The organism is Glutamicibacter soli, from assembly GCF_003309065.1.
GTDB classification, from domain to species: domain Bacteria; phylum Actinomycetota; class Actinomycetes; order Actinomycetales; family Micrococcaceae; genus Glutamicibacter; species Glutamicibacter soli.
This window is the reverse complement of the sequence record NZ_POAF01000002.1, coordinates 515250-630592: the sequence shown is the minus strand read 5'-3', so window position 1 is coordinate 630592 and position 115343 is coordinate 515250. Positions and strand designations below refer to the sequence as shown.

At 65.3% G+C, this 115343-nt stretch carries 93 protein-coding genes, 2 pseudogenes and 1 riboswitch (1 of these 96 only partly in view); of the genes and pseudogenes, 51 read left to right on the top strand and 44 right to left on the bottom strand.

The genetic code is table 11. The features are described from left to right. From pcrA to sucD, 3 genes are all read left to right on the top strand, one after another. Positions 1–1319: the 3' portion of a DNA helicase PcrA gene (pcrA, locus tag C1H84_RS06415; RefSeq protein WP_113606887.1), read on the top strand. The gene continues 1063 nt to the left of window position 1, outside the view; only the last 1319 of its 2382 coding nucleotides appear in the window; the start codon falls outside the window, past its left edge; the stop codon is at positions 1317–1319. A 242-nt stretch (positions 1320–1561) separates the two neighbouring features. Continuing rightward, positions 1562–2734: an ADP-forming succinate--CoA ligase subunit beta gene (gene sucC, locus C1H84_RS06410; RefSeq protein ID WP_047118294.1), complete on the top strand. Its 1173-nt coding sequence runs from the start codon at positions 1562–1564 to the stop codon at positions 2732–2734. A gap of 16 nt (positions 2735–2750) precedes the next feature. Next, positions 2751–3653 carry a succinate--CoA ligase subunit alpha gene (gene sucD / locus C1H84_RS06405; protein WP_047118295.1) on the top strand — a complete coding sequence of 301 codons (903 nt, stop codon included), beginning with the start codon at positions 2751–2753 and terminating at the stop codon, positions 3651–3653. Between the two features lie 184 nt (positions 3654–3837). On the opposite strand, the gene C1H84_RS06400 is transcribed toward sucD, so the two are convergent. Both C1H84_RS06400 and C1H84_RS06395 read right to left on the bottom strand, forming a co-directional pair. Then, on the bottom strand, positions 3838–4170 hold the full coding sequence (locus C1H84_RS06400; protein ID WP_047118296.1) for a hypothetical protein: 333 nt from the start codon (positions 4168–4170) through the stop codon (positions 3838–3840). A gap of 113 nt (positions 4171–4283) precedes the next feature. Then, the gene (locus C1H84_RS06395) at positions 4284–7634 is read right to left on the bottom strand and encodes a DEAD/DEAH box helicase (protein ID WP_113606886.1); all 3351 of its coding nucleotides are present in this window, start codon (positions 7632–7634) and stop codon (positions 4284–4286) included. A gap of 87 nt (positions 7635–7721) precedes the next feature. On the opposite strand from C1H84_RS06395, the gene C1H84_RS06390 reads away from it, so the two are divergent. Beyond that, on the top strand, positions 7722–8900 hold the full coding sequence (locus tag C1H84_RS06390) for an LOG family protein (protein WP_113606885.1): 1179 nt from the start codon (positions 7722–7724) through the stop codon (positions 8898–8900). Between the two features lie 69 nt (positions 8901–8969). Here the strand turns inward: C1H84_RS06390 and C1H84_RS06385 are convergent, their stop codons facing one another. From C1H84_RS06385 to C1H84_RS06375, 3 genes are all read right to left on the bottom strand, one after another. Further along, complete coding sequence (locus C1H84_RS06385; RefSeq protein WP_047118298.1) at positions 8970–10073, bottom strand: VIT1/CCC1 transporter family protein; 1104 nt, start codon at positions 10071–10073, stop codon at positions 8970–8972. Between the two features lie 55 nt (positions 10074–10128). Further along, positions 10129–10395, bottom strand: coding sequence for a hypothetical protein (locus tag C1H84_RS06380; RefSeq protein WP_113606884.1), 267 nt, complete (start codon positions 10393–10395; stop codon positions 10129–10131). 15 nt (positions 10396–10410) lie between these two features. Then, positions 10411–10524: riboswitch (SAM riboswitch) on the bottom strand. 74 nt (positions 10525–10598) lie between these two features. Beyond that, positions 10599–11198 (bottom strand): DinB family protein, encoded by a 600-nt coding sequence (locus tag C1H84_RS06375; protein ID WP_146955931.1) that lies wholly within the window; start codon positions 11196–11198, stop codon positions 10599–10601. 201 nt (positions 11199–11399) lie between these two features. On the opposite strand from C1H84_RS06375, the gene C1H84_RS06370 reads away from it, so the two are divergent. The 3 genes from C1H84_RS06370 to C1H84_RS06360 all read left to right on the top strand — a co-directional run bounded on the left by C1H84_RS06370 (position 11400) and on the right by C1H84_RS06360 (position 14201). Further along, entirely contained in the window at positions 11400–11963 is a 564-nt protein-coding gene (locus C1H84_RS06370; protein WP_053797390.1) for a helix-turn-helix domain-containing protein, read from the top strand. 148 nt (positions 11964–12111) lie between these two features. After that, positions 12112–12537, top strand: a complete 426-nt coding sequence (locus C1H84_RS06365; protein WP_113606882.1) for a hypothetical protein — start codon at positions 12112–12114, stop codon at positions 12535–12537. Between the two features lie 134 nt (positions 12538–12671). After that, positions 12672–14201, top strand: coding sequence for an APC family permease (locus C1H84_RS06360; RefSeq protein WP_113606881.1), 1530 nt, complete (start codon positions 12672–12674; stop codon positions 14199–14201). A gap of 66 nt (positions 14202–14267) precedes the next feature. Here the strand turns inward: C1H84_RS06360 and C1H84_RS06355 are convergent, their stop codons facing one another. Then, positions 14268–15776 (bottom strand): PucR family transcriptional regulator, encoded by a 1509-nt coding sequence (locus C1H84_RS06355; protein ID WP_113606880.1) that lies wholly within the window; start codon positions 15774–15776, stop codon positions 14268–14270. An 81-nt stretch (positions 15777–15857) separates the two neighbouring features. Here C1H84_RS06355 and C1H84_RS06350 point away from each other — a divergent pair, with 81 nt between their 5' ends. The 3 genes from C1H84_RS06350 (at position 15858) to C1H84_RS06340 (ending at position 20080) form a co-directional block, all read left to right on the top strand. Next, a complete protein-coding gene (locus C1H84_RS06350) occupies positions 15858–17213 on the top strand; it encodes an aminotransferase class III-fold pyridoxal phosphate-dependent enzyme (protein WP_113606879.1) in 1356 nt (451 codons plus the stop codon). A gap of 216 nt (positions 17214–17429) precedes the next feature. Further along, on the top strand, positions 17430–18419 hold the full coding sequence (gene speB, locus C1H84_RS06345; protein ID WP_047118304.1) for an agmatinase: 990 nt from the start codon (positions 17430–17432) through the stop codon (positions 18417–18419). Beyond that, entirely contained in the window at positions 18416–20080 is a 1665-nt protein-coding gene (locus C1H84_RS06340; protein ID WP_113606878.1) for a thiamine pyrophosphate-binding protein, read from the top strand. The genes speB and C1H84_RS06340 overlap by 4 nt, the downstream gene beginning before the upstream one ends. Before the next feature lie 86 nt (positions 20081–20166). Here the strand turns inward: C1H84_RS06340 and C1H84_RS06335 are convergent, their stop codons facing one another. Next, positions 20167–20385, bottom strand: a complete 219-nt coding sequence (locus C1H84_RS06335; protein WP_146955929.1) for a hypothetical protein — start codon at positions 20383–20385, stop codon at positions 20167–20169. A gap of 67 nt (positions 20386–20452) precedes the next feature. Next, positions 20453–21322 carry an inositol monophosphatase family protein gene (locus C1H84_RS06330; RefSeq protein ID WP_244910826.1) on the bottom strand — a complete coding sequence of 290 codons (870 nt, stop codon included), beginning with the start codon at positions 21320–21322 and terminating at the stop codon, positions 20453–20455. Between the two features lie 101 nt (positions 21323–21423). On the opposite strand from C1H84_RS06330, the gene C1H84_RS06325 reads away from it, so the two are divergent. The 4 genes from C1H84_RS06325 to C1H84_RS06310 all read left to right on the top strand — a co-directional run bounded on the left by C1H84_RS06325 (position 21424) and on the right by C1H84_RS06310 (position 26052). Beyond that, positions 21424–21930, top strand: a complete 507-nt coding sequence (locus tag C1H84_RS06325; protein ID WP_113606877.1) for a MarR family winged helix-turn-helix transcriptional regulator — start codon at positions 21424–21426, stop codon at positions 21928–21930. After that, positions 21923–23482 carry an MFS transporter gene (locus C1H84_RS06320; RefSeq protein WP_220124882.1) on the top strand — a complete coding sequence of 520 codons (1560 nt, stop codon included), beginning with the start codon at positions 21923–21925 and terminating at the stop codon, positions 23480–23482. The genes C1H84_RS06325 and C1H84_RS06320 overlap by 8 nt, the downstream gene beginning before the upstream one ends. An 83-nt stretch (positions 23483–23565) precedes the next feature. Further along, positions 23566–24747 carry a glycoside hydrolase family 26 protein gene (locus C1H84_RS06315; protein WP_113606876.1) on the top strand — a complete coding sequence of 394 codons (1182 nt, stop codon included), beginning with the start codon at positions 23566–23568 and terminating at the stop codon, positions 24745–24747. A 141-nt stretch (positions 24748–24888) separates the two neighbouring features. Beyond that, positions 24889–26052 (top strand): CaiB/BaiF CoA transferase family protein, encoded by a 1164-nt coding sequence (locus C1H84_RS06310; RefSeq protein ID WP_053797396.1) that lies wholly within the window; start codon positions 24889–24891, stop codon positions 26050–26052. Between the two features lie 9 nt (positions 26053–26061). On the opposite strand, the gene C1H84_RS06305 is transcribed toward C1H84_RS06310, so the two are convergent. Continuing rightward, the gene (locus C1H84_RS06305; protein ID WP_113606875.1) at positions 26062–27606 is read right to left on the bottom strand and encodes a helix-turn-helix domain-containing protein; all 1545 of its coding nucleotides are present in this window, start codon (positions 27604–27606) and stop codon (positions 26062–26064) included. 171 nt (positions 27607–27777) lie between these two features. Here C1H84_RS06305 and C1H84_RS06300 point away from each other — a divergent pair, with 171 nt between their 5' ends. The 3 genes from C1H84_RS06300 to C1H84_RS06290 are packed head-to-tail and all read left to right on the top strand — an operon-like array spanning position 27778 to position 31355. Then, entirely contained in the window at positions 27778–28956 is a 1179-nt protein-coding gene (locus tag C1H84_RS06300) for an acyl-CoA dehydrogenase family protein (RefSeq protein WP_047118309.1), read from the top strand. Between the two features lie 34 nt (positions 28957–28990). Beyond that, positions 28991–30457 carry an aldehyde dehydrogenase family protein gene (locus C1H84_RS06295; RefSeq protein ID WP_053797398.1) on the top strand — a complete coding sequence of 489 codons (1467 nt, stop codon included), beginning with the start codon at positions 28991–28993 and terminating at the stop codon, positions 30455–30457. Positions 30458–30494: 37 nt separating this feature from the next. After that, on the top strand, positions 30495–31355 hold the full coding sequence (locus C1H84_RS06290) for a 3-hydroxyacyl-CoA dehydrogenase family protein (protein WP_113606874.1): 861 nt from the start codon (positions 30495–30497) through the stop codon (positions 31353–31355). Positions 31356–31435: 80 nt separating this feature from the next. Here C1H84_RS06290 and C1H84_RS06285 read toward each other — a convergent pair whose 3' ends face one another. Then, positions 31436–31870 carry a pyridoxamine 5'-phosphate oxidase family protein gene (locus C1H84_RS06285; RefSeq protein ID WP_047118312.1) on the bottom strand — a complete coding sequence of 145 codons (435 nt, stop codon included), beginning with the start codon at positions 31868–31870 and terminating at the stop codon, positions 31436–31438. Positions 31871–31965: 95 nt separating this feature from the next. Between C1H84_RS06285 and C1H84_RS06280 the strand changes: the two genes are divergently transcribed. The 3 genes from C1H84_RS06280 (at position 31966) to C1H84_RS06270 (ending at position 34451) form a co-directional block, all read left to right on the top strand. Further along, positions 31966–33048, top strand: a complete 1083-nt coding sequence (locus tag C1H84_RS06280; protein WP_047118313.1) for an App1 family protein phosphatidate phosphatase — start codon at positions 31966–31968, stop codon at positions 33046–33048. Then, positions 33048–33515 (top strand): acyl-CoA thioesterase, encoded by a 468-nt coding sequence (locus tag C1H84_RS06275; protein WP_047118314.1) that lies wholly within the window; start codon positions 33048–33050, stop codon positions 33513–33515. Before C1H84_RS06280 ends, C1H84_RS06275 begins: the two co-directional genes overlap by 1 nt. 63 nt (positions 33516–33578) lie before the next feature. Beyond that, the gene (locus C1H84_RS06270) at positions 33579–34451 is read left to right on the top strand and encodes a siderophore-interacting protein (RefSeq protein WP_342352846.1); all 873 of its coding nucleotides are present in this window, start codon (positions 33579–33581) and stop codon (positions 34449–34451) included. A gap of 326 nt (positions 34452–34777) precedes the next feature. On the opposite strand, the gene C1H84_RS06265 is transcribed toward C1H84_RS06270, so the two are convergent. Then, positions 34778–35374: a DNA-3-methyladenine glycosylase I gene (locus C1H84_RS06265; protein ID WP_047118315.1), complete on the bottom strand. Its 597-nt coding sequence runs from the start codon at positions 35372–35374 to the stop codon at positions 34778–34780. 80 nt (positions 35375–35454) lie between these two features. Between C1H84_RS06265 and C1H84_RS06260 the strand changes: the two genes are divergently transcribed. The 5 genes from C1H84_RS06260 (at position 35455) to C1H84_RS06240 (ending at position 40578) form a co-directional block, all read left to right on the top strand. Then, positions 35455–35826 (top strand): ArsR/SmtB family transcription factor, encoded by a 372-nt coding sequence (locus C1H84_RS06260; protein ID WP_047118316.1) that lies wholly within the window; start codon positions 35455–35457, stop codon positions 35824–35826. A gap of 4 nt (positions 35827–35830) precedes the next feature. Then, on the top strand, positions 35831–36757 hold the full coding sequence (locus C1H84_RS06255) for a cation diffusion facilitator family transporter (protein WP_053797400.1): 927 nt from the start codon (positions 35831–35833) through the stop codon (positions 36755–36757). Between the two features lie 127 nt (positions 36758–36884). Continuing rightward, the gene (locus C1H84_RS06250; protein WP_047118318.1) at positions 36885–37634 is read left to right on the top strand and encodes an ABC transporter ATP-binding protein; all 750 of its coding nucleotides are present in this window, start codon (positions 36885–36887) and stop codon (positions 37632–37634) included. Between the two features lie 3 nt (positions 37635–37637). Continuing rightward, positions 37638–40145 (top strand): ABC transporter permease, encoded by a 2508-nt coding sequence (locus tag C1H84_RS06245; protein WP_113606873.1) that lies wholly within the window; start codon positions 37638–37640, stop codon positions 40143–40145. A gap of 88 nt (positions 40146–40233) precedes the next feature. Next, positions 40234–40578 carry a DUF6176 family protein gene (locus tag C1H84_RS06240; RefSeq protein WP_113606872.1) on the top strand — a complete coding sequence of 115 codons (345 nt, stop codon included), beginning with the start codon at positions 40234–40236 and terminating at the stop codon, positions 40576–40578. Positions 40579–40664: 86 nt separating this feature from the next. On the opposite strand, the gene C1H84_RS06235 is transcribed toward C1H84_RS06240, so the two are convergent. The 3 genes from C1H84_RS06235 to C1H84_RS06225 are packed head-to-tail and all read right to left on the bottom strand — an operon-like array spanning position 40665 to position 46141. Then, positions 40665–43988: an ATP-binding protein gene (locus C1H84_RS06235; RefSeq protein ID WP_113606871.1), complete on the bottom strand. Its 3324-nt coding sequence runs from the start codon at positions 43986–43988 to the stop codon at positions 40665–40667. Between the two features lie 3 nt (positions 43989–43991). Then, positions 43992–44684, bottom strand: coding sequence for a DUF4194 domain-containing protein (locus C1H84_RS06230; RefSeq protein ID WP_113606870.1), 693 nt, complete (start codon positions 44682–44684; stop codon positions 43992–43994). Continuing rightward, on the bottom strand, positions 44681–46141 hold the full coding sequence (locus C1H84_RS06225; protein WP_047118323.1) for a DUF3375 domain-containing protein: 1461 nt from the start codon (positions 46139–46141) through the stop codon (positions 44681–44683). The genes C1H84_RS06230 and C1H84_RS06225 overlap by 4 nt, the downstream gene beginning before the upstream one ends. A 221-nt stretch (positions 46142–46362) precedes the next feature. Here C1H84_RS06225 and C1H84_RS06220 point away from each other — a divergent pair, with 221 nt between their 5' ends. After that, positions 46363–47634 carry a polysaccharide deacetylase family protein gene (locus C1H84_RS06220; RefSeq protein ID WP_244910825.1) on the top strand — a complete coding sequence of 424 codons (1272 nt, stop codon included), beginning with the start codon at positions 46363–46365 and terminating at the stop codon, positions 47632–47634. A 38-nt stretch (positions 47635–47672) separates the two neighbouring features. On the opposite strand, the gene C1H84_RS06215 is transcribed toward C1H84_RS06220, so the two are convergent. After that, complete coding sequence (locus tag C1H84_RS06215) at positions 47673–51131, bottom strand: TM0106 family RecB-like putative nuclease (RefSeq protein WP_113606869.1); 3459 nt, start codon at positions 51129–51131, stop codon at positions 47673–47675. A gap of 79 nt (positions 51132–51210) precedes the next feature. Next, complete coding sequence (locus C1H84_RS06210) at positions 51211–51525, bottom strand: hypothetical protein (RefSeq protein WP_113606868.1); 315 nt, start codon at positions 51523–51525, stop codon at positions 51211–51213. A 176-nt stretch (positions 51526–51701) separates the two neighbouring features. Between C1H84_RS06210 and C1H84_RS06205 the strand changes: the two genes are divergently transcribed. Beyond that, on the top strand, positions 51702–52421 hold the full coding sequence (locus tag C1H84_RS06205) for a M50 family metallopeptidase (RefSeq protein WP_052772247.1): 720 nt from the start codon (positions 51702–51704) through the stop codon (positions 52419–52421). On the opposite strand, the gene C1H84_RS06200 is transcribed toward C1H84_RS06205, so the two are convergent. Next, positions 52404–53579, bottom strand: a complete 1176-nt coding sequence (locus C1H84_RS06200; protein ID WP_181728054.1) for a YihY/virulence factor BrkB family protein — start codon at positions 53577–53579, stop codon at positions 52404–52406. The genes C1H84_RS06205 and C1H84_RS06200 overlap by 18 nt on opposite strands. Positions 53580–54173: 594 nt before the next feature. Here C1H84_RS06200 and C1H84_RS06195 point away from each other — a divergent pair. Further along, the gene (locus C1H84_RS06195) at positions 54174–54926 is read left to right on the top strand and encodes a transglycosylase family protein (RefSeq protein WP_113606866.1); all 753 of its coding nucleotides are present in this window, start codon (positions 54174–54176) and stop codon (positions 54924–54926) included. A gap of 141 nt (positions 54927–55067) precedes the next feature. Further along, the gene (locus C1H84_RS06190; RefSeq protein WP_113606865.1) at positions 55068–56441 is read left to right on the top strand and encodes a CoA transferase; all 1374 of its coding nucleotides are present in this window, start codon (positions 55068–55070) and stop codon (positions 56439–56441) included. Here C1H84_RS06190 and C1H84_RS06185 read toward each other — a convergent pair. After that, positions 56438–57277, bottom strand: coding sequence for a PaaX family transcriptional regulator (locus C1H84_RS06185; RefSeq protein ID WP_052772250.1), 840 nt, complete (start codon positions 57275–57277; stop codon positions 56438–56440). The two genes, C1H84_RS06190 and C1H84_RS06185, sit on opposite strands and share 4 nt — an antisense overlap. Then, on the bottom strand, positions 57267–58130 hold the full coding sequence (gene kynA / locus C1H84_RS06180) for a tryptophan 2,3-dioxygenase (RefSeq protein ID WP_053797411.1): 864 nt from the start codon (positions 58128–58130) through the stop codon (positions 57267–57269). Before kynA ends, C1H84_RS06185 begins: the two co-directional genes overlap by 11 nt. A gap of 155 nt (positions 58131–58285) precedes the next feature. Here kynA and C1H84_RS06175 point away from each other — a divergent pair, with 155 nt between their 5' ends. The 4 genes from C1H84_RS06175 to C1H84_RS06160 all read left to right on the top strand — a co-directional run bounded on the left by C1H84_RS06175 (position 58286) and on the right by C1H84_RS06160 (position 62187). Beyond that, positions 58286–58972: a CE1759 family FMN reductase gene (locus tag C1H84_RS06175; RefSeq protein ID WP_113606920.1), complete on the top strand. Its 687-nt coding sequence runs from the start codon at positions 58286–58288 to the stop codon at positions 58970–58972. A gap of 240 nt (positions 58973–59212) precedes the next feature. Beyond that, complete coding sequence (gene hpaH / locus C1H84_RS06170; protein ID WP_113606863.1) at positions 59213–59998, top strand: 2-oxo-hept-4-ene-1,7-dioate hydratase; 786 nt, start codon at positions 59213–59215, stop codon at positions 59996–59998. Beyond that, positions 59983–60792, top strand: a complete 810-nt coding sequence (locus C1H84_RS06165) for an HpcH/HpaI aldolase family protein (protein ID WP_113606862.1) — start codon at positions 59983–59985, stop codon at positions 60790–60792. The genes hpaH and C1H84_RS06165 overlap by 16 nt, the downstream gene beginning before the upstream one ends. A gap of 84 nt (positions 60793–60876) precedes the next feature. Beyond that, entirely contained in the window at positions 60877–62187 is a 1311-nt protein-coding gene (locus C1H84_RS06160; protein ID WP_244910824.1) for a cell division protein PerM, read from the top strand. An 18-nt stretch (positions 62188–62205) separates the two neighbouring features. Here the strand turns inward: C1H84_RS06160 and C1H84_RS06155 are convergent, their stop codons facing one another. Next, positions 62206–62727, bottom strand: coding sequence for a DinB family protein (locus tag C1H84_RS06155; RefSeq protein WP_113606861.1), 522 nt, complete (start codon positions 62725–62727; stop codon positions 62206–62208). A 147-nt stretch (positions 62728–62874) separates the two neighbouring features. On the opposite strand from C1H84_RS06155, the gene purN reads away from it, so the two are divergent. Together purN and C1H84_RS06145 are read left to right on the top strand one after the other, a co-directional pair. Beyond that, positions 62875–63441 carry a phosphoribosylglycinamide formyltransferase gene (purN, locus tag C1H84_RS06150; RefSeq protein ID WP_113606860.1) on the top strand — a complete coding sequence of 189 codons (567 nt, stop codon included), beginning with the start codon at positions 62875–62877 and terminating at the stop codon, positions 63439–63441. 35 nt (positions 63442–63476) lie between these two features. Further along, positions 63477–64988: an SDR family NAD(P)-dependent oxidoreductase gene (locus C1H84_RS06145; protein ID WP_047118334.1), complete on the top strand. Its 1512-nt coding sequence runs from the start codon at positions 63477–63479 to the stop codon at positions 64986–64988. A 107-nt stretch (positions 64989–65095) separates the two neighbouring features. Here the strand turns inward: C1H84_RS06145 and C1H84_RS06140 are convergent, their stop codons facing one another. Beyond that, on the bottom strand, positions 65096–68104 hold the full coding sequence (locus C1H84_RS06140; RefSeq protein ID WP_113606859.1) for an alpha-mannosidase: 3009 nt from the start codon (positions 68102–68104) through the stop codon (positions 65096–65098). Positions 68105–68555: 451 nt separating this feature from the next. Here C1H84_RS06140 and C1H84_RS06135 point away from each other — a divergent pair, with 451 nt between their 5' ends. Further along, complete coding sequence (locus tag C1H84_RS06135; RefSeq protein WP_113606858.1) at positions 68556–69131, top strand: TetR/AcrR family transcriptional regulator; 576 nt, start codon at positions 68556–68558, stop codon at positions 69129–69131. Positions 69132–69140: 9 nt separating this feature from the next. On the opposite strand, the gene C1H84_RS06130 is transcribed toward C1H84_RS06135, so the two are convergent. After that, positions 69141–70478 (bottom strand): MFS transporter, encoded by a 1338-nt coding sequence (locus C1H84_RS06130; protein ID WP_113606857.1) that lies wholly within the window; start codon positions 70476–70478, stop codon positions 69141–69143. Positions 70479–70746: 268 nt separating this feature from the next. Between C1H84_RS06130 and C1H84_RS06125 the strand changes: the two genes are divergently transcribed. The 5 genes from C1H84_RS06125 (at position 70747) to C1H84_RS06105 (ending at position 77953) form a co-directional block, all read left to right on the top strand. Further along, positions 70747–71406, top strand: coding sequence for a hypothetical protein (locus C1H84_RS06125; protein ID WP_342352845.1), 660 nt, complete (start codon positions 70747–70749; stop codon positions 71404–71406). Positions 71407–71502: 96 nt separating this feature from the next. Then, positions 71503–73173, top strand: coding sequence for a bifunctional phosphoribosylaminoimidazolecarboxamide formyltransferase/IMP cyclohydrolase (purH, locus tag C1H84_RS06120; protein ID WP_113606855.1), 1671 nt, complete (start codon positions 71503–71505; stop codon positions 73171–73173). A 530-nt stretch (positions 73174–73703) separates the two neighbouring features. Next, complete coding sequence (locus tag C1H84_RS06115; protein WP_244910822.1) at positions 73704–75590, top strand: BCCT family transporter; 1887 nt, start codon at positions 73704–73706, stop codon at positions 75588–75590. A gap of 320 nt (positions 75591–75910) precedes the next feature. Further along, the gene (locus C1H84_RS06110; protein ID WP_113606853.1) at positions 75911–77131 is read left to right on the top strand and encodes an NRAMP family divalent metal transporter; all 1221 of its coding nucleotides are present in this window, start codon (positions 75911–75913) and stop codon (positions 77129–77131) included. A 12-nt stretch (positions 77132–77143) separates the two neighbouring features. Then, positions 77144–77953 (top strand): putative hydro-lyase, encoded by an 810-nt coding sequence (locus C1H84_RS06105; protein WP_113606852.1) that lies wholly within the window; start codon positions 77144–77146, stop codon positions 77951–77953. 78 nt (positions 77954–78031) lie between these two features. Here C1H84_RS06105 and C1H84_RS06100 read toward each other — a convergent pair whose 3' ends face one another. The 3 genes from C1H84_RS06100 to C1H84_RS06090 all read right to left on the bottom strand — a co-directional run bounded on the left by C1H84_RS06100 (position 78032) and on the right by C1H84_RS06090 (position 81034). Beyond that, a complete protein-coding gene (locus C1H84_RS06100; protein ID WP_113606851.1) occupies positions 78032–79537 on the bottom strand; it encodes an APC family permease in 1506 nt (501 codons plus the stop codon). A gap of 85 nt (positions 79538–79622) precedes the next feature. Then, the gene (locus C1H84_RS06095; protein ID WP_113606850.1) at positions 79623–80282 is read right to left on the bottom strand and encodes a PDC sensor domain-containing protein; all 660 of its coding nucleotides are present in this window, start codon (positions 80280–80282) and stop codon (positions 79623–79625) included. Then, on the bottom strand, positions 80282–81034 hold the full coding sequence (locus C1H84_RS06090; protein ID WP_053797429.1) for a FadR/GntR family transcriptional regulator: 753 nt from the start codon (positions 81032–81034) through the stop codon (positions 80282–80284). Before C1H84_RS06090 ends, C1H84_RS06095 begins: the two co-directional genes overlap by 1 nt. 307 nt (positions 81035–81341) lie before the next feature. On the opposite strand from C1H84_RS06090, the gene C1H84_RS06085 reads away from it, so the two are divergent. Further along, complete coding sequence (locus C1H84_RS06085) at positions 81342–82610, top strand: MFS transporter (protein WP_113606848.1); 1269 nt, start codon at positions 81342–81344, stop codon at positions 82608–82610. A gap of 21 nt (positions 82611–82631) precedes the next feature. Here the strand turns inward: C1H84_RS06085 and C1H84_RS06080 are convergent, their stop codons facing one another. Genes C1H84_RS06080 through C1H84_RS06065 form a run of 4 tightly spaced genes read right to left on the bottom strand, consistent with a single transcriptional unit; the run spans position 82632 to position 87497 of the window. Next, complete coding sequence (locus tag C1H84_RS06080) at positions 82632–83327, bottom strand: GntR family transcriptional regulator (protein WP_113606847.1); 696 nt, start codon at positions 83325–83327, stop codon at positions 82632–82634. Between the two features lie 41 nt (positions 83328–83368). Next, positions 83369–85111 carry an acetyl/propionyl/methylcrotonyl-CoA carboxylase subunit alpha gene (locus tag C1H84_RS06075; protein ID WP_113606846.1) on the bottom strand — a complete coding sequence of 581 codons (1743 nt, stop codon included), beginning with the start codon at positions 85109–85111 and terminating at the stop codon, positions 83369–83371. Next, positions 85108–86742: a 5-oxoprolinase subunit B/C family protein gene (locus tag C1H84_RS06070; protein WP_113606845.1), complete on the bottom strand. Its 1635-nt coding sequence runs from the start codon at positions 86740–86742 to the stop codon at positions 85108–85110. The genes C1H84_RS06075 and C1H84_RS06070 overlap by 4 nt, the downstream gene beginning before the upstream one ends. Further along, positions 86739–87497 (bottom strand): LamB/YcsF family protein, encoded by a 759-nt coding sequence (locus tag C1H84_RS06065; protein ID WP_047118348.1) that lies wholly within the window; start codon positions 87495–87497, stop codon positions 86739–86741. Before C1H84_RS06065 ends, C1H84_RS06070 begins: the two co-directional genes overlap by 4 nt. A gap of 247 nt (positions 87498–87744) precedes the next feature. Here C1H84_RS06065 and C1H84_RS06060 point away from each other — a divergent pair, with 247 nt between their 5' ends. Continuing rightward, positions 87745–89850 carry a catalase gene (locus C1H84_RS06060; protein WP_113606844.1) on the top strand — a complete coding sequence of 702 codons (2106 nt, stop codon included), beginning with the start codon at positions 87745–87747 and terminating at the stop codon, positions 89848–89850. A gap of 87 nt (positions 89851–89937) precedes the next feature. On the opposite strand, the gene C1H84_RS17955 is transcribed toward C1H84_RS06060, so the two are convergent. Further along, entirely contained in the window at positions 89938–90129 is a 192-nt protein-coding gene (locus C1H84_RS17955; RefSeq protein ID WP_146955927.1) for a hypothetical protein, read from the bottom strand. 121 nt (positions 90130–90250) lie between these two features. Beyond that, positions 90251–91708 (bottom strand): MDR family MFS transporter, encoded by a 1458-nt coding sequence (locus C1H84_RS06055; RefSeq protein WP_244910821.1) that lies wholly within the window; start codon positions 91706–91708, stop codon positions 90251–90253. A gap of 145 nt (positions 91709–91853) precedes the next feature. On the opposite strand from C1H84_RS06055, the gene C1H84_RS06050 reads away from it, so the two are divergent. Beyond that, positions 91854–92447, top strand: coding sequence for a TetR/AcrR family transcriptional regulator (locus tag C1H84_RS06050; protein ID WP_181728053.1), 594 nt, complete (start codon positions 91854–91856; stop codon positions 92445–92447). Between the two features lie 213 nt (positions 92448–92660). After that, a complete protein-coding gene (locus C1H84_RS06045; protein ID WP_113606841.1) occupies positions 92661–94895 on the top strand; it encodes an NADP-dependent isocitrate dehydrogenase in 2235 nt (744 codons plus the stop codon). Between the two features lie 57 nt (positions 94896–94952). On the opposite strand, the gene C1H84_RS18215 is transcribed toward C1H84_RS06045, so the two are convergent. Further along, positions 94953–95948 (bottom strand): hypothetical protein, encoded by a 996-nt coding sequence (locus C1H84_RS18215; RefSeq protein WP_181728052.1) that lies wholly within the window; start codon positions 95946–95948, stop codon positions 94953–94955. A gap of 264 nt (positions 95949–96212) precedes the next feature. Between C1H84_RS18215 and C1H84_RS06035 the strand changes: the two genes are divergently transcribed. Continuing rightward, positions 96213–96692: a GtrA family protein gene (locus C1H84_RS06035; RefSeq protein ID WP_113606840.1), complete on the top strand. Its 480-nt coding sequence runs from the start codon at positions 96213–96215 to the stop codon at positions 96690–96692. Positions 96693–96879: 187 nt separating this feature from the next. Here C1H84_RS06035 and C1H84_RS06030 read toward each other — a convergent pair whose 3' ends face one another. The 4 genes from C1H84_RS06030 to C1H84_RS06015 form a co-directional block, all read right to left on the bottom strand. Then, a complete protein-coding gene (locus tag C1H84_RS06030; protein ID WP_113606839.1) occupies positions 96880–98412 on the bottom strand; it encodes a deoxyguanosinetriphosphate triphosphohydrolase family protein in 1533 nt (510 codons plus the stop codon). A 112-nt stretch (positions 98413–98524) separates the two neighbouring features. Next, positions 98525–99472: an ornithine cyclodeaminase family protein gene (locus C1H84_RS06025; protein WP_113606838.1), complete on the bottom strand. Its 948-nt coding sequence runs from the start codon at positions 99470–99472 to the stop codon at positions 98525–98527. Positions 99473–99508: 36 nt separating this feature from the next. Then, a complete protein-coding gene (brnQ, locus tag C1H84_RS06020; RefSeq protein ID WP_113606837.1) occupies positions 99509–100909 on the bottom strand; it encodes a branched-chain amino acid transport system II carrier protein in 1401 nt (466 codons plus the stop codon). 164 nt (positions 100910–101073) lie between these two features. Next, entirely contained in the window at positions 101074–101748 is a 675-nt protein-coding gene (locus tag C1H84_RS06015; protein ID WP_113606836.1) for a GntR family transcriptional regulator, read from the bottom strand. 192 nt (positions 101749–101940) lie between these two features. On the opposite strand from C1H84_RS06015, the gene C1H84_RS06010 reads away from it, so the two are divergent. Continuing rightward, a complete protein-coding gene (locus C1H84_RS06010) occupies positions 101941–103161 on the top strand; it encodes an NAD(P)/FAD-dependent oxidoreductase (RefSeq protein WP_181728051.1) in 1221 nt (406 codons plus the stop codon). Here the strand turns inward: C1H84_RS06010 and C1H84_RS06005 are convergent. Then, positions 103158–104084 carry an NAD(P)-dependent oxidoreductase gene (locus C1H84_RS06005; RefSeq protein WP_181728050.1) on the bottom strand — a complete coding sequence of 309 codons (927 nt, stop codon included), beginning with the start codon at positions 104082–104084 and terminating at the stop codon, positions 103158–103160. The two genes, C1H84_RS06010 and C1H84_RS06005, sit on opposite strands and share 4 nt — an antisense overlap. 145 nt (positions 104085–104229) lie before the next feature. On the opposite strand from C1H84_RS06005, the gene C1H84_RS18210 reads away from it, so the two are divergent. Beyond that, positions 104230–104424 carry a hypothetical protein gene (locus C1H84_RS18210; protein ID WP_181728049.1) on the top strand — a complete coding sequence of 65 codons (195 nt, stop codon included), beginning with the start codon at positions 104230–104232 and terminating at the stop codon, positions 104422–104424. Positions 104425–104491: 67 nt separating this feature from the next. On the opposite strand, the gene C1H84_RS06000 is transcribed toward C1H84_RS18210, so the two are convergent. Next, positions 104492–105235 carry an SDR family NAD(P)-dependent oxidoreductase gene (locus C1H84_RS06000; protein ID WP_053797442.1) on the bottom strand — a complete coding sequence of 248 codons (744 nt, stop codon included), beginning with the start codon at positions 105233–105235 and terminating at the stop codon, positions 104492–104494. A gap of 193 nt (positions 105236–105428) precedes the next feature. Between C1H84_RS06000 and C1H84_RS18205 the strand changes: the two genes are divergently transcribed. After that, complete coding sequence (locus tag C1H84_RS18205; protein WP_181728048.1) at positions 105429–105602, top strand: hypothetical protein; 174 nt, start codon at positions 105429–105431, stop codon at positions 105600–105602. Positions 105603–105703: 101 nt separating this feature from the next. Here C1H84_RS18205 and C1H84_RS05995 read toward each other — a convergent pair whose 3' ends face one another. After that, positions 105704–106270 carry a YdeI/OmpD-associated family protein gene (locus tag C1H84_RS05995; protein ID WP_113606833.1) on the bottom strand — a complete coding sequence of 189 codons (567 nt, stop codon included), beginning with the start codon at positions 106268–106270 and terminating at the stop codon, positions 105704–105706. 30 nt (positions 106271–106300) lie between these two features. Here C1H84_RS05995 and C1H84_RS05990 point away from each other — a divergent pair, with 30 nt between their 5' ends. Next, entirely contained in the window at positions 106301–106582 is a 282-nt protein-coding gene (locus C1H84_RS05990) for a hypothetical protein (RefSeq protein WP_146955925.1), read from the top strand. Positions 106583–106586: 4 nt separating this feature from the next. Here C1H84_RS05990 and C1H84_RS05985 read toward each other — a convergent pair whose 3' ends face one another. The 5 genes and pseudogenes from C1H84_RS05985 to C1H84_RS05965 all read right to left on the bottom strand — a co-directional run bounded on the left by C1H84_RS05985 (position 106587) and on the right by C1H84_RS05965 (position 113556). Further along, on the bottom strand, positions 106587–106820 hold the full coding sequence (locus C1H84_RS05985) for a helix-turn-helix transcriptional regulator (RefSeq protein ID WP_220124880.1): 234 nt from the start codon (positions 106818–106820) through the stop codon (positions 106587–106589). Between the two features lie 11 nt (positions 106821–106831). Then, complete coding sequence (locus tag C1H84_RS05980; RefSeq protein WP_425323559.1) at positions 106832–107875, bottom strand: Eco57I restriction-modification methylase domain-containing protein; 1044 nt, start codon at positions 107873–107875, stop codon at positions 106832–106834. Beyond that, complete coding sequence (locus tag C1H84_RS05975; RefSeq protein ID WP_113606831.1) at positions 107872–111174, bottom strand: DEAD/DEAH box helicase family protein; 3303 nt, start codon at positions 111172–111174, stop codon at positions 107872–107874. The genes C1H84_RS05980 and C1H84_RS05975 overlap by 4 nt, the downstream gene beginning before the upstream one ends. Beyond that, complete coding sequence (locus tag C1H84_RS05970) at positions 111167–111826, bottom strand: methylase (RefSeq protein ID WP_146955923.1); 660 nt, start codon at positions 111824–111826, stop codon at positions 111167–111169. The genes C1H84_RS05975 and C1H84_RS05970 overlap by 8 nt, the downstream gene beginning before the upstream one ends. A gap of 337 nt (positions 111827–112163) precedes the next feature. Further along, positions 112164–113556 (bottom strand): annotated as a pseudogene (locus C1H84_RS05965) (IS256 family transposase). Positions 113557–113755: 199 nt separating this feature from the next. Between C1H84_RS05965 and C1H84_RS05960 the strand changes: the two are divergent. Beyond that, positions 113756–115240: pseudogene (locus C1H84_RS05960) on the top strand (IS3 family transposase). Positions 115241–115343: the final 103 nt, after the last annotated feature.

Here is a 115343-nt window from a genome sequence, read left to right as displayed (position 1 = left end):
AAGCCCGCTGGATCGCCGAGGAGATCCTGCGGCTGAACGACGACGAAGACGTACGCCCCGGCGACATCGCCATCTTCTATCGCACCAATGCCCAGTCGCGCGCGCTTGAAGAGCAGCTGATGCGCGTCGATCTGAAATACCGGGTGGTCGGCGGAACGCGCTTCTACGACCGCAAGGAGATCAAGGATGCGTTGGCATACCTGCGCGCCCTGGTGAACCCGGAAGACGACATCAACGTCCGGCGCATCCTCAACGAGCCGAAACGCGGCATCGGCGACCGCGCCGAAGGCGCCGTCGCCGCGCTGGCGGAGCGCGAGCGCATCTCCTTCATGGAAGCGCTGCGCCGCTCGGACGAGGCTCCGGGCCTGGGCACCCGGGGCATCAAGATGACCGCGGCTTTCGTGGCGCTCATGGACGACCTGCAGATCGTGGCCGAAGGCTCGGGCCCGGCCGAAGCGCTGGAAGCAGTGCTTGAGCAGACCGGATACCTCGAAACCCTGCGTTCCTCCAGCGACCCGCAAGACGAGTCCCGGGTTGAGAACCTCGCGGAACTGGTCGCCGTCGTGCGCGACTACGTCAACGACGAACCGGAGGGCGGCCTGGCCGGATTCCTGGAACGGGTCGCGCTGGTGGCCGACGCAGACCAGATCCCGGAAGCCCCTAGCGATGACGAGGGCGCAGCCATGGCGGCACGCGAGGGCATGGTGACCTTGATGACCCTGCATACGGCCAAGGGCCTAGAATTCCCGGTCGTGTTCCTGACCGGCATGGAGCACGGAGTCTTCCCGCATCAGCGCTCCATGACCGATGAAAAGGAGCTGGCCGAAGAGCGCCGCCTGGCCTACGTGGGGCTGACCCGCGCCCGCGAGCGCCTCTACCTGACGCGTGCCGAGCAGCGAAGCCTCTGGGGACAGGCGCAGTACAACCCTGCCAGCCAGTTCCTGGAAGAGGTTCCCTCCCAGCTGATCGACTGGAAGCGCGAGGGATCGTCCTTCGGCCCGGGCCTGTCCTTCGGTTCCAGCTCGGTGAATTTCGCCACGAGCCGCTACGAGCGCGGAAGCCATTGGGGAGCAGGTTCGTCGGTGGCGAACAATACTGTCCGCGGACACAACGCCGCTCCGGTGTCGAAGCAGCGTGTGGTGCAGAACAAGGAGATCGTGATCCCTAAGGTCGGGCAGTCGGTCAAGCATACGGCCTTTGGCTTGGGCACAGTCGTCGCCTTGGAAGGCGCTGGCGACAAAACCGTGGCCAAGGTCCAATTCCCGGATTCCGAGAAACGACTTCTGCTTCGGTACGCGCCCCTCGAAATTGTCGAGTAGTCAATCCCATTGCGATATTGGCTTGGTCACAGCGATAGCCAATCGGTGAAATGCGCGGAATCTCTACAACTTGTAAAAGTGGGAAGATCGCGAAAGTAAGGATAGTCTGAGAAATGCGCACGGGCTAAGACGCCGTTTCGGCGTCTGTTTGGTTGCGGTGCGCTCTCTTTGGGTACGGCGCGGACACTGGTCCGTGACTGTGCCGCGAGTCAGCATGAACTTCGAACGAAGGACACAAACCCGTGGACCTGTATGAGTACCAGGCGCGCGATCTATTCGAGGCACACGGCGTACCCGTGCTTGCCGGTATCGTCGCTTACACCCCTGAAGAAGCCAAGGCAGCAGCTGAAAAGATCGGCGGCGTCGTAGTCGTTAAGGCTCAGGTCAAGGTTGGCGGCCGCGGCAAGGCTGGCGGCGTTAAGGTTGCCAAGACCGCAGACGAGGCTTTCGAGCACGCATCGAACATTCTCGGTATGGACATCAAGGGCCACACCGTGAACAAGGTCATGATCGCACAGGGTGCGGACATCGCCGAGGAATTCTACTTCTCCGTGCTGCTGGACCGCGCAAACCGCAACTACCTGGCCATGTGCTCCGTCGAGGGCGGCATGGAGATCGAGCAGCTGGCAGAGGAGCGCCCGGAGGCGCTGGCTCGCGTTGCAGTTGATCCGCTGGTCGGCATCGACGCCGAAAAGGCCGCCGAGATCGTCGCAGCTGCCGGTTTCGCCGAGGAACTGCGTGCCAAGGTCGAAGAGACCCTGCAGAAGCTGTGGACCGTCTTCAAGGAAGAGGATGCAACCCTCGTTGAGGTCAACCCACTGGTGAAGACCGGTGCAGGCGACATCGTCGCACTGGACGGCAAGGTCTCCCTGGATGACAACGCTTCCGAGGTCCGCCACCCGGCTCACGAAGAGCTCGAGGACAAGGGCGCAGCCGATCCGCTGGAGGCCAAGGCCAAGGCTGCAGGCCTGAACTACGTCAAGCTGGACGGCGAAGTGGGCATCATCGGCAACGGTGCAGGCCTGGTCATGTCGACCCTGGACGTCGTCGCCTACGCTGGCGAGAACCACGGTGACGTGAAGCCGGCGAACTTCCTGGACATCGGCGGCGGCGCCTCGGCTGAGGTCATGGCCAACGGCTTGGACGTCATCCTGAACGACCCGCAGGTCAAGTCCGTGTTCGTCAACGTCTTCGGCGGCATCACCGCTTGCGACGCAGTGGCCAACGGCATCGTCGGCGCGCTGAACACCCTGGGTGACGCAGCGAACAAGCCGCTGGTTGTCCGCCTGGACGGCAACAACGTTGAAGAAGGCCGCGCCATCCTGGCCGAAGCCAACCACCCACTGGTGACCCTGGCAGCAACCATGGACGAGGGCGCCGACAAGGCCGCCGAGCTCGCCAACGCAGCGAAGTAAGAGGGATAAGCGAACAATGAGCATTTACCTGAACAAGGACTCCAAGGTCATCGTCCAGGGCATCACCGGCGGCGAAGGCACCAAGCACACCGCCCTGATGCTCAAGGCCGGCACCAACATCGTCGGCGGCGTGAACGCACGCAAGGCCGGCACCACCGTGACCCACGGCGAGCAGGAGATCAAGGTCTACGGCACCGTGGCAGAGGCCAAGGCCGAGACCGGCGCTGACGTGTCGATCGTCTTCGTTCCGCCAAAGTTCACCAAGGATGCAGTGGTCGAGGCCATCGAGGCCGAGGTCGGCCTCGTTGTGGTCATCACCGAAGGCGTGCCGGTGCAGGACTCGGCTGAGTTCTGGGCCCTGGCCCAGTCCAAGGTCGACGCCGACGGCAACCAGATCACCCGCATCATTGGCCCTAACTGCCCAGGCATCATCACCCCGGGCGAGGCGCTGGTCGGCATCACCCCGAACAACATCACCGGCAAGGGCCCGATCGGCTTGGTCTCCAAGTCCGGCACCCTGACCTACCAGATGATGTACGAACTGCGCGACCTGGGCTTCTCCACCGCCATCGGCATCGGCGGCGACCCGGTCATCGGCACCACCCACATCGACGCCCTGGCTGCGTTCGAGGCGGATCCGGAAACCAAGGCCATCGTGATGATCGGCGAAATCGGCGGCGACGCCGAGGAGCGCGCAGCCGAATACATCAAGGCGAACGTCACCAAGCCGGTTGTCGGCTACGTGGCAGGCTTCACCGCCCCTGAGGGCAAGACCATGGGCCACGCAGGCGCCATCGTTTCCGGCTCGGCTGGCACTGCCCAGGCCAAGAAGGAAGCACTGGAAGCTGCCGGCGTGAAGGTGGGCAAGACTCCTTCGGAGACCGCACGCCTGCTGCGCGAAGTTTTCGCAGCCCTCTAAGCGAGGCTTCGAAGCCCGGATAACCCGGGTGAGAGCGTAATGGCCGCCTGTGCCACGGGATTGCCGTGGCGCAGGCGGCCATTTTCCGTCTCCACGGCGTTGTGGCGACGGATCAAAGATTTGGGAAACAGCCCCAAGCCGGGTCTGGGATGCCGGCCCGGGGGTAATGCGGTGCGCGGGGAGCTTAGCCCCGCAGGCCGGTCGCGGCCTCGGTGTCCACCCTCAGGAATGAGGATCCAATGACCGCGAAGGCGCCCGGAATCAACAGCATCCGGTGCTTCGGGTTGTAGAAAATCTCATCCAGCGGAGAAGCTAGGACCTTCCGGATTTTTTCCAGAAGCCGGTCGTTCTCCAGGAGCAGGCGCTCCTGCTCGGTTTCAATCACCACACGATCTGCTTCCGTCGTCACCGAAGCGTTCATCCAGTCGTCGCTCGGTGTACTCAGAGTCTCCGATTTGATCAGGGACACGGTTATAACCGCCTTCATCTTGCGCTGCCCCCTGAAGAAGACCTCCATGGGGGTGCCCTACTTGTGCGTCCGGTGTGGCGTAACGCACATGAGGTGGCATATTGAATATATCGCGTCTTGCTGGTAAGCGCCTGCTAAACCACGAAGAGTTAATCAACCTGTTACTCGAGCAGGCCCCGGATGTCCTGCGCGGTCAGTGCCTTGGAGAAGCCATCGGCCTCGTCCATGACGGTGTTGATCAGCTTCCGCTTGGAATCCTGCAGGGCCACGACCTTCTCCTCGATGGTCCCCTTGGAGATCATGCGGTAGACCATCACTTGGCGCGTCTGGCCGATGCGGTGGGTACGGTCGATCGCCTGGGCCTCCACGGCGGGGTTCCACCACGGGTCAAGCAGGAAGCAGTAGTCGGCCTCGGTCAGGTTCAGCCCGAAACCGCCGGCCTTCAGCGAAATCAGGAACAGCGGAGCTTCGCCCTCCTTGAACTGCTCGATCACCTCGGCGCGGTTGCGGGTGCTGCCGTCCAGGTAGACGAACTTGATCCCGCGTGCGGTCAGCTTCCCGGCCAGCACCTTCAGGTAGGAGGTGAACTGGCTGAACACCAGGGCGCGGTGGCCCTCGTTCAGCACGTCGTCGAGCTGGTCGAATAGCGCCTCGAGCTTGGATCCGGGCACCTCGGCCAGCTCCGGGTCCACCAGCGAGGGCTCCAGCGCGAGCATGCGCAGGTGCGTGAGCGACTGGAAGATGGTGAAGCGGTTCTTGTCCAGGTCCTCGACCAGGTGCAGGATCTTCTGGCGTTCGCGGTTCAGGTGGGTGTCGTAGATGTGCTGGTGCTCGTCGGACAGGCGCACCAGCACCTGCTGCTCCTGCTTGGCCGGCAGGTCCAGCACCACGGATTCCTTGGTGCGGCGCAGCATGAACGGCTTCACGCGGCGCTGCAGCAGGGCCAGGGTGTCCTTGTCGCCCAGCACCTCGATGGGGCGGGCGAACTGCCGGTTGAAGCGGCTGACGTTCATGAACAGCGACGGGGAGGTCAGCGACAGCAGCGCGCCGAGCTCGGAGAGGTTGTTCTCCATCGGGGTGCCGGTCACCGCCAGCTTGAAGCTGGTCTGCAGGTTCACCGCGGTGCGGTGGGCCTTGGTCGAGCGGTTCTTCACGAACTGGGCCTCGTCCAGGATCAGCCCGGCGAAGCGCTGGGACTCGTAGATCTCGTCGTTCAGGCGCAGCAGCGTGTAGGTCGTGAGCACCACGTCGTAGCCTTCGGCCAGGTCGCGCAGCTGACGGGCGTCGCCCAGCGTGGAATCGATGCTGATAACGCGCAGGCTCGGCGCGAAGCGGCGGACCTCCATCTCCCAGTTAGAGACCACGGAGCTCGGGGCGACCACCAAAAACGGTGCGCGCACCCGCTGGGCCGGCGGCAGCTCGGCGCAGGCCTCGGGGTCCTCCCACAGCTGGTGGGCGTGCAGGACCAGGGCAATGGTCTGCAGGGTCTTGCCCAGGCCCATGTCATCGGCCAGGATGCCGCCGAAGCCGCCCTGGTAGAGGCGAGCCAGCCAGCGGAAGCCGTCGACCTGGTAGGGGCGCAGGGTGGCCTGTAGGGTGTCCGGCACGGAGGCCTGGCCGCCTTCGGCGACGCGCAGCAGCGAACGCATGCGCCCGATGAACAGGTCGGCTCCGTCGATTCCCTCGGCCAGCTCGTCCAGTTCCTCGAACAATGAGATCTGGAAGACCGAGAGCTTCAGGTCGGCGTCCTTCGGCTTGTCATTCAGCGCCTGGGCCTCGTCCACCAGCGCCTTGAGCTTGGCGAAGATCGGCTGGTCCAGGGAGAACCACGAGTTGTCCGGCAGCTTCAGCTTCATGGCGCCATTGGTCATCGCCTTCACGATGTCCGCGAAGGGCACCTCATGGGAGCCGACGGAGATCAGCAGGCCCAGATCCAGCCAGTCGTTGCGTTCGTGGTCCACTGCGTTGATCTTCAGCTTGGGCAGCTCGCGCAGCTGGCGGTAGACCGGGCGCGGCCCGGTTTCCTCCAGCTTGACGGTCTTCAGCGCGCCCAGGGCGGGAACCAGGTCGGAGACGAAGGCGATCATCTGCTCGCCGGAGTAGAACTTGGGGGACAAGTCGGGGTTGCCGACACCCATGACCTGCTCGAAGACCTCGTTGACCGCTGCGCGCAGGAAACTCTCCGCCTCCGCGTCGTGGGGCTTGTGCTCGTCGTCCACCCCCGGGTAGCTGATGGAGAAGTCCAGGGTGGCCGATTCCTTGGAGCCTTCCTCGGTCTGCTCCACCTTGTAGTCGACCTTGGCGCGGACGAACGGGGGCTTCAGCTCAGGGAAAACCAGGGCCTCGGAGATGCTGCGCACGCCGAAGGTGCGGGCCATGCGCGGATACTCCGTATCGAAGAACAGCTGGTGGTCGGCTGCCGGAATCTGGAGCCGCTGGTGCGAGTCGTACCAGTTCAGCTGCTTGTCTGAGAGGCGGTCCAGGCTCGGGGCGATCAGGATCTGCTCAGGGTCCTCAAGCTGGACGTAGAAGCCGTGGTCGCCGATGGTGCCGGCGGGGCTGTAGTCCTCCAGCGTCAGGTCGTGGCCGGCGGCATGCAGGATGCCGTGCACCTGCAGGTTGTCCTCGTCATCGAGGTCCGCGACCATTTCGGTCCAGGATTGCCCGCCGACCAGGACCGACAGGTCGTTGCGGGTGCCGATCAGCTCGATGCCCAGTTCATGGGCTTCATCGAGCAGCGGCCAGAGCAGGTTCGAGGAGTACTCGTCCAGGAACAGCCAGTCCTCGTCGGTCTTGAAGTTGGTCTGGGTGTTGCTGCGGGCCATCGCCGCGAACCTGCAGAACCAGTGGTGCTGCGCGCGCAGCAGGTTCCAGCCGAAGGTCTTGAAGCCAATGGTGGTCCAGCGCAGCTGGCCGCGCACCCAACGGCCCTCGGAGTTGCGCACCATGGGGCGCACGCCCAGGCGGAAGCGGCGGTTGCGGTGGGTGGCGTGCGGCAGCTTGCCGGTCGGCATCCATTGCTGCTGCTGGGTGGTGTTCTTGGCGTCGAAAAGCAGGAACTGCAGCGCCATCGGCACCACCGGGTCGTTGGGGGAGCCGACCAGCCCGTCGCTGGGGCGCGGCTCGCGTTCGGCGTACCAGGTGTCTGCCTGCTTGGACCAGGTGGTGACGACCTTCTCCTCCATCTTGGTGGCCACCTTGGCCAGCCCGGAGAGCTTGTTGGAGGTCAGCACCAGGGCCGCGATGTGCGGGCAGATGCCGGGGGTGTCGCAGCTGCATTCGCCGGAGTCGATTTCCCAGCCGGCGGCGCCGCGGCGCAGCTGGACCATGGGCGAAAAGTCCTCGCCGCCGGCAAACACGGTGCCTTCGATCTGCCCCGATGACTCATCGAATTCAACATCGACCACGGCATTGGCTTCGTCGGCGAGTTTCTTGCCGTGGAAGAAGGGAACATTGCCCAAGAACGCCAGCAGGTGCCTTGCGTCGATGGTCGGTGGAACAGCATTAGTCATCCGCTAATCGTTTCACGTTCTGGCCCGTCGTGAAAGTTGAGAGCCCCCTACTGTGAATAATCCCTAACTGTCACGTAGCGTGGAGCCATGTCCCAAGTCTGGCCGTATCTTCCGGCGCGCGCCGTCAACATCACCTCACTGGCGGAATTCGACCGCTTGGCGGCCGAAGCGCTGGGTTTCCAGCGCTCCCGCGGCCGCAGCTGGCGGGTGCACCGGGTGGATCTGCGCGGGCGCGATACGGTGCTCGCCGCGCTGGACCTGGCCGAGGCGCTGTTCATCGACTGCCAGTTCAGTGAAGCCGGCCGCGCCTTGGTCCAGGGCACCGGCGGGTTGTGCATGGACTCGGGGGAGCAGCTGCCCTTCCGCACCAGCGACCGCGGGCTGTACACCCCCGAGGAACTGTACGAGGGAATCAGCACGCAGACCTATGAGCATGTGCCGGACGCGCGGATCTACACCTACTCGCAGCAGCACGGTCCGCGCCAGCTGCTGAGCGACGACCAGGCGATGGCATCGACGCTGCACGACCACCACGTGGGGCAGGCGCTGATCTCCGAGGTCTACGACGGCGCCTTCAAGGACACCCCGATCATCGGAGTCATGGGCGGGCACGCCCTGAGCCGAGGCACCGAGCAGTACGCGCAGGCGCTGGACCTCGGGGCGCGGCTGACCCGCGCCGGATACGCCGTGGCCACCGGCGGGGGACCGGGAGCCATGGAAGCGGCGAACGCCGGTGCCTGGCTGGCCGACCGCGGGCGGGAGGAGATCTCCACGGCCCTGCAGATGCTGGCGGCGGAACCGGACGCGATCCACCGGCGCACCGGCTGGGCGCGCACCGCGCTCGCCGTGAAGGCCCGCTTTCCCTCGGAACGCACCTCGCTGGGGGTTCCGACCTGGTTCTTCGGGCACGAACCGCCGAACCTGTTCGCCACGCACATCGCCAAGTTCTTCGCCAACGCGACCCGCGAGGCGCTGCTGCTGGAGCAATCCAACGGCGGGATCGTGGTGCTGCCCGGTTCCGCCGGCACGGTGCAGGAAATCTTCCAGGACGCCTGCGAGAACTACTACGCCACCGGGGCCAGGGTGGTGCCGCTGGTGTTGGTCGGCCGCGAGCATTGGACCCGCACACTGCCGGCTTGGCAGCTGCTCAAGGCGCTGGCCGCCGAGCAGATCATGGAGGACAAGATCGCCCTGGTCGATTCGGTGGCCGAAGCGGTGGAATTCATCGGCGGCATGCAGTCGCTGCGCCGGCGCACCAGATTCTGAGAACGGCAACGGCCGCCGCCTGGTGAAGCAGGCGGCGGCCGTGGGAATGGCTCATCGAGCCGGCGGGGCTCAGGCCACGTTGGTGCCGAACAGCAAGCCGAGGCAGTAGGTGACTGCGGCGGCGCCCCAGCCGATGGCCAGCTGGCGCAGGCCGCGCTTCATCGGCGAGGCCCCGGACAGCAGCCCGACAATGCCGCCGGTGATCATCAGCGCGGCGCCGACCAGCAGCACCGAGGTGATGATCGCAGCCAGGCCTGACATGCCGAAGATGTAGGGAAGGATCGGGATGACCGCTCCGGAAGCGAACAGGCAGAAGGAGGTCGCCGCGGCGCCGGTAGCCGAGCCCAGTTCCTCGTGCTCGTTCGCCAGCTCTTCGGCCCGGGCTTCCGGGTTCAGCGAGAAGGACGGGTTGCAGTCGCAGGTGAACAAGCCCATGCGTTCTGCAGCGCGGTGCTCGGCATCCTCGTCGGTCATGCCGCGGGCCTTGTAGATGAGCACCAGTTCGTTGGCGTCCAAATCCAGGTCAGGGGCGGCGGTGAGCGTCACCTGAGTGGGACGCGAAGCCGTGAGCAGCTCGCGCTGCGAACGCACGGAGACGTATTCGCCGGCGGCCATGGACAGCGCGCCGGCCAGCAGGCCGGCGATGCCGGAGAACAGCACCAGTCCGGAGGAAACACCGGTCGCTCCGATGCCCATGACTAGGGCCAGGTTGGAGACCAGGCCGTCGTTGGCGCCGAAGACCGCGGCGCGGAAGTTGCCCGACAGCTGCGCGCGGCCCGCGGTGGCCAGGGCGCGGACGACTTCCTCGTGGACCTGCTCGTCGGCGGCCATCTGCGGCGACGCGTCGGCATCGGTCGCGTAGGGGGTGCTGCTTTCGGCCCGCTGCGCCAGCGCGAGCACGAACACCGAGCCGAAGCTCAGGGCGAGGAAACGCAGGAAGCTGCGACGCAGCGAGGGACGCACCGGGCGGGCATGCGCCCCGAGCTTGGTGCGCCAGTATTCCTCATGGCGTTCTTCCGCCGCGGCCAGTCCCAGCAGGATCTGCTTTTCCTGTCCGGTCTTCTTCTGGGCCAGCGCGCGGTAGATGGCGCCTTCGGCGACCTCGTCCGCAACGTACTTGCGCCAGCGGCGGATCTGGGCGGGGGTGGGCTCAGTCGTGGGGCTGTGTGACATCACGAGGATGACTCTCCTACGGCTTGGGATTTCTCAACGAAACCCGGGATTCTGTTCAGCCTCTCAGTTTAGCCAGCGAGATGGTGCCGGGGAATTTGGCAAGCCTAAAAGCAAGGCTGCGCCCATCGGGCTGCCCGGCGGACGCCACGAACACCACCAGCTCGCCCGCCGCGGGATCGAAGACCGGGCGCCGGGAGGAACGGGTGATCAGCCGCTCAAGGTGCGCCGGGTCTGCAATGTAGCGGGTGTACCAGCGGTCCTGCACGGTGAACTGCACCTGTCCGGTCTGCAGATCGATGATGGGGAGGATGGAAAATGCCATGACACGACAACTCTCGCTGAGCTCTTGCCCGCGCATCGGTCGATGCCCGGACCGCTTCTTCATCCGAACCACCCATGAACCTGGGGTTGGTGCGCGGCCAGTCGGAGCTTGGCGCCGCGTCTCGTGAAGCAACAGTGTCGATGCTACCGCCGCAATATTAAGTCGTGAAGTTTCATTCCGTAATATGAACTCCGCGCGAAGCCCTAGTCGGAGCCTCGCTTGGACTGCGCGGTCTGCTGCAGCCGGTCGCGCTGCTCCTGCCATTGCCGGGGTGTGTAGTCCGGCAGGTTCGGCACTTCCGCGCGCAGCCCGACCTGCCCGTCCAGCAGCTCGCGGACGATGTCCAGATGGCCTGCATGGCGCGAGGTCTCTGCGATCATGTGCACCATGAGATGTTCCAGGGTGGTGTGCCGGTGGCGGACCCACCAGGGGACTTCGGCCGGGGAGGCGAGCTCCAGCTGGTCGAACCCGGCCTCGGCGAAGGCGATGGCCCGCTGGTAGAGCTCGATGACCTGCTGCGCGCTGGCATCGGCTGGCGGAATGAAATCCGCCTGCGGGTCGTCGATGTCCAGCAGCTGCTGGAGGTAGGAGTCGTTGACCGGCCGATTGAGGCACGCACCGAAGTAGCCGTACTCGGTGATCGCCAGGTGGTGCACGACGCCCAGCACGTGCGTGCCGGTGGGGGTCATGGGTTGGCGGGCCAGCTCCTCGCTGAGCTGCCCGCTTTTGAAGATGACTGCCTGCCGCGCGTCGTTCAGGTATTCGCGCAGCCTGGCCACGGTGCTGTTCGGGGTGTCGTCCATGGACCGAGTGTAGATGCAGGCCACGGTTCGGGGAACCCGCTTCAGGAAATGGGAAGCCACCGAAGCCAAGGTGTCATATTCTCCCGTTCCGGTTGGCCGGAAGTTGCGTATTGGTAAACTGGGGACGCAGAGCGGCCGGCAGAAGTACACTCCCGCGGTCGCTGCCTATCCTTCGAGTGAACAGGTCCAGGTGCCCCACGGATGAAAGCTCTGCCCGTCGAACCCTCAGGCTCGTCAATCAACATCGGAGCACGGCTGCGCGGCGTCCGCCAGCAGCAGCACATGACGATCGACCAGGTCGCCGAGCTTTCCGGGTTGACCAAGGGGTTTCTTTCCCGCGTCGAACGCGACTTGACCAGTCCGTCGGTCTCCACGCTGCTCAAGCTCTGCGAGGTGCTGGGGATCGAGGTCGGGACCCTGTTCGAAGTACCGGACACGACTTTGGTGCGACTGGGGGATGCGCCGCGCATCTCGCTGGGAGGCTCGGGCATCACCGAGAAGCTGGTCACCCCGCGCGGCGAAAAGCGCGTCCAGGTCATTCGCGCCGAAGTGGAACCCCGGGGCAAGGGGGAGAACGAACTGTATTCGGTGGATTGCGAGCTCGAAGTGCTGCACGTGGCCTCCGGGGTGTTCACGCTGGTGCTACCCGAACGGGTGGTCGAGCTCGCTGCGGGGGACACCATGACCTTTCCGGGGCGCGAACCGCACAGCTGGGAAAACCCCGGCGATGAACCTGCCGTGGTGCTCTGGACCCTGATTCTCTGAGTCTGTGCAGTGGCTCCCGGTGTGGTGTGACTCCCCGGACAGAGCCTGCCGCGAAGAGGCGCCGCGTTCACGGCTGGCCACTGCACCGCGTATTCTTGGAATAGTGCCCGCCGACGCAGGCAGGCTAGTGAAGACAGGAAGGAGTGCAATGGCGACTGGTAAATCCACCGGAAGCGCGGAGTCCAAACCGCACGAATTGCGCTCCATCAGCTGGTGGGCTTCGGCCCTGGTCGGCATCCTGGTCGGATCGACCCTTGCGTGGCTGCGGACCCAGCGCAACTTCTTTTTCCTCGGCGCCGCCATTCTCGCGGTCGTCATCATCGTGCTGGGTGTGCGCACGATCCGCCGCCGGGCGCGGCATCCGGAAATGATGGAGGCCCGGACGTCCTGGGCCTACAACATTTGGGCTCTGGTCCTGATCGTCCTAGCCGGACCGGTGCAGCTGGTCTACGTTCCCGACGACATCAGCGAGCTCACCATCAAGTCGATCATCCTTTCGGTTGGATTCTGCCTGGGAATCCATGAAGTCGACCGCGCGATGGTCAAGGGTGCCACCTCGGCGAAAAAAGCCTGATCATCGGCCGGAAGGACGCCATCCCGCGCCGCGCTCTTTGGAACTTTTGACTTTCCCTTTGGTTTATTCGTCCAAGGATTTCTCCCCGCCTCTTTCGTAATGTGATCCACATCATTATTTTGAAAGGGGTTGCCATGACGCAAGCAGCGGCGAACCAGCAGGGCGCTGAGCCAGGACTCAAAAAGGTTCTCGGCAAGTGGGACGCACTGGCCATCGGCGTCGGAGCCATGATCGGCTTCGGCTGGGTGGTGCTCACCGGTGACTGGATCACCACCGCCGGCCCGATCGGGGCTTCGCTGGCCATGCTGGTCGGCGGCGGCATCATGGCGGTCGTCGGCCTGACCTACGCCGAGCTCGTCGCGGCCATGCCCAAGGCCGGCGGAGAGCACAACTACCTGCTGCGCGCCATGGGTGCCCGCTGGTCCTTCGCCGGGTCCTGGGCCATCGTCGGCGGCTACATCACCATCGTCGCCTTCGAAGCGGTCGCGCTGCCCAAGTCGGTGCAGTACATCTTCCCCAACCTCTCGCAGATCAAGCTCTGGGACATCGCCGGCTCCGAGGTCTACCTGACCTGGGCCCTCGTGGGTGTGCTGGGCGCCGTGGTGATCACCTGGATCAATATCCGCGGCATCAAGACCGCCGGCCTGGTGCAGACCTTCGTGGTGCTCTTCCTGTTCATCATCGGCGCGATGCTGCTCACCGGCTCCTTCGCCAGCGGCGAATCGTCCAATATGGAACCGTTCTTCGACAACGGGCTGGCCGGGTTCTTCGGGGTCATGATCGTAGTTCCGTTCATGTTCGTCGGCTTCGACGTCATCCCGCAGTCCGCCGAGGAATGCGACATCCCGCCGCGCAAGATCGGCAAGTACGTGGTGATCTCCGTGCTGATCGCCACCGCCTGGTACGTGATGGTGGTGCTGGCCACCTCCTCGGGCCTGGGCCCGGCGGCGATCGCCGGTTCCGAGATGGCCACCGCGGACGCCATGGGCGCGCTGTTCAACTCCGAGATCATGGCCAAGATCCTGATTGCCGGCGGCATCGCGGGCATCCTGACCTCGTGGAACTCGCTGCTCATGGGCGCCTCGCGCCTGATGTACGCCATGGCCACCTCCGGCATGCTGCCGCGTTGGTTCGCCGTGCTGCACCCGAAGTACCGCACCCCGCACCACGCGCTGCTGTTCATCGGCGGTCTGTCCGTGCTGGCTCCGTTCTTCGGCACCGCGATGCTCGGCTGGCTGGTCGATTCCGGTTCGCCGTCCATCGTCGTGGCCTACTTGCTGGTGGGCGTGGCCTTCCTGATCCTGCGCCGCCGCGAACCGCAGATGGACCGCCCGCTGCGCATCGGCGGCAAGGGCAACTTCGGCCAGGTGATCGGCGTGATGTCGGTGCTCTTCTGCGCCGGCCTGATCTCCCTGTACCTGCCGGGCATGCCGGCGGCCATCACCTGGCAGCCGTGGGCCCTGTTCGCCGCATGGTGGGTGTTGGGAACGTTCTTCCTGTTCCGGGTCCCGCGCGGCGTCCAGCCCGGCGAGAATGCCGAAGAGGAACTGCTGCACCTGCTGAGCATCCGCCAGCAGTCCAAGCTGGGCGCGATCGGACCCGACGGCGCGGCCGCCACCTCCCGCAGGGGGCGACGCCGGCAGGCAACCGACGCGAAACGCTAAAACCGACAGGAAAGCCCCGACCGGAAGGTCGGGGCTTTGCCGCGCCGCAGGGCTTGCCGGTCCGGCTCAGCCTTGGTTGCGGCGCAGCGCCAGCCAGAGCGACGCCGAGATATCCGGGTCATCCAGATCGATGCCCAGCAGGTCCCCGGCCACGGTGATGCGGTGGCGCAGCGAATTGCGGTGGATGCCCAGCGCGCGCGAGGCGTCCTCCCAATGCCCGCGGTGGCGCAGGTACTGGGTGACGGCCGACAGCAGGTCGGCACGGGTGTAGGCGGCCAGCGCCTCCACCCACGTCTGCGCGCTGGCGTCGAAGTCCGCCCCGGCGTCGCTCAGCTCCCCGGCCGGGGCGCCGGACAGCGCCTGGCGCAGCGCCGGAAGATTCGCCGGCAGCTCGGCCAGCGTGAGCGGGGCGGAGAGCACCGCACGCAGGCTCCGTGCGCTCTCCCTGGCCCCGGCGTCCGGTTCCTGCGCCGGGGCGGCAGGGGCCTTGCCCAGCTGGGCTTCGTCCAGCAGCAGGTAGAGCACCGCATCATCCGTGAAGCGCAACTGGCAGCGTGCCGCGGCATCCGCCACCGGAGGCAGCGCGGCGCTCGCCGGCAGCGCGCCGAGGGACTGGATTGCGGAGCGGGCCTCGGCCTCGTCGCCCACGGACAGCGCCAGGACCCTGACCCGGGAGGGCAACTCGTCCATGCCAGCCTCCTGGGCAACCAGCCGGGCGGATTCAGGCTGCCCGTGCAGCAGCAGCTTGGCGGTGGCTCCGCCCAGGGCCGCATTCGTGCTGACCATCAGCTCACGCTGGCGGGCGCGCAGCGAGAGCAGCATGCACACGGTCATGATGATCTGCCGGTCGGCCTTGGTCAGCGTGCGTCCCGAGCCCACCCCCAGGAAGCCGTGGATCCTGGTCCCGGCCAGGATCGGATACAGCACCACGGCCTGGCCGTTGATGCCGAAGGTGGACGCCGAGGGCATGCCGGTGCGCGGGAAACGCTGCGACTCCTGACGCAGCAGGGGCACGAAGCCCTGCGCGGAAGCGGGGTAAACGGTGGCCGGCTGCGGGTCGTCAGGGAGGAACGCGGCCCAGCCGCCCAGCGCCTGCGCCAGCCCGCGCACCACCGCGTTGATGGCATCGGAACGGATCGCGGCCCGCGCCAGCGCGGTCTGGGTACCCAAGGAGCTCATCAGGTTCACCGTGTCGTCCCTGGCCGAGAGCCGCCAATAGGCACGCGAAACGCTCTGGAAGGGCGCGCCGTCCGGAACGATGCCCAGTTCCACTCCGGTCTGCCGGCAGGCGTCGATCACGTGCTGCGGAACCGTGTCCAGCCACGGGCCGAGACCCAGGCCCAACGCCTTGACGTCCTTGTCCTTCAGCCGCTGCATGTAGGCCAGCGAGGCGGTGGCCGAATGGCCGAAGGGCATGCCGGTGGTCAGCAGCAGTTCGCCGCCCTCCAGATAGGTGGTGGGATCCTCCAGCTCGGAAATGTGCACGCCGGTGACCGGGGCGGCGCTGAAGGTGGTCGAATCGGCGGGGAAAAACTCGTTTCCGAGCTCTGACCCCAACTGCAGCAAGGTGATCATGGGTAAATTATCCAATCATTTACCGCTCGTTGGACATAAAAGCTAATGACGCGTGTCACATGGATTTCTATTGTTGGATGCATGACCGAAACTCTTGCGGCGCGCGACGCCGAAACGCTGACCCAGACCCGCTACCTGGCCACCGCCATTCCGGGACCGCGCTCCACCCAGCTACACGAGGAACGTGTGCAGCAGGTCAGCAGCGGCCTGGGCATCACCCTGCCGGTCTTCGTCTCCCGCGCCGACGGCGGCATCATCGAGGACGTCGACGGCAACCGCCTGATCGACTTCGCCTCAGGCATCGCCGTGACCTCGCTGGGCGCCTCCAACCGGCGGGTGGCGCAGCGCGTGGCCAAGCAGCTGGAAGCCTTCACCCACACCTGCTTCATGGTCACCGAATACGAGTCCTTCACCCAGGTCTGCGACTGGCTGAACCGCAACACCCCGGGCGACTTCGACAAGCGCACCGCACTGTTCTCCACCGGCGCCGAAGCCGTGGAAAACGCTGTCAAGATCGCCCGCGCCGCCACCGGCCGCGCCAACGTCCTGGTCTTCGACGAGGCCTACCATGGCCGCTCGCTGCTGACCATGGGCATGACCGCCAAGGTCAACCCGTACAAGCTGAACTTCGGCCCGATGCCGGAGCATGTCATCCGCGCCGCGTCGGCCAACCCGCTGCGCCCCGCTGTCGAGGGCGGCGTCGAGGCGGCGCTGGCCTCCGTGGAGGCAACGCTCATCGAGAACGACCCGGGCAGCTTCGCCGCCATGGTGATCGAGCCGATCCAGGGCGAGGGCGGCTTCATCGTCCCGATGGCCGGCTTCATCCCGGGCCTGCGCCAGCTGGCCGACAAGTACGGCATCGTGCTGGTCATCGACGAGATCCAGGCTGGCATGGGCCGCACCGGCACGCTGTTCGCCTCCGAGCACGAAGGTGTGGCCGGCGACCTGATCCTCACCGCCAAGGCGCTGGCCAACGGCGTCCCGCTGTCCGCGGTCACCGGGCGCACCGAGCTGCTCAACGCCCCGCACGCCGGCGGCCTGGGCGGCACCTACGCCGGCAACCCGCTGGCCTGCGAAGCCGCGCTGGCGGTCTTCGAGCAGTTCGAGGACGGCGGTCTGCTGGAAAACGCCCAACTGATCGAGCGCGTGGCCCGCGAAGTGCTGGAGCCGCTGCTTGAATCCACCGCTGTGGTGGCCCAGGTCCGCGGCCGAGGCGCCATGCTGGCGGTCGAGTTCGCCGACCGCGGCACCTTGGCCCCGCGTCCGGAGCTCGCCGCCGCCGTTTCCAAGGTCTGCCACGCCCAGGGTGTGCTGACCCTGACCTGCGGCACCCACGGCAACGTGCTGCGCCTGCTGCCTCCGCTGGTCATCGGCGAAGCGCTGCTGCGCGACGGACTTGAGGTGCTTGCGCAGAACATCGTCGAGCTGGCCGGCTAACCGCCCGCCGCTGGCCTGCGGACCGGCTCCGCCGCCCCTGACCGGGACGGCGGAGCCGGTCCCTTTTGTTGCGCCGGGAAGTTTCGGGGACTCCGGAGTTTCGCGGCGGCCAGCGCCTTGACGTGGCGCAGATCGCAAAATAGCATAATAGGAAACTGAAGTTTCATATTAGACAACTAGTTGCGGACTGGTCCGGGTTGTCGGAAGGATGCTCCCATGAAGGAAATCAGGATTGAAGAGAACGGCAACCTCGGTCCCATCAACGCGGCCCAGATTCCGCGTTATGCGGGTGCCGGCACCTACGCCCGCCTGCCCCGCCTGGACCAGGTGCAGCAGGCCGACATCAAGATCGTGGGCATCCCCTTCGACACCGGGGTCTCCTACCGTCCAGGGGCCCGCTTCGGCGCCAACCACGTGCGCGAATCCTCGCGCCTGATCCGCCCCTACAACCCGGCCACCGACACCTCGCCGTTCGCGCAGAGCCAGGTCGCCGACGCGGGGGACATGGCGGTGAACCCGTTCAACATCCACGAGGCCATCGAGACCATCGAGCACGAGGCGCTGGAACTGACCGCCGACGGCTCCACCCTGGTGACCCTGGGCGGCGACCACACCATCGCGCTGCCGCTGCTGCGCGCGGCCGCCCAGCGCGCCGGCGCCCCGGTGGCGATGCTGCACTTCGACGCGCACCTTGACACCTGGGACACCTACTTCGGCGCCGAATACACCCACGGCACCCCGTTCCGCCGCGCGGTGGAGGAAGGCATCCTGGACACCGAGGCCATCTGCCACGTCGGCACCCGCGGCCCGCTCTACGGCAAGAAGGACCTGGAGGACGACAAGCGCTTCGGCTTCGGCATCGTGACCAGCTCGGATGTCTACTACCAGGGCGTGCGCGAGATCGTTGACAAGCTGCGGGTGCGCATCGGCAACCGCCCGCTGTACATCTCGGTGGACATCGATGTGCTGGATCCTGCCCACGCCCCGGGCACCGGCACCCCGGAAGCCGGCGGCATCACCAGCCGCGAGCTGCTGGAGATCCTGCGCGGGCTGCGCGGGCTGAACATCGTCGGCGCGGACATCGTGGAGGTCTGCCCGGCCTACGACCATGCCGAGATGACCGGCGTGGCCGCCAGCCATGTCACCTACGACTTGATCTCCCTGATCAGCGACTTCCGCAGCCGTGGCGGGGTGAACGCCCGATGACCGCCGTACAGGACACCGTACAGGGCACCGCGCAGCGCAACGGCGGCGACCTGGTCATCGAGACGCTCACCGCGCTGGGCGCGAAAACCGTGTTCGGCATCCCCGGGCAGCACGCGCTGGGGCTTTTCGACGCGCTCTCGCGCTCTGAGCTGCACTTCGTCTCCTCGCGCGTGGAGAACAACTCCGCCTTCGCGGCCGACGGCTATTCGCGGGCCACCGACGAGGTCGGGGTGCTGTTCCTGTCCACCGGTCCCGGCGCGCTGACCTCGCTGGCCGGCTTGCAGGAGGCCTATGCCACCGGCGTGCCGATGGTCGTGATCGCCAGCCAGATCCCGCTGGACGGACTGGGCGCGCGCCGCAAGGGCATGCTGCACCAGCTCGACGACCAGAAGGCCTCGGCCGCGAACGTCACCAAGTTCCAGCAGACGGTGCACCACGCCTCCGGCATCCCCTCGGCCATCCAGGACGCCTGGGCCAGGGCTATCACGGTGCCCATGGGCCCGGTCTGGGTGGAGGTGCCGCAGGACGTATTGCTGGCCCCGGTCATGGTGCCTCCGGTGCGCGACGCCCTGGCCGAGGCCTACGAGCATCCGCCGCGCGTGGAACTCATCGAGGAGGCGGTGCGCTGGCTGTCCGAGGCCAAGCGCCCGGTGATCGTGGCAGGCGGCGGCGTGCGCCGCGCCAAGGCCCGGGCCCAGCTGCTCGAAGCGGCCCAGACGCTGCAGGCTCCGGTGCTGTGCACCCCCGGCGGCAACGGCGCCTTCCCCTGGGAGCACGAGCTTTCGCTGCAGTCCTGGGTGGAGGACCGCTACGTCTCCGAGGTCCTGGAGGACGCGGAAGTGCTGGTGGTCATCGGCTCCTCGCTAGGCGAGGTGTCAAGCAACTACTTCACCTTGGCCCCGCGCGGCCGGCTGATCCAGATCGACGCGGAACCGCGGGTGCTGGAGTCGAACACCCCGGCCCTGGGCATCCGCGCGGACGCCGGGGCGGCGCTGGACTTCCTGAACGCGCAGCTGCGCCGGGAAGGCTTCGCCGCCCGCGCCGAGTGGCGCGGGCGCAGCCCGCAAGAGGTCGTGGCCGACACCCTGGCCAAGGTCGAAGCCCGGCTGGATGCCCAGGACCTGGGCCTGGAGCGCCGTTTCATGGCGGACATCCGCGAGGCGGTTCCGGCGGATATGCAGACCTTCTGGGACATGACGATTTCCGCCTACTGGGGCTGGAGCTGCTGGGATTCGCGGCAGGGGCAGTTCCATTCGGCGCAGGGGGCCGGCGGCCTGGGCTTCGGCTTCCCGGCGGGCATCGGCGGGGCGATCGGCCTGGGCGAGCGGGTGCTGGCGGTCAGCGGCGACGGCTCGGCCATGTACTCCATCGCGGAGCTGGCCACCGCTAAGCAGCATGAGGCACCGGTGACCTGGCTGATCGTGGACGACGGCGGCTACGGCATCCTGCGCGAATACATGGAAGGGGCTTTCGGCAAGGCCACCGCCACGGAACTGGCCCGCCCCGACTTCGTCGCGCTGGCGAAGTCCTTCGGCGTCCCGGCCCGCGAGGTGCAGCCGCAGGATGTCGGGCAGGCGCTGCGCGAATCCTTCGCGGCGCAGGGCCCGAACGTCGTGGTGGTCAAGACGCTGCTGAAGATGTTCGCGCCGACCCACCTCTAGCGCCGAAATGCGGCCAGGGGCGGCACCCGTACGGGTGCCGCCCCTGGCCGCATTCTGCACTGTAATTGGTGTTCCCAGTATGGTGCTCAGTGCGTGAAATGGTAGACGATGCCGAACATCATCGTTGAGAAGCCCAGGCTGACGCCAATGAGCAGCGGCACCCAGTCCTGCGTGTGACTCTGGGATGCCAACATCACTGCGAAAGCACCGAAGAGAATCATCACTCCGATCCCTCCCAGGATCAACCCTCCGCCCCCGTGATGACGCACGGCGGAGTGTGCGTTCCGGTGGAATAGTGGTTCCATACTCGTATCGTACGACCGGGAATCTCGAATTCCGAGGGGTTTGCGAAAGATCTTTGGAGTTGTCAGATTACATCGCGGACCCGGTGGTGCGCAGTGCATGCATCCGCTCGGCCGCCCGGGACAGCGAGGGGTAGTCGGCGCCCGGCCCCTGGGCGATGAATCCCGGGCACAGGTGGTCCGCCGCCGGCTCGGATCCATAGCCCAGCCCCCGGTAGCTGCCGCCGGCCATGCGCACCAGATGCGCGCCGGCGGCTACGTCCCACACCTTGGTGTCGAACCCGATGGTCGCATCGCTCCATCCGGCGGCCACATGCGCCAGCGCCAGCGCGGCGGACACCTTGCGGCGTACCGTCGCGAAATCACGGATCCACCCGCCCAGCAGCTCCAGGGCCAGCGGGCCGTCGGCCTGAAGAGATTCGGCGCCGGGGTAGTCGGTCATCAGGTTCGCGCGCGCCTGCTCCGGACGCGCGGCCGGGCTCAGGACCTGCCCGTTGAGGTAGGCGTGGGACAGATCGGCGCTGAATTCGTCCCCGGAGACCGGGTCGATGATCGCCGCGGCGACCAGCCGGTCGTCGACAGCCGCCGCGATGGACACGCAGAAGAAGGCAATGCCGTGCACGAAGTTGCTGGTGCCGTCGATCGGATCCACGATCCACTGCACGGCGCCCGGCGCGGCGGTGCCGGCTTCCGTCTCGACCTGTTCCTCGCCCAGCACCCAGGAACCTGGAACCGCTGCACGCAGCGAACGGGTGATCAGTTCCTGGCTCTGCCGGTCGATCGCGGTGACCATGTCGTGGGTGTTGGTTTTCTCCTCCACCCGCACGCCGCCGCGGAAGGCGCCGCGCAGCAGCTCGGCGGCCTGCCTCCCGGCGGCCAGCGCGGCGCTTCTCAGGGTTTCGGCGGAGGATTCCAGGTGCGCTTCGGAAAGATCAATCACGACTCCAGCCTATCGGGAGTGAGACCCAGAAAACGTTGACCAAGGCAACTATCTAAACTTAGAGTTGAGTGGAACCCCCGAAGATAGGCAGGCGATATATTGTGCAGTGGCCAGTGAACAAGGCTCCGACCGAGCTGCTCGGACGCCTGCTGGACGAGCTGGCGCGGACCTCGCGGCTGCTGCGTTCCTTCTCGCACCTGGACCAGACCGATCCCGAAGTCTCCAACGCTTCGCACCATGTGCTCAAGACCCTGGACATGCGCCAGCCCACGCACGCGGCCGACCTCGCCAGCCATCTGGGCATCGGCACGGCGGCGATGAGCCGGCATCTGGCCGAACTGGAGCAGGCGGGACTGCTGGACAAGCGGCCCAGCGACCTGGACGCACGCCGCCAGGTCCTGTGGGTGACCGAAGCCGGCAGCGACCGGCTCGAAGCCCGGGCCCAGCTGCGCATCGAACGTCTGCGCCCGCTGCTGCCCGACTGGGACAACGACCGCCTGACCTTGATCGCCGACGCGCTGGGCGAACTGAACAACTCGATGATCCAGGGCATCCATGAACACCGCGAGCTGCAGGCCGAAGAACCGCGAAGCGGCTCGGATGGCTAACCGGACTCCGCGGGCCGCGGGCCCGACCGACCTGGCCGAGGCGGCCGCCGACACCCCGCAGATGACCCAGCGCGAGGTGCTGCGCTCCATCGCCGGCGTGCTGGCCTCGTTCTTTGCGGCGATGCTCGCCGCCACCATCGTCGCCATCGCGCTGCCCACCATCATGGACAAGCTCGGCGGATCGCAGACCGACTTCAACTGGGTTTTGTCCACCACCTTGCTGGCCAACGCCGCCACCACCCCGATCTGGGGGAAGATGGCGGACCTGTTCAACAAGAAGAAGATGCTGCAGGCGGGCATCCTGGTCTTCATCCTCGGATCCTTCCTGGCGGGCATGGCCTGGTCCATTCCGGTGCTGCTGGCCGCCCGCGTGATCCAGGGGATCGGCATGGGAGGGCTGACGGCCATGGGCATGGCGGTGATCGGCACGGTCATCGCCCCGCGCGAACGCGGACGCTACTCCGGGTACTTCGGCGCCGTCATGGCGGTGTCCACCGCGGCCGGCCCGCTGCTGGGAGGATTCATCGTCGACTCGCCACTGGGCTGGCGCTGGTGCTTCTTCTTCGGCATCCCGATCAGCGTGCTGTCCATGATCCTGATCCAGAAAACCCTCCACCTGAGCCACCAGAAGCGCAAGGTGCGCATCGACTGGGGCGGGGCGCTGCTGCTGACGTTGGCGGTCTCCACGCTGCTGATCTGGGTGTCCTATGTGGGCAAGGACGAGTTCTTCGCCTTCAACTCCTGGCAGACCTACACCATGCTCGGCGGCGTCGCGGTGCTCACCGCGGCCCTGCTGCTGGTCGAATCGCGCGTCGTGGAACCGATCATTCCGCTGAAGATCATCACCACCCGCACCACCTCGCTGGCGATCATCGCCTCCGTGGCGATCGGCGTGGGCATGTTCGGCAGCGGGGCGTTCATCGGGCAGTACTTCCAGATCGCCCGGGAAGCCACACCCACCGCGGCCGGGTTGATGACGCTGCCGATGATCGCGGGGAACTACTGCGGCTCCGTATTCTCCGGCCAGATGATCACCCGCTTCGGACGCTGGAAAATCTACCTGGTCATCGGCTCGCTGCTGAACGTGGCCGGGCTGGGCCTGCTGGGCTGCATGCACCACGGCACCGAGTACTGGATCCTGGCCATCGGCATGTTCCTGAACGGCGTGGGCATGGGCTTCATGCTGCAGAACCTGGTGCTCGCGGTGCAGAACACCGTGAAGGTCACCGACATCGGCGCGGCCAGCTCCTCGGTGGCGTTCTTCCGTTCCGTGGGCGGTTCCGCCGGCGTCGCGTTCCTCGGCGCGATGCTCGCCACCCAGGTGGCCTCCCTGGTCTCCGAGGGCCTGGCGAAGCTGGGCGTTGACACCTCGAAGGGCGGTTCCGGGGACTCGCTGAACCTGTCGGGCATGCCGCCGGCAGTGCGCGGCGTGGTCGAATCCGCCTACGGGGAAGCCACGGGACTGGTCTTCCTGGTCTCGGCAGCGGTCGCGGCCATCGCCTTCATCTGCATCCTGTTCATCAAGGAAGTCCCGCTGCGCAAGACCATCTAGGACCCGCGCCGGGACGCTCCCGTTCCGGCGACCACCGCAGAGCCCTTCCGAACCGGGCGGGGCCGCCCAGGAAAGGAACTGCCGTGCCGCACCCACGTTTTCCAGCATTCCGCCGGATCAGCGCCGCCGCGCTTGCCGCGGCGCTGTGCCTCGCCGCCGTTCCGGCGGCGCAGGCCACCGAAGCGCCGCAGGGGTGCAGCGGGACCGCCGATCCGGACACCTGCCAGACGGTCATCGGGTGGGCCGCCGCGCAGCTCGGCGACGTGCCCGGGGACGAAGCCGAGCTCGGGGCCGCGAACGGGATGCTCTCCACCTATGTGGACTTCACCAACCAACCCGGATTCCCCGCGGACTACGCGGCCGAAGCCGCGCGGCGCAACGCGGCCCTGCTGATCGCCTGGGAACCCAACGACTGGGAGAACCGCAGCGTGGACCAGCCGGAATACCGCCCGGCGGCCATCGCTGCTGGAAGCCACGACGACTATCTGGTCTCTTGGCTGAAGCAGGCCCAGAAGTACGCGGCGAACCAGCCGATCCTGGTGCGCTTCGCCCCGGAAATGAACGACGCCATCCGTCCCTGGTCCGTCGGGGTGAACGGCGGGAACACCGCCGCCGACTACGTGCGGATGTTCCGGCACGTGTACCAGCTCAAGGAACGCTGGGCGCCGGATGCCGCTTTGGTCTGGAACCCGCTGGTGGCCGGATCCGCCCCGGATGGGACACCCGTCGACTTCGCCTCGGCCTACCCGGGCGCCGACTCCGTGGACATGCTGGCGCTGGACGGCTTCAACTGGGCCGACGCCAACGACCCCGCTGTCAACTGCAACTGGCAGTCCTACGACGACGTCTTCGGCGCGCCGGTGGCGCAGCTCAAGCAGCTGGCCGGCGGCAAGCCGTGGGGCATCGCGGAGGTCGCCTCGGCCTCGCGCGGCGAATCCTTCTTCACCGCGGGAGGTGAATGCGCCGAGGCCTGGGGCTCCTGGGTATTCCAGTGGCCGCAGAGCCCGCCGTTCTACGCCGAGGCCGATGACTGGATCACCCAGGCTGGCTGGATGAAAACGATGATGCTCCAGGCGCACGCGGACGGCGCGCTGTTCGTCAACCTGTTCAACATGGACAAGGAAACCGACTGGCGGCTTGAATCCACGCCGGCCGGAACCGAGGTGCTGGGCCGGATCGACGCCACCGGCTCCTTCAGCTTCGGCAATGAGCGCAGCTCGCAGCTGATCCGCGACGCGCTGCACCCCGAACCGGCAGCCCCGTAGCCGCCGCCGGCCGTCTGTGCGACGGCAAACAATCCGAGCTTTTGTGCATTCTTCACAAGAACTTGGGCAGAACAACCCAAGCCCGTGACGGCGCGCACACCTAGGGTAGAGAAGGACGAAATCAACGAGTAGGGGAGCATCATGAGCGGACTTCGACCATTGGAAGGAATTGTCGTCGCTGACTTTTCCCGGGTTCTCGCCGGACCCCTGAGTACCATGACGCTCGCCGACCTGGGTGCGCGCGTCATCAAGGTCGAACGCCCGGAAACCGGGGATGACACCCGCAGCTGGGGCCCGCCATTCTCCGCGACCGGCGCCACCTACTTCGAATCGGTCAACCGCAACAAGCAGTCCATCGCGCTGGACCTGCGCAACGAGCAGGACCGCGAGGTCGCCCGAGACCTGGTTTCCAAGGCCGACGTGCTGGTGGAAAACTTCATCACCGGCGGCATGGACAAGATGGGCCTGGGCTACGAGGAGCTCTCCGAGCTGAACCCGTCGCTGATCTACGCATCGATCACCGGCTTCGGGTCGGCGGGCGGATCCAAGATCCCCGGCTACGACTTCATCGTGCAGGCCCTGGGCGGGCTGATGTCCATCACCGGCGAAGCTGATGCGGATCCGATGAAGGCCGGCGTGGCGCTGGTGGACGTGCTCACCGCCAAGGACGCCACCATCGCGATCCTCGCGGCGCTGCAGAACCGGCAGAAGACCGGCCGCGGCGCGCACATCGAGGTCAATCTGCTCTCCAGCCTGCAGGGCGCGCTGGCCAACCAGGGCCAGGCCTACCTCGGCGCGGGGAAGATCGCCGGGCGCATGGGCAATGCGCACCCCTCCATCGTTCCCTACCAGCTGCTGGACTGCCAAGACGGCTCGGTGGCCGTGGCCTGCGGCAACGACGGCCAGTTCGTCAAGCTGTGCGCCGAGCTCGGGGTTCCCGAGCTGAGCGGCGACCCGAGGTTCTCCACCAACACCCAGCGCGTCGCGCACCGCGAGGAGCTCATCCCGCTGCTGGAACAGGCCCTGCGCGCCGACACCGGCGCCAATTGGCAAAGCCGCCTGACCGAGGTCGGCGTGCCGGCCGGCAAGGTCGCGAACATCGCCGAAGGCCTGGACTACGCCGCCTCGCTGGGCCTGGAGCCCACCATTGAAGTGCTGGACGCGCAGGGCGTCGCGGTCGGCGAACAGGTGCGCCACCCGGCCATCTGGACCCCGGCGCTGGACACCCCGCGCCAGGCCCCGCCCAAGCTCGGCGAGCACAATGACGTGGTGCGCGGATGGCTGGGGGCCGCCGCCACCGTCTAGGGCCGGTTCCTAGAATCCGTGCGTTTCAGCGTGCCGCAGCGCAAGCCACAGGTGCGCTGAAACGTCCGGGTCATCCACATCCACGCCGATCAGCGAATTCACCAGCTGCATCCGGTAGCGCAGCGTGTTGCGGTGCAGCCCCAGTTCCCGGGCCGCCTCTTCCCAGGTGCCGCGATGGCGCAGGTAGCTGGTCACCGTGGCCACCAGGTCCGCCCTGGCATACTCGTGCAGCGCCTTGACCCAGTTGGACGCCTTGGATTCGTCGCTGGAACCCAGATGCGTCAGCATGCCCTTCGGCGCCCGCGCAATCGCCGCGCGCAGCGCCTGGAAGATGGAGGGGATCTGCGCTCCGTGGATTTGGGCGGAGAGCACGGCGGCCGTTTCAGGGATCTGGTTTTGGTTCTCGGGGGAGAAGCCAAGCACCTGGAACTCGGTGCCCTCCAGATCATCGAAGGGGCGCTCGCCCAGCGGGGCCACCAGCGACGCGTCAAGCAGGGCAATCAAGGACGACTCGTGTTCGAACACGAAGGGCGTGGCCTTCAACGCCGGCCCCAGGTCGTAGGGTTCCGGGCCCAGCAGCCCGCGGGCCGACTCGGCGGCGAATGACACCGGGATGCTTCCCTGCGCGCGCAACGCCAGCAACCGCAGCGTCGAGGGGACATCGGGCAGTCCCGAATCCTCGGCCAGCATCCTGGCCGCTTCCAGCTGTCCGCGCACCGCGAGCTTGGCCACCGCGCTGCCCAGCACCGCCGTGGACTCGGCCTGCTGCTCGCGCTGGCGCGAGCGCATGGCCAGCAGCACGCAAACCGTCGTGATGACCTGCCGGTCCGCCGGGGTCAGCCGCCGTCCCGGACCGAGCGAGAGCACCCCGTACACCTGCGCGTTGACCAGCACCGGATACAGCACCACCGGCTGGTTCAGGATCTCGAAGGTCGCGGTGCTGGGCGCCTCCAGCTTGTCGATGCGGTGCGTTTCCCGCCGCACCTTGGGCATGAACTGCTCGGCGGACGGGGGCCAGACGGTTTCTCCCTCGCCGAAGCGCGGCACGTAGGCCGCCCAGCCGCCCAGCGACTGCGCCAGCCCGCGCACCACCGCGGGCACTGCGTCGGGGCGCATGGCGGCTCGCGCCATGGCGGTCTGGGTGCCCAGCGAATCCATCAGGTCGGCATTGCTGCTGCGCATGGCCAGATTCCAGTAGGCGCGCGAAACGTTCTGGAACGGCACCTGGTCCGGGACCACCACCACTTCCAGTTTCGCTTCCGCGCAGGCCGCGGCCAGCGCCGGCGGGATGGCGGTGAGCGAGGGCCCCAGCCCGATGCCCAGGACCTTGACCGACTTCTCCTGAAGCCGCCGCACGTAGACGGCCGGGTCGACCTGGCCGCGGGCGAAAATCATCCCGGTGGTCAGCAGCAGCTCGCCGCCCGAAAGATACGGGGTCGGGTCCTCCAGCTCGGAGACGTGGACGCCGGCAATCGGGGTGGTGCTGTAGCGGCCCGATGGACCGGGCTCCAGATCCGACGCGAGGGCGGTGCCGAGCTGAAGAAGCGTGATCATAGAAAAAGTATCCGACAATTCGGACTCTCTTGTACAGAATGTCTAAGGCGCGAATCACAATTGTTGCGTAATTTCAGAGGTAAGCAATTCGACGGTGTGTGACGCAGTCCCGGCCAACGGGACGGCAAGACGCCGAACCTCACGTTTCAACACCTCTTCAAGGAGACCACCATGGCACTGGCAGAACGCGTTTTGGACCCGGCAGACCTGATCAACTTCGACGCGCTGCTGACCAGCGAAGAGCTCGCCCTGCGCGACTCGGTGCGCGGCTTCGTCAACGAGAGCATCAAGCCGAACATCGCCCGCTGGTACGAGGACGCAGTCTTCCCGCTGGAGATCGTGCCGGAAATGGCAAAGCTCGGCCTGCTGGGCATGCACCTGGACGGCTACGGCTGCGCCGGACGCTCGGCCGTGGAGTACGGCCTGGCCGGAGCGGAGCTGGAAGCCGGCGACTCGGGCCTGCGCACATTCGTCTCGGTGCAGGGTTCGCTGGCCATGAGCGCCATCTACAAGCACGGCTCCGAGGAGCAGAAGCGGGAGTGGCTGCCGCAGATGGCCGCCGGCGAGGCCATCGGCTGCTTCGGCCTGACCGAGCCGACCGCGGGCTCGGACCCGTCCAGCATGAAGACCTTCGCCCGCCGCGACGGCGACGACTGGGTGCTGAACGGCTCCAAGCGCTGGATCGGCCTGGCCAACGTCGCCAAGGTCGCAGTGATCTGGGCGCAGACCGACGAGGGCATCCGCGGCTTCGTGGTGCCGACCAGCACCCCGGGCTACAAGGCCACCCCGATCGAGCCGAAGCTGTCCATGCGCGCCTCGATCCAGTGCGAAATCGAGCTGGTCGACGTGCGCCTGCCGGGCTCGGCAGTGCTGCCCGAGGTCAAGGGCCTGAAGGGTCCGTTCTCCTGCCTGAATGAAGCGCGCTACGGCATCATCTGGGGCTCCATGGGCGCCGCCCGCGACGCCTTCGAGGTCGCCCTGAAGTACTCGCAGGAGCGCCTGCAGTTCGACAAGCCGCTGGCCGGCTACCAGCTGACCCAGCAGAAGCTGGTGGACATGGCACTGGAAATCAACAAGGGCTTCCTGCTGGCGCTGCACATCGGCCGCCAGAAGGACGCCGGCACCCTGGACCTGCACCAGATCTCCGTGGGCAAGCTGAACAACTGCCGCGAAGCCATCGAGATCTGCCGCGAGGCCCGCACCATCCTGGGCGGCAACGGCATCACCCTCGACTACTCGCCGCTGCGCCACGCCAACAACCTGGAATCCGTGCGCACCTACGAGGGCACCGACGAGGTCCACACCCTGATCTTGGGCAACAAGCTGACCGGCGTTCCGGCCTTCCGCTAAACCGGCCGAACCGCACGAGAGAAGGCATATTTCGATGACCCTATCGACCTCCGCAAACCTGCTCGCCCAGCTCGACCAGTACATCAACGGTGTCTGGGTGCAAGGCGAAGGCGGCATGATCACCACGCAGAGCGCCTCGGACTCCGCCGTGGTCCTGGCCTCCGGCAACGCCGCCAGCACGGACCAGATCGACCAGGCATTCCAAGCCGCCGAAGCGGCCCGGAAGTCCTGGGCGGCCACCCCGATGGCCGCCCGCGGGGCGATCCTGGTCAAGGCGGCCGCCTACCTGCAGGAGAACTCCGCCAGCTTCGGCGAGCAGCTTTCCGCCGAGGAAGGCAAGACCAAGGCCGAAGGCGTGGGCGAGGTGCTGCGCGCCGCGCAGATCCTGACCTACTACGCCGCGGAGGCCGAGCGCGCCGCCGGCACCGTGTACCAGTCCCCGCGCGCCGGGGAGCAGATCATGGTCACCCACAAGCCGCTGGGCGTGGTCGGCGTAATCACCCCGTTCAACTTCCCGATCGCCATCCCGGCCTGGAAGATTGCCCCGGCGCTGGTCTTCGGCAACACCGTGGTGTTCAAGCCTGCCAGCTTGGTGCCGCTGCTGGCGGTGCGCCTGGTGGAGGCCCTGGCCCACGCCGGCCTGCCGGCCGGCGTGCTGAACCTGGTCATCGGACCGGGCTCGCTGGGCGATGCGATCATGGAGCACGAGCACCTTGACGCGCTGAGCTTCACCGGTTCCACCGGGGTGGGCCGTCGGCTGTGCGCCGCCGGCGCCGCCCGCGGCATCCCGGTGCAGGCTGAAATGGGCGGGAAGAACGCCTCCGTGGTGCTGGCTGACGCGGACCTGGACCTGGCCAGCGAGCAGGTGCTGTTCGGCGCCTTCCGCTCCACCGGTCAGAAGTGCACCGCCACCAGCCGGCTGATCCTGGACGAGTCGATTGCCGAGGAGTTCCTGGCCAAGCTCACCGGCCGCCTGGATTCCTGGGTGACCGGCGATCCGCTGGATCCTTCCGTGCACATGGGCCCGCTGGTGGACGCCAAGGCCGCGGTCTCGGTGCGCGCCGGGGTGGACAAGGCGATCGCCGAAGGCGCCACCGTGGCCTACTCCGGCAAGGCTCCGAACGGCGGTAGCTTCATGGCGCCGACCATCCTGGAACTGCCGGCCGGGCCGGCCGGACGCGCGAACACCGCCTGGCGCGAGGAATTCTTCGCTCCGGTGCTTTCCGTAGTGCGCGTGAACGGGACCGAGGAGGCCTTCGAGGCCGCGGAGGACTCTCAGTTCGGGCTGAGCCTGGCGCTGTTCACCCGCGACCTGTCTGTGGCGCTGGCCGCGCAACAGACTCTCGATGTGGGGATTTTGCATGTAAATTCGGAATCAGCGGGTGCCGACCCGCACGTTCCGTTCGGCGGAGCCAAGGCCTCAGGCTATGGTCCCAAGGAGCAGGGCGCCGCCGCGCGCGAGTTCTACACGCACACCACCACGGTGTACCTGCGCGGCTAGTGACGTAACAGTACCCGAGCAGAAAACAGAGGAATCAATGACGATCGAACGCATTCTGGTAATTGGCGCAGGAACCATGGGACGGCAAATTGCCATGAGTTGCGCGCTGGGAGGCTACACGACCATCCTGCAGGACATTTCCGAGCAGGCCCTGGCCGCAGCCCGCACCGAGCTGGAGGGCTGGGCCGCCTCCCGCGTGGCCAAGGGCAAGCTGAGCCAGGATGAGTCCGATCGGGCGCTGGGGCTGCTGACCCAGTCCACCGACCTGGCCAGCTCCGCCGCGCAGGCGGATCTGGTCATCGAGGCCGCGGTGGAACGCCTGGACATCAAGGAGCAGATCTTCGCGCAGCTCGGCCAGGCCGCTCCGGCCCACGCCATCCTGGCGACCAACTCCTCGACCCTGCCTTCCTCGCGCATCGCCGCGGCCAGCGGACGCCCCGAACTGGTGTGCAACATGCACTTCTTCAACCCGGCCCTGGTCATGAAGTGCGTGGAGGTCGTGCGCAACGAGCAGACCAGCGACGCCACCGTCGAGGCGGTCACCGCGGTCGCCAAGCGCCTGGCCAAGCAGCCGGTGCTGGTGAACAAGGAGATCCCGGGCTTCATCGCCAACCGCATGATGGGCGCCATCAACCGCGAAGCGCTGGACCTGGCCGCGGCCGGGGTGGCCAGCATCGAGGACATCGACACCACTGCCCGCACCGCGCTGGGCCACCCGATGGGCCCGTTCGAGCTGATGGACCTGGTGGGCCTGGACGTGGTGGACTTCATCGCGCAGGCAACGTTCGAGGAGACCGGGCTGGAGGCGGACAAGCCCCACGCCCTGATCGTCGAGAAGGTCCAGGCCGGCAAGCTGGGCCGCAAGAGCGGCGAGGGCTTCTACCCGTACAAGGGCTGAGCCCCCGCCCGTTTCGGGCATACGCAGGACCCGCAGCGCCAACCGGTGCTGCGGGTCCTGCGCTTAATGGCTGCTGGCGCCTACTGCCCGACCTCGGGCTGCTCGCCGAGCTGGAAGTGGCGCCCGGAGATGGAGCGGACGTGGATGCGGATCCAGAAGTCCTTCTGCGTCGGAACCCAAGGGCTCACGCCGCTTTCGCGGGCTTCCTGGATGTCGGCCTCGTGCTCGAGCACCTCGGCGGAGCCGTGCACCACGACGGACCACGCTTCGTCGGCGAGGATCCCGTCGGCTTCGAAGGCCACCTTGTCGTTGATGGTCATGGATGCCAGCTTGTTGCCCGGTGCGGTGCGCAGGAAGAGCTTGCCCTTGTGGACCCCGTAGTTGACCGGGACGATATCGACATCACCTGCGACGGAGGTGGCAACGCGACCGTGCGAGGTATGGGCCAGAAGTTCCCAGGACTGCTCCTCGTTCAGGACGAGGACCGGATGGTTGTTGTCGTGATCGTATTTCATACTCTGATCTTTCTACGTAAAGTAGAAAACCGCAAGGTCTGCGACACATTGTGATTGGTCAAGCCTGCCGACGGCAGGCATGAAAGACTTGGAGCATGAGTCACGCTGCAAGCGACGGAGTTGCGCGCCATGTCGCCTCCCGGTTCGAGGACGGCTACCACCGCTGGAGGGTCCGCAACGCGGAACGCAAGGGCTTGGGTCCGGTCATCCTGCCCTACCTCGGCTACGGCTACGCCAGCAGCGCCGGCGGCTGGATCCGCGTGCTCGCGCGGGTGGTGCTCGCCAAGCCCGGCGCCTTCGAGGACGGCCACCACCAGGCGCAGGTCATCGCCGACGGCATCCGCGGTTTCCGGAATTTCACGTCCCCGATCCTGCCGGGCGGCAAGGTCTCCATCGAGGTGGCGGGCCAGCGCTTCGAGGTGCAGGCCGACCGCGGCGGGGTCATCGACGCGAAGCTGGCGGTGGACCTGGACCCCGGGTGGCACGAGGTCTCGCTGCGCGCCCACGACGGCGACGACGCCAGCGCGAAAATCCTGGTCATCGACGAGAGCCAGCGCTTCGGCGTGATCAGCGACGTGGACGACACCGTGGTGGTCACCGCGCTGCCGCGCCCGCTGCTGGCCGCCTGGAACTCGTTTGTGCTCTCCGAGCATGCGCGCGTGGCAACCCCGGGCATGGCGGTGATGATGCAGCACATCCTCAAGGAGCACCCGCACAGCCCCACCATCTACCTGTCCACCGGTGCGTGGAACGTCGCGCAGACGCTGCAGCGCTTCATGTCGCGCAACCTCTACCCGCGCGGACCGCTGCTGCTGACCGACTGGGGGCCGACCGACCGGGCCTGGTTCCGCAGCGGCCAGCAGCACAAGGTCGACCAGCTGCGCCGGCTGGCCGAGGAATTCCCGAACATCTCCTGGGTGCTGATCGGCGATGACGGGCAGCACGACCCGGCGATCTACGCCGAGTTCGCCCGCCGCTACCCGGAGCACGTGCGCGCCATCGTGATCCGCCAGCTGACCCCTTCCGAGGCGGTGCTGGCCGGCGGCCGCTCGCAGGAGCTGTGGCGCACCACGCCGGGGATCCCCTGGGTCTATGAGCCCGACGGGGCGCGGATCCTCCAGGGGCTGGCCCGGCTCGGGCTGGTCGATTTCGATACCGATTTCCAGGAGGAAGACTAATGAGCGGTGCACCGCTGCGGGTCCAGGTGCCCATGCGCTGGGGCGACATGGACGCCTACGGCCACGTGAACAACGTGAACTTGATCAGGCTGATGGAGGAGGCGCGCATCGCCGGGTTCGGCGTGCCGGGCGGCACCGGGGCGCCGGGCATGGACCCGAAGGCGGATATCTTCTCCGCGGTGCCTGCCGGGGTGCAGATCCTCGTGGTCGAGCACCGCGTGCGCTATTCGCGGCCGCTGGAATACCGCAACGTCCCGGTGAACGTGGATCTGTGGGTGGCCAACATCAAGCCGGCCAGCTTCGAGATCTGCTACGAATTCCGCGACCCCATCGAGGACTACCTCTGCGTCAAGGCCGCCACCACCCTGGCCTATTTCGACCCGGCGGTGGGCCGCGTCCAGCGCCTGAGCGAGGCCGAGCGCCAGGGGCTCGCGGCGTTCGAAGGGGCGCCGACCTTCGCAAAGTAGGGCGCACGGCTTGGGTGAATTAGGATTGAGTTATCTAGTCTTATTCAGATAGGAAGTGCTACCGTGGCCAATCCCCAAGCCGAACGCCCGCAGGGTGGCGGGCGCGCTGCCCGTCCGCAGACCGTACTGCAGGTCATGAAGCGCGAGCAGATTGCTCCGCACCTGGTGCGCCTGACCCTCGGCGGCCCGGGCTTCGAGACCTTCGTCGACAAGCCGGTCACCGACCGCTACATCAAGATCCTGTTCGCCAAGCCGGAGCTCGGTCTAACTCCTCCCTACGACATGGATGAGCTGCGCGAGAAGCTGGACATGCAGGACCTGCCGGTGCGGCGCACCTACACCGTGCGCAGCAGCGACGCGGAAGCCGGAACCATCCAGGTGGATTTTGTGGTCCATGGCGACGAAGGATTGGCCGGCCCCTGGGCCCGGGACGCCCAGATCGGCGACACCGTCTGCTTCTCCGGCCCCGGCGGCCTGTACTACCCGAAGGAGGAATTCGACTTCCACTTCCTGGTCGGCGACGAGACGGCCATCCCGGCCATTGCCGCGGCGCTGGAATCCATGTCCGAGCACATGCGAGGCGTCGCGATCATCGAGGTTTCCGCCGCCGAGGACGAGATGGACCTCAAGGCCCCGGCCGGCGTGGAGATCCGCTGGGTTCACCGCAACGGAGCCTTCACCCCCGAGAACACCAAGCTGGAGTCCGTGGTGCGCGACTACCCGTGGCCCGAGGGCACGGTGCAGGTCTTCTCCCATGGCGAGCGCGAAGTGACCAAGAAGCTGCGTGGCTACTTCTACAACGAGCGCGGCGTGGACCGCCGTGACATGTCGCTTTCCGCCTACTGGGCCTTCGGTCGCGCGGAAGACGACTTCCAGGCGGAGAAGCGCAGCCCGGTCGGCCAGATCTTCGAAGAAGCTCCGCTCCAGAGAAGTTAGAGTCACCTAAGTTAATTTTTATTAAATTAGCATGCAGGGGTTGACGTTATTGCCCACTGCCGGGTTATGCTTATTCCAGAGCTTCTCCCGTGTGTGGTCGGGAGAAGCTGCAAACTTGACCGATGCGAATCGGCTTGTTCACCGCGAGCCAGGAAATGCTCATCCTGCTCTGGTGGTCGGCCTAGCCGGCTTGAAATAAGGGGAATAGGGAAGCGGTTGACCTGCTCAGTCAGCCGAGTCGCAGAAAGATGAGACCTGCCGGGATCGCACACCCCGGCAGGTCTCATTTTTTGTGCCGTCGCGGCCGACACCGCGCGGCGGGAAGCCTACCGGGGCCAGATTCCGGAGGTGCCGCGGCGATGGGACCCGAGCAGGTGGGTGTCGACCATGCCCACGGCTTCCATGAGGGCGAACATGGTGGTCGGCCCCACGAACTTGAAGCCGCGCTTCTTCAATTCCTTGGCCAGCGCCTTGGACTCCTCGCTTTGCGTAGGGATCTCCGACATGGCGCGCGGTCTGGGGGTTTGCTCCGGCTGGTGCGACCAGATGAGCTGCGCCAGCCCACCCTCGTCGCGCAGGGCCAGGGTGGCCTGCGCATTGGCGATCGTGGCGCGGATCTTCAACCGGTTGCGCACGATGCGCGGATCCTCGATGAGCCGCTCGAAATCCGTTTCGGAAAACAGGGCGACCTTTTCCGGGTCGAATTGCGCGAAGGCGTCGCGGAACGCCTCGCGCTTGGACAGGATGATCGCCCAGGACAAGCCCGACTGGAAGCACTCCAGGCTCAGCCGCTCAAAGAGACCGGTCTCGTCGGTGATCGGCATGCCCCATTCGGTGTCGTAGTACCGGCGCAGCATCTCGTTGCTCGAAGCCCACAGCGGCCGGGCCAGCCCGTCATCGCCAATGATCAGGTCGTTGCTCATTCCTCCATCTTGCCATTGGCAGATGGCGCCAGGATTGAGCGACCCTGTTGAGCGGCGGCCTGAAATGCTATCATCGTCATATGGCGATAATAGAGTCACAGATCGATGCAATGGAAGAGGCCCAGCAGCGCCTGCAGCTCGCGGCGCTGTTCCATGCGCTGGCCGACCCCACGCGGCTATTGATCCTTGAGCACCTGAAAACCGGTGAGCACAAGGTCAAGGACCTCACCGAGCATCTGGGCCTGGCGCAGAGCACCGTCAGCGCGCACCTTTCCTGCCTGAAGGACAGCGGCCTGGTCAGCGTCCGCAGCCAGGGCCGCGCGAGCCTGTACTCCCTGAGCCACGCCCAGGACCTGGCCGCCGTGCAGAGCCAGGCGCTGCGCCTGGGGCGCCCGGCCAACCGCAACCACCAGTGGCATGAGGGCCACCCCTCTCCGGAAGGCGGGGTGTAGCTCCATGGGCCACGACCACTCCCACGCGCATTCCCACGACCATTCCGCCACCAACCGGACCCGGCTGGCCTGGGCGCTGGGCATCACCGCCAGCATCCTGGTCGCGGAGGTCATCGGCGCGATCATGACCAACTCGCTGGCCCTGCTGGTGGACGCGGCGCATATGCTCACCGACACCGCCGGGCTGCTGATGGCGCTGACCGCTGCCAACCTGATCATGCGCAAGCCCACCATGAAACGCACCTGGGGCTTCCGCCGGGCCGAGGTGCTTTCCGCGACCCTGCAGTCGGCGCTGCTGCTGGCCGTGGGCATCTACGCCGCGGTGGACGCGGTCCAGCGGCTCTTCGACCCGCCGGAGGTCCAGCCCGCCGGGCTGCTGGTCTTCGGCATCATCGGTTTGCTCGGCAACATCGCCTCCATGCTGATCATCGCCGGGGGACGGGGCCACAACCTGAACATGCGCGCGGCCTTCTTGGAAGTCGTCAATGACGCGCTGGGTTCGGTCGCCGTGATCGTCGCGGCCGTGGTGATCGCGCTGACCGGCTGGATGCGCGCCGACTCCGTGGCCGCGCTGCTGATCAGCGCGCTGATCGTGCCCCGCGCCGCCACCTTGCTGAAGGAAACCACGCACATCCTGCTCGAATCCACCCCGCGCGGCCTGGACTTGGGCGCGGTGCGCACCCACCTGGAAGGCCAGCCGGGCGTGCTCGCCGTGCACGACCTGCACGCCAGCCAGATCGCCTCCAACCTGCCGGTGCTCACCGCGCACGTGGTGGTCAAGAACGAGATGTTCGACGCGGACGCTGCCGGGGGCCTGCTGCGCAACCTGCAGCAGTGCGTGGCAGCGCACTTTGAGGTCAGCATCGAGCACTCGACCTTCCAGATCGAACCGGAATCGCACAGCGTCACCGAGCGCCATACAGGGTGCTGACCGGGCGGCGCGCACCCGCGGAACCAGCGTCCAGGATGCCGGCTCATACCCAGGTATGAGCCGGCGGCATCCAAGACCGGCCTGTCGGCCGATACGGGTTTCTCTTGGCCTTTTATAGTCTTGGAACATGACATCTGAAACTCTGCCCCTTACCGAATACGCGGTCTGCGCCCGAGGTCTGACCAAAAGCTACGGACATGACAGCACCCGCGTGGAGGCGCTGCGGACAGTAGACGTCGCCTTTGCCCGTTCCCGCTTCACCGCCATCATGGGCCCCTCGGGCTCCGGCAAGTCCACCCTGATGCACTGCCTGGCCGGGCTGGACACCGCGGACGCCGGAGAGATCATCATCGGCGGCCGCGACCTGATGAACCTGAACGACGACGAGCTGACCATGATGCGCCGCGAGCAGATCGGCTTCGTATTCCAGTCCTTCAACCTGGTCCCGACCATCAACGCCAAGGACAACATCCTGCTGCCGCTGTCGCTGGCCGGCAAGAGCCACGACCGCGAATGGTTCAACACCGTTATCGACGCGTTGGGCCTGCGCGACCGCCTGAGCCACAAGCCGCACGAGCTTTCCGGCGGCCAGCAGCAGCGCGTCGCCGTGGCGCGCGCCCTGCTCACCCGCCCCGAGGTGGTCTTCGGCGACGAGCCCACCGGCAACCTGGACTCCCGCACCGGGGCCGAGGTGCTCTCGCTGATGCGCACCTCGACCCGCGAAATGGGCCAGACCATCATCATGGTCACCCACGACCCGGCCGCCGCCTCCTACGCGGACACCGTGCTGCTGATGAAGGACGGCAGCATCGTGGGCCAGCTGGATGACCCGACCGTGGCCACCGTGACCGAGGCCCTGGCCTCGCTGGCGGAGTAGTCGATGCTGCACGTAGCCCTCGCCAATATCAAGACCTATGCACGGCGTTATATCGCCGTGGTCCTGGCGGTCGCCATCGGCACCGCCTTCCTCGCGGCCACCCTGGCCGTTAACACCTCGACCCGCGCGACCTTGAAGAACTCGCTGGGCGACACCTACAAGAACGCCGACCTGGTCGCCTTCCAGGACTGGGAACTGGTGCCGGAGGACGATCCCGACTTCGAGTACACCGAACTGGCCATGGAACAGGTCGAGGACATCCGCAAGCTCCCGGAGATCTCCACCGCCTACGGCACCGCCTACGAAACCGGTGAACTGTACACCGCGGACGACGGCTATGGCGTGCTGCTCCAGCCGGTGTCCGCCGAACAGAACCTCGGCGGCATGGAGCTGCTCGAAGGCCGTGCCCCGCTGAACGCCGACGAGGTCATCCTCGACGACGAGCACGCCGATCGCATGAAGGTCTCGGTGGGGGACACCGTCGGCCTGACCACCTCCGAGTCCACCAAGGACATGAAGGTGGTGGGCATCCAGCGCACCAGCACCGATCCGCAGCTCTCCGGCTACGCCATGGTGGGCCTGCCGGAATCCGTCTGGACGAAGATCGCCGGCGATTCCGGTTCCTTCCAGAACATCGTGATCGATGCCAAGGACTCCCTCCCGGCCGCCCAGCAGGCGCTGGCCGCGTACTTCGCAGAGCACCAGATGAGGGACGTCTCGGTACTGACCGCCGATGAAAAGGTCATCAAGGACGTCGCCATGCTGACGGACGGCACCGACCAGCTCACCGTGGTGCTGCTGGTGTTCGCCCTGGTCGCCCTGGTGGTCACCGGCCTGGTCGTGGTGAACACCTTCAACGTGGTGATCGCCCAGCGCACCCGCGAACTGGCGCTGCTGCGCACCCTGGGCGCCAAGCGCAAGCAGATCCGCAGCTCCGTGCTCATCGAGGCCCTGGTCATCGGCATCGTCGCCTCGGCGATCGGCGTGGCCCTGGCCGTCGCGCTGATGGCAGGCCTGATCCAGCTGCTGCACGTGATGGTGCCGAGCCTGTCCTACGCCACGCTGGCGCTGGATGCCAAGGGCCTGGTGATCCCGGTGGTCGTGGGCATCGCAATGACCGTCATCGCCGCGAGCCTGCCGGCCCGCCGCGCCATGAAGCTCGCCCCGCTGGCGGCCCTGCGTCCCTTCGACGCGGCGAGCGTGAAAAACCGCGCCGGCAAGCTGCGCATCGTCATCGGGATCTTGCTGGCCCTGGCCGGCGCCGGGCTGCTGGCCTGGGGCGCGATCGACGGTTCGCTGCCCATCGCCTTCCTCGGCGGCCTGCTCTCCTTCCCGGGCATCCTGATGCTCGCATCGCTGTTCGTCCCGGCCAGCGTCTTCGGCATCGGCAAGCTGGTGGCCGGGCGCTCGGTGGCTGGCAAGCTCGCCGCCCTGAACGCAGTGCGCAACCCGGGCCGCACCACCGCCACCGCCACGGCCCTGCTGATCGGAGTCACCCTGGTTTCCATGATCATGGTCGGCGGACAGACGGCCAAGTCCAGCCTTAACACTTCCCTGGCCGGAGAGTTCCCCGTGGATCTGACCCTCTCGCTGTACGAGCGCCAGGTCGACGACGCGAAGACCCAGGAACTGGCCCGCGAGCTGGCCTCCTTGGACGGCATCGAGGAAACCTCGACCTTCGTGGCCGGCACCGCGGAAATCAAGGGCCGGGAGGACGAAGCCCCGGTACAGCTGATGGGCGTCGATCCGCAGGGCTTCTCCAAGACCGTGCTGGACCAGAGCATCGTGCCGGCGGACGGGCAGATCATCCGCTTCAACACCGGCACAGAAGAACAGCCCAAGAAGCTGACCGTCGGCGGCAGGGAACTGGACGTCAAGGTGTCCTCCGCGGCGCTATACCAGGACCTGGTCACCAAGGACACCTTGGAATCGTTGAAGCTGGCCGACTCGGAGAACGAGTACGGCGGCGTGCTGATCAAGGCGGCCCCCGACCTGTCCAACGCCGACATCACCGCCCTGGTTGAGCAGATCGCCGATGTGGCCAACGTCGAGTCGTACATGATCGACGGCGGCGTGGTGCAGAACGCCATGTTCTCCCAGGTCATCGACGTGCTGCTGGCCATCGTGTCCGCCCTGCTGGCTGTGGCGGTGCTGATCGCGCTGATCGGCGTGGCCAACACGCTCAGCCTCTCGGTGCTCGAACGCACCCGCGAGAACTCGCTGCTGCGGGCCCTGGGCCTGAAGAAGAAGCAGCTGCGGGCCATGCTGGCCCAGGAAGCCGTGCTGATCGGCGGCGTGGCGGCCCTGCTGGGTCTGGTGCTCGGCGTGGTCTACGGACTGCTCGGCGCGCATGCCACGCTCTCTGCGGTCGGCGAGATGTCCTACGAGATCCCGTGGCTGCAGCTGGCCCTGGTGCTGGTAGTCAGCATCGTAGCCGCCCTGCTGGCCTCGGTGACCCCGGGACGCCGCGCCGCGAAGCTCTCCCCGGTCCAGGGGCTGGCGACCGAGTAGCCCGGCGCCTCGCGACCGGCAGGCAGACGCCCGGGTCCGATGACTTCACGTCATCGGACCCGGGCGTTGCTCGTATACCGTTGGTTCAATGAACATTGAGCTGATGCGTTTTCGCGTGAAACCAGGCAAAACCGAACGAGTCGACCAATGGCTGCAGTTCCTGAATTCCAATATGCCGGCGGTGCTGGAAACCCTGGAGGGGGAGCGGATGTACGTCGAGACGATTTTCAGCGAGACGCTGGACGGGGCCGAATACCTGTACTGGTACAGCATCCAGGGCCACGGCGGTACCGAGGTCCGCGACTCGGCGCACTGGCTCGATGAGAAGCACCTGGAATACTGGGACGAATGCATCGATCCCGAGTTCGCCCCGCAGACGCTGGTCACCCGGGTGAGCATGATCCCGCAGCGGATCCGGGAACAGATGCAGTAGCCACGCCGAAGGCAGGCAAGGGCCCGCAGGACGCTTTGCCGGATGCGTGGCGGAACGTCCTGCGGGCCCCGTGCTGTGCCGCGCAGCTAGCGCAGCGTGATGGTGGTGGCCATGGCCGGGGAGCGGCCGGTGGTGACGAAGCCCGAGATGTTGGATCCCGGATGCTTGATGATGTCCGTGATGGATCCCAGGTGGCGGCTCAAATCGATTTTGTCCTCCGGGGCTGCCAGCACCAGGTGGAAACCGAATTCCTGCAGCGCGCGGATGCCCGCCGCGGCATATTCGGAGTTGGCCTGGATGAACGCCTCGTCGATCATCACCGTGCCGAAGGACGTGAACCCGGCGGTGGCGAAGCCGAGCTGGTAGGCCAGCGCGGCGCCCATGATGAACGAGGTGAAGCGCTGCCCCTCGCCGCCGGAAAGGGTGCCAGGTTCCAGCCCGGTCTCCACCTCGCCGTTCGGCTTGTGCTCGTTGCAGCTGATCACCACATGCTGGCGCACGTCAAGCACCGTTGAACGCCAGGCCGAAAGGCCGGGATCGCTCAGCGCCGAGACCAGCGCCTCCAGCGCTTGGTAGGAGCTGGCCAGCGTGCCCTCGTCCTTGGTGGTGTAGGCGTCCTGCAGCGCGCTCTTCAGGTCCTTGCGGAAGGTGGCGGCCTCCACCGGGATGGAGCTTTCCACCTCCAGGCGCAGCAGCGATCCGTGCTCGAAGGCCACCTCGCCGAGGATCTGGTTCAGCGGCTTGATGCGCTCGGAAATCATCCGGCGCTCCTCGTCCAGCAGCTGCAATAGGTCGCTGAAACGTTCGTAGGAGCGGTTGGCGAAGTATTCGCGGAACTGCGCCTCGTGGTGCGGCAGGCCGTCGGCGACGATCTGCTCATGCAGCTGGGCATAGTGCTCCGCGGCCTCCGGGGAAGTGCCGTGGGTCTGCGCGTGCGAGCCGCCGAATTCGCGGGCGAAACGGCGGAAGGTCTCGCTCAGCGCGCCGCCGATTTCCTGGCGCTGCGCGGTCAGCTCGCTCAGCTGGCCCGCCAGCTGCAGCTTGACCTCGGCGAAGGCGCTGGAGATCTCCTCGGAGGCGGGGCTGCTGCCGGCGCCGATGGTTTCCAGCAATCCGCCGAGCAGCTCGTGGCCGCGCAGCGCCGCCGGGACCCGCTCCAGCCAGTCGCCGCTGTCCTCGGGGCCGGCGGCCAGGACCTTTTCGGCCCGCTCGATCTGCAGGCCCAGCTCGCCGGCGCGGGAGCGGACCAGCGCCAGGTCTCCGACCAGCTGCTCGGACTCGGCCTTGGCGGCCTCGATCTGCGCGCGGACCCGGGAGGAATCCCCGGAGAGCGTGAGCGCGTCGCCCAGCTTCTGCTCGCTGCGGCGCAGCGCCTGGAGCGCGGGGGCCGCATCCAGCTGCGCGAAGGTGCGCTCGTCCTCGATCAGCGCGCCGAGCAGCTGTGCCTTGGCCAGCACCTTGGCCTTGGCGGCGCTGCGGTCATCCGCCGCCTTCTTGGCGTCCTGCACCTTGATTTCCAGGCGCGCGGCCTTGGACTGCAGCTCGGAGATCTTCGCCTCGTTGGTAAAGCCCAGCAGGTATTCGGAGGCCGGCAGGGTGCGGGTGTCGCGCTCGAAGATGCCGGTGCCGGTCTTGATGGTGCCGGCCGGGGTGATGGCCTTGGGATGGATGTGCATGGCCGCGTCGTTCTCCACGCAGGCCAGCGGATAGTCGGAGGTGATCTTTGCACGCAGCCAGGCGCCGGCCTCGCCCGGGGCGAAGTCCAGCTTGGTGACCAGGTCCGCCGGGCCGGCCTCGACCTCGCGCGGGGCCAGCGAGATGTCCGCCCAGCGCACCCGGCCCAGCCCGTCGAGCTTGTCGATGGCGTGGGTGACCTGGGCCAGGAACTCGCCGGGCACCAGGAGGGTGCGGGCCACCGAGTGCAGCGCCTTCTCCGCGGCCAGCCGCCACATGGCGCAGTCGGCGGAGACGTCCATCAGCTCGCCGGCGAAGGGCAGCTGCTCCTCGCGCAGCGAACAGGCCGAGGCGATGGCGCGCCGGGCCGCGACCGAGCGGTCGTCGATGTTGGTGCTGCGGCGCTGGTAGGAGCGGATCTGCTCGGCCAGCGTGTCAGCGCGCTTGCGCAGGTTGACCAGCGAGGCCATGGCCTCGTATTCAACGGTCTGCGCGTCCTTGGTGATGGAGTCCAGCTGCTGCAGGGTGCGGGCGGCGTTGGCACGCAGCTCGTCCAGCCCGGTGGCGCTGAATTCGAAGGCCAGCCCGGCTTGGTCGGCCTGCTCCTGCAGGGCGTGCAGCACGCGCTCCTTCTCGCTCAGCGCCTTGCGGGCGGCGTCGGCTTCGCGTTCCAGCAGCATCAGCGAGGCGGAGCCGGCCGAATCGTGCGCGGCCTCCAGCGACTGCAGCTGGTCATCGAGCTTGGCCTTGCGTTCGCCCAGCTCGGCCTGCTTGGCCGTGAGCTGCGCATGCTCGGCGCGGTGCGCCGCCAGGTCGTTGCGCAGCACCAGCTGGCGCACCTGCGTTTCGAGCTGCGCTAGCTCGGTTTCCAGCAGCTGGCGGGTCTCGCCGATCCGTTCGGCCAGCGAGCGGTAGGCCCGGTCCTGCTCCGGCACGGCGGCCAGCACGTCGCGCTGCGCGCGGGCGGTGTCCAGCTGCCGGTAGATGCCGCGCAGGTGCGCGAAGTCCTCCACCGCGGCGGCGGCGGCCTTCAGCGTGGCAGGTTCCTCCAGCACCTCGTGGCGGAAGAACTGGTTCACGCCCTTGGCCAGGCCCTTGCCGTTCTGCAGGGTGCGCAGCAGGGCGAAGGCCTTGTCGCTTTCCACGCCCAGGCGGCGGCGCAGCCGGTCGATGAACGCCTTGTGGGTGTCGAAGGCCTCGGCCGGGGCCAGCGCCTTGGACAGCGAGGAGACCGTGAAGCGGCGCGGGCCGTGGTTCTCCAGCTCGGCGATGTCCAGCGCGCCCTCGCACAACAGGTAGTGCTTGGACACCTGGCCCTCCAGCCCGGCATCCGGCAGGTCGAAGACCGCGCCGGCGCTGACGGTGTTGCCCAGGCCGTCCTGGTAGCTGAGCAGCACGGCGCTCCAGGTGGCGCCGGGGCGCTGGAACACGGTGCCGGAGCTGGTCTTGAACTTGCGTCCGCGCATGTAGGAATAGGTGGTGCGGCGGTCCTCGCGGGTGGCCGCGTCGTTGGCCGACTCGTTCAGCCGCGGGCTGGCGAAGAACACGTGGCCCATGGCGTCGAAGAGCGTGGACTTGCCCACGCCGGGATGGCCGGTGACCAGCGTTCCGGCGCGGTCCACCCCCAGGTCGTGCAGCCCGTGGAAGGTTCCCCAGTTCACCAGCTGGACGCGCGAGAGGCGGTGCTGGCCGGGGTTGATCTCGCCGCCCAGCGGCAGCGTCATTTCAATGCTCATCGGCTACTCCTGCACCAGTGCGTCGGTCTGTTCGGATGCGTCGGACTCGTCGGGCTCCGCCTCGGCGAGGTTAAGCACGCCTTCGTTGGCGTCGATCGCCGCGATGTAGCGCGGGATGTCCTGGATGGAGGCCAAGGGCAGGGCCATGGCCAGCGCCGGGGAAATGCGGAACTCGTCGGCCAGCTCGGTATTGGTCAGCAGCCGCAGCGAGCCCAGCCGGGCGATGGCCGCATCGCAGGACTCGGCGAAGCGCTTGTCGTCGCGGTCGGCGGCGGCGCGGTGCTCGGCCAAGATCTCGTGCATGCCCGCGCGGGAGATCACCGCATCGGCCCCGGTGCCCGACTGCTGCTCCAGCAGCAGCCGCAGCCGCAGGGCCAGCAGGGTCTCGTCGCGCTTGAGCGGGCGGCGCGGGGCGATCGGCGCGGTGTGCGCCTGCTCGATGTCCACCGGCGCCAGCATGGCGATCTTGCGCTCCATGTCCAGGCTCAGCGCCAGGAAGATCTCCGAGAAGTACTTGGTGACAGCGCCTTGCGAATCCAGCAGCAGCTGCCAGGCCGCGGCGTCCACGGAGCCGTCGAGGTACGGGCCGCGCAGCAGCCGCACCAGCAGCTGGCGCAGCGGGAGCGGAAAGCTGCCGGTATCCCCGTCGAACAGCGGATCGGTGATCGGTGCGGCATATGAGTCGGTGTAGGTCATAGCGGCTCCTTCGTGAAGCTCAGGGCGGGCAGGTAGGCGGTGCGCGTGGAACCATCAAGCTGGGTGAATTCGATGCCCAGCAGCTGCGACTCGTCGAGGTTCTCGCCGTTGGTGCGCCCGATCTCGATGAGCGCGCGGATGGTATTCAGGTGCTGGTGCTCGGCGGGCAGGGCTGCGAACACCTGATCCAGCGGCACCGGGTCCTGCGCGGCGCCGCGCAGCCGCTGCGCGATCGCGCTGCGCAGCGCCGGCATGTCGGCCTCCGGGGTGCTGGGGGTGCGCACGATGTCCTCGGCGCTGAATTCCGGGGCATGGGCCAGCGGCGGCGGGGCCACGTGCTCGGAGGGATCGTAGATGCCCAGCCCGTGCAGGGTGACGAACTGCGGGGCGAACAGTTCCAGCGGGGCCAGCCCGCTGCGCGGCTTCAGACCCGCGGACTTGCTGATCGCGGCCTCCGCCTCGCGCACCGCCCGGCGCAGCAACTCGGCCTGCTTGTAGTCCTCGGACTGCACGAAGGCATGCAGGGACTCGGAGAGCTTGCCGTAGGAGGTGTGCACCTCGGCGGCCTGGCGGCGCAGCTCGCGCAGCAGGTTGGTGAGGATCTGGCGTTCGGGGGTGTCCAGGTCGTCCACGAAGTCGCGCTCCAGCACCTCGGCCAGCGCCGCGCGGAAACGCTGCTGGGCTTCGGGGGAATTCAGGAACTCGGTGAAGCCGCGGAAGGTCTCGCCCTCGGCGGTTGAGCGCAGCTGCCGGTCGGCTTCCAGCACCTGGCCCACCGCCACGCCCTTGGCGGTGGAGGCGTCCAGGATTCCCTCGCGCAGCGAATGCAGCATGTCCTGCACCCCGTCGCGCATGCGGCGGAAGTCCGCCGGCAGGCTCGCGGCCAGATCCAGCACCGAGCGGGCCGCGGACAGCGCGGTGGTGCGGGAGAGCACCGCCGGATCGGTGCCGGAGCGCAGCTGGTCGATCTGCGCCTGGCGCTGGGCGATCTGGGATTCCAGCGCGCGGATGCGCGCCTCGGGATCCGGGTCGGTTTCGTGGGCCAGGGATTCCAGCGAGGACAGCAGCGTGTTCAGGCGCGAGGAGTTCAGGTGCGAGTCGTCGGTGGAGAAATCGGCTAGGAAGCGCAGCGTGCGCAGGGTCTGGGCGCTGGGCTCGTAGACGAAGCGCCCGTCGATCAGCGGACGGGCCAGCAATCCCTGCTTGACCCAGGTTTCGGCGAAGTCCTGCGCACTGTAGGTCTGCGGGATCTGCTCGTCGCTCGTGCGGGCGGTTTTCAGGAAGGAATCCAGCGAAGCGTGGAACAGTTCCAGCGCGATGCGCGGGCGGTCCGCGGTGAACTCGGCGCGGATGAAGGCGACCGCCCAGGGCTGGGCCGTTAAGAGCCGGTACGCCGCCGAGCTTCTGAACTGCTGGGACTGGATCCACAGGCTATTCGCGCGGTGCGAGGGCTGCATGCATTTCCTTGATCTTCTTGACGCCTAACCTCCTAATTCTAGAGCATCCGGCTTCACGCCAGATGTGCGCCCCCTGCGCGGCAGATGCCAGTTTTGTATCGATTGGAGTAATGAACTGCCATTCGGTGTTTTTGGCAGGGCTGCCTGTGTAGTGTCGGAACGAGACGATGACAACGCCGTATCTGCTGGTTTTCGGCGCGTTTCGGGCATGGAGGTCGAAGATGATGAAGTTCGCACGGTTGCTGGCCGCAGGGATCCTGGTGGCGGCGCTCGCCGGATGCAGTAGTGAGCAACCCAACCCGCAGGACGCGGCGAACGACGCGTCGGCCGCCCCGGACGCCTCCGCCCAGGCCGCGCAGGAAGAAGCCCGCGTGGCCGAGGCCAAGGCGGAGATCAACCGGCTGGCCGACGGCTACGACTACCCGGCCGCCATCAAGATGGCTTCCAAGGACCCCAGCGAGGAACTGCAGAAACTGGTCCCGGGGCTGGAAGAGGAAAAGTCCCAGACCGTGGCCTGGGAGAAGCCGAACCAGATCCCGCACCTGTTTTTCCACTCGCTGGTCATCGACACCGACCGCGCCTTCGACGGGGACGGCGAAGCCCAGGGCTACAAGGACTACATGGTGACCCAGAAGGAGTTCACCGCGATCATCGAGGAGCTCTACGCCCGGGACTTCGTGCTGGTGAACCCCGCGGACTTCGCCGGCCCGGACAAGAAGGGGAACATGGCCTACCGCAAGATCATGCTTCCCAAGGGCAAGCAGCCGCTGGTGCTGTCGGTGGATGACGTGAGCTACTACGAGTACATGGACGGCGACGGGTTCGCGAGCAAGCTGCTGGTGGACAAGGACGGCAAGGTCCGCAACGAATACACCGATGCCAAGGGCAAAACGCATGTGGGAGCCTACGACGTGACCACCATGCTCGACGACTTCATCGAGGAGCATCCTGACTTCTCCTACCGCGACGCCCGCGGCCTCGTGGCCATGACCGGGTACAACGGCGAATTCGGCTACCGCACCTCGGCCAGCCAGTACCCGGAAAACAAGAACATCAAGAAGGACCAGAAGGCCGCGACCGAGGTCGCGGACGCCATGAAGGACGAGGGCTGGATCTTCGCCTCGCACTCCTGGGGCCACATTTCCACCGGCACCGTGGACATGGCGCGCTTCAAGCGGGACATGAAGCTGTGGAAGGAAGAAGTCGAGCCGATCGTGGGCAAGACCGAGCATTTGATCTACCCGTTCGGCTCGGACATCGCCCGCACCGCCAAGTACTCCGGAAGCCGGTACGAATACCTGGAAAACCAGGGATTCAAGTACTTCTACGGCGTGGACGGCACCATCCGCGCGTGGATGCAGCAGACCGACGACTACCAGCGCCAGATGCGCATCAACATCGACGGGCTGCAGTTCGACAAGGAACTGCGCGGGGACCGTCCGGTGCTCTCCGAGTTCTTCGACGTCAAGAAGGTCATCGACCCGGCACGCTGAACGCGCGCCGGGCCGGCGGACGGCGGGATCCAGCCGGGCTAGAGCGCCATGAAGGCGCCCAGCTGGGATAGGGCCGCCGGGCTGGAGGGCAGGTAGTCAGTCAGCCGGTCGCTGCGCACGATGACCGCTTTCCACTGGCCGCGGGAGATCGCCACGTTGACCCGGTTGCGGTTGAGCAGGAAATCGATGCCGCGCGCCGCGTCGGCCGCGCTGGAGCAGGCCATGCTCATCAGCACCACCGGGGCCTCCTGCCCCTGGAACTTGTCCACGGTGCCGACCCGCACGTCCCCGAGCCCCTCTGATTCCAGGACCTCGCGCACCATGTTGACCTGCGCGTTGTAGGCGGCGACCACCAGGATGTCCGAGGCCGCCAGCGTGCGGGAGGCGGCGTTTTGTCCCGGGGACCATTGCATGCCCAGATGCTCGCGCACCAGCGCGACGATTTCCGCGGCTTCCTCCGCGCTGCTGACGGTGTTCCCGCGGTGCTCCACCAGCCGGGTTTCCACCCCGGCGGCGCTGCCGGCCAGGCTGCGCTGGCCGGCGGCCTGCGCGGAGAACAGCTGGTGGTCGTAGCTCAGCGCGGAGACCTTGGCGCACAAGGCCGGGTGCATGCGCCACGAGGCGGCCAGGAAGTAGCCCAGCTCCCGGGGCAGCACCGGGCGGCCGTTGGACAGCCAGCCGAGCGCCGATTCGTCCACCGGCTGCGGATGCGAGCCCTGGGTCACCTGCGGCAGCTGCTGCGGGTCGCCGAGCAGCAGCAGGTTGCGGGCCGCCCGGGACACCGCCAGGGTGTTGGCCAGCGAGAACTGCCCGGCCTCGTCGATCACCAGCAGATCGAGGCTGCCGGCCGGCACCCTGGATCCGGTCATGGTCCAGGCGGTGCCGCCGATCAGCGCGCCGTCCCGGCCGGACAGCACGCGCTCCAGGTCCTCCTTGTCGGTGCCGTGCCACGGCACCGGGTCCTTGTGCTTGACCTCCTTGGCCACCAGATCCGGGTCGACGCCGGCGGAAATGGCCTTGCGCAGCACGTTCTCCACCACCGCATGGGACTGCGCCACGACACCGATCTTCCATCCGGCATCCACCAGTTCGCGGATCACGTGGGAGGCGACGAACGTCTTGCCGGTGCCCGGAGGGCCCTGCACCGCCAGGTACGAGTTGTCCAGGTCCTGCAGCGTGCGCACCACGGCCTGGTAGACCTGGGCGCTGCCGTCCACCACGGCCGGCTCCACCGGCGCGGCCAGGGTCTTCAGCCGTGGCGGGATGCGGCGCAGGATGTCGATGCCCGGCTGCTGCGGCAGCACCGGGACAGTGGATCCCACCGCGATGGCGAGCTGCGCCAGCGCCTCGTCGATGCTCTTGGTGGCAATGGGCTTGTCGGGGGTGAGCGCGACCGGGAAGGCCCCGTATTCGGGGATCTTGCCGCTGGTCTTCTCCGCGATGGTGATCCAGCCCTCGCCCACCTCCACCACCGTCGCATTGAAGGCGCCGCCGCGCAGCGCCTTGTCGTCGACCTCCATGCCTTCGGGCAGCGGGCCGGCGAACATGGCGAACACCCCGGAGCCGGGGGAGAGCAGCGAGCCCTCGGCCAGGGTGCCGTGCAGCCTTGAAATCCTGGTCACGGTGCGGGCCCGCGGCGTGGGCTTGTGCCAGTCTTCGAGCACCTGCGCCGAATCCACCATGAAGACCCCGCGCACGTCCGCCCACTCGTCCATGTTTTTGCTGAGCCGGTCGAAGTGGTCCCACCAGTACTGCTTCTTCTCACGCCGGTTGTAGCCTGTCGCGGCGGCGACCATCGCGATGGCGCGGTCGTCCGCGCCGAGCGCCTCGCCCTCGGGCAGCGCCGCCAGGTACTCCTGCAGGCGCAGCTCCTCCGGGGCCGGCTCGTACTCCTCGACGGCTTCGGGCACAGCCGAGTCCGGAATCAGCGTGTGCGGCTGGAAATCGACAAGGGACAGCAGCCAGTCGCGCAGGCGCAGCGTCGAGAGGCAGTCGTATTCGTTGTAGTCGGCAATGGAATCCAGCACCTGCTGCGCCTCGGCATCGGCGCCTGAATCGCGGGCCTGCATGTACTGGGCGTAGGCGACCACCGAGGCGCCGGCGTCGGTGACATCGCCCGAGCGCAGGTGCTCGCCCATGTACAGCGGTTCAAGCTTCTTGATCGAGTAGGAGCGGGTGGAGACGACCAGCGAATTGCGCACGGTGTCGTACAGGTCGATCAGCAGGTTCTCGCGCAGCCACTGGTCCACCTCGTCCTCCCCGGCGATGTGGACCTGGGAGAGCTTGCGCAGGGCGCTCTTCTCATAGGCCGCGTAGTGGTAGATCTTCATGCCCGGGAAGCGGCGGCGCCGCTGTTCCACGTACTCGATGAAGTCGAGGAATGCCCGGCGTTCGCCGGCCCGGCTGTGCGCCCAGAACGGACGGAACACCGGTTTACCGGTGTCGTTCTCGATCACTCCGAACAGGTATTCCAGGCCCCATGAATCATCCAGCGGTTCCTGGTAGAGCGGGTCGCCCTCGAAGTCGAAGAAGATGTCCCCCTGGTCGGGGTTGGGCAGGCTGGTGATGGTCTGGTCCGACTTCACCCGGTAGGACACGTTCTGGATGGTGGTGGCCAACGGGTCGGCGCCCACCTGCATGCGGGCCTGCTCCACGGCGCGGGCCAGCGAGGTCTTGGGATCGGGCTCCAGCGCGGCGAGCTGGTCGATTGTGGAAATGCCCTGGCGGCGCAGCTTTTCGCGCTGGGCCATGGACATGCCGGCGACCAGCAGCAGGTCGCGGGTCTGCTCCACCTGTTCGGCGCACAGGCTGCATCGGCCGCACAGGCGCAGCTGGTCCGAATCCCAGGCCACGGGCTGGCCGGAGGCCTGGTGCTCGCGCACCATGGACAGGAAGTGGTCGCGCTGCGCGCGGAAGACCGGCAGGATCTCATCGATGCGATGGGACGAATGGGTGCCGTCGCCCAGCACCAGCGTGGTGTGGGGGTGGACCTCGATGCCCTCGGCCATCATCTGGTCCGCGTAGGCTGCGACTTGGAGCAGCGCGCTGACGCGGGCATGGCGGGCAAGCTTCGTGTCCCACACGGCCCAGGATCCGTCTTCCTGGCGGACCAGGAAGTCGGCGAAGCCGACAAATGACCCGTCGAAGAAGGTCGCCTGGAAAATGACGTCGGCACCGCTGCGCAGCACTGCCAGCGTCTGCTCATGGGCCCGGCGCAGGGACTGCTCGGTCATCTCCGGCCGGTCGGTGAATTTCTTGACCCCGGTCCCGGTCTGCGGGTTGTACTCGCCGTATCTCTGCACAAGCTGGTCCAGGACGCGGTGTTCGTGCACGTCGCCGAGCACCGCGGTGCGGTGCAGCATTTCGTCGGTGACGGCGTCCGGCTTCTCTCGGCGTTCCAGCCGGACGTCCAGCAGGAACAGCGACTGGTACTGGCAGTCGACGGCGATTGACAGGTCGCTGGCCGAGTATACGAGGTGCTGGTTCAAAAAGAACACGGGGCCGGTGCCTTTCGCCGACTAGATAGTTACCTAGTCAACGTAGCACTCGACCCCGACAAAAGGATTATTGGGATTCCTACTGGTCAGCGGCTTTCTTCTTGCCGCCCAGGAGCAGCGAGAGCAGACCGACGCCTGCGGTGACGGTGTTGACTGCAGGCCATGCGCCCATCGACTTGGCCATCGGGTGGGACGCGCCGAAGCCTGAAACGTAGGCGGAGGCCAGGGTGACTGCCCGCGCGGTTCCGGCGTCCTTCTTCCAGATCATGAATGCACCCACGCCTGCCGCACCCAGAACCACTGCCGCCAGTGGACGCTTCTTGGTGGCACGACCGGTTGCGTAGCCGCCAGCCAGACCGGTGACTGCCAGTGCAGTTGATGCCAAACGTGACACGATGAACCTCCAGTGAGATATGTTGTTTTGCTTCATCCATCGTATGGCTGCCAGCTGTGACTATTCATAGAACTTATCCCTGCACGTGTCGTGCGGTTCGGTTCGCCGGCCCGGGCTTGGAAGAATGGAACCGAATATAGTCCAGGGCTCGCGCAGCCCGAGCGGAAGAGCGGCGAATGAACCTGAATATCGGCGAAGCATGGGCTCGTCTGGCCGAACCGGTTGCTGTCGACCTGCAGGCCTGGCAGTGGGCAGCCTTGGCCGTCGCCGTCGGGTTGCTGGTCCTGCCGCGCCGGATCTGGCGCATCACCGGGCTGTACTCAACACTCATCCACGAGATGGGGCACATTGTCTCAGCGATGCTCACCGGGCGATTCGTCATGGGCCTGCGTCTGGGATGGGACCATTCCGGCGAAGTGGTCAGCCGCGGCCGGGGAAAATTCTCGGTCATTTTCTCGGGCCTTTTCGGGTATCCGGCGCCGTTGTGGGTGTCGGCGGTGATGCTGTGGGCGATTTCCGAGGGTTATGCCGGCCGGGCGCTGGGCGTCTACGCGCTGTTCTTCCTGCTGGCCTTGTTCTTCGCCCGCAACTGGCCCGCGGTGGTGGTCTGCCTGGTCACCTCCGCGGTGGCCCTGGCCGTGGTGTTCTTCGCCCCGGCCGGCACCTATGTCTACCTGTCGCTGCTGATTGCCGGCTTTCTGCTGCTGGCCGGAGTCAAGGACTTCATCAAGGTCATCGGAGTGCACACCTGGCGGCGGCGCGATCTGGGGCAGTCCGATGCCTACCTGATAGCCCGCGCGACCGGTACCTTCGCCACCCTGTGGCTTGTGGTGATGCTGGCGCTTGGGACTGCGGCGTTGCTGTGGGCCGTGAGCAGCCTAGTCGGACTTTTCTGAGGCATGCTTGCCCACTGATTTCTTGGTCGCCCATCGGGTGACAGCCCAGGCCGCCGCGGCAACCAGGACGATCGGCGCGACCTTGGCCTTGCGTTTGGTTTTCCCTTCCGGGTCCACCGCCATGTCCTGCAGCGGATCGCCGCCGTGCTTGATGCGGATTTCCTGGGCCTGGACCAGGTCGCGGTAGTTGGACAGGGACTTCTTGGCCACCAGCGTTGAATCACGCAGCGGCAACTGGACCTCTTCGGCGGACGGCATTCCGGTGCGCAGCTGCCTGAGCCTGATGAATTCGATGTCGACCAAGGCTCCGAGGATCAAGGCGATATTGCTGACCCAGCAGGCGACGATCAACACGATGACGCCGCCGATGGCCCCGTAGGTTGCCGAATAGTTGGCGAAGTTGCTCAGGTAGATGCTGAAGCCTGCCATGGAGAGTCCCAGAATGAACATCGCAGTGACAGTGCCCGGCGAGAACCACTGGAAGCGCGGGCGCTTCACGTTCGGGGTGTAGTAATACAGCAGCGCAAGGACCAGCAGGAAAACCACCAGCAGTGCGGGAGGTTTGGCCAAGTTGAAGATCGTGACAAAGCTGTCGCCCAGGCCGAAGATGTTCCCCAGCGCCTGCGCGACGGATCCGGAGGCGACCAGCAGGACCATGGTAATGACCGCCAAGACCATGATCAGCAGGGTGATCAGGAACATCTGCGGGCGGCGCTTCCACTGGGGCCGGCCCTCGGTTGCGCCGTGCAGCCGGTTCATCGACCGGCCGAATGCGGCAACGTAGGCCGAGGTGCTCCACAACGCACCCAGCGAACCTGCCACGATCGCCAGCGTTGTCCCGGCCGCATGTTCAGCCAAGGTGTCGAGCAGCTGTTCGGCCGTGTCCAACAGCTGCTTCGAGTCGCCGGTCAGTGCTTCGCCGTTCGGGGCCAAGGCCATGTGCAGCACCTCCAGCATCCATTCGGTGCCGCTTTCGGTGGCGCCCGCGAGCGTCAACAGCGAAATGAGTGCGAGAAGTCCGGGGAACATGGCGAGCACCATGTAGAAGGACAGGGAGGCGCCGCCATCGAGTCCATCGTTTCTGAAGAACTCGCGCACTGCGCGCGGATAGCAGAGGTAAGCCTCCCGCAGCCTGTCCTTCGCGGACCTTTTCGTCATGGGCATGAGCTTCCTCTGTTGCCCGATGCCGGGCTCTTGGCGTTGCATCTTGGTTTCAGCCTACAGAAGATCGGATTCGCACGTTCCGCAACTGCGCCCTGCCTAGGGATAAATACGGGATTATGCAGTGTCGGGCACTCATTTCTCCGCTCGCGGCTCGGTATCGAAAAGATGCATGTGTAGTCGGGCACACCGGGTAGGGAACCTTTTGCCGCTTGGCTGGAATAGCTCAGACAAAATGAAGTGGTTCCATATCACAATTGGGGGCCAGGAATCCATTTCGAAAACATAACGCTCGGGGTGCTTCGGTGCGGGAATCAGGGCTTGACGAGAAGATTTCTTAAATTTTTTTTTCAACTCTGACCTGATGTTTTAGTCTCCCTGAGAATTCACTGAGTTGCCAAGGTGGCGGGGAGGTGCGCTATCGTCTTTCATAACGTTTCGATAACACTCGCGGTGTTATGGGGAAACAGGTACTGCCGGAACTTCCGAACCGCTCGTCAGGGCAGTGCTTAATCAACGTCGAAATGCGACGCTGAGCGGTGCACAAGGATGGTCTTGGAAGGCCTGAGTGCGGAAGAGCACTGGAGAATAATGATCCAGCAGAAGACTAAGAAGATTGTCCGTCGCGGTGGAGCCACCCTGGCCGCGTTCGCAGTTGCCGGCGGCGCCATGGTTGCCACAACCGCACCTGCCTCGGCAGCAAGCACCTGGGACAAGTTGGCCCAGTGCGAGTCCGGCGGAAACTGGTCCACCAACACCGGTAACGGCTACTCGGGCGGCCTGCAGTTCTCGCCGTCGACCTGGAAGGCCTACGGCGGCAAGGGTTCGGCCCATAACGCGTCGAAGGCCGAGCAGATCCGCGTGGCCACCAAGGTCCAGCAGGGCCAGGGCTGGGGCGCATGGCCAGCTTGCACCGCCAAGCTTGGCATCAGCGGCTCGCCTAAGGGCACCGCCACCAAGCAGGCAACCTCGACCGCCAAGAAGTCGAGCACCCAGACTTCGCAGAAGGCCAAGTCGTACAAGTCGTACTCGAACGACTACGAGCGCACTGCTTCGCGCAGCGCAGCTCCAACCCAGTCGGTCAAGTCGGTCAAGTCGACCAAGTCGGTTGCGCCGGCAACCTCGGGCAAGCGCGTCGCCGCAGCCCCTGCTCCGGTGAGCTTCAACATCGACGTCACCGATTCGGGCAAGAACTACACCGTGAAGTCCGGCGACACCCTGGCAAAGATTGCCAAGAAGCTGGACATCAAGGACTGGCGCGGACTGTTCGTCTTGAATGACGACCAGCTGAGCAACCCAGACCTGATCATGGTCGGACAGACCCTGAACGTTCCTACGAAGTAATTTCGCAGAACGATTCCCGAGTCCCACGATTGGCATTCAGCCGGTCGTGGGACTCGTCTTTTAAGGCGTCGGAAGCCTCGTGAAGCGCGTACTCGTTTTATACCTATATATAAAGGTATAAAAGCGGCGTATGGTGGCGTCATGAAAACCGATTTCACCCATCCGCAACCGGCCGTGCAATGGGACATTCTGGGTGCAGGATTCCAAGAATCCGCGTTGCTCGAACGGCCCGGCACGAGGGGCGGCGCCCCCGGCGGCTGGTGGGGCGGGGCGCTGGATGTGGAAGGGCTGGCGAGCCACAGCGTGGGACTCGTCGGCCAGGCGGTCGCCGAGCTGTCCGCCGGTCGATGCGAGCTGCGCAGTGGGCCGTCCCATCTGGCCGCGGGCTTCGAGTCCTTCCGGCACCTGAAGATCGCGGGGCGCACGGTGCAGGCTTTCGCGCCGCTGTCCGGATTCTTCCCGACCGCCCGGGGATGGATCCGGACCCATGCAAACTACCCGCACCATGAACGTGCGCTGTTGGATGCGATGAATGCCAGCGGCCCTGAGCAGCTGGCTACCGCGTTCGCGCAGTCCGAGGCCTTCGAAGCCCAAGAACGCATCGTGGCCGCCGGAGGCATCGCCGCCGCGGTACGCAGCCGCAAGCAATGGCTCGACGAACCGCAAGCGCAGCCGGCAGCGGCAGGACCCTGGGCGCAGTTCGAGTTGTCCGCAATGCCCGAGACCGGCGTGTGGCGGTTCCATCCGGAGTCCCGGCTGCCCCTGGAAGGACTGAAAATCCTGGACTTCACCCGGGTCATCGCCGGTCCCACGGCGTCCCGGACGCTGGCACTGCTGGGCGCGCAGGTGCTGCGCGTGGACGGACCCCGGATCCCGGAACTTCCCGACCAGCACATCGACACAGGATTCGCGAAGCGCAGCACGGTGCTGGACCTTGCCACGGTGCCGGGGCTGGCGGCAGTCCACGAGCTGCTGGCGCAGGCGGATGCGGTGATCCTGGGATACCGGCCCGGGGCCTTGGAAACGCTCGGACTGTCCGCCGAGAGCCTGCGGGAGCGCTACCCGCAACTAGTCATCGCCCAGCTGTGCGCTTGGGGCTTCGCAGGTCCGTGGGCATCCCGCCGCGGGTTCGACAGCATCGTGCAGGCTGCCACCGGCATCGCGGACGCGTACCGGACACCGGGCGGGAAACCCGGAGCTCTTCCGGTTCAGGGGCTGGATTACGCCGCCGGATACGGTATTGCGGCCGCGGTGATCGCCTTGCTTCGGGCCCGCACCGAGCGGCAGCGGACCGGGACCGTGCGGTTTTCGCTGGCCAGGACCGCGCAGGCCCTGTTCGACTTCGGCCGCCCCGCCGCCCCGGCAGTGGAGCTCGGAACCCCAGCGACCGCCCGCCGGGAGAGCGGCTACGGCATGCTCGACTACGCGCTGCCGCCCTTCGAGCTCAATGGCGCGCAGCTGGACTACCCGCAGGCGCCGACGCGCTACGGCACGGACCAGCCCGCGTGGGCCTAGCCTTTGAGGAGGGCCGTGGCGAAATGCCGCGCGCCGGGTCCATAGGCCCGGGACAGGGCGAGGAAACGTTCGCGGCTGGGCCGGCCGGGCCAGTTGCCAGGCAGCATGGCATCAGGCAGTCCGGGATCGAGGTAGGGCAGCGCCCGCCAGGCGTCGACCATGGCCACGTAGCCGCGGTAGGCGGCGGCCGGCGAGGCTGGCTGCGCGTCCAGCGCGGCGGTGCTCTCCAGGAAGGTTGAATGCATCGATTCCAGCCGGCCGAGGTCCCACCACTGCCGTGCGGCCTGCATGGCGCCCTCGGGGAAGTCCGGGGTCTGCGTGGTGAAGACGGTGGCGTAGGAGCGGACCTCCAGCGCGCCGAGGACCTGGAGCACTTCCTCGCGCAGGTAGCCGGGGAAGATCCACAGCCCGGCATTGACCAGGCCGCCGCCGAGCTGCAGGAAGTGCTTGCGCACCTGGTGCCGCAGGGGTCTCATGGTCTCCGGCAGCGAATAGGCCACCAGGCACCATAGTTCTTCGTCCGCCATTTGGCGTGGCGTGAAGATCCGGCGGTCGCCCCGGGCGAACATCGCGTGGGCCGCGGCGGTGACCTGCAGGCTGGAGGTCCCGGCGGCCTCCAGCACGCCGCGGTCCGCCAGCCGCGAAATCGCCGTCTGCGCGGTCGGGGCCGAGACCTCGGCGGCCGTGGCCAGCGCCAGGATCTTGGTGCGGGCTACCGGAGCGGCTTCATGGCGCAGGTACAGGCCCGCGATGGTGCGGATGATGGAGGCGGCGCTGCCGGTACGCGCCTCGAAATCATCCAGGGTGAAGGCGACGAGCTGTGTGCTAGCTGCCAATTTCGGTGCGCACCGCAAACAGCTCGGGGAAGAACGTCAGGTCCAGGGCGCGCTTGAGGAAGTCGACGCCCGATGAGCCACCGGTGCCGCGCTTGAAGCCGATGGTGCGCTGCACCACACGCAGGTGGCGGAAGCGCCAGGCCTGGAAGTTGTCCTCGACGTCCACCAGGTCCTCGCAGGCCTGGTAGAGGCTCCACAAGGTGTCCTCGGATTCGTAGATGTCCTTGTAGACCGGGATCAGCGATTCCTGGAAGGTCCACGGCTTGGTGACATCGCGTTCGAGCACCTCTGCCGGGATGTCGTAGCCGTGGCGGGCCAGCGCCGCGAGGAACACGTCGTAGAGGGTCGGCTCGTTCAGCAGGTTGCTGAGCAGCTCGTGCGCCTTGGGATCCGCTTCGTGGACCTTGAGCATTCCGGCGTGCTTGTTGCCGAGGATGAATTCCACCGCGCGGTACTGGAAGGACTGGAATCCCGAGGAGGATCCGAGGAAGCCGCGGAACTGCGCATACTCGCGCGGGGTGAGCGTCGCCAGCACTGACCACTGCTCGGTCAGCGTCTTCTGGATGTGCTTGACGCGGGCAAGGCACTTCAGTGCCTTGCCGATGTCGTCGGCGCCCAGCAGGCGGCGCGCCTCGACTAGCTCGTGGAGCATGAGCTTGAGCCACAACTCCGAGGTCTGGTGCTGGATGATGAACAGCATCTCGTCGTGGTGCTCCGGCACGCTGACCGGATGCTGCGCGGAGAGGATCCGCTCCAGGTCGAGGTAGCTGCCGTAGGACATCGTGTTGTGGAAGTCGGTGCGGACCCCCGACTCGATGTCACGCTGATTGGTTCCATGCTGGTCTTTGCTCATGGAGACAAGAGTATCAATATCGTTTCGCTCGTCACAATAATGAAATTCGCAGTTTTCGCGCACGGGCAGTCAGTCTTTTCGGGCCTCGGGAATAGATCTCCAACGTTGCGGGTTGTTACATGCATACGCATCTAAACCTCGGGAAAGGCGTGAACGTGAGCAAGTCCGTTGTGGTGATCAGTGGTGGCCTGGGAAGCCCGTCGAGTTCCTCGCTGCTGGGACGCCAGCTGGGCGAATCCATCGCCGGGCAGCTGGCGCTCGCCGGCGTGCAGGCCGACGTGGCCAACATCGAGTTGCGCGAGCACGCCAGCGACATCACCAACAACATGCTCACCGGATTCGCCGCGCCAACCCTGCAACGGATCATCGACGCGGTGGTCGGCGCCGACGTGCTGGTGGCCGTGACGCCGGTCTTCACCGCCTCGGTATCCGGCCTGTTCAAGTCCTTCCTGGACATCCTGGATCCCAAGTCGCTCAGCGGCAAGCCGGTAGTGCTCGCCGCCACCGCGGGCACCCAGCGCCATCAGCTGGCCATCGACTACGCCATGCGGCCGATCTTCGCCTACCTGCGCGCGCAGGTCATGCCCACCACGGTCTTCGCCGCCTCGGAGGACTTCGGCGGCCAGGGCATCTCAGGCACCCTGTCCGACCGCGCGCAGCGCGTGGCCCGCGAGGTGGCCATGGCCCTGGCGGCCTCCGACGGGGAGCTGAAGCCCGACGCCGAGCTGGGTGACACCCGGTCCATCGCCCCGTCGGTCAGCGAAACCGCCGACCCCAACGACGAGATGACCTCCCTGCCCTTCGAAGCGCTGCTGGCCAACGTCCGCTCCGGGGCCAGCTAGGCAAGCCCCGAAACCCGCGAATCCCGCGGGGCGCCGAGCTCCAAGCCCGGTGCCCCGCGGGATTTTCCATGCCTGCCGGCATCTCGACCGGATTCGTCGAGGGCAGGGAGAAAATGTTAGTACGATGTGCCATGCCTGCTGAACACCGATAACATCAAGGATTGTGGGCCGAGCAGCGACGCGACGGCGTTCGGCGGTGCCCGCGCAGCTTTGTACTACCAGTGAAAGGTGTAGCAGTCGATGCTATCCGAGGAAACAATCACGGCAATCGCCGATGAACTGGTCCAAGCAGGAGTCACGCGTACCCCGGTGCCCCGCCTGACTGCCCGCTACCCGGAAATGACCGTCGAGGACTCCTATCGGGTGCAGAACCTCTGGCGCCAGCGCTCCGAGGCCAACGGCCGTGTGCTGGCAGGCCGCAAGATCGGCCTGACCTCCCGCGCCATGCAGATGGCCACCGGCATCACCGAGCCGGACTACGGCATCATCTTCGACGACATGGTCCTGGACTCCGGGTGCACCGTGAAGTGGGACCAGTACACCCACCCGCGCATCGAAATGGAACTGGCGTTCAAGCTCAAGAAGGACATCAAGGGCCCGAACGCGAACATCTTCGACGTGCTGGAAGCCACCGAATACGTCATCCCCGCCCTGGAGATCCTCGATTCGCGCATCGAGATGGAAGGCCGCACCATCGTGGACACCATCTCCGACAACGCGGCGATGGGCGCCATGGTCATCGGCGGCAATCCGGTGCGTCCGGAAGTTGTGGACCTGCGCTGGGTCTCAGGCATCCTGTTCAAGAACCAGACCGTGGAGGAAACCGGCGTCGCCGCCGGCGTGCTGAACCATCCGGCCGCCGGCGTGTACTGGCTGGCCAACAAGATCGCCGCCCACGGCGATAAGCTCAACGCCGGCGAGATCATCCTCGCCGGATCCTTCACCCGTCCGATGTGGGTCTACGAAAACGACACCGTTTTCGCCGACTACGGACCGCTGGGAACCGTGACATGCCATTTCGAGTAGAACCCGATGCCTCGCTGAAGGACGCGCTCAAGGACGCCGACCACGCCCTGTCGGGGGTGTGGGTCTGCTCGGGCTCCCCGCTGGTCGCAGAGATCTGCGCCGGCGCCGGCTTCGACTGGCTGTTCATCGACGGCGAGCACTCGCCCAACGACCTGGGCAGCATCCTGGCCCAGCTGCAGGCGGTGCGCGGCTACCCGGTGGTGCCCGTGGTGCGCCCGCCGGTGAACGACCCGGTGGTCATCAAGCAGTACCTGGATCTGGGGGTGCAGTCGCTGATCATCCCGATGGTCAATGACGCGCAGCAGGCGGCCAACGCTGTCGCGGCCTGCAACTATCCGCCGGCCGGCGTGCGCGGGGTCGGCTCGGCGCTGGCCCGCTCGGCCCGCTGGAACCGCATCCCCGACTACCTGAACCGGGCCGGGGAGACCATCACCGTCATGGTGCAGATCGAATCCGCCGAAGCGGTGGAGAACGTCGAGGCGATCGTGGCCACCGCGGGCCTGGACGGCATCTTCATCGGGCCTTCGGACCTCGCGGCCTCCATGGGAGTGATCGGCCAGCAGAACCACCCCGAGGTGGTCGCCGGCGTGATGAAGTCCATTGCCGCGGCCCGCGCCGCCGGCAGGTACGTGGGCGTGAACGCCTTCGATGCGGCCACCGCGCGCAAGTACATCGAAGCCGGGGCCCAGTACGTGGGCGTCGGCGCGGATGTGGCGCTGCTGGCCCGCTCCACCGAGGCGCTGGCCGCCAGCTACCGGGCCGAGGCCTCGGGCGCAACGCCTGACAGCTACTGACCCAGGCGATCTGCCTTACCCAAGGTGCCATCATTGCGCGTCGATCATGATCGGTCGGCGCCGATGGTGGCACCATGGAAGATGATGAGCCGCGAAAAGAAACCCATGAAGGCAGTGATGTTGCGCCTGCGCAACGGCTGGCCGATGCCCCTTGCCCTGCAGGGAGTCTTCGAGATGCTGCAATCGGTCGTGTTCGCCCTGGCGCTGATTGCCCTGCCGCTGGTCGCTGTCTACTTCAGCGGCGGCTTCCTGGAGGACTCCTTCGAAGTGATCCTGCAGTTCGCCGGGTTCGTCTGGCTGCTCATCCACGGTGTGCCCATCGAGGTCTTCAACTTGGGGCCCGAGACGGATCCGAGCTCGGTCACCGGCTGGCTGACGCTGATGCCGCTGGGGCTGAGCCTGCTGCCCTTCCTCTTCTGCCTGCGCGCCGGGCGCCGCATCGCCCGCGCCTCCTACACCGACCAGCTCTGGCAGGGCCTGCTCGGTGCCATCCTGGCCTACGGGGCCATCGGCACCGGCGTCGGCTTCCTGGTCGCGAACGACTACGGCCGGGTCAATATTCTGGCCGCCACCTTCATCCCGCTGATCATCGCCTCGCTGGGCCTGATCATCGGCGCCCGCCGCGAGGCCGGCTCCTGGGGCCGGCTGTTCGGCATGGACACCGCCGCCTACCTGCATAGCGTCTCTCCGCACCGCCGCTGGGCCGGCTCCTACGTATGGCATGTGATCGTCTCCGGCTTCATGGGCTACGTGGCCGCCGTGGGCATCTCCGGCATCCTGCTGACCATCACCCTGGGGCTGCACTGGACCGAGGTCGCCAACGTCTACCAGGAACTGCGCCCCGGGCCCATCGGGTCCGCCGCACTGACCCTGCTGCAGCTGGCACTGATCCCCAACGCGGTGTTCTGGGTGCTCTCCTGGATCAGCGGCGGCGGGTTCAGCCTGGGTGCGGGCAGCACGCTGTCCACGCTGGAAACCACCGTCGGCCCGCTGCCCTCGATCCCGGTGCTGGCGGCGCTGCCTTCCGGCGAGCCGGCCAACCAGTGGCTCTACCTGCTGATCCCGGTGCTGGCAGGCATCCTGGCCGGCTGGTACTTCCTGCGTGTGGGGGAGAATCACCTGGAAGACTGGTTCGCCCGCCGCATCCCGTTCAACGCGCTGGCGCTGGGCGCCTCCACCGCCTGCCTGGCCGTGTTCACCGGTATCGTGGCCGGCCTGATGTCGCTGGCCGGTTCGTGGCTGTCCTCCGGCTCGCTGGCCATCGGCCGGCTGACCGAGATCGGCCCGCACGCCTGGGTGACCGCCGGGGCGCTGGCCCTGCAGATCGGCCTGGGCACCGCCATCGGCTACCTGATCGCCCCGCTGTTCGAAACCGACCCGGTGCTCGAAGGCTAGCGCCGGCGGCGCATCGGTTCAGGCGTCCAGATCCCAGAGGTGGTGCACCACGTCATGCCAGGCATACTGGTTCAGTGTTTCCACCGTAAACGCGGCGCCATTTGAGCGTATGCCCCTGCGGGAATATTTCTCCGGACTGATGCTTTCAAGCTTGGCGGCATAGGCCTCGGCCGCCGCGCGCAGCTTCTGCGACGCCTGTTCCGGGCTCAGCGTGTTGTAGTGGCCCTGCTCGGCGGCAACATCCTGGTCCCAGTTCGGAAAGCCCGGGTCGGCCTGCTCCAGCATCAAATCGAGGCGCCCGAGCATGACTTCCAGCATCTCGGCCACGTGCACCACGTACTCCTGGTCGCTCCAGCGGGCGGGGTTGCGGCGGGTCGCGGCCCCCGGACGCTCCAGCACCGACTGGTAGCGCTTGACCACCTGCGGCACCTGTGCCACGGTTTCCTGCACCGACAGGGTGCGCACGTCGACACCGCACTCGGGGCACACTTCATGCAGGACGAAGGTCCAGTCCTTGTCATCCGGGACGATCTGGCTCATGGTCCACTCCTTGGTTGCTCGGCCGGAAATTCAGTCTAGGCCTGGGCCGGGCCCATGGACAGGGGGCCGGTTCGATGTGACGAAGTTCGAAGGCCGCAGCAGGCACCGGGTCGGTGCAGGCTTGCCGCCAACCGTAGAATGGAAGCTATGCGTATTGTGGTTTTGGTGTCCGGCACCGGTTCGAATCTCCAGGCAGTCATCGACGCGGTCGCCAGCGGCGAACTGGCAGATGTGCAGATCGCGGCGGTGGGCGCCGACAAGCACGGCACCTACGGGGTTCAGCGTTCGGCGGCCGCCGGCATCGAGACCTTCGTGGTGAACTTCAAGGACTTCGCGGACCGCGGCGAGTGGAACCACGCGCTGACCGAAAAGTGCCTGTCCTACGCCCCGGACTACGTGGTGTCCTCCGGTTTCATGCGCATCGTGGGCGAGGAATTCATCAACGCCTTCGACGGCACCTACATCAACACCCACCCGGCCCTGCTGCCGTCCTTCCCCGGCGCCCACGGCGTGCGTGATGCCATGGCCTACGGCGTGAAGGTGACCGGCTGCACCGTGCACATCGCGGACGCCGGCGTGGACACCGGCCCGATCCTGCGCCAGGAAGCCGTGGCCATTCTGGACACCGACACCGAAGAGACCCTGCACGAGCGCATCAAGGTGGTCGAACGCCGCCTGCTCATCGCCACCCTGGCGGACCTGGCCGCCAAGTAGCCGCCGCCCGCCGGCCGCACCCTAACGAGACTGAGATGACCGAACACACTTCCCCGGCCGCGGCCGGCGACCCCGAACTTTTCACCGCCGAGGAACTGGCCACCGCGCTGAAGGTGCTCTCCGTGGTGCACCAGCTGGACTCCGAGGACGAACGGCATATCGCCGTGCGCCGCGCGACCAGCAACATGTTCAAGGCCGCCAAGCGCTACCGCAAGTCCCAGAAGCGCGCCGAGATCAGCGCCGCGGACCGCGCGCTGATCGAGCGCACCGCCACCGGCTCCCCGCAGCGGCTGGACGACGAGACCCTGGGCCTGGATCTGAGCACTCCGACCCTGGAACAGAGCGCCGGGGAATTCCGCAAGCCGCGCGGCTGCTACATCTGCAAGCAGCGCTACACCACGGTGGACGCCTTCCACCACTACCTGTGCCCCGACTGCGCCGCCGCAGGCCGCGAACGCCGCGACGCCCGCGCGGACCTGACCGGCAAGCGCGCGCTGCTCACCGGGGGACGGGCCAAGATCGGCATGCACATCGCCCTGCGCCTGCTGCGCGACGGCGCCCACACCACCATCACCACCCGCTTCCCCAAGGACGCGGCCCGGCGCTTCGCGGCGCTGGAGGACAGCGCGGACTGGCTGCACCGGCTGCGCATCGTGGGCATCGACCTGCGCGACCCCGCCCAGGTGATCTCGCTGGCCGACCGCGTCGCGGCCGAGGGCCCGCTGGACATCCTGATCAACAACGCCGCCCAGACCGTGCGCCGCACGGCGAACTCCTACCAGCACCTGATCGAATCAGAGCAGCAGCCGCTGGCCGGGGAACTGGCCTTCGGGCAGGGCGGCCCGGAGCTGTGGGGAGAAGCGAACCCGCCGGCCGAGCACCCCCGCGCCCTGGCCAGCGCCTTCCGCCTGGAGGACTCGGCGCTGCTGGCCCCGAGCACGCTGGGCAGCTACGATGCGCAGCAGCTCGCGGACCTGGCGATGACCGCCGGCTCCGCCTCGCTGGAGCGCATCGCCGCGGGCACCGCCATCGACGCCGGCGGTCTGGTGCCTGACGTGGTCACCGAGAATTCCTGGACGCAGATCCTGGGCGACGTGGATGCGCTGGAGATGCTGGAAGTGCAGCTGTGCAACGTCACCGCGCCGTTCCTGCTGGCCTCCCGGCTGCGCCCGGCGCTGGCCGCCTCCGAGGCGCGCCGCAAGTACATCGTGAACGTCTCCGCCATGGAGGGGCAGTTCTCCCGCCGCTACAAGGGCGCCGGGCACCCTCACACCAACATGGCCAAGGCCTCGCTGAACATGCTCACGCGCACCAGCGCCGAGGAAATGCTCAAAACCGACCGGATCCTGATGTCCGCGGTGGACACCGGGTGGATCACCGACGAGCGTCCGCACGATTCGAAGGTGCGGATGGTCGCCGAGGGCTGGCACGCCCCGCTGGACCTGATCGACGGCGCCGCCCGCGTCTACCAGCCCATCGTTGACGGCGAGCGCGGCATCGACCTCTACGGCTGCTTCCTCAAGGACTACGAACCGTCCCCGTGGTGACGGACGGTCAACCAGCAAAACCCTTGATGGCGGGGCGGTTCGCAAAGAACTGCCCCGCCATCACGGGTTAATGGGACCTAGCTGCTGGGTCAGGCGCGGCTGGTGGATCAGGCCAGGGTAAAGCGCAGCGTGCGCACCTCGAAGGCTCCGAGCTTGAGCTGAACAGAATTTTCGTTCACTTCCACCGGCTCCAGCGGATCCTCCAGCAGGCTCGCCGTGGCGGCCGATGCCACCGGGCGGTTGAGGCTCAGCGCGCCGGAGGCGCGGCGTCCCAGCGATTCATACACCCGCACCACCAGGTCCCCGGAGCGGTCGGCGGCCAGCTTCACGCTGGAGACCACCAGGCCGTCGCCGGAGAGCGCCACCAGCGGCTCGACCTCGCGGGCGCCGGAGCGCACGGTTTGCGCGCTGTTCAGCAGCGCGCCGGCTTCGGTGGCGCTGGCGATGTCCGCGCCGATGACCAGCCCGTAGCGGTGGGTCTGCAGCCCCTGGTCCGTCTGCGGATCCGGGAAGCGCGGGGCGCGCAGCAGCGAGAGCCGCACGGTGGTGGTGACCCGGGCGTCCTCGGCGTCGCGGGTGACGTCGAACCCGTAGATCGAGTCGTTGACCAGCGCGGCGCCGAAACCGGGTTCCTGGGCCAGCACGAAGCGGTGCATCGAGGTTTCGAACTTCGCCGCCTCCCAGCTGGTGTTCACGTGGGTGGGGCGCTGGTGGTAGCCGAACTGCGTTTCAGCGATCGTCTGCTCGGCGCGGATATCCAGCGGGAAGGCGACCTTGAGGAACTTCTCCGCCTCGTGCCAGTCGGTGCTCTGGGAGATCTGCACGGTGCGCTCCCCGGGAGCCAGCGACAGTTCCTGGACCACCGTGGAGTTGGAAAAGCTGCGGGTCACCGTCACGGTGGCAGTGCCCCCGGTTTCGGAGAGCTGCAGGCTGTCCGCCGAACGCAGGTCGGTGACCTGGTTGCGGTAGTACTTGTCCACGTCCCAGGCATCCCACATGTTCGGGAAGTCCTGGTGCAGCTGCAGCAGGTTGGCTTCCTTGCCCTCGGCAATGGTTTCGCGGCCGGTGGCCAGGTCCACGGCGGAGGTGATCAGGCCTTCGGAGTTGATGACCACGCGCACCAGCTCGTTGCCCAGCACGTATCCGCCGTCCAGGGCTTCGGCCCGCACCGGCTGCGCCGTGGCGGGCTCCAGCTCGCGGGCCGCGCCGAAAGACACCCCGTGGCGGGTGTAGGCCGCGGCATTGAACTCCAATTGCAGGCCGCCGGATCCGGCCAGCACCTGCTGGGCGCGGGCGATCAAGGCCCGGGCCTGGGTGATGGCCTCGGCGTAGCGGGCCACCACCTCGCGGTGCACCCAGGCGATGGAGGTGCCTGGCAGGATGTCGTGGAACTGGTGCAGCAGCACCGTCTCCCACAGCTCGTCGAGCTGCTCGTAGGGGTAGGGCTCGCCGGTGTACACCGCAGCGGTGGCGGCCCACAGCTCGGCCTCGACCAGCAGCTGCTCGGTGCGGCGGTTGCCCTGCTTGGTCTGGTGCTGGCTGGTCAGGGTGGCGCGGTGCAGCTCCAGGTAGAGCTCGCCCACCCACACCGGCGGGTTGGGCAGCTCGGCCTTGGCGCGGTCGAAGAAGTCGTTGGGATGCTCCCAGGCCACCGTGGCGCTGCCTTCCAGGTTGGCCAGGCGCTTGGCCTTGCCGGTCATCTCCCGGGTGGTGCCGCCGCCGCCGTCGCCCCAGCCCACCGGGGCGATCGAATTGTTCGTGACCCGCGCTTCGCGGAACTGGCGGGCGGCCTTGGCCACTTCCTCGCCCGAGAGCTGGGAGTTGTAGGTGTCCATGGACGGGAAGTGGCTGAACATGCGCGAGCCGTCGATGCCCTCCCAGTCGAAGGTGTGGTGCGGGAACTTGTTCTGCTGGTTCCAGGAGATCTTCTGGGTGAAGAACCACTCGAAGCCGGCGCGGCGCATCAGCTGCGGCAGGGCGGGGGAGTAGCCGAAGGAGTCAGGCAGCCAGACGCCCTTGGAAGTGATGCCGAATTCCTCGCGGAAGAAGTTCTGGCCGTAGAGGAACTGGCGCACCAGGGATTCGCCCGAGGGCATCACGGTGTCGGATTCCACCCACATGCCGCCCAGCGGCAGGAAGCGGCCCTCGGCCACCTGGCGCTTGACCCGGTCCCAGACCTCGGGGCGGTGGGTCTTCAGCCACTTGTACTGCTGGGCGCTGGACATGCCGTAGAGGAATTCCTCCTCGGTCTCCAGCAGCTCCACCATGGAGGAGCAGGTGCGCGAGACCTTGCGGATGGTTTCGCGCAGCGGCCACAGCCAGGCCGAATCGATGTGCGAGTGCCCGATGGCGGAGATCCGGTGGGCGCTGTGCTCGGCCGGGGCGGCGAGCACAGCCGCCAGCTTGTCGCGGGCGTCCTGCGCGGTCTGCGGGACGCGCTGCAGGTCCAGCACGTCCAGGGCATTGTCCATGGCTTGAAGGATCTGGAAGCGGCGCGGGCCGTCGGGCAGCTGCTCCTGCAGGTCGAAGAGCACCTCCAAGTCCAGGGCCAAATCGTGCACCACCGGTTCGAAGACCGCCAAATCCAGGCGGCGCAGCGTGTAGAGCCGGCGCGAGGAGGAAGTGAGGATGTCGCCCTGCTCGGTGGGCAGGAAGGGATGGTAGTCCAGCAGCACCGGGTTGGAGGCCGCTTCCATGTACAGGTCCACCACTTCGCCGCCCTCGGCGGCCGCGGCGACCGGCACCCATTGGTTGCGCGGGTTCAGTGCCTTGATGGTGATGCCGTCCGGGCGGTAGATCAGCCCTTCGCACTGGAAGCCGGTCATGTTGATATCGAAGCCCAGGTCAATGACCGCCTCGACGCGGCGCCCGGCCCAGGAGGCGGGAACCTGGCCCTGGAGGTGGAACCAGGTGGTGCCCCAAGCCGCGCCCCACGGGGTGCCGACCGAGGCCGGGGTGTACTCCAGCGCCAGGCCCTCGGCCGGCGTCACCGGTTCACCGGGCAGTTCGTGCCACGACACCTGCAGCGGAATGCTTTCCGAGTAGATGGCCGGACGAATTCGTTCGTCTAGTACGCGCTTGACTCGTCCGATGGTCAGCGAAGTGTCGTCGTGCATGAAGACCTTTCAAGGGTGGGACCTGCTTCGGTACAGCTCACTGGCCACACTACCGAAAAAACCGGGGCGCGAGCTGGTGCAACTCCCCCTGGCCGCGGGCGCAAGCTGGCAGTTCCCTGCGCGCGGGAAGCGCGCCCCGCGGTCTCCCGCAGGATCGGGCCGTACCAGCTTCGCGGCCTTCGCATGGTGTTGGCCGGAATCCTATCGACCGCGCGTGAAGCCTTCTGAGTTCGACAAATCGAGATGGGGCAGGCGAAAACAGGCGTCTTTTCAGCGCAGATCCGGATGAAGCCCAGCAGATGCCCAAGTTCTGGAACTACACTGAATGCCTCCCAGAATGGAATGATCGCTTCCACTTCGTCAGATCTCCCATCAACGACTACCGTTAGAACGTTGCGGGGCAGGAAAGTTGCCCCGGGCACCCTGGAAACTGTGAAAGGTGGGGAAACGCATGCGCTCAGATGCACTACGACGACGTAAGCAAATTCTCCGCACGGCTCGTGAACTCTTTGCAACCCATGGCGCCAATGTGGCCATGGAATCAATCGCCGAAGCCAGCGACGTCGGTATCGGCACGCTGTACCGGAACTTCGCCGCACGCCCCGAACTTGTTGAGGAAGTCACCCTGGACATGCTCCAGGACGTCCGGCAGGCCGCCGAGCGCGCCGCCGCCGGCCTGGCCCGGGGCGAGAACCAGGCTTGGCAGGAATTCCTGGACGCCCTGGTGGGACTGAACCTGGGTGCGCTCAGCGAATCGCTGAGCCTGCAGCTCCCGCAGACCATCGGCGAGCGGATCATGCAGCCTCAGCGGGACACCGCGCGGGTGGTCAGCCAGGCCCTGGAACTGGCCAAAGCGGCCGACCTGGTCCGCCAGGACCTCACCGGCAACGAGCTGATCACCGGCATCGGACTGGCCACTAGGCCGCTGCCGCGCGCCTTCGCCAAGGCCGCTCCCGGGATCGGCAACCGGCTGACCCGCATCATGCTCGACGGCATGCTGCCCAATCCGGCCATCGGAAATCCCTAGCCGAGGCGTTCAGCCCAGCTCCCGCCCGCGGGTTTCCGGAGCGAACTTCGCCATGAACAGCACTGCGAGCAGCACCAGCGCGGTGGCGCCGGCGAACAGCCAGGACAGGCCGACAACCGGCCAGAGCGCGGCGAACAGCAGCGGACCGAAACCTGCGGCGAAACGGGACATGGTCGAAGCCCAGCCGAAGCCGCTGGCCCGCAGTTCGGTGGGATACAGCTCGGAGACATAGGCGTAGAGCACCGGGATCGCCACCTGGACCACCACGCCGAAGACCAGGATCCAGCCCACGGCGGTGGCCGGGACATCAAGGCTCTGCGCCACCACAACCAGCACCAGGCCCGAGAGCGGGCCGAAGATGCCCAGCAGCCACTTGCGCCCGATCTTCTCCACCAGCAGCGCGGCGATGACCACGCCGATCAGGCCCATCAGCGCCATCACCGCGGTGGCGAAGAAGGACGCTGACTGCGCCATGCCCGCCTCGGTCAGGATGGTCGGAAGCCAGGTCAGAGCCAGGTAGTAGACCAGCAGGATGGTCACGAAGAGCAGCCAGCTGGTGGCCGTCAGCTTCCACGAATGGCGCCACAGCGAGGCAGCCTGCTCCCACCAGCGCGGGGCCTTGGGAAGCTCGGCCTGCTCGATCACGTACTCGCGCGGCGCAGCTCCGGTGCGCGCCACCAGCTGGTCGATCACCGCGCGTGCCTCGGATTCACGGCCCTTGGCCGCCAGATACAGCGGGGATTCCGGGATGGAGCGGCGCACCACGTACACCATGAAGGCCGGCAGGATCATCACCACGAGGATCAGCCGCCAGTTGTTGGAGGTCGCCATGACCCAGCCGGAGACGAAGAACGACAGGGCGGCGCCGACCGGCCACCAGCCGTCCATGGCGGTCAGCACGCGGCCGCGGTACCTGGCCGGGGTGAATTCGCCGACCAGCGCGTAGTCCACCGGGATGCAGCCGCCCAGGCCCACGCCGGCCAGGAAGCGGAAGGCCACGAAGAAGCCGAAGTTCGGCGACAGGGCGCCGAGCACGGTGAATAGGGCGAACATCAGCAGCGTCAGGCTGAAGGCGTTCTTGCGCCCGTAGCGGTCGGCGATGCCTCCCCAGAGGAACGCGCCGATGGCCATGCCCACCAGGTTCGAGGTTCCCAGCAGCGCCGCGGTCGGCCGGTCCAGCCCCCATTCCTGGGCGACCAGCGGGATCAGCGCGCCGTTGAGCGTCACGTCCCAGGCGTCGAACATGAAGCCGAGCCCGCCGATGATGAAGATGGTTCCCTGGACCTTCCACTTGAACGGAAGCTCCTGCACCACATGGGTGCCGGAGGGGAGGGTGGCTGTGGACACGGTGGTGTACCTTTCGCACGGTGCAGATGATGTGGCTTCTACCGCGTCGAAGCTTAGCCGATATCCGCGCGCGGCGGGTACCCGCCTTACGTCTGATTGCCTAAGCCGTCAAGGCCTTTTGCAAGTTCGGGTAAGGGAGTAATCTCTGGACATGGGAGTAGATTGGACCGCTCTCGAAGAGGCGATACGGGTTGCAGCCCTTCGACACGCGGCTGAAGTAATTGAGGCACACCCGGAGCAGACCTTTTATGCGATTGCCCTGCACGGGGTGAGCACCGAAGAGAGCGAAGCCATTGCGATGCCGTTGCTGGCCCTGAACTCGGTTCAGGCCCTGGCGCGCGACCGGGCCGCCGAATCCCGGGAACAACTGGTCGAACGCGGCGAAGACGTGGATGAGCCGGATGACTACGAGGATCGCCCCGACGCTGACGAGCACAACACCCTGGAACCCGAGCCGCCGGTTGCCGACGAGGATTCACTGGTGATTTCGGACTCGGAGCACGATGAGGACTCCGAGGACGAGGAAGACGCGGACGACGGCGAGGACCTGGATACGGTGCTCGCGGTCATCGAAGCGGACCTGGACGAAGACGACGCGGAGAGCTTCTACTCGGACAAGTGGGAGCCCAGCGACTGGCACTGGTCCTCCATCGACCTGTGCGAGGAACCTGCGGCCGGCATCTGGTCCCAGGCCCTGACCGACCAGGCATCCCGCGAGGGATGGGAACCGACCATCAAACGCTATTACCACTGCCTGGTGGCGGTGGCCCACTCGCTGCGCGACGAGTTGAACGCACGGACCTCGGTGGATCTGGTGTCCTACGTCGCCGACGAGGACCATGCGGAGAAGCTGCTGCGCCTTTGCCTGACCGATCAGCAGCTGGCTACGCATTTTCCGCAGCTGGGTGATCTGGTCCAGGGGCACTGACACGAACTGAGGGGCAACCGGCAGATTTCGCTAGAATAGGGGCGGCGGCCTTTCGCCGCCCGCCCCATTCATTCTCACCGCCGGGAGAAAATTTTCGTGAGTAAGACCGTCTTGGACAAAGTCGCTATCCGCCGCGCATTGATTTCCGTCTACGACAAGACCGGCTTGGAGGAACTGGCCGCTGGACTGCACAACGCAGGCGTCCAGCTGATTTCCACCGGTTCCACCGCCAAGAAGATCGCCGCCGCAGGCATCCCAGTGACCGAGGTCGAGCAGGTGACCGGTTCGCCGGAAATGCTCGACGGCCGCGTCAAGACCCTGCACCCCATCATCCACGGCGGCATCCTGGCTGACCGCCGCGTGCCCGAGCACATGGACACCCTGGCCGAGCGCAACATCGGACAGATCGACCTGGTGGTCGTGAACCTGTACCCGTTCGTGCAGACCCTCGCCTCCGGCGCCGCGCAGGACGAGGTTGTCGAGCAGATCGACATCGGAGGCCCGGCCATGGTCCGCTCCGCCGCGAAGAACCACGCCGCCGTGTCCATCGTGGTCGACCCGAGCTTCTACCCGCAGGTCATCGAGGCAGCCGCGGCCGGCGGCTTCGAGCTCAAGACCCGCCAGCGCCTGGCCGCCAAGGCCTACGCGCACACCGCCGCCTATGACACCGCGGTCGCCACCTGGACCGCCAGCCAGTTCCTCGACGAGGACGGCGACGGCGTCATCGACTGGCCTGCCTACTCCGGCGTCGCCCTGCAGCGCGCCGCAGTGCTGCGCTACGGCGAGAACCCGCACCAGCAGGCCGCCCTGTACGTGGACGAGGCGGCCCCTGCCGGCATCGCCCAGGCGGACCAGCTGCACGGCAAGCCGATGAGCTACAACAACTACGTGGACGCCGACGCTGCGCTGCGCGCGGCCTTCGACTTCGACAAGCCTGCCGTGGCAGTCATCAAGCACGCCAACCCGTGCGGCGTAGCGGTGGCCTCCGAGGACGCAGCAGACCCGATTGCCGACGCGCACCGCAAGGCGCACGCCACCGACCCGGTGTCGGCCTTCGGCGGCGTCATCGCGGCCAACCGCACCGTCACCAAGTCCATGGCAGAAACCGTGAAGGGCATCTTCACCGAGGTCGTCATCGCACCCGACTTCGAGCCGGAAGCCGTTGAGATCCTCTCGGCCAAGAAGAACATCCGCCTGCTCGCCCTGCCGGACGGCTACGGCCGCAACAGCAACGAGCTGCGCCAGGTCTCCGGCGGCATGCTGGTCCAGGCCGGCGACAAGATCGACGCCGCCGGCGATGATCCAGCCAACTGGACCCTGGCCGCCGGCGACGCCGCCGACGACGCCACCCTGGCGGACCTGGCCTTCGCCTGGCGCGCGGTGCGCGCCGCGAAGTCCAACGCCATCCTGCTGGCCAAGGACGGCGCCGCTGTGGGCATCGGCATGGGCCAGGTCAACCGCCTGGACTCCTGCAAGCTGGCAGTGGAGCGCGCCAACACCCTGGGTGTGAAGGTCGAATCCGGTGCGGATGCAGCCGGTGGTGCGGAGAACGCCGATACCGCGGCCTCCGAGCAGCGCGCCGTGGGCGCAGTCGCCGCCTCGGATGCGTTCTTCCCGTTCGCCGACGGCCTGCAGATCCTGATCGACGCCGGCGTCAAGGCAGTTGTCCAGCCGGGCGGCTCGGTCCGCGATGAGGAAGTCATCGCCGCCGCGAACGAAGCAGGCATCACCATGTACTTCACCGGTGCACGCCACTTCTTCCACTAGGAACCAATCGCGCCGTTCCGGGCCGTGCCGCCAACGCTTTGCGCGCTGGCTGCACGGCCCGCGGTGCTTAACCGAGCACTGCAGCTGGGGGAGCGCCGCCCGCAGCTGCAGTACAGTCATTGGTTCGGAAATGATGTTCGGCAGCGAGCGGTGCCGGAGCTTGGGTCAAAGCCGTGGAAGTGTTCGCGGGAAAAACGCGAAAGAGTACGGTGAAGCCGCATAGCCGGAACCCCGGAGTCGGGTCCGGGGCAGCCGAAACACTGTCTGCCCCGCCAGCAAAAAGCATCTTTTTTCTGCGGTTGGCGAATCCCCATTTCAGCCCGTGATCACGGGGCAGGATCGCTGCCCGAGATGCCTGAATCCAGCCGGGAGAGGTCCAAAAAGCCCGGGATTTCAAGGTTTTCATAGTAAACTTGTACGCTATGGAATCTCACACGCCACGTCCGCACCCGTCAGGTACGGGATCGAAAGCGACCGAAAAGGGAAGTGAAAAAGACCCAAAACAACACCGGGAACGCAAGGGTGAACGCGTGCTCAAAGCCCTGCGCCATGCCAAGGAACCGTCCTTCGGCATCCATCCGGGATTGATCCCCGGCATCAGCGTTGAAGACACCGGAGCCACGTTCCCGACCCGCCGCGGAGTATTCATTTCCGCGTTGGTTGCCGTCCTCGCGGTACTGCTCTGGGCCATCATTGCCCCGACGAATTTGAACGAAGTCGGCGTGGGCATGCAGATCTGGGTCGTCACCCACTTCGGCTGGCTGTTCAACGTCATCGTCCTGGGCATCGTGCTGTTCATGCTGGTAGTCGGCTACGGGCCCACCGGCAAGATCCGCCTCGGAGCGGATGACAGCACTCCCGAATTTTCCACCACGTCGTGGATCTCCATGCTGTTCGCCGCGGGCCTGGGCATCGGCTTGATCTTCTACGGCCCGCTGGAACCGCTGAGCCACTTCAAGACTCCGCCGCCATCCACCGATGCGCAGGCAGGCACCAACGACGCGGTGCTCCCGGCGATGACCGACTCCTTCCTCCACCAGGCGACCTTCGCCTGGTGCATCTACGCCTTGGTCGGCGGCGCGCTGGCGTACGTCTCCTACCGTCGTGGGCGCCTGCCGCTGATCTCCTCCCTGTTCGAACCGGTGTTCCCAAACGGCAACAACCGCGTGCTGGGCAAGATCATCGACGTTTTCGCCGTGCTGGTGACCTTGTTCGGCACCGCGACCTCGCTGGGCATCGGCGCACTGCAGATCCGCACCGGTACGAGCATCGTCACCGGAGCGGAACTGGGCAACGGGTTCGTGGTCGTCGCGATCAGCCTGCTGACCGTCGTCTTCACCATTTCGGCGGTGGCCGGCATCAAGAAGGGCATCCGTCTGCTGTCCAACACGAACATGGCGCTGGTCATTTTCATGGCGATCTTCGTGCTGGTCACCGGACCGACCATGTACATCCTGGACCTGCTTCCGGCCTCGGTCATCGCCTTCTTCGACAACCTGCCGCAGATGCTCACGGTCTTCGCCAGCGAGGGCACCGTCGAGAAGGAATACCTGACCGCCTACACCACCTTGTACTGGGCGTGGTGGATTTCCTGGTCGCCGTTCGTGGGCATGTTCATCGCCAAGATTTCCAAGGGCCGGTCGCTGCGCCAGTTCGTCACCGTGGTCATGCTTGTTCCTTCGGCGATCTCCATGATGTGGTTCACCGTCTTCGGCGGGTCCGCGATCTGGATGAACCTCAACGGCCAGGACATCGAGATCCAGGGTTCGGGCGAAAACGTCATGTTCGACTTGTTGTCCAACCTGCCGATGAGCCCGGTGATGTGGATTGTCGCCCTGCTGGCGATCCTGGTGTTCTTCGTGACCGCCGCGGACTCCGCGTCGAACGTCATGGGATCCATGTCGCAGTCCGGACGTCCGGTGCCGTCCAAGCCGGTCACCATCGTCTGGGCCGTGGCTTTGGGCCTGATCTCCATGTTCCTGCTGCTGGCCGGCGGGCGCAATGCGCTCTCCGGGCTGCAGTCGATCATGGTCACCTGCGCGTTGCCGTTCGCGATCATCCTGATCGGCGTGATGATTTCCTGGGGCATTGAACTGCGCAACGACCCGCTGATGATCCGCCGCCGCTATGCGGTGGAAGCCATCAAGGGCGGCGTCCGCCAGGGCATCGACGAGCACGGCGACGACTTCGTCTTCGGGATCTCGCAGGTTCCGGAGGAACTCGGCGCAGGTGCCGACTTCGACAGCGAGGATCCGGCGCTGACCGAGTGGTACACCGACAATGCGCCAGAATTCACCGGCGAGCAGCCGCAGGTCGAGGCCGGTGGCCCGAAGCCTGCTGAGCTGACAGGGAAGGACGTGCAACCGAGCCTCGAAAAGGCCGAGGACGACGACGCCCCGGAAACGGTCAAGAGCTGACCTGATCCAAAAGTTGTTCCACTGAAGTCCACCGCTTTTCGGCGTTTGCCAAAAAGCGGTGGACTTCTACGTTCCGAGCCGGGGAATGCATTTGGCGGCGTATTCCCAGCGCTAAGCCAGCGTTCTACTGCGGCGTGATGGCAGCCTGCTTGAGGTAGACAGCCAAGCCACCTCAGTGTTCGGCGCCGCCGTTGAGCAAGGCGTGAGCGGAAAAGAAATTGTTCAACAACTACTTGCCCAGATTGTTCAACAACCTGTATTGTCTTGTGCGTTACATTAGTTCTGTGACAGCAGTCACCGCTACCGCAACGGATGAAATCATGTCTACTCCCGATTCGAAGCCTCAGGCTACGTCAAAAGCCCGGCGCACAGCGCTGCTGGGCGCCATGTTCCTCATGGCCACCAGCGCCATCGGCCCTGGTTTCATTACCCAGACCACTGAGTTCACCGTGCAAATCGGTGCGGCCTTCGCCTTCGCCATCGTCGTATCGATCCTCGTCGACATTGCGGTGCAGCTCAACGTCTGGCGCGTGATCGGCGTCAGCGGCCTGCGCGCCCAGGAGCTGGGCAACAAGGTCCTTCCCGGCGTCGGCTGGCTGCTGGCCGCCTTGGTCTTCATCGGCGGCATGGTGTTCAACATCGGCAACATCGCCGGCACCGGCCTGGGCCTGAACGCGATGCTGGGTGTGGACGCCAAGATCGGCGGTGCCATTTCCGCAGTGATTGCGATCCTGATCTTCCTGTCCAAGAAGGCGGGCATGGCGCTGGACCGCATCGTGGTCCTGCTGGGCGCCATCATGATCCTGCTGATGCTTTACGTCGCGATCGTCGCCGCGCCTCCGGTGGGCGATGCGCTGCGCAACGTGGTGCTTCCCGAGCAGGTCGACTTCCTGATCATCACCACCCTGATCGGCGGCACGGTCGGCGGCTACATCACCTATGCCGGCGCGCACCGCATGCTGGACTCCGGGACCACCGGCGTCGAGCACGTCAAGGAGATCTCCAAGACCTCGGTGCTGGCCATCATCGTCACCGGCATCATGCGGGTGCTGCTCTTTCTGGCAATCCTCGGCGTCGTTGCCGGCGGCGTGGCACTGACCAGCGACAACAAGGCAGCCGAGGCATTCGGCGCCGCGGCAGGAGATATCGGCCTGCGCTCCTTCGGCATCATCCTCTGGGCCGCCGCGCTGACCAGCGTCATCGGCGCCGCCTACACTTCGGTTTCGTTCATCACCAAGAGCACCACCCCCGAACGCACCCGCAACCTGATCACCGTCGGCTTCATCGCCGTCTGCGCCGTGATCTACGTCTTCCTGGGCAAGGCTCCTGCGACCCTGTTGATCTTCGCCGGGGCCTTCAACGGCCTGATCCTTCCGGTCGGCCTGGCCGTCCTGCTCTGGGTGGCCTGGCGCCGCCGCGACCTGATGGGCGGCTATAAGTACCCCAAGTTCCTGCTCTTCATCGGCGCCCTGGCCTGGCTCCTGACCGTGTTCCTCGGCTACAACTCCCTGTCGGGGCTCTCGGCCCTGTGGAATTCCTAAGGCGGATTACCCATGGCAAACGTTCGAGACCTGAGCATCAGCGAGCGGGCGGCCCTGAGCCCCCGCGAAGCGCGCGAGTACTTCCGACAGGGACAGGTGGTGCCCACCGCGGGCTTCAGCGCCGGCTACGCGCAGGCGAACCTGATCATCGTGCCGCAGGCACTGGCCTTCGAGGTGCTGCTCTTCGCCCAGCGCAACCCCAAATCCTGCCCGATCCTCGGGGTCCTGGAAGCGGGCCAGGTGTCCAATGAGCTGCTGGCTGGCGGCGACATCCGCACGGACGTCCCCAAGTACGTGGTGTATGAGAACGGCGAAAAGGTCGCCGAGCCAACGGATCTTGCCGAGTACTGGCGCGAGGATCTGGTGACCTTCATCGTCGGGTGCTCCTTCACCTTCGAAGCGGCGCTCATCGAGGCAGGCATCTCCGTGGCCCACATCGACCAGGACGTCAACGTGCCCATGTACAAGACGACGCGGCGCAGCGTCTCGGCGGGATCCATGTCCGGGCCCATGGTGGTTTCGATGCGGCCGATTCCGGCCTCGCAGGTTGCCGACGCGGTGCGCATCACCTCCCGCTACCCAGCGGTGCACGGGGCGCCGGTGCATATCGGCAACCCGGAGGAGCTGGGCATCACGGATCTGGGCAAACCCGACTTCGGCGACGCCGTGCAGATCCCGGAAGGCTGCATTCCGGTGTTCTGGGCCTGCGGCGTCACTCCGCAGGCGGCGGTCATGGAATCGCGCCCGGCTTTGGCCATCGGCCACGCGCCAGGGCACATGCTGATCACTGACGTGAAGGATACGTTCTACCAGGTGCCATAGGCTCCAAATACGCAGCAAAGCCGCAGGCGGCGCACCCCATCGGGGATGCGACGCATGCGGCTTTGCGTTCTGTATCGATCAGTCGACCGGCGCGGCAGAGCGCTGGGCCGCGCGCAGCTTCTCGGCCACTTCGATGGCGTCATTGCTCGGCGCATCGGACTTGGCATCGGGGCGGGCGATGAACAGGTACAGCGCACCGGTTCCTGCCACCACTGCAAGCCCGATCAAGACGATCCAGTCGGCCAGGACATCGCCGCTGGAACCGGGGACCGCGAGCAGCACCATGGCGAAGAGGCCGTAGGCCAGGGCCAGGATGTTGACCAGCATGCCGGCGGCGCCCAGCGAGAACGGACCTGCAGGCTTCCAGCCGCGAAGCCGCTGGCGTAGGGCGGCCAGCACCACTGACTGGAAGGCGACGTAGATGCCCAGAATGGCGAAGCCGGTGATCTGGGTCAGCAGGGTCTCCGGCCCGAAGTAGATGAACACGCACAGCAGCAGCGGGATGCAGCAGGCCACGAGCAGGGCATTGGACGGCACCTTGTTGCGCGGGGAGACCTTTGCGAGCCAGCGGTGGCCCGGCAGCATGCCGTCACGGGCGAAGGAATAGATCAGCCGGGATGCGGCGGCTTGCAGCGAGAGCACGCAGGACAGGAACGCGGTCAACGCAACCACCAGGAAGATCTTGGCGCCCACGGCGCCCAGCGAAGCTTCCAGGATGGCCGGGATGGGGTCCACGTCTTCGCCGTTGACGATTTCCTGGAGGTTCGGGGCTGCCAGCACGTAGCCGGTGAACGAGATGAGTGCCGACACGCCGCCGACCAGGATGGTCATCATCATGGCCTTGGGGATGCGCCGGGCTGGGTTGCTGACCTCTTCGGCGACGTCGCCGCAGGCCTCGAAGCCGTAGAAGAGGAACAGGCCGGCCAGCGCCGCGCCCATGAAGGCCACGCCGTAGCTCCCGTCGCCCTCAACACCCATGGAGTCGAAGAAAACGCTGAACGGTTGCTCGCGCTTGAAGACCAGCAGGTAGAAGCCCACGGCGATCACGCCGATCAGCTCTGCGGCCAGGCCGATGCGGGCGATGCGCGCGAGCATCTTGGTGCCGGAGAAGTTCAGCAGCAGGGCGATGAGCAGCATGGCCGTGGCGAACCAGAAGGTGGTGGCCTCGGTCAGCTCGACATTGAAGGTGCTGGCCACGAACCCGGAGCCGAACTGGGCCACCGAGGTGATGGTGACGATCATGGCCCAGATGTAGATCCAGGCTGCCATCCAGGCATAGCGCTTGCCCCAGAGCCTGCGGGTCCACGGGTAGATGCCGCCGTGGATCGGGTACTGCGAAACCACCTCGCCGAAGACCAGCGAGACCAGGAACTGCCCCGCGGCCACGATGAGGATCCAGAAGACCGAAGGCGGACCACCGGTGGCCATGGCCAGGGCGAAGAGCGAATAGACGCCCACCAGCGGAGACAAATAGGTAAAGCCCAGGGCGAAGTTGGCCCAAAGGGACATTGAACGGTCAAAGGACTGTTCATAGCCCAGGACGGCCAGATGGTTCCCGTCTTGGAGATCGTGTTGTGAATTCATGGAATCCTCGTTGCGAGCGTACGCAGAAGCTGCGTGTGAAGTGTGACACACCGAGAATAACACTTAAAGATTCTATATAGAAGGTTTAATTTTGGCTGCGCACCACCAACAGGCTCGTACCTGTCACCACGTCCGAATTTTCAAGGGATTCAGGGGCAATTAGGGCACCCAAGCCGTCCCGCGGATCAGAGGAAGTGATCACCCGGCCGTGCGCGGAGACCAGCGCGGCTGGCCCGTCCAAGCCCAGCAGCAGGCGCTGGAGCGCGGGTTCGACATCCCTGACCCGAAGATCCAAACCGACAATTCCTTCGGCGCTGCCGGTGACCGGAATAGTCAGCGTCAGCACGTAGTCGCAGATGCACAGGTGATCGACGAACGGACCGGTGATATGCCGGCGTCCCGAGGAGTGGGGGACCGAATACCATTCAAGGCTGCGGTAGTCGCGAACATAGTCCGCGTACTCGCGCTGCTCCAGCTGCAGCCGATTGATTTCGGAACCGGCAGCGAACAGCGGATTGTCCTGCATCGGTGCCAGCCACCATTCGAACCGCATCTGCCCGGCGCTTTCGCCAATGTAGTCGGCGCCGACGATGCCGTTGGCATCATCCAGAAGCCATGGGCGCACCAGATCCTGGACGGTGGCGCCCAAGTGCTCGGCAGGTAGCTGCGCGATCTGGGTGTGCAGCGCATCCAAACGTTCAAAATACCGCTCGAACCATTCTCCAAGCTCGGCTGCGACGGCCATCAAGCCACCTCCAGTTCTTGTTTGCGGCTGATGAGCCAGGTGGACAGCAGCGTGAATGATTCCTGGCATGCGGCGCGGCCTGGCGCCGCATCGCGTGATGCCAGGGCCTGCGCCATGGCTCGGTCCAGTTCTGCGATCCGTCCGGCGAGCGCTTCATCGCGCAGACCCAGCCACATGAGCTGCCCGTACTGCGCTTGGAAGCCGATTTGCTCGCGGACCAGCCGCGGGGACTGGGACAGCACGCACAGTTCCAGCAGGAATCCTCCGTGGTCGCGGGCGGCGTTGGCCGGGGTTGAGAAATCCGCGCGGTCGAGCCAGGCTTCCAGGGCTTTCGCTTCGGCCGAAGTGCACACGTGGGTGGCCCGGTCGAGCGCACCGCTGGTGATGACGTCGAGGTAGACCGCGGCATCGAGCAATTCGGTGCGCGAGATGCCGCGCAGCCTGGAGGTCATCAACTGCTGGGAGGCATTGGGGGCTTCGGCGCGGACGAAGGAACCGCCTTCGCGGCCGCGGCGGGTTTCCAGCAGACCATCCTTGCGCATGTCCGCCAAGGCTTCGCGTGCCGTCACCACGGCAACACCGAACTTCTTGGCCAGATCCGTTTCGGTGGGCAGGCGCTCGCCGGGTGCCAGCACACCCAGCAAGATGGCATCCGTGAGCCGCTGGGCGACCTGCGCGGTGCGGGTGTCGGAGCTCAAGGGAGCGAAGACCGCCGTGCGTGAGCCCTTGGCTGGTGATGTCTGCTCCGTCATCAGGCCGCCTGTCGCCCGGGGCGGAAGGCGGAGTGGCGCTGGATGGTCCGCCTCGTGAGTGCGCTGCGCATCTGTCGACCTCTCTGACGCTGGAATGTATCGGCTGTTCTTCTCCTGGGAGGGGAAAATATCCAGCCCAGGTTTGATCATATCGACAAGCGCTGGACGCCGGATTGCCAGCTGTGCCGCTGGGGCGCGTGGAAGCGGCGTCATGAATCCGTCATTGCGCTGTGAATTATGACACACTGGCGTGAATGGTGGACAGTTGGTCGCCATCACTTCTTGAACGTGAAAGAAACATCGGTCCATGGCGCAACAGGCAAAATATTGGTTCCCCGCAGCACTGAGCCTGCTTCTGGTGGGATGGGGAGCCAACCAATACGTCGCGCTGCTGGTGCATTACCGGCAGGACCACGGCTTCTCGGAAGTGCTGGTGACCTCCTTGCTGGGCATCTACGTGCTGGGACTCGTACCGGCACTGCTGCTCGGCGGGCGCGCCTCTGACCTGCGTGGACGAAAACGCCTCACGATGATCGCGGTGCTGATCTCCATTGCCGCGAGCCTTGCCTTGATGCTCTCGCACCTCGGTCCCTTGCCGCTGTTCGCCGGCAGGCTGCTGGCCGGCACGGCGACCGGCCTGGGCATGGCGGCTGCAACAAGCTGGGTCAAGGAGCTCTCCCAAGCACCCTGGGACCCGAACTCGACGGCCGGATCCGGGGCCCGGCGTGCCTCGCTGCTGACCTCCACCGGATTCTGCCTGGGCCCGGTGGCCGGGGGAATGCTGGTGGCGTGGGCGCCGATGCCGGATGTCCTTCCCTACGCAACGCACATCCTGTTGTGCCTGCCGGTCCTGATCCTGCTGCGCAAGCTCCCCGAAACCAGGCAACGCCAGCTCCCGCAAGCCACGGCGCCCGGAACCCAGACCCGGCCAGTACCGGGCGGTGCGGCGCAGCAGCGCGGCGGCAAACGGTTCTGGGCGGTCATCGCGCCCGCCGCCCCGTGGGTGTTCGCGGCGGCGACCATGGGCTTCGTGGTGATTCCGGAGATGGTTCCCGCCATGGGCGGTGCGGCACGCCATACCTACACCACCGTGGCGGTGGCGCTGACCATGGGATGCGGGGTGCTGATTCAGCCGCTGGGACGCAGGGTCGATACCGTCAACAGCGCCCGCACCCTGCTGCTGGGCGTCGCAGTGGTGCTTGGCGGCATGCTGGCCATCATCGGGGCGATCCTGCTCAACAGCCCGGCGCTCGGCCTGGGCGCTTCGGTGCTGCTCGGTTGCGGCAACGGCCTGTTGATGGTGGGCGGGCTGCTTGAACTGCAGCGCGCCGCGGGCCCGGACGAGCTTGGCCTGCTGACGGGCTTCTTCTACACCTTTGCCTACGCCGGGTTCCTGGCGCCCACGGTGATTGCCCTGGTGGCCCAGTGGGTCTCCAGCCTGTGGATCATGGGCGCCGCGGTTCTCCTGTGCCTGCTGTCCCTTGCAGTGGTTGCCGTGAACTCGCGCAAGCACCTGCCCCGTGCGCTGGAGCGCATCGACTCAGGGGCCGCGCTCGCGGCTCCCGAGAACGCCTGAACGTAATCGGTGCCGGCAGGGCTAGTTGCCGTCGGCGTCCATCCGCTCCTCCAGATGGGAGAGCAGCTCGGTTTCCGCGACGTCCAGGTAGTTGCGCAGCGCGGTCGCGGCCTGCTCGCGCTCGCCGTCGCGCAGCATGTCGACCAGCGATGCGTTGAGCTCGACGTAGTGCGAGTGGAAATCAGGGGCATCGCTCATGGCGTGGAAGACCAATCGCATCTGGGCCAGCACCCGGGTCATCAGCTCCTGCAGCTGGGCGCTGCCGCTGGCGCGCACAACCTCCTCGTGGAAGCGCTGGTTGGCGGTCGCCATCGCCTCGATCTTCCCGGAGGCCAGGGCAGTGCGGGCCTTCTTGATGATCCGTTCAAGGGCGGGCACGTTGAGCTTCGGACCCCAGTGCAGCGCTGCGGGTTCGATCATGCGGCGTACCGCGTAGATTTCCTTGACGTCGTTGATGCCGGGGGAGGCGACGAACACCCCGCGGTTGGGGATGCGCGTAATGATCAGCTCGTTGCCCAGCACGGTGAATGCCTCGCGCAGCGTGTTGCGCGAGACGCCCAGGGCCTGGGCCAGGGCCTGCTCGGAGAGCTTCGTTCCCGGGCGCAGCTGCCCCTCGGCGATTTTGGTGCGCAGCACCGAGGCAACCCAGGCGCCGGTATGGGCGTGGGTTGCCTCCTCGTCCAGCGGGAGATCACGAATCAGGTCATTCACGAGCATGCTTCCAATCTAATTCACCCTGAAGGACGCAGTGCAAAGCGTTAAGCGATGCGCCCCATGTCTTCCCCGCGGGAAATCATGGTTCCCGGGGTCTGCGCGCCCCGGGTGAAGGTGCCGGAGGCGTGCGCGGTGACGTTGGATTCCATTTTCATGGCTTCCAGCACTGCCACGGTGTCGCCGGCGGCGACCACGGCTCCGTCCTCGGCCACCCACTTGACCAGGTTCCCGTTCATCGGGGCGTTCAGGGTGGCTGTGCTGTCGGCGGCCTCGACGTTGTCCGCGGCGGCTTCCATGGTGGCCCCGTGCCCGCCATGGCGGATGGAATCCACCAGCGAGGCCGGCAGGCCGATGTTCATGGCCTTGCCCTCGATTTCGATGGTGAGGGTCTCTCGTTCGGCGCCCGGCTGGGCAGCGGCGATTTCCGGGCTGGACGCGAGGTCCTCGGCGAACTCCGCCTCGATCCACGTGGTGTAGACCCCGTAGGCGTCATCCCGGGTGAACTCGGCGTTGCGCACCACGGCGCGGTGGAAGGGAAGCACCGAGGGCACTCCGGTGATGACCATTTCATCCAGAGCCTGCTTCGCGCGGCGCAGCGCCTGCGCGCGGGTGGCGCCGGTGACGATCAGCTTGGCCATCAGCGAATCGTAGTAGGAGGGGACCACCGAGTTGGTGCGTACTCCCGAATCCACGCGGATGCCAGAGCCGGTCGGAGCCTCGAAGCCGGTGATGCGTCCGGGGCCCGGCAGGAAACCGCGCGCCGGGTCCTCGGCGTTGATGCGGAACTCGAAGCTGTGCCCGGTCGGGGCCGGATCCTCGGTGAAGGACAGCGGCTCGCCGGCGGCGATGCGCAGCTGCTCGGCGACCAGGTCCACGCCGGTGGTTTCCTCGGTGATCGGGTGCTCCACCTGCAGGCGGGTATTGACTTCCAGGAAGGAGATCAGCCCGTCCGGGGCCACCAGGTATTCAACGGTTCCGGCGCCCACGTAGCCTGCCTCCAGACAGATCGCCTTGGCGGAGGAATGGATGGAGGCGCGCTGCTCGTCGGTGAGGAAGGGGGCCGGGGCCTCCTCGACGAGCTTCTGGTGGCGGCGCTGCAGCGAGCAGTCGCGGGTGCCGACCACCACGGCGTTGCCGTGTGCATCGGCCAGCACCTGCGCCTCGACGTGGCGCGGCTTGTCCAGGAAGCGCTCGACGAAGCATTCGCCGCGGCCGAAGGCGGCGGTGGCCTCGCGCACCGCCGATTCGTAGGAGGCCTCGATGTCTTCCATCGCGCGGACCACCTTGATGCCGCGTCCGCCACCGCCGAACGCGGCCTTGATGGCCACCGGCAGGCCGAACTGCTCGGCGAAGGCGCGCACCTCGGCCGCGTCGGCCACCGGGCCGTCGGTGCCAGGTACCAGCGGGGCTCCGGCGCGCACCGCGATCTCGCGGGCGGTGACCTTGTTGCCCAAAGCCCGGATCGCTTCGGGGGACGGGCCGATCCAGGTCATGCCCGCATCGATGACCGCCTGGGCGAAGTCGGCGTTTTCGGACAGGAAGCCGTAGCCCGGGTGCACCGCGTCGGCGCCGGCGCGGGTGCCGATTTCGATGATCTTGGCGATGTCCAAATAGGTGTCGGCGCTCTGCGAGCCATTCAGCGCGTAGGCCTCGTCGGCGCGGCGCACGTGCAGGGCGTCGGCATCCGGATCCGAGTAGATGGCCACCGAGACCAGCTGGGCGTCGGTGCAGGCACGGGCGATGCGGACGGCGATCTCGCCGCGGTTGGCGATCAGTACTTTTTTCATGCGCGGGATTCCTTCACGGGAGTGCGGGTGCCGGGGTGGGATGTCAGTTCAAAGCGGATCAGCGAGCCCGGGGGCAGTTGGGCGGCGGCGGGCAGGTCTTCGTCGACGACCGCGGCGATCACCGGGTAGCCGCCGGTGACCGGGTGGTCGGCCAGGAACAGCACCGGAAGACCGGAGGGCGGGACCTGCAGCGAGCCCAGGGCCACGCCCTCGGAAGCCAGCTCGCCCGCGCGCACCCGTTCCAGCGGCCGCGCGTCGTCCTGGCCCAATTCCAGCCGGACGCCCACGCGGTTCGAATCCGCGGAGGCCTTCCAGAGCTGGCCGGTCAGCCGGGCCAGTCCCGGGGCGCCGAACCAGTCCTCGCGCGGGCCGGGGGTGATGCGCAGCGTGAAGACGCCGTGCTCGGCGGGCACCGGCAGCGGCGAGGGCTCGGGGTTGCCCACCACCTGCAGGCCGGAGACTTCTCCGACCGGCAGCAGCTGCCCAGCACGCAGTGGCGCGGGGCCGATGCCAGACATCGAGTCGCTGGAGCGGGAGCCCAGCACCTGCGGGACGTCGAACCCGCCGCGCACGCCCAGGTAGCTGCGCAGTCCGGCGCCGTTCGGGGTGAGGGCGAGCAGCTCGCCGTCGAGCAGCGCGAAGGGCGTGTCCATGGGGATCTGCCGGAATTCGTGGAAGTCGTCGCCGTCCACCGGGGTGATGTTCACGGTGGCGCAGGCTCCGGAGACCGCGAGCACCGCATCCCCGCGGGCGCGCAGGGTGAGCGTGCCCAGCAGGTTCTCGATGACGGCTGCGCCTGGCTGGTTGCCGACCAGGCGGTTGGCCTGGGCGGCGGAGATGGCATCGGCCCAGCCGGCGGTGCTGACTCCCAGATCGCCCAGGCCCGGACGGCCAGCGTCCTGGATCAGCGACTGCAGTCCCGGATCCAGGATCTCCAGCTGGGCGGCGGAGGACGCCGGGCGCTCGGTGTCTGGGGCCGGTTCGGCGGCGGGGGCGTCCGCCACGGTCAATGCGGCGCGGCTGGGGATGAACTGCACGCGGTCCTGCGGGCGGATCAGCGCGGGGTTCTCGCGCTCAAGGTCCCACAGCACTGCATCGGTGTGGCCGATCAGCTGCCAGCCGCCGGGGGACTGGCGGGGGTAGACGGCCGAGTACTCTCCGGCCAGCGCCACCGCGCCGGCGGGGACCGCCTTGCGCGGGATGGCGCGGCGCGGCACGTTCAGCAGCTGGTTCTCGCCGCGCAGGTAGGCGAAGCCCGGGGCGAAGCCGCCGAAGGCCGCCCGCCAGATCTGCTGGGAATGGGCGTTGATGACCGCCTCGGGACTTAGCGAGGTCAGCCGGGCCACCTCGGCCAGGTCTTCGCCGTCGTAATGGACGGGCACAGTGATCAGCGAACCGGTCGCGGCCGCGGAGGACCCCAGTTCCAGGGTGCGCACGGTCTTGGCGATGGCTTGCGCGTTGGCCGCGCAGTCGGCCTTGATGAACACGGTGCTCGCCGCGGCGAGCACATCGAGCTGTCCGGGCAGCGGGCTGGTGCGCAGCAGAGCGGACAAACCCAGCACTGAATCCAGGTCCGGGAGCTCAACCAGCACCGAGCGGCTGCCGGCCAGCCGTACGTCGCGCTGGCTCATGCAAAGCTCTTAATGCTCACGCCAGCGGATTCCAAGCCTTCGCGGACCGCGGCGGCCATGGCCACGGCTCCGGCGGTGTCACCGTGCAGGCAGATGCTTTCGGCGGGCATGGTGATGGTGCTGCCGTCCACTGCCTCCAAGGTGCCCTCGGTGGCCAGACGGATCATGTTCGCGGTGACTGCCGCCGGGTCGTGCAGCACGGCGTTGGCTTCGCGGCGCGAGACCAGGGTGCCGTCCGGGTTGTAGTTGCGGTCGGCAAAGGCTTCGGCCACCCCGCGCAGCCCTGCCTTCTCGGCCTTGGCCAACGCCACGGATCCGGGCAGCAGCAGCACCGGCAGGTCTTCGCCGAAGGCCTTGATGGCGTCCACGACGGCCTGGGCGTGCACCTCGTGGTGCACGATCGTGTTGTAGAGCGCGCCGTGCGGCTTGACGTACTTGATCTCCCCGCCGGCCGAGCGGGCCAGAGCCTGCAGGGCGCCAAGCTGGTAGAGCACGTCGTCAGCCAGTTCCGTGGCCGAGCAGTCAACGAAGCGGCGGCCGAATCCGGCCAGGTCGCGATAGCCCACATGCGCCCCGATGGTCACCGAGGCGGCGACCGCGTCCTTGCAGGTTTGGCGGATGGTGCTGGGGTCGCCGGCGTGGAATCCGCAGGCGACATTGGCCGAGGAGACGGAGGTGAAGATGGCGGCGTCGTCGCCCATGCTCCAGTTGCCGAAGGACTCGCCGACATCGGAATTCAGGTCTATGAATGGCATTGTGATCCCCGTCTCGATAAATGTGTTGCTTACAGAATGCACCAAAAACCAAGATTGTTCAACAATCTCACGTCGTATGGCGCTGGGAGCACCAAGGCTGGAAAGAGCATGGGAATTAGCAGGCTTCATGGAAACGGCCTGCCCGAACCCATAGCGTGGCAAAGACCTTGCTGTTCACCGTATCGCGGAGCACCGCGCGGGACAGCCGAAGGCATTCCGAAAGAATTCCAGGACGAAGGAGCACGCAATGACGACCGAATCAGCACATCCCACCAATCCGGAAGCGGACCGCCGGGACAAGGCTCCGGGGCAGACCTCGAAGCACCTGACCACGAGCCAGGGATCCCCGTTGACGGATACCGACCACTCCTTGAAAGTGGGCGAGCGGGGACCGATCCTCCTTCAAGACCACCATTTGCGCGAGAAAATCATGCACTTCGACCATGAGCGCATCCCGGAGCGCGTGGTCCACGCCCGCGGCGCCGGCGCCCATGGAAAGTTCGTCAGCTACGGCAATGCCGCAGACTTCTGCGTTGCGGATTTCCTGAAGCCGAACAAGCAGACCGATGTCTTCGTGCGCTTCTCCACGGTAGCTGGCTCCCGCGGTTCGATGGACACGGCCCGCGACACCCGAGGCTTCGCCACGAAGTTCTACACCGAGGAAGGCGTTTTCGACCTCGTGGGGAACAACATCCCGGTCTTCTTCATCCAGGACGGAATCAAGTTCCCGGACATCGTCCACGCGGTGAAGCCCGAGCCGGATCGGGAAATTCCGCAGGCCCAGTCGGCGCACGATACCTTCTGGGATTTCGTCTCCCTGCACACCCCGGCGCAGGCCCACACCATGTGGAACATGAGCGACCGCGGGATTCCGCGGTCCTACCGCATGATGGAAGGCTTTGGCGTGCATACCTTCCGCATGATCGGACCGGGCGGCAAGGCCTCCCTGGTCAAGTTCCACTGGAAGCCGAAGCTCGGTGTCCACTCGCTGACATGGGAAGAAGCCCAGCTGGCCGCAGGAGCGGACCCGGACTTCCACCGCCGGGACCTGGCTGACGCGATTGATGCCGGCGCCTATCCGGAATGGGAGCTGGGCGTCCAGCTTTTCGAGGATGACGGCACCGCGACCTTCCAGGGCATCGACCTGCTCGATCCCACCAAGTTCGTCCCGGAAGAGCTGTGCCCGGTGCAGCTGATCGGCAAGATGGTGCTGGATCGCAATCCATCGAACTACTTCGCCGAAACCGAGCAGGTTGCCTTCCACCCGGGCCATCTGGTGCCGGGCATCGACATTACCGATGATCCCTTGCTGCAAGCGCGCCTGTTCTCCTACTTGGATACCCAGCTGACCCGCCTGGGCGGGCCGAACTTCGCCCAGATCCCGATCAACAGCCCGAAGAACCCGGTCAACGACATGTTCCGGGATGGCTATCACCAGCACAATATCCATGAGGGCATCGCGCCCTACAAGCCGAATTCGCTGGACGGCGGATGCCCGTTCATGGCGGAGCTGGCCAACGGCCAGGAATTCCCGGCCTTGGAGTACCCGCAGGAAACCGCGGGCACCAAGCAGCGCAGCGAACCGGTGAGCTTCTCGGACCATTACTCCCAAGCGCGGCTGTTCTACCGCAGCCTCAGTGCCCAGGAACGCGACCATATCAAGCAGGCCTACAGCTTTGAATTGGGCAAGTGCGCGGATAACACGATCCGCGAGCGCCAAGTCCAGTGCCTGGCGGAGATCGACGCGGACCTCGCCGCCGCGGTGGCCAGCGCGCTCGGGCTGCCGGCCCCTGCGCCGCAGCAGGACATCGACGATCTGCCGTTGAGTCCGGCCCTCTCCCAGGTTGGCGGCACCTGGCCGGTGGACGGACGCCAGATCGGGATAGTCGTCGGCTTGCCCGGCTACCCGCAGGACAAGGAGCTGGCCGAGGTGATCCGCGCCAAGGGGATGACCCCGCTGATTGTCGCGCCCCATGGCGGGAAGACCGAGTCGGGGATGGAAGTGGACCGGACCTATTTCACTACCCGCTCGATCGAGTTCGACGCGCTGGTGCTTGCCGGGGCGCTGCCTCCGGCGGCCGATGCGCAGGTTCCCCTGGACACCAAGGCGGGAGCCGGCGTGGGCGTGCCGCAGTCGGCGGATCCCCGCGTGGTCCTGCTGGTGCAGGAGGCCTACCGCCAGAGCAAGCCGATCCTGTGCTTGGATGAAGCGGCCTATGGCGCGGTGAACGCCGCCGGGCTGCCAAGCGGCGATCCGGGCGTGGAACTGGTTGACGCGGATTCACTGCCCGGGGTCTTGGAGGATCTGGTCTCCCGGCACCGCGTGTGGGGCAGGTTCCCGGCCGAGGGCTAACCAGTCCTGCTGCACAAGCCAGCGGGCCGGCAGGTACGAATCTCGTACCTGCCGGCCCGCTGTCCGTTGTGAAGAAGCGTGCAACTCCTACCGCTGGGTCGAGTCCTTCTTCTGCTCGTCGTCGTCTTCGTGGCCGAAGGGAATCGGAGACGAGGTCGGGGAATCCGGGACGGTGGTGTTCTTGCCCTGCGGATCAGGGGTCTTGTCTGGTGCGACGGTTTCGTCGTGGTTGTTGCCCATGTTCTCTCCCTTGTCTTCGGTAGCGTGCCGATCGCTCAAGCTGCTCGGCCTCCGCCTGGGTTTGGCAGATGACCTAACCCTAGCGAGCTGCGCTTCACGAGGCTCCCAACCTTGGCGGAGGCTGGGAAACTGCCCGAGGTCCTCCCTCGGAGGGATGCGGCTACCTGCCCGTGGGCGCGGTGCCGCGTCCGATGAACAGCGAGAGAACCACCGTTGCGCTGGCCAGCACCGCGCCGATGAGGAAGGCCATGTGCGCGCCGTCGAACAGGGCCTGGACGGCGCTGGTTCCGGAAGCCTCCTGCGCGGTGGACAGCAGGGTCAGGACGGTGACGAACAGCGTAGTGCCGATCGCGCCGCCCAGCTGCTGGCCGGTATTGAAGATCGCGGAGCCATGGCCGAACAGGCGCGGATCCACCGAAGCCATGGCCGAGGACATCAACCCGGTCATGAGCAGCGCGAATCCGATGGAGAAGACCACGTGCGCGGTGGCGAACAGCCACAGCGGGCTGTCGGCGCGCACGCCCACATAGAGCCACTGGCCCAGGGCCAGCATTGCGGTTCCCGGGATCAATACCGGGCGCGGGCCGAAGCGGTCGTAGACGCGCCCGAAGACCGGGGAGGCCACCGCCTGGGCCAGCCCGCCCGGCAGGAGCATCAGGCCGATGGTCAGCGAGTCCAGTCCCCGCCCGGATTCGAGGAGGATCGGCACAACCATCAGCGAACCGAGCAGCGTGCCGAAGGCGATCATGATCAGGATCATGGCCAGCCGGAAGTTGCGCGAGGCGAAGGGAGCGAGATTCAGCAGTTCGCGCCCCTCGCGCGCCAGCCCCCGCTGGCGGCGGATGAACAAGACCAGGGACAACGCGCCGATGGCGAAGCTGGCGATGGCCATGGCGGGGTTCTGCGAGGCGTGCTCGATGCTTGAAATGCCGTAAACCAGCAGGCCGAAGGCCATCGCGGAAAGGAGCACGGACGCCGCGTCGACGCGGGTTTTCTGCGCGCTGGCGGGAACCTTGAAGAAGACGGCGCCGAGAACGAGGACCAGCACCGCGATCGGCAGCATCATGGCGAAGATGTAGTGCCAGCCCCACGCGTGGACCACCGCGCCGGAAACGGTGGGTCCCACGGCCGGTCCCACGCCGATGACCACGGAGTTCAGCCCCATGACCGTGCCGCGGCGCTGCGCCGGCACCAGTCGCAGCGTGGTGGTCATGAGCAGGGGCAGCACAATGGCCGTGCCCAGCGCCTGGACCATGCGGGCGGCCAGGAGCAGCACGAAGCTGGGAGCCAGCGCCGCGACGGCGGTGCCGATGATGAAGCTGATGATGGCGAACATGAACAGCGAACCGTGGTTGAAGCGCTGCAGCAGGAAGCCGGTCGTCGGAATCACCACCGATAGGGTCAGCAGGAATCCGGTCGTCAGCCACTGCCCCGTGGCAGCTGAAATCTGCAGGTCGTTCATGATGCCGGGCAGCGCCACGGTCAGCACCGTCTCGTTGAGGATCATCATGAAGGCGGCCAGCGCCAGGGCCGCGATGATCCCGGTCACCTGCCGGGTGGACAGCTGGGGGCCGGCCGGCGGCGCGCCCTGGGCGGTTTGGATGTGTTCGGTGGACACGGTTACCTCGTTCTTGAAGGGAAGACTCAAAAATTCTGTCATAGTCTGACACATTTAAGGGATGAATCTGTCAGCGTGTGACAGGAAATATGCTTGGATACCCGGGATACCATGGCGACAGGCAACCGAACGCGAGGAGTGCACGGTGGGAATCCGAGACGAACGCAAAGCCGGGACCTTGCAGGGCATCCGGTCCGCGGCCTTGGACATTCTGGAAGAGCAGGGCTTCGACGCGGTGACGGTGGGGCGCATCGCCCAGCGTGCCGGAATTTCCGAACGGACCTTTTTCCGCTACGTTCCCTCTAGGGAAGCGGCCATGCTGCCTGCCGAGCGCGGGCTGTTTGAAGCGGTGGAGGGCTGCGACATCCCCGACGGCGCGGATGGGGCAAGCATTCTGCGCCTGCTGCTGGCCGCCTTCCGGAGCATGCTGCTGGAAGAAGTCCAGGGCAATGAATTCCGCCGTGTTTCGCGGCTGATGGTGGCCGAGCCGAGGTTGCTGCTGGTGGCCACGCGGCAGGAGCAGGAGCTGGTGGCCGCGGTTTCCGATTACCTGACCGGACGCGGGCTGCTCGCGGCCATGCCCGCGCTGCTGATCGGCGAAATGCTCGCAACCTGCTGGCGCGTGACCTGGCAGTGCTTCGGCCTGGCCGAGCGGTCCGGCGAAGCCGCGGACCCTGCCGGCATCTTCGATGACGTGGCGGCATCGCTCGGCGTGCTGACGGCGCAGCTGGTCGAATAGCGAACATGGCGCTTGAGTTATCGACGATTAACTTAAATGTGACGAACTGCTCGTAGCCCCTCCCACCCGGCAATTGGGCGAATTTTAGGGCTCTTTCGGCGTATTTTCCGGGACTGGAAAGTGTGGCGCGGAGCAAAATCGGGTAGATTTGGAACGTTGAGTTCAGGGCGGATAACCCCGCTTCCGCACGACGTTCAGGGAGAAGCCACACCTATGGCCAAGATTATTTACACCCACACCGACGAAGCGCCGATGCTGGCGACCCACTCGTTCCTGCCGATCGTGGAGGCCTTCGCCTCGACCGCCGGTGTGGAGCTGGAGACCCGCGACATCTCGCTGGCCGGCCGCATCATCGCCACCTTCCCGGACTACATCACCGAAGAGCAGCGCATCGGCGACGCCCTGGCTGAGCTTGGCGACCTGGCTAAGACCCCGGAAGCTAACATCATCAAGCTTCCGAACATCTCCGCGTCGATCCCGCAGCTGAAGGCCGCGATCGCCGAGCTGCAGGCCGCCGGCTACGCCCTGCCGGACTACCCGGACAACCCTTCCTCCGACGAAGAGACCGACGTCCGCGCCCGCTACGACAAGATCAAGGGCTCCGCCGTGAACCCGGTGCTGCGCGAGGGCAACTCCGACCGCCGCGCACCGCTGAGCGTGAAGAACTACGCCCGCAAGTACCCGCACTCCATGGGCGCCTGGGCCGCGGACTCGAAGACCAACGTCGCCACCATGGGCGTTGACGACTTCGCCTCGAACGAGAAGTCCATCGTCATCGACAAGGACAAGTCGATCTCCATCCGCTTCGTCGGCGAAGACGGCGAAGTCAAGGTCCTGAAGAAGCCTTTCAAGGTGCTCAAGGACGAGGTCATCGACGGCACCGTCATGCACGTGGCAGCCCTGCAGGACTTCCTGAAGGCCTCCGTGGCCCGCGCCAAGGAAGAGGGCATCCTCTTCTCGGCACACCTGAAGGCCACCATGATGAAGGTCTCCGACCCGATCATCTTCGGCCAGGTCGTCAAGGCCTACTTCTCCGAGCTGTTCGACACCTACGGGGACGAGCTGGCGGCAGCCGGCCTGAACCCGAACAACGGCCTGGCCGCCATCCTCAACGGCCTGGACGAGCTCTCCGACGACGTGCGCGCCGGCGTTGAGAAGCTGATCGCCAAGGGCCTGGAAGAGGGCCCGGCAGTTGCCATGGTCGACTCCGACAAGGGCATCACCAACCTGCACGTCCCATCGGACGTCATCGTGGACGCTTCCATGCCTGCCATGATCCGCCTGGGCGGCAAGATGTGGGACGCCAAGGGCGAGACCGCAGACACCCTGGCCGTGCTGCCCGACTCCTCCTACGCAGGCGTCTACCAGGCCGTGATCGAGGACTGCCGTGCCAACGGCGCCTACGACCCGACCACCATGGGCACCGTGCCAAACGTCGGCCTGATGGCCCAGAAGGCCGAGGAATACGGCTCCCACGACAAGACCTTCGAGCTGGCCGCCAACGGACATGTGCAGATCGTCGACGAGAACGACACCGTGCTGATCGAGCACCAGGTCTTCACCGGCGACATCTGGCGCGCCTGCCAGACCAAGGACATCGCCATCCGCGACTGGGTGAAGCTGGCAGTGAACCGCGCCCGCGCCTCCCAGACCCCGATCGTGTTCTGGCTGGATGAGAACCGCGCCCACGACGCCGTGCTGATCGCCAAGGTCAACGAGTACCTCAAGGAGCACGACACCGAGGGCCTGACCATCGAGATCCTGTCCCCGATCGAGGCCACCAAGTACTCGATCGAGCGCATCCGCAAGGGCGAGGACACCATCTCGGTCACCGGCAACGTGCTGCGCGACTACCTGACCGACCTGTTCCCGATCCTGGAACTGGGCACCAGCGCCAAGATGCTGTCCATCGTGCCGCTGCTGGCAGGCGGCGGACTGTTCGAGACCGGCGCCGGCGGCTCCGCTCCGAAGCACGTGCAGCAGCTGGTGTCCGAGAACCACCTGCGCTGGGATTCGCTGGGCGAATTCATGGCACTGGGCGCTTCCTTCGAGCACCTGGCAGTCACCACCGGCAACGCCCGCGCACAGGTCCTGGCGGACACCCTGGATGCCGCCACCGGCACCTTCCTGCTGGAAGACAAGTCGCCAAAACGCAAGGTCGGCGAGCTGGACAACCGCGGCAGCCACTTCTACCTGGCCAAGTTCTGGGCCGAGGAGCTGGCCAAGCAGGACAAGGACGCCGAGCTGGCAGCGGCCTTCGCCGACGTCGCCAAGGCACTGGGCGAGAACGAGGAAACCATCGTGGCCGAACTCGCCGAGGTCCAGGGCAAGCCGGTCGAACTGGACGGCTACTACCGTCCGAACGAGGAAAAGACCTCCGCTGTGATGCGTCCAAGCGCCACCCTGAACAAGGCTCTTGAACTGCTGACCCAGGCTGTTTCCAAGTAGCCCTAACTGGCTAAAGCCGTACGGCACCATCCCCGAAGGGGTGGTGCCGTGCGGCTTTTAACGCGTCGCGGGTGCTTCTTGCGACGGCGCGGAGAAGGAAGCGATGACCCCCGGCTCCGCCACTTCAGCGGCCCTGGCCAGCAGTGCCGCGACGATCTTCTTGTCCTGTGCTGGAGCCCGCAGGATCTTGCCCTTCTTGTGGCTGAAGTCGCGGTAATCAATGACCAGCAACGTCAACCCGTGCTGCGGAATCAGAGCCGCCTTGCGGGCATCATAGAGCTTGCGCTGCGCTCCGCGCAGCATGCCGGTGGAGGTCAGCTTGTTATCGAAGAACGGGACGGGTTCCGAATGCTGCCGTTCGTGGTACTCCACCACCAGGCCGAGCTCCTCGAAATAGCCGTCGACCGGCAGTGCTTTGCGCGCGCCGGTTTTCAGCGACGGCTCGCCGCGCAACCAGTCGAAGGTCTGCTGTCCGACGTAGGGCAGGCCCAGCACCTCGGCGCACAGACCCAGAACGTAGTGCTCGTCGCGCTGCCCGGCCTTGTCCGGCACCGGCGATGCGTCCGGTTCGGGTAGATAGCGCGGCGGCGCCTGGAAGCGTCGGCCGCTGCCCCACCCCAGTTCCCAGCCCTCGGCATCTTCGAAGTAGTCCGCATACGCCACCGGCAGCTCGCTGAGACGGGTGACTTGCGAGAGCAGCTGGGCATACCATCGCACGTAGTCCAGATTCCCGGTCTCGCCCGGGGTGCTGCGCTGCAGCGAGGGCAAGGCGGCGAGGATTGCTTCGGCGACGCTGATGCGGCTGACGTCCTCGGGGAACTGCACGTCGTTGTTGAAGACATTGCCCCTGGCCGTTGTGTAGAGGCAGGTCTCCGAGGCATTGTACGGGTCGCCGAACTTGTCCTCGGGATTCCATTCGGTGACGTTGAAGATGACGATGCGCCAGGCGGTTCCGGAGGCGTTGATGCCGGGCAAGATCCGCAGCCCGAGGTAACCCAGCCGGTGTAGCAGCCCGACCGCTTCGAGGATTCTGAGGGGAAGCTGCGAGTCCACTAGGCTCCTTACCGTGGGGTGATGTCGATACCCCGATCATGCCACGGCGCCCCGACAACTCGAAACGCCCTCATAGGGCACCGGGGGAGAAGTTGCGGGGAAGCTCACATTCTCCTGCCCCGTACCTTGCAAAGACGGGGACAACAGGCGGCATTCATAGCTGATCGACAGATTGGAATCGGGGGACTCATTGGCCGTTCCCAGCCTCGGATACTAAAATCGGTTTGTTAGGCGTTTTTCGCGCTCACCGAATTCAGGAGAAGTATGGCTCTACGTGAAAATCCAGTGGTAGTCCGTGCCCTGCGTTTCCTCGGCGTCGGTGGGTTCTGCTTCATCGTGACCTTGGCCGTGAACTACGGCCTGAAGTACACCGTGATGGAAGACCATCCGACCACTGCATTCCTGATCGCCAACACCGTGGCGACCGTGGTGTCCTACGTGCTCTCGCGTCAGTACACCTTCCAGGATCGCAATGATGCGCACCGCAAGCGCATCCAGGTCATCGGTTTCTTCGCGGTGTCCGCGATGGGTATCGTGATTAACTCGGCTCCGCTGTACATTTCGCGTTGGGTCTTCGGCCTGCACTACCCGAACGTTTCCTTCCTGTTCCAGGAAGCCGCCGACTTCATCTCCGGACCGATCATCGGTACCGCGTTGGCGATGGTCTTCCGCTGGTGGGCCCTGCACAAGTTCGTCTTCCCGGATGTCTCCAAGAAGGAGCAGAAGGTCGAGCTGGCCGCCTAGCCCAGACGCCGCTTCGCGGGAATGTCTCCCGCAAGCCCTTGGATATTTGAAAAGCCGCCGTGCGGAAAGTTGGAAAACTTTCAGCACGGCGGCTTTTCGTTCTTCACCAGCGGGTGAACCATCTTGTCGAAGCGCTCGACTGCGCAGATCGAATCCGCGGGAAGGCAGGCTCCGCTCGCTGGCCGGCCTAGAGCCCGCGGCCTGCTTCCCATAAGTTGTCGGCGGTGCCGGTGAGCAGCGCATTCAGCGATACCGCCTGGGCATCGGTGAACGAGGCGATGTAGTCAACGATGGCCCGCGCCTGCCCCAGCCGCTGCACTTCGTCCGGGCCGGCCTGGAGGAACAGGTGCGGGGTGTTTTCGCGCAGCTGCCGGTATTCCTCCGTCGTAGCCTCCACCGAATCCAGCAGACGGCGCGGGGCGCGTCCGGCGTCCTCGGGATCATTGAGCCAGATATGGAATCCTTCGGCGAGCGAGCGGATGATGCGGGTCTGCCCGCGCTGGTACACGGCCAGGTCCGGGCGCTCCAGCACAAAGCGCGCATGCACGAACTTCAACACGATTACGTCGTGCCAGGCGGCGTCGCCCAGCCGGACGTGGCCGCTGCGGATGGTCGGGGTGCGTTCCACGGTCACCGATTCCTGCAGCCGGTCGATCCAGCGCCGGGTGAAGGCGGTGACCGCACGGTCTGCTTCCAGGCCGCCGTCGTAGGGGACCGAGAGCAGGCCTTCGACCAGGTCGTGGCCGACCCGCTCGACGGATTCGCGGAAGGCTTCCGCGTCCGCGATCCAGGGGTCCTTGGCGCGGGTGCGACGCCAGGTCAGTTCCAGCGCATGGCCCGGGCGGCGGGCATCCAGCTCGGACTGCTTCAGGGAACTGAGTTCGGTGGAATGCTCCAGCCAGGCGCGCAGCTCCGCAGAGACGCTGGTGTACTGCAACACCCCTGCGCGGTAGAAGTCGTCGAGGTCGTGCACCGCGTAGGCGATGTCGTCCGCGATATCCATGACCGAGCTTTCCACGGTCTGCTGGTGCTTGGCGATACCCGGGAACACCGAAAGCACGTCCCGCATCTCATCGGCATCCACATCGTAGGCAGAGAACTTCAGCGCCCCGGCGGCGGGATCGATGCCCACCCCGCGCGGCAGCAGCTCCGGCGCCAGCGGAGCCAGGGCGCGCCACTCGTTGCGGGTCCAGGGATATTTCAGCACGGCGGCGCGCACGGCCCGGGTGAGATTCATGCCGCGCGCGGTCGCGTCGCAGCTGTCCAGCGCGGTGAGGATGCGGAAGGTCTGGGCGTTGCCCTCGAAACCGTCGGGAAGCTTGAGCACGCTGCGGGCTACCCGGTCCAGTTCCTGCTCGCCCAAATGGCCGAACGGCGGGTGGCCGAGGTCGTGGGCCGCGGCGGCGGCCTGCACGACCACTGGGTCGCAGCCACCCAACTCACTGACTAGTCTTCTAGTTGCTTCGTCAGCTGTTCGCAGCCGGATGGCGATGGAGCGGGCCACCGCGGACACCTTGAGCGAGTGGGTCAGCCGATTGTGCACCAGCGTGCCGGAGCCCGCCTGCGGGATCACCTGGGTGACCGAAGACAGGCGCGAAAAATAGGGAGAGAAGCGGATCCGCTCGATGTCGACGCGGAATTCGTCTTCGTTGGCTACGCGCGGCTCGGCGATGGCTCGGTCGCGGCCGCCGCTCTGGTGTGTTTTTTCCCTGATATCCATCGTAGGATCCAGCCTAGATGACACCGGGCAGGGAGGGATGTTTTACTGTTGGTTGCGTGTCTGGACACGGCTGTGGGGTCGCCCGAAGGGACGGCCCCGCAAAAGGACGAGCTTATGCTCGGCTGGCGAAATGTTCATGGACGCCTACTGCGACCACGAGATCCTGCCAAGCCATTCCCGTGCCCTTGAATACGTTCGGTCGCTGGGTGCTTCGCGCGACCTCGCCCCTGACCAGTTGGCTGACCGTTGAGAAACCGTCGCGGCCCAGCGTGCCGTCGGCAATGGCCTGGATGACGTCGCCCGCTTCGCGCAGGGCGGTCGCAGGGTCCTCGACGATGACAACCGAGCGGCCCATGAGATCCGCATCCAACTCCCGTGCTCCTGGTTCATGAGATCCCATAGCGACCACGCAGGCACCCGGCTGGACCAGGGCGCCGTCGAAGAGCGGTTCCCTGGCGCTCGTGGCGCAGACAACGATCTGGGCCTGGGCCACCTCGGCGGGATCCGCCGCGCGCGCCTGCAGCCCGAACTGCTTGGTCCGCTGGACCAGGTCCTCGATTCGCTGCTCGTTGCGGGCCGAGACCAGCACCTGGCTGATGGGACGGATACGAGACATCGCTTCGATATGTCCCCAGGCCTGCGGGCCGGTGCCGAAGACCATGAGAGTGCACGCCCCTGCAGGGGCCAGGTGGTCGGCTGCAACAGCGGACATGGCGGGCGTGCGAAGCTCGGTGAGCATGGCGCCTTCCAGCAGCGCTTGGGTGGACAGCGTCTTTGAGTCCATCAGCAGGTAGGTTGCCTGGATGCGGGGCAGGCCGTGCTCCGGGTTCTCGGGCGCCACCGAGACGACCTTGATCCCGGACCAATCGCCGATGGTGGCCGGCATCAGCAGCAGCTCGCCGGAACCGGCCGGCTTGCTGGTGCGGTCGGGGTCCGAAGCGGGATCGAAACCGCCCGCCAGGGCATTCTCCAGCAGGCGCCGCGCATCATCCGGGCTGACTGCTTCGCGGACCTGCTGAGTGGAGTACCAGGTCGGTGCGGTGCTTGTAGTGGTTTGCATTGGTTCTCACTTCGTTCTTCGGGGTTTGCGGTCTTGCTAATTTGCGGCGGGGTGGCCAGCCGGGCTGGCCGACTGAGGCGCAGGGGCCGCTACTTCGGGCTGGTGCGCGAAGCTGCGCGGTTGTTCCTTGCGCATGCGCGCAACGACATACCCCAGGCCAGCTCCGATCAGGGCTGGGATGATCCAGCCTCCGCCCTGGAGGAACATCGGAATGAATCCCAGGGTGCTGTCGATCTGCTCGACGAAGAATCCGGCGGATTTCACGGCGTCGAAGACTGCGATGAATCCGGCTCCGACCATCGCGCCGACGTAGACGGACTGGTATCCGGAGAAAAGCCGGTTGCACAGGACCAGCAGGATGAGTGTGATGGCCAGCGGGTAGAGGAACATGAGCAGCGGAATCGCGGTTTCCAGGACGGTGTCCAGTCCGAAGTTGGTGAAAAGCAGGCCTGCCGCGCCGAAGATGTATACCCACACGCGGTAGGAAATCGATGGCATGGTATTGCCGAAGTATTCGGAGACCGAGGACAGACAGGCGATATTGGTAGTGACGCCGGTCAGGAAGACGATCACGCCCATGGCGACAACGCCGGCGGTGCCCAGCAGGTAGCGCGAGGACTCGGCAAGCACTGCCCCGCCGTTGTCCAGATACCCAATGGCTTCCACGCTGGAGGAGCCGATCCATGCCATGGAGATGTGCAGCAGCGACAGGCCGATGACGGTGATGATGCCGGCCTTAATGAACACCTTGGTGATCTCACTCGGCTTGGTTACGCCCACGGCTCGGATCGACTGGATGAACACGCCGCCGAATACCAGCGCGGCCAAGGCATCCATGGTGAAGTAGCCCTCGGTGAAGCCCTTGAGGAAGGCTCCCGACAGGTATGGTTCCACGGGATCCTGCGGGGTTCCCATCGGGGTGACCAGGGACTTGCCGATGATGAGCAGCAGCAGGACCGAGAAAACGGGGGTGATGAGCTTGCCCAACCGGTTCACGAGCTTGCCGGTATCCAGCGACAGGTAGATTGTCAGCGCGGTGAACGCGGTGGAGAAAATCAGCAGGATAACTCGGCTTGCATCCGCTGAAACTTCCATGTGCGGCTTGATGGCGATTTCATATACTACCGAGCCGGTGCGCGGAATGACATACAGTGGGCCCAACGCGAGAAACATCAAGGCGCAGAATCCGCGGGAGAACCAGGGATGCACGCGATCGGACAGCGGTTCCACACGCCCGCCGGCCCGGGCGAGGACGATGATGGCCAGCAGTACAAGTCCAACACCCGTCAGCAGAAATGCCGACATGGGGACGAATGACGATCGTCCGGCCTGCTGCCCGACAAGGGGCGCGAAAATGATGTTGCCTGCGCCGAGGAACATGGCGAGGAGCATTAGTCCGATGGTGAATGTCTGCATCGGAGAAAGCTTGGTGTTCATATGTGTTTCCTTCGAGACTGATCTTGTGATCAGCTCTGCCAAAGTGCACGGGGCAGGCTGTGATCCACATCAAGTGTTGTGTTATATGTTACACAACACTTTCCGAATGCCAAGAAGGCGAGACAAAGGCCGAAACGGAATGCGTTCCGGCCTGTGGGTTCCAGCTAGGCGTCTGAAGGTTCCGGGCGGTCGGCCCAGATGCCGCGGCTGTGCGCCAAATGCTTGTTCATGAGTGCGGCAGCTCGCTCGCCGTCATGGGCGGTGATCGCCTCGAGGATTTCCAGGTGTTCGACTGCGGACTCGGTCAGGTCGCCGTGGTCTGCCAGCTTCTGCAGCCCCTGCATTCGCGCCTGGTCGCGCAGCTGCTCGACGGTATTCACCAGGCGCCGATTTCCGAGGGTTTCAAGCAGGGCCTTGTGAAACAGGCGGTCGCTTTCCAGGAATGCGCGGACATCGCCTGACTTGGCGGCAGAGATGATGTCCTCGGCAAGGAGGCGGAATGGCTCGGGATCGCGATCCCCGAATTTTTCCGCGGCTTCGTGCATCGCTGGAACTTCGAGCATGGTGCGAATCTTGAAGATTTCATCCAGATCCTGATCGGTCAACTGGGGTACTCGGAACCCCTTGTTCCGGATGACCTCTACGATCCCCAGGTTGGCCAGATCCATGACTGCTTCGCGGACAGGGGTGATGGAGACGCCTAGTTCCGCTGCGACCTTGACGACGCTTTCCACCTGCCCGGGTGCAATCTCGCCCATGACGATAGAGGTGCGAATCGCATTCCGCGCCTGCTCTCTGAGGCTGACGGCTCGGAGGGGAGCGTGGCTGCTTGTAGTCATACTACTTGTTTATCATGTTCGTTTGACGCGGCAATCATCCGCGAACCCTGTGATGCGTGAATCGCCGAAAAACTTAAATATCGCAATGATGATGTGTAAGGTATAACACAATACTATATTCATGGAGTGGGTGTCCGGCCGCTGATGCAGGCCATCACACGCATGGAGCGCAGCAACTTGAGGAGCACCTTCATGAGCCTTGAACGGGCGGACGTCGCAATTGTCGGCGGCGGAATCATCGGATCCGGCCTGGCGAGTGCGCTCAGCAGGGAAGGGCTGGATGTCGTAGTCATTGATCCGCATCCCGGGCTGGGCTCATCCCTGGGAAATGCCGGACTGGTGGTCCCGAGCTACTCCACGCCGATGTCGACCCCCGGAAACCTCTGGGAGGGCGTCAAATCCTTCGGCAGCGACCATGCGCCGGTGACCTTCTCGCGCCCGCTCGGCCTTGAGACGCTGAAGTTCTTGGCAAGCTTCGCCGCCGCTTCCCGTCCGGGGCGTGTGAAGCGGGATACCGCCAAATTGCATTCGATGGCGACCCGGAGCCTTCAGCGTTATCACGAGCTCCAGGACAGCGGTCTCGATCTGGGACTTACGGTCCAAGGCTGGTTGTGGCTGTCGACCTCCCAAGGCAATCGCGATGCCCTGCGCGGCGATTCCGAGCGCATGCAAAGCGCCGGAGCGAAATGCGAAGTGGTTAACCGCGCCCAGGCGGACGAGCTTCAGCCCGGCTTGGGCAGCGAGGTCTCCGGCGGGATCTGGTTCCCCGATGAAGCATTCCTTGATCCGGAGGCCGCATCACGCCGTTGGCTGCAAGACGCCATGGATCACGGAGCCAGGCTCATTCGCGCGGAGGTGACAGGATACCGGAAGCAAGGCGAGCGGATCACGGATCTCACGACTACCGAAGGCGATCTTGGCGCCAAGCAGGTCGTGCTCGCCACTGGAGCCGACAGCCGTGCCGCAGGCAGGCTGCTGGATATCCGGGTACCGGTTGAACCGGGCTATGGCTGGTCGGTCACCTTATCGGATCCCCAGAACCAGCTGAATCGCGCGCTGATGGGGATTGAAGATCATGTGGTGATCAGCCCGATGCCGGGCCGTGTTCGTATCACCGGCGGCATGCGGTTCGGTGCGGCGTCGGGGGCGGATCCCGCCGACCGCGACATTGCCAAGCTGCGGGAGCACGCGGCGGCAGTCGTTCCAGCACTCGCAGATTTGGAAGAGCTGACACGTTGGCAGGGCGCGCGCCCGATGACAGCCAGCGGCGTGCCGATCATTGAATGCCGCGGGTTCGACAACCTGGTGGTTGCCGCCGGGCACGGTCCGTTGGGTGTTACCCTCGCGCCGATTACCGTGGATCTGGCCAAGGAGTTGGTAACTGCCGGGTTGAGCGCGGCGCGAACCCGCTAGTTCCTGTCGGTCACGACGTTGAATGGCTTCTTGCCGGCGTGTATCCCGCGGACCTGTTCGATGGCCAGTTCGCTGACCAGTTTGAGGAACTCCCCGGTGTCCCCTGCCATGTGCGGGGTGATGATGCAGTTCTGAGCGGTCCACAACGCGTGGTCGGCCGGCAGGGGCTCGGGGTCCGTGACATCCAGCGCGGCGCGGATACGGCCGCTGTTCAGCTCCGGCAGCAGCGCGTCGGTGTCGACAATGGGGCCGCGGCCGATGTTCACCAGCAGCGCGCCGTCGCGCAGGCGTGCAAGGAACTTAGCGTTGACCAGTTTTTCGGTTCGGGCGGTATGGGGCAGCGCGACTATGACAACGTCCGCCTGCGGAAGCAGTGCCTCGATTGAATCGATTCCGTGGATGGCGTTCCCATCGGGCAGGGTTCTCGGCGTGGAGGCCACCGTGATGACCTGTGCAGGTTTGAACGGGGCAAGACGCTCGGCAATGGCACTGCCGACTCCTCCGACTCCCAGCAGCAGGACTGTCGATCCGTGCAGAGAGGACGTCCAGATACGTTCCCAGCGCTGTTCACGCTGTTGCTCCAGGGCCTGGGGCAACTCACGCAGGCTGGCCAGGACCAGGGTCAGGCAGTGCTCTGCTGTGGCGTCTTCCACCGCACCGCGGGAGTTGGTCAGTGTGGCCTGCCGTGGCAGGTGCTCAAGGACCCACTCGTAGCCGATGGACAAGAGGTGCACGTGCTGCAGGCCCTTGATCCGTGCGACGCGGGCACGCCGCTCGGGGTCCACCGGGCGTTCGGTCACCAGCACGTCGGCTTCCGGGGCATCGTGCGGATCATCGTTGATGTGCCAGAGGATCGGTTCGATTCCGGGAAGCTTCAACCCGTCGGCGAGTTGTTGCCAGGGGACGAGAACACGCAGGGTCACGGAGCTTCCAATCGTTGGTGGGTACCTGGCTATTGTGTCTGCTGGGACCGCACGTGGACAAGCTGGAACGCCGGCAAGGAACCCAGAAGTCCAATTTCCGTGCTTTTGGCCTGTATAGAAATGATCCAGCGGATAGAATCTGGCCATGACCCAAACTTCAGAGCGTACTGGCAAAAAGGGCACAGCAGGTTCCACCGCGACGATGGTTGTCGGCTGGACACTGGTATTGATCGGCTTGGGCATATTCGTCCTGGGTGAACCGGTGGGCGGCGGACTGCTGGTGGTATCCGGGGCCGTGCTTCATGCGGGAGCAATGATTGCCGAGTCCGTCAGACGCTAGGCCTTTAAACAGTTCAGGCCCCGGGGCAATATCCCGGAGCCTGAAATGTAGGAAAGAGGTCTAGAGGTTAGTAGAGCTTATTGGCACCACCATCTGCCATGAGAGTCTGGCCTGTGACGTACTTGGCGTCATCCGAAAGCAGGAATGCGACAACCGGTGCGACGTCGGTCTCGGGATCGCCGAAGCGGCCCAGCGGAACCTTGGTCAGCGACTGCTCGTACAAGTCTGGGAAGGCCTGGCTCCAGGCCTTGACGCCGTCGGTCAGTGCCATTGGCGAAACTACGTTGACTCGGATGTTGTTGGCCGCCCATTCGTTGGCAGTCACGCGGGACAAGCCGCGGATGGCTTCCTTGGCCGAAGCATAGGCGGCCTGGGTCGGCTGGCCGACCATGGCCGAGCCGGAACCGAAGTTCACAATCGAGCCGCCGTTGTCCTTCAGGTGAGGGTAGGCGGCGAGCATGAACTGGCGGGTCGCCAGGAAGCCGGTGTTGAACGAGAGGTCCCAGGCAGCCTGGTCCAGATCGGTGAAAGGTGCCTGGCGCGAAGCGTGGGCGTTGTTGACCAGGCCGTTCAGTCCGCCGAAGTTCTCCACGGCTGCGGCTACGGCTGCATCTGCGGTTTCCTGCTTGCTGACGTCGCCGGCGATGAAGGCCAGTGAATCTCCGGCTTCTTCCTTGAGCTTGGCTCCCGCTTCGGCGTTGAGGTCCACTGCGACGACCTTTGCTCCGCGGCGGAGCAGGACGCGGCTGATGGCCCCGCCGATGCCGGATGCGCCACCCGTAACGATGATGACCTTGCCTTCAAGCTGCATTCTGAACTCCCTTCGAAAATCATGGCGATCCGAGGTAACTCATCTCGGGTCGGTGGGGGTAAACCCCCTGAATAACTCAGAGTCTACTCGCTATATTCGACAGCTCGTAGAAAAGGTCACCTAAGTCAATCGTTCAGCTGACGGCGGAGCAAAACTCTTGCCTGATCAAGGGGTTTCGCGATTCAATTCTGAGATGAATCGCTCCAACCTGTTGCTTCTGATTTTCTCGGTTCCGGCAATCATCAGTTGGTGCAGGATGTGGTACCTCGGCTGCGATTTCAAGTCGGCAAAGTTCCGGGATCAGCAGCAGCCCGATGGTTGGAGCGGCTGCTCGTTTTTCCTCTCAAGTTTCACCATGCTCCACTAATGTGAAACGGGTATGGAGACCCTCTAAAGGATTCTTCATGTAGCCCAGTCAAGCCGCCAATGAATCAATTGAAAATACTTGGAAATTGTATTCTGCGCACGTCACTCGGACTCTTCGCCCAATTGGGCAATAAAACGTGCGATGCGCGCGGCTCTGGTCTTCTCGGTCTTGGCAATCATCAGCTGATGCAGGATGTGATAGCGCGGCTGGGACTTCAGTGCTTCGAATGCCGCCTTGGCAGCCGGCTGCGCATTCAGGGCGCGCTGCAGGTCCTCGGGAACCTGAGCCGTCGCTTGCCCTTGGTAGGCGCGATCCCATCGGCCGTCTGCCTTGGCCTTGTCGATCTCTGCCTGTCCGCGTGGGCGCATTCTGCCCTGTTCGATGAGTGCTGCCACGAACTGCGTGTTCTTTTCGGACCATACTGAAGTTTTACGCCGGGGAGTGTAGCGCTGCAGGAATGTTGCTTCGTCGTGGCTGCGGCGCTGTCCGTCGATCCATCCGCTGCACAAAGCTTCCTGCAACGCGTCGGCAACCATCAGGGAGGTCGGTTCAGTGGTGCCCTTTTTGGCTATGAGCAGCCAGACCCCGTCGCTAGTTTCTTCGTTGACATCAAGCCAGGCGCGCCAAGCTGCGATGTCGTCGAGGATCAGCGGGTTGTCATAGTCCATGGGAACTATTGTGCTGATTGGAGTCTTCGGTTGGAAACAGTGAAGTTGACTCACAAGTTCACCGATCTGCAAGACGAGTTCAAGATCCGCGTCGAGGCCACAGGAAGCGAACCTGCCGTGGCGGTCAAGCTCCGAGAACAGCTCAAAGAACGTGAGGAGACGATCACACGGCTCAGAGCAAAGATCCGTGAGCTGACCAACGACCAGCAACAGCTGGAACGCGTCATCAACGTGCTGTCACTGGAGCAACAGCATGGCAGGACGGACAAGTCCACCGTGGTTGGCATCCGGCAGCCGAGAGACGGAAGGTGACGGCCTACTGGTCGTCCTCTAGCTGCACCTCAGCAAGGGTAAGTTTCAACCCCAACACTTCTGAAATCTTGCTCAGTGTATCGGTGCTGACATCTTCGCCGGCCTCCAGGCGGGCTACGGACGGGCGGGATACGCCCGCCCTGGAAGCAAGGAGACCCTGGGACAGCCCCAAGCCCGTGCGTGCTGCACGGACCTGCTGGGCGATCTCATTCATGGCACTTGAATCAGTTTCGACCATGATGGCAGAGCTCAATCCATAGCTTTGACATTGGACTCGATGAAATCGATTTCCGAAGCGCTGAGTCCGTACTTTTTGTACAGCTGCTCGTCAATCTCTGGGATTGACTTAGACCAGTCGATGTCTGACTTCCCAGTAAAGTCCTGAAGTGGAACGTATTTCCAGACTTTAGCAGGGTTGTGCTGAGTTACTTTCAATACACCAAGCATGACCCTGGCAAATTTTGATTTTACATACTTAAGGCAATCGTTTGCCTCAGTTTCATTGCTGAAAGAGCCAATCGTTAGGAAGGTTTGAGTCACCGCGACGTTAGGCTCGACTACCAGAGGACTTGAAAGTGCTTCTCCAAGTTGTCCAGAGCCATTTGCGGCAGTCACTGCTACTTTGAACTTGTCTAGAGCATCTGGGCCCGAAATGTAATCACTGCACACCCAACGACGTGCACGTTTCTTTCCGTCGAGACCCAATACGACGGAGTATTTTTTGCCGTCGTTCGGAATCCCATCATGAAACAAGAACGGCGTGCGCTGGAAAGCATGAGTACCTATTACATACTGATGGCCAGATGAGAGTACCGCAGCAGCTTGAGGGTTATCCGCATGCATCACGTCGGTATAGCGATACGAGCGTCCGCTAGAAATACCTGCTTCAATCAAAGACGAATGGTCTTGCGACATGACTTTGTGCAGGATCTCATTAAGTTCCGGGTACTTGGTGAAGGTTCCAATGGGCTCTCCGTCGCGCTTTTCGTCACGGTACGTCACAGCAATTCCACCCTTGATGTCAGTGCCAGGGAACAGGTCATTGCTGTTGGGCTCGTAATAAGGAACGCTCAGATGCCTGTCACTCAACATGGTCTCATTCCATGCTTTGGGTGTGTACCCCGCATCGAACAGAAACCGGGCAGGAGTGATCAGTACAGCTTTGGAGCCAACTTCGTAGGCGGCTTCCATGAACTTATGGTAGATGGGCATTGCATGAGTTGCATCGCCCGTCGCTTCCTTTTGATATGGAGGGTTCCCGATAACAACATCGAACTTCTTTTCCATGTTCATTTGCCTTCCTGAAGCATGTCGTTGACAAGGGTCTTGCGTTCGTCTGAGGTCATTGTTGCTAGGTTGCCGACTTGGTAGTGCCCAGAGTCCTCCATCCACTGTTTTCGTTTTCCAATGCCGCCAGAGACAGCTTCAACGGTGATGTCATGGAGGATCTGGTTATGGCTCATCTCGAACAGCTGCTTGGTGAGAATGTGCCTGAGTCGTTGCTGCTGGTCGGGGATCTTGACTGCCAACCCGGTGTCGAGGCGACGCACCAGTTCCATCAGGAACAGTCCTGCTGTGGAGAAGAGGTCCGCAAAGGTCTTCGTTGGGTCCTCGAAGATTTCAGGATTCTCCTTCTCAAGCAGGTCAACCATCTGGTTCACCACAGGTTGAGGGGTGAAGACCAGCGACGACTTCTGCCGTGGAATGTAGGCAAAGATGTTCTCGGTTAGCGAGTCGTCAAAGTAATCAGCGAGTTCGGCCTTCTTTGCAAGGAACTCCTGGATTGACTGATCGAATACAGCCTCATCGAAGAACCCAGGGATCTGGACTACCTGCCCGTCTTCCTCGACTACTTCCTGGCCGTCGCGGAGGATGCGGAACTCGGATTCGCTGATACCGGTGATCTCCTGGAAGATATCATCTGGGGTGTGGACATCGAAGTTTGCTAGGCGCATGTCCTCGTGCCCATATGCCATCAAGAACAGAGGGATGGTGCGTGCAAAACCGCGCAGGTGGGAACGAGCATCGTCCATCGTGGCGTTGGCCCGGTTCTGTTCCTTCTTGGTCTCTTCACGAGTGACGGTTTCCGTTGCTACTTCCTCGGAAGATTTTTTCAGAATGGCCATGAGTTCTGCCTCAAACACAGAATCATTTTCGACCTTCTTTTCCTTGACAGTTGCCACTTCTTCGTCCGTGGTGGCTTTCTCCCGCTCGTCTTCGAGGTGCTTCTCAGCAATGTTTCTTTCGACAATGGCACGCTCAACAGCAGCCTCCACCTCAGCTTCAGTGCGCTTGATGTCGCGGTCGACCTGGGCACTGGTCAGACCGTATTCTTCCTTAAGTTTCTCGCGAGTCTCACGAGTCTTCTCAGTGACGAAGCCGGCCAGTTCTTTGGCCAACTTTGTGGCCGGCTTTCCTGGGTTGAAGGCAGGAACTTCTTCCTTGCTCCAGACAGGAGCGCCGAGCTCAGCAATCTTAGGATTGATGACGGTCTCAACATCAATCTGGACATTGCCTTCAAAGTCGGTCACTGGAACTGGCTCGTCAAGGGAGATCTTAGTGCCGCTCTTGAGCTTTCCTTCCTTGGCTTCGGGAAGCTTCTCAAGAATCTTTTTCACATGTTCCGAGTAACGGAAGATGCCGGCCACATTATCGAACAGCAGGTTGGAGAGGAACCCACGTCGCACGACTTCTTTGGCCTTGAACACCCGCGGAATCGTGAGCACCTGGGCGGCGTCAAGCTCCACCATTTTGCCCTCAGAGTCCTCACCGATGACTGGGAAGAAGTTCAGCAAGCGGCGGATGTTGTCCTGGCGTACCAGATGGTTGCCCGATGGGTTGGAGCGTAGGTTATTGGCGAAGTCATCGAAGATACTGAGGGTGCGTTCTGGCGCGAAGTCGAAGATGTAGGCGTTCTTCTTCTGCAGCACGTGCTCGCCCCGCATGAAAGTGTGAGGGTTCTGGGCGCGGAACGCTGCCTGCATGTACAGAGCTGGCGAGGACAGATTCGACAGCATCAGTACGGCAGTCCACTCTGGCACGGTGACACCGGTGGTCAGCTGACCGACCGACAGCGTGATGGTCTTGCCGCCGTTCTTCTCAGCCTCAGCAATTGCCGTGCGCACTCGGTCCAACGACTTCTCGGAAGCAGCCACGTCCATGCTGTCATGGCTTTTGCCGTCGCCAGCGGCGAGAATGATCGTGTAGTCCTTGAACACCTCGTGTTGCTTCAGCAGCTTTTCGAGCGCCTTGGCCGAAGCGACACGGTCCAGCAGCCAGAAAGAGTGCCTGATTTCTTCGCGTAGTTCAGGCGTGGAGAACGGGTACTTCTCATTCTGTGTCAGGCAATCTAGGAACTTGAGGATGTCCTCGCGGTGCTCAAAAACGCCGTTGTCCTTGGTCGTGAAGAACTCATTGAGGTCGAAGGCATAGTCAATGTTGGCTTCGTCCTCAGAGAGCGCCACACCCTGAGCCAGACGGTCGGTGATCATCCGCGAAATCTGGTACGTGTACATGTTCAGCATCGGCAGAGATGCGTAAGGATTGTCCCGCGACTCATCCGACCACTCTTCGCGAGCGGTCTGCTCGTCCTCGTAGGTCCAGTTGAAGATCTGTTCCTGGTTGAACTTGCCAGAAGCCAGGGCCTTGAACGGTGTGCCGGACAGATGCAGTGTCTGGGTGCGGTTGATGTTGTCGAACGCGATGTCGGTTTTCGTGGTGTCGACACCCTCGTGGGCTTCGTCGATCACCAGCAGGTCCCACTCGAATTCGGCGATGTGCTTCAACTTCTTGTGGTGGCCCCCGAAGTACTGGGAACCTTTGAGATCCTGCAGCGACAGGAACTCCACGATGCGCGGGTCCTCGTCCTGATTCTGGACTGAGTACTTTCGCCATTCCTCGCGGGTCATCGTCTCGCGGCCCGCCAGCGATGCTGATTCGGAAACAAAAACATATGAAGTCTGGTGTCCGATGAAGCGGGTGAAATCATCGAACCATGAGTTGGCAATGGCAGGCCGGTTGGTTACGATCAGGATCTTGCGTGCTTCGAGCTTGCGTATTAGATCATAGGTCGTTATCGTCTTGCCGAAACGCGGCTTGGCATTCCACAGCACCGCGTCATGCCCAGAGGTGAACGCCTCCAGAGCCTGCTTAACAGCAGCATCCTGTTCGGGGCGTAGTGCGTAGTCCTCAGTGCCCGCGCGCTGCATATCGACTTCATCCTGGCTGGCGAACTGAAGGAAGTATTCCTTGGAGGTTCGCGGAGCGTAGGCGAAGTGATGCCACTCGGTGCGCTTTGGCTTGGCATCGGGGTTGTATTCCCGCTCAATGCCCTGCTGCTTCAAGTAGGCATGGAAGTCCTTATCGGTGAAGCGGCCGCCGCGTTCAGTCTGGAAGAACGCCCGCAGCGCCCACAACTTTTCTTTGCGGACCGACAGTTGGGAAGCCTGCTGAGCGATACGGGCGTCCGGGCCACCGGATTGTTCGGTGTATCCGATCTTCTCCCAGCCGGCATACTTCGGAATATCTGGTGTCGTCCACGAGTAGACGTACGGTGTGACCTCGTGGAAAGTGCTGATCTTCGGGTTAGACATTAGCCTTCACTTCTTTGTAGACATGCTCGACGCGGCAGACCTCGTAAGATTCGTAGAGCGCGAAATCGAACATTCCTTTGCCAGTAGATGAGTTTCGCAAAGATGAAAGAGAGAACGGTTCTCGGTGGACCATACCCGGTTCGTTGAGCACGCGGTGCCACCACGAAAATTGAATCTCGTCTCCAGCAGCGTCGAGTCCTGTGAGGGTGTTGCCTTGGAGGATGTTGCACTCGATCAGCATGGTTGCAGAACGGTAGAGGTTCGTGCGCGGACCACAGGAGTTTCCAGCGCGTTCGTGGAACTCAACGAAAATGTCTAGAAGTGAGTCTTGCGCTGCCTGGTGATTGTCTTTCAAAAGCTCGATGCCGTAGATCGAAGCCAGCGCGAATAACGTTTCGGTCTGCCAGAAGGCTGGCTGGTAGCGCTTTTCGATGGCGTGGAGCTTCCGCCAGAGGATGGCAACCAGGAAGTTTCCATCACCGGCGGCAGGCTCAAAGAAGGTCTTGTCTACGAAGTTGGGGCCAGTTTCCAACTCTGTCTTTACGAGGTCAAGCATCTGTTTGACCATCGACCTTGGGGTGAAGACCTCACCGTGTGTTCTCACTCGATGGCGCGACTTGATGAGTTGCTCATCTGGTGTCAGTGCTGTCATTGATCCTCGTGAATTAGGTGCAAGTTAAACTATTCTCCAATGTATCAGGATGTTTACATACGATTGATAGTTAGGCACTCTTTTTACCGACTACTTGGCTGGCGGCATGGGCAACCGGTCTATACTCTCGTGCTATGTCCATGCGGAGAAAGTCATGAGGAGTGTCTTGCAACTGTTCACGCCCCCGAACGCGGCGACGATTCGGTTTTCGTCCGGGCGCTCCGGGGTGGCTAAAGAGGAAAGTGTAGACATCCTGACACTGACGCGCGGATGCTTGAGCCTGTCAGGAAGTTTGTGTAAGCCCCTAGTCACCTCCGTTATTCAGGGCTCTTAACAATTACTTCAAATACGGTTCAATTCGCTCCGGGTACGCCATGGCCAACTGCTGCAACGCCTGCTTTCAGCCGTTGGTCCCGGCCCCTTCCACCAGATGCGATCCGGCGCCGGCCCTCGGGGTCCGGCCCTTCTTCTGCGCGTCCTTGAACCGCTCCCGGGCGCGCTTGTCCTCGATATTGCAGATCGCCAGCCACAGCATCTTCACCGCCGCCGCGTCGGAGGGGAAATGGCCCCGGGACTTGGTGACCTTGCGCAACTGGTAGTTCATCGACTCAATCGCGTTGGTCGTGTAAATGACCTTGCGTAGCTCCGGGTCGAACTCCAAGAACGGGGTGAATCGTTCCCACGCGTTGCGCCACGTCGCCACCGCCGACGGATACTTCCGCCCCAACTCGGACGCTTCGAAATCATCCAGGGCCTTGGCTGCGGATTCGATGCTCGGCGCCGTGTAGATGCTCTTTAACTGCGCGCTGACCGCTTTGCGGTCACCGTAGGACACGAACCGGTTCGCCGCCCGGATCAGGTGCACCACGCAGGTCTGCACGGTCGCCCGCGACCACGTCGCCTCAATCGCCTCCGGGAAGCCAGTGAGCCCGTCGCAGCAGGCAATCAGGACGTCTTTGACGCCGCGGTTGGCCAGTTGGGCGCAGACACAGCGCCTGCGTATTTCGCACCCTCGTTCTCCGTGACCCACAGGCCCAGCACATGCTTGACGCCTTCCACGGTCACGCCGATGGCCATATGCGCGGCCTTGTTGAGCACCTGGTGGCCGTCGCGGACCTTGACCACCAGCGCATCCAAGTAGAGGATCGGGTAGAACTCCTCCAACGGGCGTTCCTGCCAGGCCGCGGCCTCGTCGAGCACTTCGTCGGTGATCTTGGAGATCGTGTCGTGGGAGAGCTGGGTGCCGACGGTGGTTTCCAGGTGGTAGGCGATATCCCGGACGGTCATGCCGCCGGCGTAGAGGGAGATGATCATTTCATCCAGCCCGCCGGTGCGGCGCGAGCCCTTGGGCACCAGCGTGGGGGCGAAGGTTCCGGCCCGGTCCCGGGGAATCTGCAGGTCGATATCTCCGGCGATCGTGGACACGGTCTTCGGGTAGGAGCCGTTGCGGGAGTTGGGCAGGAACTGGCCGTGGCTTTCGCCCTTTTCATAGCCCAGATGGCTGCTCAGCTCGGATTTCAGGCCGCGCTCCAGGCCGGCAGGGATGATCTGCTGCGATGTTCTCCGTCTTTGCCGTCGAGCTGGATTTCTCCGCGGTCGATGAATCCCATGAGTTCGTCGAACGCCCCGGATTCCTTGACGGCGTCCATGGAGCCGAGGGCTGCGATTTTCTCGGCGATGTCTGAGGCGTTTTCCATGCTCTGTTCGGTCTGGTCTTTCTGGATGGTCATATCGTGTTTTTCCTAGTCTCTTTTTATCAATTGACTAGGGGTCTTACACAATCAACCTGACAGGCTCGGACGCTTAGGGACACCGGTGGTTACTTTTCCAAGAGACGGTCAGGCCCCTGTCTGTCAGGGTTGAGTGAGACCACCGATTCATAGCAAACCACCCTCCCCAGACAGGGCGAGAACAGGACCAACCTCCACCATGAGCATCGCCTCCATCCACCCAGCCACCGGGACCATGCCGGAGAATGGGACCATGGATTCCACCCAGCCCCGCCCGGACCAGCCGCAGCGTCGCACCAACACCCCGGCCCAGAAGCTCGCCTACCTGCACGCTTACGAACAAGCCATCCAAACCGGCGAAGGCCGCGGCTACCTGCGCGCCAACGGGTTGCATTCCTCGCAGTTCGTGGAGTGGCGCAGGCTGCGCGACTCGGGAATCCTCGACGGGAACAACCCCGCCAGCACCAGCGGCAGCACCGGGACCAGGACGGGCAGGCTGAGCAAGGAACAAGCGGAAATCGTCCGACTGAAAAAGCATCTCGCAGCCAGCGAACAGAAGCTGGCCACCACGCAGAACGCCCTGGAAATCATGGGAAAAGCACACGCGCTCTTGGAACAATTCTGAAAAGAGTGCGGATTCCAAGTAGAAGTACGCAGCCTGCTCACCGACACCTACCAGCAGCTGCTCGGCGGCGGGGTACCCACCCGGCAGGCCAGCGCCCTGTCCGAGGTCAGCCGGGCGACCATGCACCGCCACCAGCGTGCCGCGCGGGCCCCGAAATCAGCGTCCACGGCGCCGCGTCCGGCACCGGCGAACAAGCTCACCGCGCAGGAGGAAGCCCTGATCTTGGAGACGCTGAACAGCGAGCGGTTCATCGACCAGGCACCCGAGCAGATCTACGCCACCTTGCTGTCTGAAGGAACGTATTTAGGCTCGGGCTCGGCCATGTATCGGCTGTTGCGTCGTGAGAAGCAGGTGGCCGAACGCCGCCGGCAGGCCCGGCATCCAGCCCGAAAGGTCCCGGAACTGGTGGCGTACCAGCCTGGAGAGGTGTTTACCTGGGACATCACGAAACTCGCTGGGCCGGCCAAGGGGACCTACTTTGACGCGTACGTGATGATCGATATCTATTCGCGCTACATCGTCGGTTGCTAGGTCCATGCCCGTGAATCCGGGGAATTGGCGCGTGAGTTCATCGCGCAGGTATTCGCCACCGACCAGATCCCCAAGGTGGTCCATGCTGACCGTGGCACGTCGATGACCTCGAAGCCGGTGGCGGCGTTGCTGGCGGATCTGGACGTGCTCAAATCGCATTCGCGGCCGAAGGTCAGCAACGACAATCCGTATTCGGAGAGCTGGTTCAAGACCTTGAAGTATCTTCCGGTGTTCCCCGAGCGGTTCGGTTCGCTGGCCGATGCCCGGGAATTCATGGACCGGTTCGTGAAGGCGTACAACGGTCATCACCGGCATTCGGGGATCGGGTTCCATACGCCTGCGGACGTGCATTTCGGGATGACTGGGCATGTTGAGGACCAGCGGCTGATGGCGTTGCAGAAGGCGTGGGACGCGCATCCCGAAAGGTTCGGGCAGCGCAGGCTGCCGAAGAAATTACAGATGCCTGAGGCCGCGTGGATCAACGAACCGGTGACGCAGGAGGAAGGTGAAGAGATGCTCGCTGCTTAGCACCCAATGGTCTCACTTGACTTGAAAATTTCCGGAACGACGCTGAGAAGCAGCAGCACGACCGCAACCTCTAAGACGTCCCAGAATCGAGCTGGGCCCTCCC

Coding starts and splice junctions, on each gene's coding strand:
- C1H84_RS06075 (WP_113606846.1), bottom strand. CDS start 85,111: ATGAAAAAAGTACTGATCGCCAACCGCGGCGAGATCGCCGTCCGCATC.
- C1H84_RS06295 (WP_053797398.1), top strand. CDS start 28,991: ATGACCCTATCGACCTCCGCAAACCTGCTCGCCCAGCTCGACCAGTAC.
- C1H84_RS06045 (WP_113606841.1), top strand. CDS start 92,661: ATGGCCAAGATTATTTACACCCACACCGACGAAGCGCCGATGCTGGCG.
- C1H84_RS06395 (WP_113606886.1), bottom strand. CDS start 7,634: ATGACTAATGCTGTTCCACCGACCATCGACGCAAGGCACCTGCTGGCG.
- C1H84_RS06320 (WP_220124882.1), top strand. CDS start 21,923: ATGGCTAACCGGACTCCGCGGGCCGCGGGCCCGACCGACCTGGCCGAG.
- speB (WP_047118304.1), top strand. CDS start 17,430: ATGAAGGAAATCAGGATTGAAGAGAACGGCAACCTCGGTCCCATCAAC.
- C1H84_RS06260 (WP_047118316.1), top strand. CDS start 35,455: ATGGCGATAATAGAGTCACAGATCGATGCAATGGAAGAGGCCCAGCAG.
- C1H84_RS06025 (WP_113606838.1), bottom strand. CDS start 99,472: ATGCAAACCACTACAAGCACCGCACCGACCTGGTACTCCACTCAGCAG.
- C1H84_RS06200 (WP_181728054.1), bottom strand. CDS start 53,579: ATGACGAAAAGGTCCGCGAAGGACAGGCTGCGGGAGGCTTACCTCTGC.
- C1H84_RS06105 (WP_113606852.1), top strand. CDS start 77,144: ATGGCAAACGTTCGAGACCTGAGCATCAGCGAGCGGGCGGCCCTGAGC.
- C1H84_RS06165 (WP_113606862.1), top strand. CDS start 59,983: ATGCCATTTCGAGTAGAACCCGATGCCTCGCTGAAGGACGCGCTCAAG.
- C1H84_RS06245 (WP_113606873.1), top strand. CDS start 37,638: ATGCTGCACGTAGCCCTCGCCAATATCAAGACCTATGCACGGCGTTAT.
- C1H84_RS06305 (WP_113606875.1), bottom strand. CDS start 27,606: ATGATCACGCTTCTTCAGCTCGGCACCGCCCTCGCGTCGGATCTGGAG.
- C1H84_RS06060 (WP_113606844.1), top strand. CDS start 87,745: ATGACGACCGAATCAGCACATCCCACCAATCCGGAAGCGGACCGCCGG.
- C1H84_RS06290 (WP_113606874.1), top strand. CDS start 30,495: ATGACGATCGAACGCATTCTGGTAATTGGCGCAGGAACCATGGGACGG.
- C1H84_RS05995 (WP_113606833.1), bottom strand. CDS start 106,270: ATGGACTATGACAACCCGCTGATCCTCGACGACATCGCAGCTTGGCGC.
- C1H84_RS18205 (WP_181728048.1), top strand. CDS start 105,429: ATGAATCGCTCCAACCTGTTGCTTCTGATTTTCTCGGTTCCGGCAATC.
- C1H84_RS06205 (WP_052772247.1), top strand. CDS start 51,702: ATGAACCTGAATATCGGCGAAGCATGGGCTCGTCTGGCCGAACCGGTT.
- C1H84_RS06380 (WP_113606884.1), bottom strand. CDS start 10,395: ATGGCATTTTCCATCCTCCCCATCATCGATCTGCAGACCGGACAGGTG.
- C1H84_RS06360 (WP_113606881.1), top strand. CDS start 12,672: ATGACGCAAGCAGCGGCGAACCAGCAGGGCGCTGAGCCAGGACTCAAA.
- C1H84_RS06250 (WP_047118318.1), top strand. CDS start 36,885: ATGACATCTGAAACTCTGCCCCTTACCGAATACGCGGTCTGCGCCCGA.
- C1H84_RS06110 (WP_113606853.1), top strand. CDS start 75,911: ATGTCTACTCCCGATTCGAAGCCTCAGGCTACGTCAAAAGCCCGGCGC.
- C1H84_RS06190 (WP_113606865.1), top strand. CDS start 55,068: ATGAAAACCGATTTCACCCATCCGCAACCGGCCGTGCAATGGGACATT.
- C1H84_RS06065 (WP_047118348.1), bottom strand. CDS start 87,497: ATGCCATTCATAGACCTGAATTCCGATGTCGGCGAGTCCTTCGGCAAC.
- C1H84_RS06015 (WP_113606836.1), bottom strand. CDS start 101,748: ATGACTACAAGCAGCCACGCTCCCCTCCGAGCCGTCAGCCTCAGAGAG.
- C1H84_RS06090 (WP_053797429.1), bottom strand. CDS start 81,034: ATGACGGAGCAGACATCACCAGCCAAGGGCTCACGCACGGCGGTCTTC.
- C1H84_RS06135 (WP_113606858.1), top strand. CDS start 68,556: ATGCGCTCAGATGCACTACGACGACGTAAGCAAATTCTCCGCACGGCT.
- C1H84_RS06340 (WP_113606878.1), top strand. CDS start 18,416: ATGACCGCCGTACAGGACACCGTACAGGGCACCGCGCAGCGCAACGGC.
- C1H84_RS06390 (WP_113606885.1), top strand. CDS start 7,722: ATGTCCCAAGTCTGGCCGTATCTTCCGGCGCGCGCCGTCAACATCACC.
- C1H84_RS06085 (WP_113606848.1), top strand. CDS start 81,342: ATGGCGCAACAGGCAAAATATTGGTTCCCCGCAGCACTGAGCCTGCTT.
- C1H84_RS06365 (WP_113606882.1), top strand. CDS start 12,112: ATGGCGACTGGTAAATCCACCGGAAGCGCGGAGTCCAAACCGCACGAA.
- C1H84_RS05970 (WP_146955923.1), bottom strand. CDS start 111,826: ATGACAGCACTGACACCAGATGAGCAACTCATCAAGTCGCGCCATCGA.
- C1H84_RS06145 (WP_047118334.1), top strand. CDS start 63,477: ATGACCGAACACACTTCCCCGGCCGCGGCCGGCGACCCCGAACTTTTC.
- C1H84_RS06010 (WP_181728051.1), top strand. CDS start 101,941: ATGAGCCTTGAACGGGCGGACGTCGCAATTGTCGGCGGCGGAATCATC.
- sucD (WP_047118295.1), top strand. CDS start 2,751: ATGAGCATTTACCTGAACAAGGACTCCAAGGTCATCGTCCAGGGCATC.
- C1H84_RS06230 (WP_113606870.1), bottom strand. CDS start 44,684: ATGACCTACACCGACTCATATGCCGCACCGATCACCGATCCGCTGTTC.
- kynA (WP_053797411.1), bottom strand. CDS start 58,130: ATGAGCAAAGACCAGCATGGAACCAATCAGCGTGACATCGAGTCGGGG.
- C1H84_RS06195 (WP_113606866.1), top strand. CDS start 54,174: ATGATCCAGCAGAAGACTAAGAAGATTGTCCGTCGCGGTGGAGCCACC.
- C1H84_RS06100 (WP_113606851.1), bottom strand. CDS start 79,537: ATGAATTCACAACACGATCTCCAAGACGGGAACCATCTGGCCGTCCTG.
- purN (WP_113606860.1), top strand. CDS start 62,875: ATGCGTATTGTGGTTTTGGTGTCCGGCACCGGTTCGAATCTCCAGGCA.
- C1H84_RS06280 (WP_047118313.1), top strand. CDS start 31,966: ATGAGTCACGCTGCAAGCGACGGAGTTGCGCGCCATGTCGCCTCCCGG.
- C1H84_RS06375 (WP_146955931.1), bottom strand. CDS start 11,198: ATGGACGACACCCCGAACAGCACCGTGGCCAGGCTGCGCGAATACCTG.
- C1H84_RS06335 (WP_146955929.1), bottom strand. CDS start 20,385: ATGGAACCACTATTCCACCGGAACGCACACTCCGCCGTGCGTCATCAC.
- C1H84_RS06400 (WP_047118296.1), bottom strand. CDS start 4,170: ATGGAGGTCTTCTTCAGGGGGCAGCGCAAGATGAAGGCGGTTATAACC.
- C1H84_RS05975 (WP_113606831.1), bottom strand. CDS start 111,174: ATGTCTAACCCGAAGATCAGCACTTTCCACGAGGTCACACCGTACGTC.
- C1H84_RS06275 (WP_047118314.1), top strand. CDS start 33,048: ATGAGCGGTGCACCGCTGCGGGTCCAGGTGCCCATGCGCTGGGGCGAC.
- C1H84_RS06035 (WP_113606840.1), top strand. CDS start 96,213: ATGGCTCTACGTGAAAATCCAGTGGTAGTCCGTGCCCTGCGTTTCCTC.
- C1H84_RS06355 (WP_113606880.1), bottom strand. CDS start 15,776: ATGATCACCTTGCTGCAGTTGGGGTCAGAGCTCGGAAACGAGTTTTTC.
- C1H84_RS06000 (WP_053797442.1), bottom strand. CDS start 105,235: ATGCAGCTTGAAGGCAAGGTCATCATCGTTACGGGTGGCGCATCCGGC.
- C1H84_RS06255 (WP_053797400.1), top strand. CDS start 35,831: ATGGGCCACGACCACTCCCACGCGCATTCCCACGACCATTCCGCCACC.
- C1H84_RS06220 (WP_244910825.1), top strand. CDS start 46,363: ATGATGAAGTTCGCACGGTTGCTGGCCGCAGGGATCCTGGTGGCGGCG.
- C1H84_RS06285 (WP_047118312.1), bottom strand. CDS start 31,870: ATGAAATACGATCACGACAACAACCATCCGGTCCTCGTCCTGAACGAG.
- C1H84_RS06240 (WP_113606872.1), top strand. CDS start 40,234: ATGAACATTGAGCTGATGCGTTTTCGCGTGAAACCAGGCAAAACCGAA.
- C1H84_RS06300 (WP_047118309.1), top strand. CDS start 27,778: ATGGCACTGGCAGAACGCGTTTTGGACCCGGCAGACCTGATCAACTTC.
- C1H84_RS18210 (WP_181728049.1), top strand. CDS start 104,230: ATGACCCAAACTTCAGAGCGTACTGGCAAAAAGGGCACAGCAGGTTCC.
- C1H84_RS06080 (WP_113606847.1), bottom strand. CDS start 83,327: ATGCTCGTGAATGACCTGATTCGTGATCTCCCGCTGGACGAGGAGGCA.
- C1H84_RS06160 (WP_244910824.1), top strand. CDS start 60,877: ATGAGCCGCGAAAAGAAACCCATGAAGGCAGTGATGTTGCGCCTGCGC.
- C1H84_RS05980 (WP_425323559.1), bottom strand. CDS start 107,875: ATGAACATGGAAAAGAAGTTCGATGTTGTTATCGGGAACCCTCCATAT.
- C1H84_RS06370 (WP_053797390.1), top strand. CDS start 11,400: ATGAAAGCTCTGCCCGTCGAACCCTCAGGCTCGTCAATCAACATCGGA.
- C1H84_RS06155 (WP_113606861.1), bottom strand. CDS start 62,727: ATGAGCCAGATCGTCCCGGATGACAAGGACTGGACCTTCGTCCTGCAT.
- C1H84_RS06140 (WP_113606859.1), bottom strand. CDS start 68,104: ATGCACGACGACACTTCGCTGACCATCGGACGAGTCAAGCGCGTACTA.
- C1H84_RS06350 (WP_113606879.1), top strand. CDS start 15,858: ATGACCGAAACTCTTGCGGCGCGCGACGCCGAAACGCTGACCCAGACC.
- C1H84_RS05985 (WP_220124880.1), bottom strand. CDS start 106,820: ATGGTCGAAACTGATTCAAGTGCCATGAATGAGATCGCCCAGCAGGTC.
- C1H84_RS06030 (WP_113606839.1), bottom strand. CDS start 98,412: ATGGATATCAGGGAAAAAACACACCAGAGCGGCGGCCGCGACCGAGCC.
- C1H84_RS06235 (WP_113606871.1), bottom strand. CDS start 43,988: ATGAGCATTGAAATGACGCTGCCGCTGGGCGGCGAGATCAACCCCGGC.
- C1H84_RS06070 (WP_113606845.1), bottom strand. CDS start 86,742: ATGAGCCAGCGCGACGTACGGCTGGCCGGCAGCCGCTCGGTGCTGGTT.
- hpaH (WP_113606863.1), top strand. CDS start 59,213: ATGCTATCCGAGGAAACAATCACGGCAATCGCCGATGAACTGGTCCAA.
- C1H84_RS06310 (WP_053797396.1), top strand. CDS start 24,889: ATGAGCGGACTTCGACCATTGGAAGGAATTGTCGTCGCTGACTTTTCC.
- C1H84_RS06265 (WP_047118315.1), bottom strand. CDS start 35,374: ATGAGCAACGACCTGATCATTGGCGATGACGGGCTGGCCCGGCCGCTG.
- C1H84_RS06385 (WP_047118298.1), bottom strand. CDS start 10,073: ATGTCACACAGCCCCACGACTGAGCCCACCCCCGCCCAGATCCGCCGC.
- C1H84_RS06095 (WP_113606850.1), bottom strand. CDS start 80,282: ATGGCCGTCGCAGCCGAGCTTGGAGAATGGTTCGAGCGGTATTTTGAA.
- brnQ (WP_113606837.1), bottom strand. CDS start 100,909: ATGAACACCAAGCTTTCTCCGATGCAGACATTCACCATCGGACTAATG.
- C1H84_RS06225 (WP_047118323.1), bottom strand. CDS start 46,141: ATGCAGCCCTCGCACCGCGCGAATAGCCTGTGGATCCAGTCCCAGCAG.